Consider the following 113,312-nt stretch of genomic DNA (forward strand, 5'->3'; position numbering starts at 1 on the left):
GTCAGGCCGCGTATCTGCAAACTGCCGCGGGCGGTGACTTCCATGATGCCGTTGCCGTGCCGCATGGCGGATTCAGCCAGCCCGATCAACGACTTCGGCGATAGTCCTCCAGCGACAGGGTTAAGCCGCACCAGCAGGCCGTCGCCGGTCTGCATGGGGGCTGCCAAAGCGGGGCAGGCGCCACGGCGCGAAAAAGCGTTCATGCCGCCACTCCAAGCGCCTCGGCCTCGGCAATCAGCGCGGCCAGATCGTCGTCGATGGAATTGCGCAAGGGATGCCAGAGGCCACGCCGGCGCGCCGACAGGAAGCGCTCGGCAATGACTTTCGCGGCGGCAGGGTTCTCGCGCAGGATGAAGGCGCGGACCTCGGGATCGCCGACATAGGCATCATGAACGGCCTCGATCAGCGTGCCCGGAATGGCGTGGGTGGTTTCGGCGAAACCGATCAGACGGTCGACCGTTTCGGCGAATTCGGAAGCGCCGCGTGTGCCGTGGCGCATCTGGCCTGATATGAAGCGCGGATTGACGGCGCGGGCACGCACGACGCGGGCCACCGCCTCGCCAACAGAGCGCGGCTTCGGCTTCTGCGGATCCGTGGTGTCGAGCACGATGACGTCGGCATTCCTACCAAGCGCTGCAAGCGCTGCCGAAAAGCCGCCGATAAAGGCGACGTCGGCGGAGCCTTCGAGAATGTCACGGCCGGGGTCGTCGCCGGTGTGGACAAGAAGATCGGCCTCGGCGATGCGGGTTTCGAAGGCGCCGGGCGCCAACATGCCTTCGCCGCCTTCGCCGCCATAGGCATGCGAGGTGGCGTCGAGATAGGCGCGGCCGATCTCCTCGCGCGCCGCCCAGTCGCCGCTCGACAGCAGATCCTCGACGCCGGCGCCGTAGGTGCCGGGCGAGGTGCCGAAGATGCGGGGACTGACCTTGCCGTCCGCGCGGGTTCTCGCCGCCAGCGGGTTTTCCGAATCTTCCTCGTCGCGGGCGGCAACGGCGTTGGCGGCGGCATCGATCAGCGCGATCTGGGTCGGGAACATGTCGCGGAACAGACCTGAGATACGCCAGGTGACATCGACGCGCGGGCGGCCAAGCGTGGCCGGCGGCAACACCTCGATGCCGGTGATGCGGCCGGTCGCGGCGTCCCATTGCGGCCGACAGCCCATCAGCGCCAACCCTTGAGCGATCTCCTCGCCGCCGGTGCGCAGCGAGGCCGAACCCCAGAGATCGATAACCAGGGAACGTGGCCAGTCGCCATGCGATTGCATGTAGCCGCGCACCACTTCCTCCGCCGCCGCTCTGCCCAGATCATAGGCGGTCGGTGTCGGCATGGTGCGGGGGTCCGAGGTGAACAGGTTGCGGCCGGTGGGCAGAACATCGGAGCGGCCGCGTGCGGGTGCGCCGGCCGGACCGGCCTTGACGTGGCGGCCGTCGAGTGCGGCGAGCAATGCCGTCTTTTCGGCGGCCGCACTTTGGCGGCGCATGGCGTCGGGTTCGTCCTCGGGCGAGCGGCCATAGATATGCAGCCCGTCCTTGATGGCGAAATCCTTGAGGTCGCAGAGCCAGGCGTCGATGCGGCGCAAGGCTTCGTCCGGCGCGTCGGTCCTGGCGACCCCGGCTTCGGAGGCGAGGCCGGTCTTTTGCGCGGTTTCGACGATCAGCTTGGCCAGACGATCGCGCCGGCGGCGGTCGAGCCCGTCGGCCTGTGCGTATTCGTCTACCAGCCGCTCAAGTCTGTGCTGGTTTTCGTCCAGTCCGGCGCCCGCCAGAGGCGGCGGCAGATGGCCAAGAGTAACGGCGGCGATGCGCCGCTTGGCCTGCGCCGCCTCGCCAGGGTTGGAAACGATGAAGGGATAGATGACGGGCAGCGGACCGGTAACGATCTCGGGAAAGCAGTTCTGCGAGAGGGCAACCGTCTTGCCCGGCAGCCATTCCAGCGTGCCATGGGCACCGACATGGACAAGCGCATGGACACCGAGCGATTTGCGCAGCCACAGGCCGAAGGCGATCAGCGCATGGCGAGGCGGCAGCGTCGGGTCGTGGTAGTCGGCGCGGCGGTCGGCGGAACGGCCGCGATCGGGGGCAAGCGCGACGGTGATGTTGCCGAAGGTCACGGCGCGGAAGGGGAAGCCATTTTCGCCAGTTCGCGTTTCCGGCTTTCCCCAAGCCGCCTCTACCGCATCGACTGCCGGCCTCGGCAATTCGGTAGAGAAAGAGAGATAGTCGTCAAGCTCCAGCCCATGGCTGGACGTTTCCAACATCTGCAGAAGCTCACGCGGCGTTTGCGGAATCCCCTCTACAGCGTAGCCCTGTTCGCTCAGATCGTGCAGCATCGCCAGCACGCTGGACGGCACGTCGAGGCCGACGGCATAGCCGGTGCGGCCGGGGGCGCTCGGATAGTCCGGGATGAGAATGGCGAGCTTGCGCTCGGCGCGGGATGTCTCTTGTAGGCGAATGAAGGCCGCGACGCGGTTCGCAACTTGCTCGACGCGATCCGCTTCCGGCCGGTTGGCGAAGGCCCGGTGGCCAAGCGCCGGATCAGCCTCGCTTTCACCCTTGAAGGAAATCGCGCCGGCAAGGATGCGGCCGTCCAATTCGGGCAGAACGACATGCATGGCGAGGTCGGCGGGCGCCAGTCCACGCTGGTTGTTCTCCCAGATGTCGCGGCGGGTGGTGGCGACGATGACCTGGAAGACCGGCACGCCGGCGCGGTCGAACAGGGTTTCCACTCCGGGTTCGGCGCCGGAGGCGAAAGCGGTCGCGGTGATGATGGCGCCGGGTTTCAGCGCGGCGAGCGCGGTCTCGACGAACGCCAGCGATGCCGGGTCTTTCAGGCTGGCGACGAAGATGGGTGCCGGGCGCATGCCGCGCTGCCGCAGCGCTTCAAAAAGGGCATCGATGGGGGCGATATCGGCGGCGAGCAGCATCGAGCGATAGAACAGGATGGGGATGATGTTTCCCTCCCCCTCGAAGGGAAGGGGAAGATAGTGTTCCATGACGCCATGTCCCGGCGCGTAAAATCCAGCCTTCGGAACCGCAACCGGTTCGGCGACAACCGCATCCGATCCCGCCAACCGTGCAAGCCGGTGCACCAGCGCGCTCATATTCGCCGGGCCGCCCTCGCGAAAATAGTCGAGCAGGCCGTCCAATTCCTCGCGCGGCAGCGTCGAGGCCTCGATCAGGCGCAGATCCTCGTCGCGGCACTCGCCGGGCAGCAGCGCCAGCTTTATTCCGTGCGCGCGGGCGACCGAGGCGAGCTGGTCGCAACCATAGCGCCACCAATCGTAGCCGCCGAGGATGCGAACGAGGATGATTTTGGCGTGGCGGGCGACGCTGTCGACCCAGAGGTCGACGGACATCGGATGGCGCAGGTCACGAAGTGCGGCCAGCCGCATCGAGGGCAGGCGGGCGGCATCCGCCTTCCACGCCGCCGCCAGCCCGGCGAGATCGCTGTCGGTGAAGGACAGCGCCACGACATCCGCCGGCGTCTGCCGCAGATCGACCGGCTCGGCGAGGTCGTCGAGAGAGGCGGAGGTCGTGGTGAGGATGTGCATGGCGTTAAAATCAGCCGGCGAGGATACGCTCGATCGCCGGGCGGTTCAGCCCCTTCAGGCCGATGACGACGAGGCGAGAGCGGCGGTCGTCCGCTGCGGTCCAGGCGCGGTCATAGTAATGATTGACGCGCGGCCCGACGGCCTGCAGCAAAAGCCGCATCGGCTTGCCGCCGACCTCGACGAAGCCTTTTACACGCAACACGTTTTCTTCCTCGGCTGCGGTGGCGACCCGTTTTGCCAGCTCTTCCGGGTTGGCGATCGAGGAAATATCGATGACGAAGCTGTCGAAGTCGTCATGCTCGTGGTCGAGCTCGTCGTCGTGGTGGGTCTTGCGGTTTTCGATGTCGTCCTCGACGGCGAGGCCGAGGCCGAGCAGCACCGAGGGATCGACCTTGCCCTGCGAGGTCGGCACGATCTTCACGGCGCGGGCGATGTGCTCATTGATGATGGCGTTGGCGCGGGCGGAGCCGGCGGCGTCCATCAGATCGCTTTTCGACAGGATGATGAGGTCAGCGCAGGCGATCTGGTCCTCGAACACCTCCTCGACCGGGTCGTCGTGATCGAGCGTCCCATCCTGAGCGCGCTGCGCCTGAAGTGCGTCCATGTCGTTGGCGACGCGGCCTTCGGCCAGCGCCGGGCCGTCGACCACCGCGATGACGCCATCGACCGTCACCCGGCTCTTCACCGTCGGCCACTGAAAGGCCTGGACCAGCGGCTTGGGCAAAGCCAAGCCGGAGGTCTCGATCAGGATATGGTCGACCTTCGGCGTCAGCGACAGGATCTGGTCGAGCGCCGGCACGAAATCATCGGCGACAGTGCAGCAGATGCAGCCATTGGCCAGCTCAACGATGTTTTCCTCGGGGCAGGTGTCGATGCCGCAACCCTTCAGGATTTCGCCGTCGATGCCGATGTCGCCGAACTCGTTGACGATGATGGCGATGCGCTTGCCGCCAGCGTTTTCCAGGAGATGGCGGATCAGCGTCGTCTTGCCGGCGCCGAGGAAGCCGGTGACGACAGTGCAGGGAACACGGGAGACGGAGGCTGTCATATCTGGTCCTTCAGCATGTCGAGGGGAGGAATGCGGGCCACGAGGCCGCGCTTGAGGGAATCAGGACGGCCCCGCCATGGGATGAGGCCATCCGTCGAGGTGGCGAAGAGCTTTGCGCCGGTGACGAGATCGGCGCCGCTGGTCGCGCTCAGGTCGCCGAAGACGTAGCTCCAGCAGCCGTCGCGCAGGATCGCGGCACTCAGCCGGCGCTTGCAATTGCCGAGGCATTCAACGCTGCGGATGCGGATATTGTCGCCCGAGGCGGCGTGGCGTGTGTCGTCCGCAAGCAATTCGCCGGCACGGGGGTGGGCGTCGGAACCGGTTTCGTCGCGACAGGAGGCGCAGACGATCACGGTAACGCCGGTCCAGGCGTCATCGGACAATACGTCCGCTGTCTCAGCCGAAAAACTGCTGTCGCGTTCCAAATCAGGGCTCCTTGCCCGGAAAACCCGCCAGGCGATCGGATTCTTTATCTCTCAGACGGCAGGTCTCCTGGCTCGCGGGTCATCGCCTCGGGTGCCGCCTTCCCGGGAACATCCCAGTGGTTTTCGGCCCAGGCTCGTCGCTTACAGTTGCGGGGACAGCCGCGGATTTGAAATCTTGCGATCCCGCACCGCATTCCCTCTTGGCTCCTCCCTTTGCCGAGAGGAGACCGTCTGGACCGGATTTAGGCTTGTAGGGACAGCCGTGTCAACGCACGTCTACGACGCGGCAATGTCGGCAAGTGGCTGTCCGAGGTCGCCCGCAGGCGTCACTTCAATGCGTTCGAGGCCTAGCCAGCCCTGCATCTGCTTCAATTCCTCGAACAGCTGGGAGGCGGTTTCGGCGAGTGCACCTGGCTCCGCATAGGCCGCATGGACACGCAGGACACTGGCCGGACGATCGGCCTTGAGGTCGACGCGGGCCACGATCCTGTCGCCGAGCAGGAACGGCAGGACGTAGTAGCCGTACTGCCGCTTTTCCGCCGGCGTGTAGATCTCGATGCGATAGTGGAAATCGAACAACCGCTCCGAGCGCGAGCGTTCGAAAACGACCGGATCGAACGGAGCCAGCAAGGCGCGCGCCTCGATTTTTCGCGGCACGCGGGCATCCCTATGAAGGTAAGCCGGCTTGTCCCAGCCTTCGACGCGCACCGGCAACAGCTCGCCGAGTTCGACCAGTTCCTCCAGCCGGCCTTTCATGTCGGCGGGCGACAGGCGGAAATAGTCGCGCAGGTCGCCGGCCGTCGCCACGCCGTGGGCACGAGCGGAAATGCGCAGCAGCTCGCGGTGCGCGTCCTCGGCGGCTGGCACCGGCAGATCGAGGATCGCCTGCGGCAGCACGCGCTCGGGCAGATCATAGAAGCGCTCGAATCCGCGACGGTGCGCCGTGGTGATGCGGCCGGCCCAGAACAGCCATTCGAAGGCGTGCTTGGCATGGCTCCAGCCCCACCAGCCGCCCGAGCCTTTCTGGCCTTCCAGTGCCGAGGCGGCGATCGGGCCGCGCTCGACGACCGCGCGGTAGATCTCTTCGACATAGGCGGCGTGCTCGCGGCCCCATTTGGCCAGACCCGAATACATTTCATCGCCGCGCTCGGCCCGCTGCATGCGCCAGCGCATCAGCGGGTATGTCTCGACCGGCAGGAAGGAGGCCTCATGCGCCCAGTATTCGAACACGGTGCGTTTGCGCGTCACCGCGGCGTTGTCGAGCAAGGCGAGCGGGTAGGGGCCAAGTCGCGAATAAAGCGGCATGTAATGCGCGCGCACCACGGCGCTCACGGAATCGATCTGCAGCAGGCCGGTGCGGGCAAGCACGCGGGCCAGATGCCGTCGATCGGGCGTGGCGGCCGGCCTGGCGTCGGCAAACCCCTGGGCGGCGAGTGCTATGCGCCGGGCCGTGGGAAGCGCGATTTTTTCCTTCATGCTGATGCGACTCTAACCGGGTTCGAGCTGGCAGGGATCGTGATTCCGCGGCGATGCTAGCAGGGTTTTGGCGGCATATATGTCAGGAGAGAAAAGTGGAGTAAAAATTGAAGGAAATCAAACAGGAGCGGATCGGACCAGTTTCCCCGTATATGCCGTCCAGGTCAGCGTTTTGAACAAGGTTTGACTTGCTTCGCCGGAAGTGCTGCGCTAACCCTCGCCGCGTTGCAGCATAGGCCCTTAAAACGGTTCAGCGGTTAAACTGTCACGCTTCCGCATTAGGGTCCGGTGCTGTAATCAAAATGGATTGGCGCCAACGGAAAGCCGAGCATGAACGCACTTCTAAGTTCGTACCTGCCCATCGTCCTGTTCATCGGCGTGGCGCTGGTTGTCGGCCTGGCGCTGCTGGCCGCACCGTTTCTGGTGGCCTACCGCAATCCCGATCCTGAAAAGCTTTCCGCCTACGAGTGCGGCTTCAACTCGTTCGATGACGCCCGCATGAAATTCGACATCCGTTTCTACCTGGTGTCGATCCTGTTCATCATCTTCGATCTGGAAGTGGCCTTCCTGTTTCCTTGGGCAGTGTCGTTCTCGAAGATCGGCATGCTCGGTTTCTGGTCGATGATGGTCTTTTTGGCGGTGCTGACCATCGGCTTTGCCTATGAATGGAAAAAAGGAGCGCTGGAATGGGATTGAGCGACAGTTCCGGCACGCTCATCGCGCCGAAGCCCAAGGGCTTGATCGATCCCAACACCGGCAGGCCGGTGGGGGAGGACGATCCCTTTTTCCTCGAGATCAACAATGAGTTGGCCGACAAGGGCTTCCTCGTCACCTCCACCGAGGCGCTGATCACCTGGGCGCGCAGCGGTTCGCTGATGTTCATGACCTTCGGCCTTGCCTGCTGCGCGGTCGAGATGATCCACACCTCGATGCCGCGCTACGACTCGGAGCGGTTCGGCGTCGCTCCGCGCGCGTCTCCGCGCCAGTCCGACATCATGATCGTCGCCGGCACGCTGACCAACAAGATGGCGCCGGCGCTGCGCAAGGTCTACGACCAGATGCCGGAGCCGCGCTACGTCATCTCGATGGGCTCGTGCGCCAATGGCGGCGGCTACTATCACTATTCCTATTCGGTGGTGCGCGGCTGCGACCGCATCGTGCCGGTCGACATCTATGTGCCCGGCTGCCCGCCGAGCGCCGAAGCGCTGCTCTACGGCATTCTTCTGCTGCAGAAGAAGATCCGCCGCACCGGCACGATCGAACGGTAAATCCATGACCGCATCCCTGAGCGAACTGTCGACCTATCTCGGCGAGAAGCTGATCGGCCGCGTGAATGACGCTGATATCGCCTATGGCGAACTCACCGTCCATGTCGAGCCGCGCGATCTGGTCGAGGTGATGACCTTCCTGCGCGACGATGCGCGCTGCCAGTTCATCTCGATCATCGACGTCTGCGGCGCCGACTATCCGTCGCGGGCCAAGCGCTTCGACGTCGTCTATCACCTGTTGTCGCCGAAGCAGAACGTCCGCATCCGCGTCAAGGTGCAGGCCGACGAGGAGACGATGGTGCCGTCGATCACCGACGTCTATCCCGGCGCCGACTGGTTCGAGCGCGAGACCTACGATCTCTATGGCGTGCTGTTCTCGGGCCATCCAGACCTGCGCCGCCTGTTGACCGACTACGGTTTCGAAGGCCATCCGCTGCGCAAGGATTTCCCGCTGACCGGTTTCGTCGAAGTGCGCTACGACGACGAGGCCAAGCGCGTCATCTACGAGCCGGTCGAGCTCAAGCAGGAATTCCGCAATTTCGATTTTCTCTCGCCTTGGGAAGGGACGGATTATGTCCTGCCGGGCGATGAAAAAGCCAAGACGAATTGAGGCGCCAGAATGGCTGAAACCTCCGTCCGCAATTTCAACATCAATTTCGGCCCGCAACATCCGGCGGCGCACGGCGTTTTGCGTCTCGTGCTGGAGCTCGACGGCGAAGTCGTCGATCGCGTCGATCCGCATATCGGGCTGCTGCACCGCGGCACGGAAAAGCTGATCGAGGCCAAGACCTATCTGCAGGCGGTGCCCTATCTCGACCGGCTCGATTATTGCGCGCCGATGAACCAGGAGCATGCCTTCGCACTCGCCGCCGAGCGCCTGCTCGGCATCGACGTGCCGAAGCGCGGCCAGCTGATCCGCGTGCTCTACTGCGAAATCGGCCGCATCATGTCGCACATCCTCAATGTGACGACGCAGGCGATGGATGTCGGCGCGCTGACGCCGCCGCTGTGGGGCTTCGTCGAGCGCGAAAAGCTGATGGTGTTCTATGAGCGCGCCTCCGGCTCGCGCATGCATGCCGCCTATTTCCGTCCCGGCGGCGTCCACCAGGACCTGCCGCAGAAGCTGGTCGAGGACATCGGCAAGTGGATCGACCCGTTCCTGAAGTCGATCGACGACCTCGACGCGCTTTTGACCGGCAACCGCATCTTCAAGCAGCGCAATGTCGACATCGGCATCGTATCGCTGGCCGATGCCTGGGCCTGGGGCTTTTCCGGCGTCATGGTTCGCGGTTCGGGAGCGCCCTGGGACCTGCGCAAGTCGCAGCCCTATGAATGCTACTCGGAAATGGACTTCGACGTTCCGATCGGCAAGAACGGCGACTGCTACGACCGTTATCTCGTGCGCATGGAAGAAATGCGCCAGTCGGCGAAAATCATGCGCCAGTGCGTCGATCTTCTGCTCGGCAAGGAAAGCACCGGCCCGGTGTCCAACCTCGACGGCAAAGTCGTGCCGCCCAAGCGCCAGGCGATGAAGCGCTCGATGGAAGCGCTGATCCATCACTTCAAGCTCTACACCGAGGGCTACCGCGTCCCGGCCGGCGAGGTCTATGCCGCCGTCGAGGCGCCAAAGGGCGAGTTCGGCGTCTATCTGGTCTCCGATGGCTCCAACAAGCCCTATCGCTGCAAGCTGCGCGCTCCCGGCTTCGCGCATCTGCAGGCCATGGATTTCCTCTGCCGCGGCCACATGCTGGCAGACGTCACCGCCGTTCTCGGCTCCCTCGACATCGTGTTTGGTGAGGTCGATCGCTAAATGTCAGTCCGCCGTCTCGCAGAAGCCAGCGTCCAGCCAGCATCCTTCGCCTTCAACCGGGCGAACGCGGCAGCGGCGAAGCAATGGATCAAGAAGTACCCGAAGGGCCGCGAACAGTCGGCGATCATCCCGCTTTTGATGCTGGCGCAGGAGCAGGAAGGCTGGGTCACGAAGGCGGCGATCGAGACGATTTCGGACATGCTCGGCATGCCTCGGATCCGTGGCCTCGAAGTCGCGACCTTCTACACACAGTACCAGTTGAACCCGGTGGGCACGCGCGCGCACATCCAGGTCTGCGGCACCACGCCCTGCATGCTGCGCGGCTCGGAAGCGCTGATGGATGTGTGCCGCTCCAAGATCCATCACGACCAGTTCCACACCAACGACAAGGGCACCTTGTCGTGGGAAGAGGTCGAATGCCTCGGCGCCTGCGTCAACGCGCCGATGGTGATGATCTTCAAGGATACGTTCGAGGATCTGACGCCGGAACGGCTTGCCGAGATCATCGATCTCTACGAGTCCGGCAAGGGTGCCTCGGTGGCCCCGGGACCGCAGAACGGCCGCACCGGCTCGGAGCCGGCCTCTGGCCTGACGACGCTTAAGAGCGAAAAGGCGATCCTCAAGTCGACCCGGGACAAGGAAGCCAAGGCAGCCACCAAGGCCGCCAAGGACGCGGCACCAGCGGCGGCCACCGCTCCGGCCGCAACCGCACCGGCGGCGCCTTCGAATGCCGGCAAGCCAAGGACCGATGCCCCGGAAACCAGCCCGGCCTTGAAGACGCCGTCAAAGACCAAGGTCGCGCCAGCGGCTGAAAAGGCGGCGAGTGTGGCCGCACCGCTGCATTCGGCCGCCAATGCCAACACGGCCGCTCCGGAGGTCGAGCAGGTCTCCAAGCAGCGCAATGGTCCCAAGACCAAGGCCGAGCCTGCCGCTGCCTACAAGGCACCGGAAACCAAGGCGCCGGCCGCGAAGGCTGCCGCCAAGCCGTCGCTGGAAGACAAGAACCGCCCGGCCGGCATCGCCAAGCCGGCGCTGGTCGACGATCTCAAGCTGATTTCCGGCGTAGGCCCGAAGATCGAGGGCGTCCTGCATACGCTGGGCATCTTCACCTTCGCGCAGGTCGCGTCGTGGAAGAAGGCCGAGCGCGAGTGGGTGGACGGCTACCTCTCCTTCCAAGGCCGTATCGAGCGCGACGACTGGGTCAAGCAGGCCAAGGCGCTCGCCAAGGGCGGTGTCGCCGAATACATCCGCGTCTTCGGCAAGAAGCCGGTCTGAGGGACGAAAAATGCTCCAGGACAAAGACCGTATCTTCACCAACATCTACGGCCTCTTCGACAAGTCGCTGGCCGGCGCGATGGCGCGCGGTGCCTGGGACAACACGCCCGGCATCGTTGCCAAGGGGCGCGACTGGATCGTCAACGAGATGAAGGCGTCAGGCCTGCGCGGACGCGGCGGCGCCGGCTTCCCGACCGGCCTGAAATGGTCGTTCATGCCCAAGCAGAGCGACGGCCGGCCGAGCTACCTCGTCATCAATGCCGACGAATCCGAGCCTGGCACCTGTAAGGACCGCGACATCCTGCGCAATGATCCGCACACGCTGGTCGAGGGTGCGCTGCTCGCCGGTTTCGCCATGGGCGCGATTGCCGCCTACATCTACGTGCGCGGCGAGTTCATCCGCGAGCGCGAGGCACTGCAGCGGGCCATCGACGAGGCTTACGAAGCCAAGCTGATCGGCAAGAACAACACGTCCGGCTACGATTTCGACATCTACATGCATCACGGCGCCGGCGCCTATATCTGCGGCGAGGAGACGGCGCTGCTCGAAAGCCTGGAAGGCAAGAAGGGCCAGCCCCGGCTGAAGCCGCCATTCCCGGCCAATGTCGGCCTCTATGGCTGCCCGACTACCGTCAACAATGTCGAATCGATCGCGGTGGCGCCGACCATCCTGCGTCGCGGTGCTGCCTGGTTCTCGTCTTTCGGCCGGCCGAACAATGTCGGCACCAAGCTGTTCTGCGTCTCCGGTCATGTCAACAACCCGTGCACGGTCGAAGAGGCGATGTCGATCCCGTTCCGCGAGCTGATCGAGACGCATTGCGGCGGAATTCGCGGCGGCTGGGACAATCTGCTCGCGGTCATTCCGGGTGGTGCCTCGGTGCCGCTGGTGCCGGCCGAGCAGATCATCGACACGCCGATGGATTTCGACGCGCTGCGCGACCTCAAGTCCGGCCTCGGCACGGCGGCTGTCATCGTCATGGACAAGTCGACCGATGTCGTGAAGGCGATCGCGCGGCTTTCCTACTTCTACAAGCATGAGAGCTGCGGCCAATGCACGCCGTGCCGCGAAGGCACTGGCTGGATGTGGCGGGTGATGGAACGGCTGGTGCGCGGTGAGGCGCAGAAGCGTGAGATCGACATGCTGCTCGATGTCACCAAGCAGGTTGAAGGCCACACGATCTGCGCGCTGGGCGACGCGGCGGCATGGCCGATCCAGGGCCTGATGCGGCATTTCCGCGGCGAGGTGGAGCGGCGCATCGACGAGTTTTCGCGCAACGCGCATCGGGCCGAGCCGGTGATGGTGGCGGCGGAATAGAAGAATTTGTGAATGCGGGCGAAAGCCCGAAGCGAGAAAGCCAGGGCGGGCGAACGAACAAACGACCAGGAGATATCTATGGCGCCGTATTCGACACCCCACCCTTTGATGCCCAATTTGGACCAGCTCGAGAAGATGAACCAGGATCTGACTAGGATGATGCCGAAGGAGATGGCGAGCGCCGTCAACCTTCTCGCGCACCCTGTCGCTGGTGTAGCGGCCATGTCGGCGCTCGGCATTGGGCTCGCCAACCACGCTTTCGGTGTCTGGATGGGCGCGCTTTCGGGCGCGGCCGAAGCCTCGCAGCGGCTGCTGCAGCCGATCGTCGACGACTTCGAGGCGCGCACCGAGCGCTTGTCGGAGATGGAAAGAAGCGCCTCCAAGGCGCGCGCGGCGACCAAGACCTTGATCGCCGAAGCCCAGTCCTTCGCGCAGGATGTGACCGACATGGTTGCCAGGGAGGCAGCCGACACAGTGCCAGCCGTCGATGCCGGCCCGACAGCGGGCGCGGTTCCGGCCAGCTTGATGCCGGAGGATTTCAGGCAGCCCAAGGCCATGGACAAGCCGGCGAAACCGTCGGACCTCAAGGCGATATCGGGCATCGGCCCGAAGCTGGAGACGGTGCTGAACGGTCTCGGCATCTGGACGTATGCCCAGATCGCGGCATGGACGCAGGAAGAGGTTGCCTGGGTCGAGGACTATCTGTCGCTCTCAGGCCGCATCGGCCGCGACGATTGGACTGCCCAAGCGGCGGCGCTCGCCGTCAAGAAGTGAATGAAATGCGGGACGCGGTTTCGATCGCGCCCGGAAAAAGAGATTGCGGGAAATCCGCAGGGGTTTGAGGCGAATGGCAAAGCTCAAGGTCGACGGGAAAGAGATCACTGTACCCGACCACTATACGCTGCTGCAGGCGGCCGAGGACGCAGGCGCGGAAGTGCCGCGCTTCTGCTTCCATGAGCGGCTGTCGATCGCCGGCAACTGCCGCATGTGCCTGATCGAGGTGAAGGGCGGGCCGCCCAAGCCGCAGGCATCCTGCGCCATGGGCGTGCGCGACCTGCGTCCCGGCCCGAACGGCGAGCCGCCGGAAATCTTCACCAACACGCCGATGGTCAAGAAGGCCCGCGAAGGCGTGATGGAATTCCTGCTCATCAACCATCCGCTGGATTGCCCGATCTGCGACCAGGGCGGCGAGTGCGACCTGCAGGACCAGGCGATGGCCTTCGGCGTCGATTCCTCGCGCTATCACGAGAACAAGCGCGCGGTCGAAGACAAGTATATCGGCCCGCTGGTCAAGACGGTGATGAACCGCTGCATCCATTGCACGCGCTGCGTCCGCTTCACCACCGAGGTCGCCGGCATCTCCGAGCTCGGCCTGATCGGCCGTGGCGAGGATGCCGAGATCACAACCTATCTCGAACAGGCGATGACCTCGGAGCTGCAGGGCAACGTCATCGACCTTTGCCCCGTCGGCGCGCTGACCTCGAAGCCCTTCGCTTTCCAGGCGCGGCCGTGGGAGCTGACCAAGACCGAATCCATCGACGTGATGGACGCCGTCGGTTCGGCGATCCGCGTCGACAGCAGAGGCCGCGAAGTGATGCGCATCCTGCCGCGCGTCAACGAGCAGGTGAACGAGGAGTGGATCTCCGACAAGACCCGCTTCATCTGGGACGGACTGCGCACGCAGCGCCTCGACCGCCCCTATGTGCGCAAGGATGGCAAGCTGGTTCCCGCGAGCTGGGCCGAGGCTTTTGCCGCGATAAAGGACGCGGTGTCGAAGGCGGCACCCGACAAGATCGGCGCCATTTCAGGCGATCTCGCCGCGGTCGAGGAAATCTATGCGCTGAAGCTGCTGATGGCTTCGCTTGGTTCGAAGAACACCGACTGTCGCCAGGATGGCGCGGCGCTCGATCCGTCGCTCGGCCGGGCCAGCTACATCTTCAACCCGACCATCGAAGGCATCGAGCAGGCCGACGCAGTGCTGATCATCGGCGCCAATCCGCGTTATGAAGCCTCCGTGCTCAATGCCCGCATCCGCAAGCGCTGGCGGGTCGGCAACCTGCCGGTTGGCGTCATCGGCGATATCGGCGACACGCGCTACGAGTATGAACAGCTGGGTGCCGGGCCGGATTCGCTCAAGGATCTGGCCGACGGCAATGGCAAGTTCTTCCAGACGTTGAAGAAGGCGACGCATCCGCTGATCATCGTCGGCCAGGGCGCGTTGGCGCGCGCCGATGGCGCCGCCGTGCTCGGCCAGGCGGCGAGACTCGCCGGCGCCGTCAACGCCGCACGGGCGGACTGGAACGGCTTCGCCGTGCTGCACAACGCGGCTGGACGCGTCGGCGGTCTTGATCTCGGCTTCGTGCCGGGCGAGGGCGGCAAGAGCGTTGCCGGCATGCTGGGCGAGATGGACGTGCTGTTCCTGCTCGGCGCCGACGAGATCGACATGGGCAAGACCGGCGGCGCCTTCGTCGTCTATATCGGCACCCATGGCGACGCCGGCGCGCATCGCGCCAATGTTATCCTGCCGGGCGCTGCCTACACCGAAAAGTCGGGCACCTATGTCAACACGGAAGGGCGCGTGCAACAGACCAATCGCGCCGGCTTCGCACCCGGCGATGCTCGCGAGGACTGGGCGATCCTCAGGGCGCTGTCGGATGTTCTGGGCAAGAAATTGCCGTTCGATTCGCTGCCGCAGCTGCGCGCCAAGCTCTACGGCGAGTATCCGCATCTGGCCCGCATCGATCAGGTCGCGGCCGGTAACGCCGAGGACATCGCCAGGGTGGCGAAGCTCGGCGGGCGGCTGAACAAGGGCACGTTCACCTCGCCGGTGAAGGATTTCTACCTGACCAACCCGATCGCGCGGGCATCGGCCGTGATGGCGGAATGCTCGGCGCTGGCCAAGAGCGGCTTCAAGCAGGCGGCGGAATAAGCATGGATACTTTCTTCTCCTTTTACGTGCTGCCGGCGCTCCTGATCCTTCTCAAGTCGGTCGTGCTGATCGTCGTGCTGCTGGTCTTCGTCGCCTACATCCTCTACGCCGACCGCAAGATATGGGCGGCGGTGCAACTGCGCCGCGGTCCCAACGTCGTCGGTCCCTGGGGCACGCTGCAAGCTTTCGCCGACCTGCTGAAGTTCGTCTTCAAGGAACCGATCATCCCGTCCGGCGCCAACAAGGGCGTCTTCCTGCTGGCACCGCTGGTGTCCGCGGTGCTGGCGATCTCGGCCTGGGCGGTCATTCCGGTCAGTCAGGGCTGGGCGATCGCCAACATCAATGTCGGCATCCTCTATGTCTTCGCCATCTCCTCGCTCGAGGTCTATGGCGTGATCATGGGCGGCTGGGCGTCCAATTCAAAATATCCATTCCTCGGCGCGCTGCGTTCCGCGGCGCAGATGGTGTCCTACGAAGTCTCGATCGGCTTCGTCATCGTCACGGTTCTGCTCACCGCCGGCTCGCTCAACCTGTCCGACATCGTGCTGTCGCAGCATGACGGGCTTGGCACGCGACTTGGCCTGCCCAACACCTTCCTCGACTGGAACTGGCTGTCGCTGTTCCCGATGTTCATCATCTTCTTCATCTCGGCGCTGGCCGAGACGAACCGGCCGCCTTTCGACCTGGTCGAAGCCGAATCGGAACTGGTCGCCGGCCACATGGTCGAATATTCATCGACGCCGTTCCTGCTGTTCTTCCTCGGCGAATATGTCGCCATCGTGCTGATGTGCGCGCTGGCCACCATCCTGTTCCTCGGCGGCTGGCTGCCGCCCTTCGACTTCGCGCCGTTCACCTGGGTGCCCGGCGTCATCTGGTTCGTGCTGAAGGTATGCTTCGTGTTCTTCGGCATTTCCATGGTGAAGGCGTTCGTGCCGCGCTATCGCTACGACCAGCTGATGCGGCTCGGCTGGAAAGTGTTCCTGCCGATCTCGCTGTTCATGGTGGTCGCCACCGCAGCCTTCCTCAAGATCACGGGGTTTGCGTGATGTCCGCTCTGTCCCAAGCCGCAAAATCGCTGCTGCTGCAGGATTTCGTCAGCGCCTTCTTCCTGTCGATGCGCCAGTTCTTCGCGCCGAAGGAGACGATCAACTATCCGCACGAGAAGGGTCCGACCAGCCCGCGCTTCCGTGGCGAGCACGCGCTGCGCCGCTATCCCAATGGCGAAGAGCGCTGCATTGCCTGCAAATTGTGCGAGGCGATCTGCCCCGCACAGGCGATCACCATCGAGGCCGGTCCGCGCCGCAATGACGGCACCCGCCGCACGGTGCGCTACGACATCGACATGGTGAAGTGCATCTATTGCGGCTTCTGCCAGGAAGCCTGCCCGGTCGACGCCATCGTCGAAGGGCCGAATTTCGAATTCGCGACGGAGACGCGCGAGGAACTCTACTACGACAAGGACAAGCTGTTGGCGAATGGCGACCGGTGGGAGCGCGAACTGGCGCGCAACATCTCGCTGGACTCGCCGTATCGCTGATATTTGACGCATGGACGGGGCGAGGGGCCTCGTCTAAGGACAACGCGGCTTGGAACCCCGAGGCGGGACCAGGCCAAAGAAGCGGACAGGGTGAGAGCCCGTCCGGACAGGAACCCGGGGGAACCCCATGTTGAGTGGACTAGAGGCGGCCTTTTTCTACCTCTTCGCCTTTATCGCGGTGGCGTCGGCGTTCATGGTCATTTCGTCGCGCAACCCCGTGCATTCGGTGCTGTTCCTGATCCTGACCTTCTTCAACGCCGCCGGCCTGTTCATGCTGACGGGCGCCGAGTTCCTGGCGATGATCCTGCTCGTCGTCTATGTCGGCGCGGTGATGGTGCTGTTCCTGTTCGTCGTCATGATGCTCGACGTCGATTTCGCTGAACTGAAGAGCGGTGCCCTGCAATACGCGCCGATCGGCGCGCTGGTCGGGCTTATCCTGGCGGCGGAGCTGATTGTCGTGCTCGGCGGCTATACATTCGCGCCGCAGCTCGCCTCGACGGTCTCGAAACCCATCCCGGATCTCGCAACGCGTTCGAACACGGCCGCACTCGGCGATATCCTCTATACGGACTACCTCTACTACTTCCAGATTTCGGGCCTCATCCTGCTGGTCGCCATGATCGGCGCCATTGTGCTGACGCTGCGCCACAAGGAAGGGGTCAAGCGGCAGTCGATCGCAGCCCAGGTCGGCCGTACGCCGGCGACCGGCATGGAAATCCGCAAGGTCAAGACGGGCGAGGGACTCTGAGATGGTTGTCGGCATCGCGCATTATCTGACCGTATCGGCGATCCTGTTCACGCTCGGCGTGTTCGGTATCTTCCTCAACCGCAAGAACGTCATCGTCATCCTGATGTCGATCGAGCTGATCCTGCTTGCGGTCAACATCAACTTCGTCGCCTTCTCGGCCTCGCTCGGCGATCTGGTCGGCCAGGTGTTCGCGCTGTTCGTGCTGACGGTCGCGGCGGCCGAGGCTGCCATCGGACTTGCCATTCTCGTCGTCTTCTTCCGCAACCGCGGCTCGATCGCGGTCGAAGACGTGAACATGATGAAGGGTTGACGGAACCACCATGTATCAGGCCATCGTCTTCCTTCCACTGCTTGGCTTCCTGATCGTCGGCCTGTTCGGCACGTCGCTCGGCGCCAAGGCGTCCGAATACATTACCTCCGGTTTCCTGGTGATCGGGGCGGTGCTGTCGTGGATCGCTTTCTTCAGCGTCGGCTTCGGCCATGGCGAGGTGTTCACCGTGCCGGTGATGCGCTGGATCCAGTCCGGCGGGCTCGAAGCATCTTGGGCGCTCAGGATCGACACGCTGACGGTGGTGATGCTGGTGGTGGTCAACACCGTGTCGGCGCTGGTTCACATCTATTCGATCGGCTACATGCACCACGATCCGAACCGGCCGCGCTTCTTCGCCTATCTGTCGCTGTTCACCTTCGCCATGCTGATGCTGGTGACGGCTGACAATCTGGTGCAGATGTTCTTCGGCTGGGAAGGGGTGGGCCTCGCCTCCTACCTGCTGATCGGTTTCTGGTATAAGAAGCCGTCGGCCAATGCCGCCGCCATCAAGGCCTTCGTCGTCAACCGCGTCGGCGATTTCGGCTTCGCGCTTGGCATCTTCGGCCTCTTCGTGCTGTTCGGCTCGGTCAACCTCGGAACCATCTTCGCCAATGCGGCGACGTTCATCCCCGCCGAAGGCGCCCCGCAGGGCGCTGCCGTGCTGACCTTCCTCGGCCATGCGCTGGACAAGCAGGCGGCAATGACCGTTGTCTGCCTGCTGCTGTTCATGGGCGCGATGGGCAAGTCGGCGCAGGTGCCGCTGCACACCTGGCTGCCGGACGCCATGGAGGGCCCGACGCCGGTGTCCGCGCTGATCCATGCCGCCACCATGGTGACGGCCGGCGTGTTCATGCTGGCGCGCCTGTCACCGCTGTTCGAGCTGTCGCATTCGGCGCTGACGGTCGTGACCTTCATCGGCGCCTTCACCGCCTTCTTCGCCGCGACCGTCGGTCTCGTCCAGAACGACATCAAGCGCGTCATCGCCTATTCGACCTGCTCGCAGCTCGGCTACATGTTCGTGGCGCTCGGGGTCGGCGCCTATGGCGCCGCGATCTTCCACCTGTTCACGCATGCCTTCTTCAAGGCGCTGCTGTTCCTCGGCTCGGGCTCGGTGATCCATGCCGTCTCCGACGAGCAGGACATGCGCAAGATGGGCGGCCTGCGGAAGCTGATCCCGACCACCTACTGGATGATGGTGATCGGCACGCTGGCGCTGACTGGCGTCGGCATTCCGGTGACGGTCATCGGCACCGCCGGCTTCTTCTCCAAGGATGCCATCATCGAGAGCGCCTTTGCCGGCCACAATTCGGTTGCCGGCCTCGCCTTCGTGGCCCTGGTCATCGCCGCCTGCTTCACCTCCTTCTATTCCTGGCGGCTGATCTTCATGACCTTCCACGGCGAGCCGCGGGCGAGCCACGAGGTGATGCACCACGTTCATGAATCGCCGCCGGTGATGCTGGTGCCGCTGTTTATCCTGGCCGCCGGCGCGCTGTTTGCTGGCATCATTTTCCACGGCGCCTTCATCGGCGAGGGCTATGCGGAGTTCTGGAAGGCGTCGCTGTTCACTCTGCCGGACAACCACATCCTGCACGAGATCGAAGAACTGCCGCTGTGGGTCGAGCTGTCGCCCTTCATCGCCATGCTGATCGGCTTCGCGCTGGCCTGGAAGTTCTACATCCGCTCGCCGGAAATGCCGGTGAACCTCGCGGCGCAGCATCGCGGGCTCTACGCTTTCCTGCTCAACAAATGGTATTTCGACGAGCTCTACGACTTCCTGTTCGTGCGGCCCGCCAAGCGCCTCGGCCATTTCCTGTGGAAGACCGGCGATGGCACTGTCATTGACGGTCTTGGTCCGGATGGCATTTCGGCACGTGTCGTCGATGTCACCAACCGCGTCGTCAAGCTGCAGACCGGCTACCTTTATCACTATGCCTTCGCCATGCTGATCGGCGTTGCCGCACTCGTCACCTGGATGATGCTCTGATGACCGCCTGGCCAATCCTCTCGCTGGTCACCTTCCTGCCGCTGGTTGGTGTGCTGCTCATCCTGTTCATCAATGATGACAGCGAAAACGCGCGCCGCAACATCCGCGCCATCGCACTGTTGACGACGACGTTCACGTTCATCATCTCGCTGTTCATCTGGACCGGCTTCGACAATTCGCAGTCCGGCTTCCAGTTCGTCGAGAAGGTCGCCTGGCTCGATTCCGGCATCTCCTATCACATGGGCGTCGACGGCATTTCCATGCTGTTCGTCATCCTGACGACGTTCCTGATGCCGCTCTGCATCCTGGCGTCGTGGGAATCGATCGAGAAGCGCGTCAAGGCCTACATGATCGCGTTCCTGCTGCTCGAGACGCTGATGATCGGCGTGTTCTGCGCGCTGGATATCGTGCTGTTCTACGTCTTCTTCGAAGCCGGCCTGATCCCGATGTTCATCATCATCGGCGTCTGGGGTGGCAAGCGGCGCGTCTACGCCTCGTTCAAGTTCTTCCTCTATACGCTGGCCGGCTCGGTGCTGATGCTGCTCGCCATCATGGCGATGTTCTATCAGTCCGGGACGACGGACATTCCGACGCTGTTGACGCACAACTTCCCGGCCAACATGCAGACCTGGCTGTGGCTCGCCTTCTTCGCCTCCTTCGCGGTGAAGATGCCGATGTGGCCGGTGCACACCTGGCTGCCCGACGCGCACGTCGAGGCGCCGACCGCCGGTTCGGTCATCCTGGCCGCCATCCTCTTGAAGATGGGCGGGTATGGCTTCCTGCGCTTCTCGCTGCCGATGTTTCCGCTGGCTTCCGAAATGTTCGCGCCGCTGGTCTTCGCGCTGTCGATCGTCGCCATCATCTACACCTCGCTGGTGGCGCTGATGCAGGAGGACATGAAGAAGCTGATCGCCTATTCGTCGGTGGCCCATATGGGCTTCGTCACGATGGGCATCTTCGCGATGAACCAGGAAGGCGTGCAGGGCGCGATCTTCCAGATGCTCAGCCACGGCCTCGTCTCCGGGGCGCTGTTCCTATGCGTCGGGGTCATCTATGACCGCATGCATACGCGTGAGATCGCCGCCTATGGTGGCTTGGTCAACAACATGCCGAAATACGCCACCGTGTTCCTGATCTTCACCATGGCCAATGTCGGTCTGCCCGGCACCAGCGGCTTCATCGGCGAGTTCCTGACCATGCTCGGCGTGTTCCGGGTCAACACCTGGGTGGCGTTCTTCGCCGCCACCGGCGTCATCCTGTCGGCCGCCTACGCGTTGTGGCTCTATCGCCGGGTGATCTTCGGCGCCTTGACCAAGGACAGCCTGAAGGGCCTGCTTGACCTGTCGACGCGCGAGAAGGTCATCATCTATCCGCTGGTCGTGCTGGTCATCTTCTTCGGCGTCTATCCCGCACCGGTCTTCGACGCGACGGCCGAATCGGTCAAGTCGCTCGTCACCAATGTCACTGCATCCATCGGCGCCGCGCAGACCGCGGCGGCGAACTGACCAGGGGTTTTGCGAACCATGACGCCGGACCTTCTCTCCAGCCTGTCGCTTTCGACGCCAGAGCTGATCCTTGCCATCGGCGCGCTGGCGCTGCTGATGGTCGGTGCCTATTCGCGCGCCAACACCGCCAACACCGTGACCGGCCTTGCCGTCGCCGTGCTGGTGATCGCTGGCGCCTGGCTGATCTTTTCCACGGGGCAGGGCAGTGCCTATGGCAACGCCTTCATCCAGGATTCCTTCGCCCGTTTCATGAAGGTGCTGGCGCTGATCGGCTCGGCTGTGACGCTGGTCATGTCGATGCGCTTTGCCAAGTCGGAGCATTTCGACAAGTTCGAATATCCGGTGCTGATCCTGCTCTGCACGCTCGGCATGATGCTGATGATCTCGGCCAACGGCATGATCGGGCTCTATCTCGGCCTCGAACTGCAGTCGCTGGCGATCTATGTGCTGGCGGCGATCAATCGCGACAATCTGCGTTCGACCGAGGCCGGCCTGAAGTATTTCGTTCTCGGCGCGCTGTCGTCGGGCATGCTGCTCTATGGCATCAGCCTGATCTATGGTTACACCGGCAACACCGGTTTCCAGGAGATCGCCACGGCGCTGGGCAGCGGCGAGCGCCAGCTTGGTCTCGTCTTCGGCCTCGTCTTCGTGCTGGCCGGCCTTGCCTTCAAGATCTCGGCGGTGCCGTTCCATATGTGGACGCCCGACGTCTATGAGGGCGCGCCGACGCCGGTGACGGCCTTCCTGGCGGCGGCACCCAAGATGGCGGCGATGGCACTGATGGTGCGCGTCACCATGGGTGCGTTCAAGCCGATCGCCGCCGACTGGCAGCAGATCATCGTCTTCATTTCGATCGCCTCGATGGCGCTCGGCGCATTCGCCGCCATCGGCCAGACCAACATCAAGCGGCTGATGGCCTATTCCTCCATCGGCCACATGGGCTACGCGCTGGTCGGTCTTGCCGCCAACAGTCAGGCCGGCGTGCGTGGCGTTGCCATCTACATGCTGATCTACCTGGTGATGACGCTCGGCACCTTCGCCTTCATCCTGGCCATGCGGCGCAAGGAAGGCAATGTCGAGCAGATCAGCGATCTGGCCGGCCTGTCGTCGACCAATCCGATCATGGCGACGATCCTCACCGTCCTGATGTTCTCGCTGGCCGGCATTCCGCCGCTCGCCGGCTTCTGGGGGAAATGGTACGTGTTCCTCGCCGCCATCAACGCTCATCTCTACGCGCTTGCGATCATTGGCGTGCTGGCCTCCGTGGTGGGCGCCTACTACTATCTGCGCATCATCAAGATCATGTGGTTTGACGAACCGGTCGGCGGCTTCGTGCCGATGGCCAGTGAACTGCGCCTCGTGCTCGGCGTCTCCGGCGCCTTCGTGCTGTTCTATGTGCTGATCGGCGGTCCGATCGGCACCTATGCCGAAGCCGCCGCCAAGACCTTTTTCTAGCCGGCATGGGATTTCGGCTGGCTCCTACCTCGGCGTCGGAAGGGTTCCGGCTCGAGGCGCATGACAGCGTCGGCTCCACCAATGCGCTGGCGCTGGACCACGCAAGGGCGGGCGACTCGGGCAAATTGTGGGTCGTTTCCAAGAGGCAGGAAAGCGGGCGCGGCCGCCGCGGCCGCGTGTGGGCGACGCCCGAAGGCAATCTGGCGGCGACGCTGCTTGTCATCACCAGTGCCGAGCTTCGCCTTGCCGCGACGCTCGGCTTTGTCGCCGGCCTGGCGCTTGCCGATGCGCTCGACGCCGTCGTCCCGAAGGGCCGGATCGCCATCGGCCTCGATGGTGCAAGCGCGGGCAAAAACCGGTTCGAGCTGAAATGGCCGAATGACGTGCTTGCCTCGGGCGCCAAGCTGGCCGGCATCCTGCTGGAATCGGCGATACTGGAAGGCGGCCGCTTCGCGGTGGCGGTCGGCATCGGCGTCAATGTGGTGGCTTATCCCGAGGATTTGCCTTATCCCGCGACTTCGCTCAATGCATTGGGCGCGACATGCGATGCCGAAACGCTGTTCCTGGCGCTATCGGATGCCTGGAGCGAGAATGCCAGGCTGTGGGATGAGGGGCGCGGACTTGCCGCTGTCAGGCGACGCTGGCTGGCTCGCGCAGCGGGGCTCGGCGGCGAGGTTGCTGTCAGAATTGACGGTAATGTGGTGCGTGGGGTGTTTGAAACCATTGACGAGGACTGCCGTTTCGTGATCCGCGACGATGAAGGTTCGGTTCTGACGATCGCCGCCGGCGACGTGCATTTCGGCGCGGTCGCGTCTGCCCGGATCTAACGGGCTTGGCCTGAGGGCCAGGAAGGAAAAAATCATGGCGAAAGCGGAAAACGCCGAACTCGTCTTCGTGCCGCTCGGCGGCGTCGGCGAGATCGGTATGAACTTCGCTCTCTACGGCTACGGTCCGCCGAGCGCGCGCGAGTGGATCGTCATCGATGTCGGCGTGACCTTTCCCGATGCCAGCCTGCCTGGCGTCGACCTGGTGCTGCCCGACACGCGTTTCATCGAAGAGAATCTCGCCAATCTGCGCGGCATCATCATCACCCATGCGCACGAAGACCACTATGGCGCGTTGCTCGACACCTGGCCGAAGCTGAAGGCGCCGGTGTGGATGACGCCGTTCAGCGCCGGCTTGCTGGAAGCCAAGCGGCAAGGCGAGCATGGCGCGCCGAAAATCCCGCTGACGATCTATCGGGCAGGGGAGAAATTCACCGTCGGCCCCTTCGAGATCGAAGCCATTCCGGTCGCGCACTCGATCCCCGAGCCGATGTCGCTGGCGATCACCACGCCTGCCGGCACCGTCATCCATACCGGCGACTGGAAGATCGATCCCGAACCGACGATCGGTCCGAAGACCGACGAGGCGCGCTTCCGCGCCTATGGCGACAAGGGCGTCCTGGCGCTGATCTGCGATTCGACCAATGCGATGAGGGAAGGCGAGTCGCCTTCGGAAGTGGCCGTCGGCGAAGGCCTCAAGGGCGTCATTCAGGCCGCCAAGGGCCGTGTCGCCGTCACCACATTCTCCTCCAATGTCGGGCGCATTGTCTCCATTGCCAAGGCGGCGCGCGATGCTGGCCGCCAGTGCCTGGTGCTTGGCCGCTCGCTGAAGCGGGTCATCGATGTGGCCGACGAGCTCGGCTACATGGACGGGCTGCCGGAGTTCATCGCCGAAGAGGATTTCGGCTTCGTCCCGCGCGAAAACCTCGTCATCATCTGCACCGGCAGCCAGGGCGAGCCGCTGGCGGCCCTTGCCAAGCTGTCACGCGACGAGATGAAATCGGTGTCGCTGACGGCTGGCGACACGGTGGTGTTTTCCTCGCGCACCATTCCCGGCAACGAGAAAGCGATCCTCGAGATCAAGAACCGCCTGATCGATCTCGGCATCAAGATCATCGAGGATGGCGACGCATTGGTGCATGTCTCCGGCCATCCGCGCCGCAGCGAATTGCGCAAGATGTATGAGTGGGTGCGGCCGCAGATCGGCGTGCCGGTGCATGGCGAAGCGGCGCATCTGGTGGCGCAGGGGTCGCTGATGTCGACCTCAGGCATAGGCCAGGTGGCGCAAGTGCGCGACGGCGACATGCTGAGGCTTGCCCCTGGCCCTGCCACCATCATCGACCAGGTGCCGTTCGGCCGCATCTACAAGGACGGCAGGCTGATCGGCACCGACCAGGCGATGGGCATTCGCGACCGGCGCAAGCTCTCCTTCGCCGGCCATGTCGCGGTCAATGTCGTGCTCGACGAGAAGTACGAGCTCGCCGGCGATCCCGATCTGGTGGCCATTGGCGTTGCCGAGGCCGACGCCGGCGGCGAGACGCTCGAGGACCTGATGATCGATGCGGCAATCGGCGCGGTGGACTCTATCCCCCGTCAGCGCCGAAAAGACCTCGACCTCGTGCAGGAAGCCGTACGGCGCGCGGTGCGCGGTGCGGCCAACGAAGCCTGGGGCAAGAAACCACTGGTGACGGTGTTCGTCACGAGGTGAGGAAGAGGGAGTAGGCCCTGCTCCTCCCCTGACTTTCCACGGAGCACCCTATGCTCGGACGCCTGAATCATGTCGCGCTTGCCGTGCCGGACCTGGCCGCGGCGGTTGCCGCCTATCGCAATACGCTCGGTGCCGAAGTCACCGAGCCGCAGGCGCTGCCGGAGCACGGCGTCACCGTGGTTTTCGTCAATGTCGGCAACACCAAGATCGAACTTCTCGAGCCGTTGGGCGAGGGCTCGCCGATCGCCGCCTTCCTCGACAAGAACCCTTCCGGCGGCATGCATCATCTTTGCTATGAGGTCGCCGATATCCTGGCCGCGCGCGACCAGCTCAAGGCTTCCGGCGCCCGCGTGCTGGGCGACGGCAACCCGAAGACCGGCGCCCATGGCAAGCCGGTGTTGTTCCTGCACCCGAAGGATTTCTTCGGCACGCTGATCGAACTGGAGCAATCATGAGCTGGGTTTCGTTCACCGCGCTGTTCTTCGCGACCTGGTGGGTGGTGCTGTTTGCCGTGCTGCCGTTCAGCATCAGGACGCAGGATGAGGATCATGACGTGACGCTGGGCACGGTTCCAAGCGCGCCGCGCGGCCCCCATATGCTGCGCGCCGTGGTGCGCACCACCATCGCCACGGCGGTTCTGATGGGCATTTTCTACGGCCTGACTCATGGGCTGGGATACAGCCTCAACGACATCCCGCACATCGTGCCGGACTTCGGCCAGACTCCAGCAAAATAGGCCGTCTGACGACGGCATTTCTGGTATGGTGGAACCGAGGGCGTCGCTCCGGGACGCTGTACCGTTCTTCCGGTTCGACGGGTGCTGACGCAGGGTAAAGTGGTTTGGCAACTCGTTGCGCTAAGCAGGTGATTGCACAAAAAAAATGCAAGGCACAAGGCCTTGCAATTTAAACGCGTCCGATCTGTTTCCGGTTTCCGGCGGCAGCGAGTAACCGCGCCTAGATCGCATCCTCCCAAGACTTTGACCGCGTAGGAGAGCAGATTTTTTTCTACCCTCTCGGTTATCAGGGCACATTAGCCTAACGCGAATGAAAATGTCACGAAGAATTTTGCCTTGAAACGGGCATTCTCGTGCTGCACTGCACAATAGTGCGGCAGGCGTTGCTTGGGAAACGACCAATAGGGTCGGCGAGCTTTTACCACCCTTCCTGAATTGGCGCGCGTAAAGAATTGGAGCGCCCAGCCCGAAGAGGCTGGGCTCTCTCGCACGGTCGGCTGGAACCTACTTTGCGAAGCCGGCCTCAGCCATCGCTTTCTCGACCATGCCGATCCAGCCTTCGTTGGCACCCGGGAGGCGTCCCTCCGATTTCAGGCCGGTTAGCATGGCCAGCGCGGCCTTGAGATTTGTCGACGGGTCAACGCCAGCTACAGCCAGCTTATAGCGGCTGTAGGCGGCATCGACCGTGCGCTGGGCATTGCCCGGATCGGCTTGCGACTGCGTATTGGCGATCACGAAACCGGCCTGGTACTCGGCTGCCGCGCCGATTTTGTCCCCCTTGCTCATCAGCACGTCGCCGATCCGGTTGTGGCCAACCGCGAGATCGCGCTGCCATTCGGCATTGTCGGGATCGAGTTCGGCCAGATATTCCGCGATGGCCTGTCCGGAACGGCGGTTGGAGAGCGCTCCATCGAGGTCGCCAGCCTCGGCGTGAGCGTCGGCCACCTTGCCCAGCGCAAGCTCGAGGTCACGCCGCCACAGTGTGTTGCCGGGATCCCGCGCCACCAGCTTCCGCGCGATATCGACGCTGCGCTGGTAGGGCTCGAAAGCTTTTTCGTTGTGCCCGGTCAGCCGCTGCAGGTCGCCGATAGCGGTGAGGCTGACGGTGATGTCTCGCTGCAGTTCGGCGTCGTCCGGCATCTTCTTCGCCAGCGCCTCGGTGATCTGCAAGGACACCTCATATTCGGCGATCGAGCCTTCCAGGTCGTTGGTCAGCCTGAGCGCCAGCCCGACCTTGGAATGGCTGACGGAAAGGTCGCGCCGAAAGCCATCATCGTCTGGCGCTTTCTCGACCAGGAATTCGGCAACCTTGAGCGCTGAACGATAATTCGCCAGCGCGCCGGGTCCGTCGCCCGAACCCCGCATGGCATCGCCGATGCGGTTGAAGCAGACGGCGTAGTCGCGCAGATAGCCAAGCGTAGGCTCCTTTTCGAGGATCGCCTTCATCGTGGCGAGCGCCTGCGCGTAAAGCGCGATCGCGCCGGCGGTATCGCCCATCGCCTTCTTGACGTCGGCCACCTTGTTCTGGGCCACGGCAAGGTCGCGCTGGTGGTCGATCTTGTCGGGCTCGGCAGCCGCGCGTTTCTCGGCGGACTGGACCATGGAATCAAAGGCTTTGCCGGCTTCCTGCAAATGGCCGACGGTCGTTTCCAGCGTGCCGATCAGTTCCCAGGACAGTGTCTGCTGGTAGCGCGCGTCGTCCGGTATGTGGAAACCCTCGACATCAGCGTAGAGCGCCACGGCCTTGCGGTAGTCCTCAATGGCGAGGTCGTAACGCAGTTGCGCCCGCGAAGCGCCGCCGGCGAGATAATGCGTCGTTGCCTCTGATAGCGTACGTTCGATGAATCGGGTTTTCAGATCGTCGCGCGACTTGCCGTCGATATCCGCCGCCTTGCCAAGCAGCGCGCGTGCCTCGTCGAATGAGCCAAGTGCCAATTGCGCTTCGGCCTGTTGGCGCAGCGCCGTCACCTGCGGATCGGAGGAGGCGAAGTTGCGCAGATCGGCCCGGACCTTTGTGAAAGCATCGGCCGCTTCCTGGAGTTTCTGCTGGCGCTGCCTTGGCTCCATCGCCTTGCCGTCGGAGGTGATAAGCGCGGCGTATAGCGGCGCTAGCGGCATGTCGGCGTTGGCCGCCACCGCCTCGACCTCCACGCGCAAGTCCGGCGTGACGTCGGCCATGGCGAGCAGCAGCCGATCGCGCTCGGGCAGGGCGTCCTTGCTGGCCTGTGCGGCGAAGAAAAGCTGCGGCAAGCCGCTCTCGACATAGGGAAGCTGTTTGCCGCGCGACAGGTCGTAGACCTGTTGCTGCACCAGCGTCAGCACGGAGCGTATTTCCAGCCCGTCCGTGGGCAGGAACTTGGCCAATGCGGCGGAAAATTCGGAGTTGCCGGATGCGCCGTCAGACGCCGTCTGTCCGGGCGCCGCGGAGAAGGCGAACAGCACGTTTTCCGCCCGGCCCATGCGTCCCAACCCCGGCTTGGCCTCGGATTTTACCTCTGGCGCGATGGACAGCACGCCGCGCCCTTCGCCAGATTTGCTGTCTCCGGATTCGCTGCCCCCGGATTGGCCAAAAGGATCGTTGCGGCACGCATCGAGCACCACGAGGCCGATCTTGCCGACCGCGGTCACTGTCTCACGCACCTCTTCTAGCGGAAGGGTTGTGGCCTTCAATCGATCCAGCGAAGACGGATCGGCATCGACCGGCAGAAGCCGGTTGTCGCCCGCGATCTCGACGCCATGACCGGAGAAATAGATCAGCGCGACATCCGCGCCGGCCGCATCGTCGCGAAAGTCCTCCAGCGCCCGGCGCATACGCTTCAAGTCACGGTTCGCTTCGGTGGTGACGTCGAAGCCGAGCTTTTTCAGCGCGGATTCGATCGTGCGGCTGTCGTTTACCGCGTTTTTCAGCGGACGGACATTCCGGTAGTCGTCGGCCGCCAGAATGAGCGCGACCCGCCGCTCGGCATGGGCCGCCGAGACGAAAAAGATCGCCAGGATGACTGCCAGGTAAAAACGCAATGATCCAATCCACCCGCAACTGACAGACTCCCACGGCTTGTCAGCGCAAGCAAGCCGGGCGCGACAAGATCCAGGAACTGAACGATTGCGGGCGCGAAGGCGTCGATGTGCCGCCTTCGCCGGGTTTCCATTCCGCCATGAAATGGCTATGAAGCCGGGGCAAGCAGCCTGCGTCGCGCCGATTCCGGCGGGGCCATCCTCTCTCACGGAACAGTCCATGCGTTTGTCGCGCTATTTCCTGCCTATACTCAAAGAAAATCCGCGAGAGGCCGAAATTGTCTCGCACCGGTTGATGCTTCGCGCCGGCATGATCCGCCAGCAGGGGCAAGGCAGTTTTTCGTGGTTGCCACTCGGCAAGCGGGTGCTGGACAAGGTCTGCCGCATCATCCGCGAGGAGCAAAACCGCGCCGGTGCGCTGGAAATCCTGATGCCGACCATTCAATCGGCCGATCTGTGGCGCGAAAGCGGTCGCTATGACGACTATGGCAAGGAGATGCTGCGCATCAAGGATCGCCAGGACCGCGACATGCTTTACGGTCCGACCAATGAGGAAGTGGTCACCGAGATCGTGCGCGCCTACGTGAAATCCTACAAGGACCTGCCGCTCAATCTCTACCACATCCAGTGGAAGTTCCGTGACGAAGTGCGGCCGCGCTTCGGCGTCATGCGCAGCAGAGAATTCCTGATGAAGGACGCCTATTCCTTCGATCTCGACTTCGAGGGCGCAAAGGCGGCCTATAACCGCATGTTCGTGTCCTATCTCAGGACTTTCACGCGCATGGGGCTGCAGGCGATTCCGATGCGGGCCGACACGGGGCCGATCGGCGGCGATCTCAGCCACGAATTCATCATCCTCGCCGACACCGGCGAGAGCCAGGTCTTCTGCCATCGCGACTATCTTTCGCTCGGTGTGCCCGGCGAGACTACAGACTTCGCCGACGACGCCGAGATCGGCGACATCGTCAAGACGTGGACGACGCCCTACGCCGCCACCGACGAGATGCATGACGAGGCGGCCTGGGAAAAGATCGGCGAAAACGACAAGGTTTCGGCACGCGGCATCGAGGTCGGCCATATCTTCCATTTCGGCGACAAATACTCCAAGCCGATGGGAGCCAAGGTGACCGGGCCCGACGGCAAGGATCACTTCGTTTCCGGAGGCTCCTACGGCATCGGGCCGTCACGGCTGGTGGCTGCGATCATCGAAGCCAGCCATGACGACAACGGCATCATCTGGCCGGAAGCGGTGGCGCCGTTCGACATCGGGCTGATCAACATGAAGGCGGGCGACGCCGAGTGCGACCGGGTCTGCGACGAACTGCATGCCGCTTTCGTTGCCGCCGGCAAGGACGTGCTCTACGACGACACCGACCAGCGGCCCGGCGGAAAGTTCGCCACCGCCGATCTGATCGGCCTGCCGTGGCAAGTGATCGTCGGGCCCCGCGGCGTGGCCGCCGGCGAGATCGAGATCAAGAATCGCAAGACTGGCGAGCGTGAGACGCTGCCGGTCGCCGCCGTGAAACAGCGCTTCGGTGTCGCCGCATGAGCGAGGCGGTGGCGGCAAGACCGGTGGGCGCCGGACCCTTTTCCATCTTCGAGCGCATGGTCGCATGGCGCTATCTGCGCTCGCGGCGCAAGGAGACGGTGATTTCGGTGATCGCCTCGATCTCCTTCCTCGGCATCATGCTGGGGGTCGCCACGCTGATCGTGGTCATGGCGGTGATGAACGGCTTCAGGGCGGAGCTGTTGACGCGCATCCTCGGCGTCAACGGCCATCTGATCGTGCAGCCGCTCGATCTCGCCGCTTGAGGACTATGCGCAGGTCGCCGGCCGCATCAATGGCGTGCCCGGCGTCAAATACGCCATCCCGCTGATCGACGGCCAGGTGCTGGCGCAAGGCAATGTCGGTGGCGGCACCGGCGCGCTGGTGCGCGGCATACGCGGCGAGGACCTGGGCAAGATCGCCATCGTCGCCGGCAACATCAAGCAGGGTTCGATCGCCGGTTTCGACACGGGCGAGGGCGTCGCCATCGGCAAGCGCATGGCCGAGAATCTCGGCCTGGCGCTTGGCGACACCATCACCTTGATCTCGCCGGACGGTGACGTGACGCCGCTGGGCACGACGCCGCGCATGAAGGGCTATCCGATCACCGCGATCTTCGAAGTCGGCATGTCGGAGTATGACAGCTCGATCGTCTACATGCCGTTTTCGGAAGCGCAGCTCTATTTCAACATGGACGGCCGGGCGCAGACGATCGAGATCTATGTCGACAATCCCGACGATGTCGACGCGCTGAAGCCGAAGGTGGAGGAGGCGGCGCAGCGGCCGATCGACCTCGTCGACTGGCGCCAGCGCAACGAGACCTTCTTTTCCGCCCTGCAGGTCGAGCGCAACGTCATGTTCATGATCCTGACGCTGATCGTGCTGGTGGCGGCGCTCAACATCATCTCCGGCCTGATCATGCTGGTGAAGGACAAGGGGCACGACATCGCCATCCTGCGCACCATGGGCGCTACCCGAGGGGCCATCCTGCGCATCTTCCTGATGACGGGGGCTGCGATCGGCGTGACAGGCACGCTCGCCGGCGTCCTGCTCGGCATCGTCATCTGCACCAACATCGAATCGATCCGCCAGTTCTTCTCCTGGATGACCGGCAAGGTGCTGTTCAACCCCGAGCTTTACTTCCTCAGCCAGCTGCCGGCGAAGATGGATCCGCGCGAGACCACCTACGTCGTCATCATGGCGCTCGGGTTGTCCTTCCTGGCAACGGTGTTTCCGGCGTGGCGGGCCGCCCGGCTCGATCCCGTCGAAGCCTTGAGGTATGAATGATGGCCGAGGCCATTATCGAGCTGAAGAGCGTTGAGCGGCACTACGTCCAGGGTCCGCGCAAGCTCACCATTCTCAACGGCGCCGATTTCTCGCTGAAGCGCGGCGAGATGGTGGCGCTGGTGGCGCCGTCCGGTAGCGGCAAGTCGACGCTGCTGCATACCGCGGGCCTGCTGGAGCGCCCCGACGCAGGCGACGTGATTCTGGCCGGTCGTGCCTGCGGACGGCTCTCCGACGACGAACGCACGTCGATCCGCCGCAACGATGTCGGCTTCGTCTACCAGTTCCATCACCTGCTGCCGGAGTTCACGGCGCTGGAAAACATCATGATGCCGCAGCTCATCAAGGGGCTGCCGCGCAAGGAGGCGGCCGAGCGCGCGGCGCAGCTGCTCGACTACATGCAGATCGGCAAGCGCGCGTCGCACCGGCCATCCGAACTCTCCGGCGGTGAGCAGCAACGCGTTGCCATCGCGCGTGCGGTTGCCAATGCACCGCTGGTGCTGCTGGCGGACGAGCCGACAGGCAATCTCGACCCGGTCACCGCCTCCTATGTGTTCGACGCACTGGGCGCACTGGTCAAGCAATCCGGCCTCGCGGCGCTGATCGCGACCCATAATCACGAACTGGCATCGCGCATGGACCGGCGCGTCACCCTGGCCGACGGCAAGGTCGTGCCCCTCGGCTCGGGCTGATCTTCAGTCTCGCCATATCCTGGCGGGCTCACCGATAGTCCGCCACCAGAGCGTGTTTGCGCTCCATCGGGTGCTCGCCGCACGCCCGTCAACCTTTCCTTAACCCTGCCGATCTGATCGCCTGGAAATTCCGGATGCGGCCGGATTCTGGTCGTTGACAATAGCACAAAATTAGAACAAATTGAGAACATATCAACAACAGGAGAGAGTTATGACCGATCTGGTTCAGGATGTCGTCTCACTGGTCTGCATGAGCACCTTTCTCATTTCCATGGCGATCTGGATCGGAGCCATGTGAGCTGACGGCATAAGCCGTCGCTGTTGCCGCGCAATTCCAGGAAATGTGTGAAACGGTTTTCCCGGGAAAAGCGCATGGCGCTTTCCCTTGGGAATTGCGCCAGAACAAAAGGGACCGGGCAGTTCTGCGTTTCCATGAAACGATGAATTGCTGCGGGCGGGCAAAGACCGCTCCGCCGTTAAGCTTTTCTTGCCCGTCGTGACGTTAGGATATCCCTGCTGAGGCAAGGAGCAATGTCACGTGCCGCCCATCGTCACGGCCATCCTCGTGGCCAGCAATCTCGGGCTGATCTTTCTTTTGATGACCGTGCCGCTTGGTTTGCGCACGGTCAGGCTGAGCCGCCTGGTGGCGATGGACCGCCACCGCCTCTGGCAGGCGCTGTGGCCGCTGGGCAGCGATGCCGGCTGGTCCGGCGAGATCCTTTCCGCCGAGGCACTGGACGGGAAGGGCCTGGCCCGGATCGTGCTGTCTTGGGAAGGCCGCGACGGCAAGCCGATCGAGCGCAAGTCGCAGTTCGAGGAGGTTGTCGAGGGTAGCCGTTTCTCGATGCGCGTCATCGAGGACACCGCGCTCGACGCCTCGTTCTGGGCGAACTACCGCGAAAGCGTCGAACTCGTTTCCGAGGGCGGCAGCACACGGGTGACGTTCAGCCAGACCGATCGCTATCGCGGCGTTGCCTTCCTGGTGTTTCGCTATTTCGCCATGCGCCGCGAACTCGGCAAGCTGCAGCGCTGGGCCAGGACCGGACAGTATCGCAAGGGCGGCTGGTTCGAGCATCCGCTGAGCCAGGTCGGCTTCGCGGGTCTTTCGGCGCTGATTCTGTGGCCGTTCTTCGGCCTTCACTTAGGCGGGCTGGCGCTGGCCGCGATCCTGACGTCGGTGGTGGCCTTGCACGAGCTCGGCCACATGGCGGCGTTTCGCCTGATGGGGCACAGCAAGGCGCGGATGATCTTCATCCCTCTGCTCGGAGGCATCGCCATTGGCGGCCGGCCCTATGACAGCCGCTTCGAGGTGGCCTTCGTGGCGTTGATGGGCGCCGGTTTCTCCGCCTTCCTGGTGCCGGTCGTCATCGCCGCCAGTACCTTTGCCGGCGCGGAAGGACATCGATTGGCGGCGATGCTGCTGGCAACGCTGGCTGGCTGCGTCGCCTTGTTCAACATCGCCAATCTGGTGCCGGTCTGGAAGTTCGACGGCGGCCAGGTGCTGCGCCAGATCTGCCCGGGGCCGATCGTGCTAGCGTTGGCTTCGTTCTTCCTGCTTTCTGCCTTCCTGGCGCTTGGCCGGCAGGCCGGCTTCTCCTCCGGCTTTCTGCTCGCGGCCGGAGCAATCTTTTCAATCCTCAGTCTTTTGACCGTGGGCAGCGGGGTAAAGCCGCGCCACGAGCTGAAGCCGATCCGCACTATCGATCGCCTCGCCATGGCGGCAGCGCTGCTGGCAGTGTTCGCCATCCACGGCTATGGCGTCTTGTGGGCGTCGGCGCAGCTGACCTGAACAGGCCCAGATAGGAAGCATCAACCGGTCTTGCGGGCCACTTCCAAATGCGAAGCCGTGGCGGGACCGAAGACGTCCTCGAAGGCGGATTTCAGCGCCAGGTCGAGATCGGCCATTGTCAGGGGAAGGCCGAGGTCGACGAGGCTGGTGACGCCGTGATCCTGCACGCCACACGGCACGATGCCGCCGAAATGGTCGAGATCGGGTTCGACATTGATAGCGATGCCATGAAAGCTCACCCAGCGCCGCAGCCTGATGCCGATAGCGGCGATTTTGTCCTCGGCCGGCGAGCCGTCCGGCAGGGCAGGGCGATCCGGCCGCACCACCCAGACGCCGACGCGGTCCTCGCGGCGCTCGCCATGCACGTTGAAGGCGGCGAGCGTGCCAATGATCCACTGTTCGAGCGCGGCGACAAAGGCGCGGACATCCTCGCGCCGGCGTTTCAGGTCGAGCATGACATAGGCGACCCGCTGGCCCGGCCCATGGTAGGTGTATTCGCCGCCGCGCCCCGCCGCGAACACCGGGAAGCGGTTGGCGTCGATCAGGTCCTCGATGCGGGCGCTGGTGCCGGCGGTGTAGAGCGGCGGGTGCTCGACCAGCCAGACCATTTCGCCGGCGGTGCCGCTTCGGATCGCCTCTGCGCGAGCCTCCATGAAGGCAAGTGCATCGGGATAGGCGGTGAGGCCCGGCTCGATCCGCCATTCGACCGGCGCCGAACCGGGCAACGGCAGGAACGACGTGGCGATCTGGCTGCGTTCTGGCATGGCGTGTCGCTTTTTGCTTATGCCTATCGTACCCCAAAACCGCCTTGCACTTTTGGGCGATATGCATTTGCCCTCCATATGGCGACATCAGGCGGAAACGTCCAGTTCCGGCCATGCTTTCCGATCCTGTGGAGTGTTATGCCAATCGATGGAGATTATTGCTTGCCGCGCACTTGTTTCGCCGGAAACGATTTGCTACACGCCGCGAGCCGGTCGGTTCCGGCTCCTACCACGTGCGGTCGTGGCGGAATTGGTAGACGCGCAGCGTTGAGGTCGCTGTGGGGCAACCCGTGGAAGTTCGAGTCTTCTCGACCGCACCATTCTCTCTTCCCAGAATCTGATCTGTGCCAGCCTCCGGCCCGTGCGGGCAGGGCTCACCTCGTTTGATATTCCCGCGCGCTACGCATCTTTCTTTTTGAGCATCGGATTTTCCCCAAACCGGTTTCCACTTTTGAGTCCGATGCTTTAGACCTGACAGGCACCTTTTCCGGGATCGCGATGGCGGGAGGCGCTGGTGGAAGGCCAGGACGAAAGGACGACCGGCGCCAGGGCAGCCGACGAGCACCACGCCGACATCTATGGCGAGGACGGCGTTGTCCTTTCGTCCTTCCTGGCCCAGATCGGCGCGGCGATCGCCGATCGCGACACGCTCACGCTCAAGCATGAAGTCGACGATCTTCACCAGTCGGAGCTTGGCGACCTGCTCGAGGCGCTGCATCCCGAACAGCGCCGCCTGCTGGTCGAGTTGTTGGGCGCCGACTTCGATTTCTCCTCGCTGACCGAGGTCGACGAGGCGATCCGCATGGAGATCGTCGACAACCTGCCCAACGCGCAGATCGCGCAGGCGGTGCAGGAGCTCGATTCCGACGACGCGGTCTACATTCTCGAAGACCTCGAAAAGGAAGACCAGGACGAGATCCTGTCGCAACTGCCGTTCACCGAGCGGATCAGGCTGCGCCGCTCGCTCGACTATCCGGAGGAGACGGCCGGCCGGCGCATGCAGACGGAGTTCGTCGCGGTGCCGCCGTTCTGGACGATCGGCCAGACCATCGACTACATGCGCGAGGACAGGAACTTGCCTGAGCGCTTCAGCCAGATCTTCGTCATCGATCCGACCTTCAAGCTGCTCGGCGCCATCGACCTCGACCAGATCCTGCGCACCAAGCGCGCGGTCAAGGTCGAGGAGGTCATGCATGAGACGCGGCACGCCATTCCGGCCACCATGGACCAGGAAGAGGCGGCGCGGGAATTCGAGCAATATGACCTGTTGTCGGCCGCCGTCGTCGACGAGAACGAGCGGCTGGTTGGCGTGCTGACCATCGACGACGTCGTCGACGTCATCCAGCAGGAAGCGGAAGAAGACCTCTTGCGCATGGGCGGTGTCGGCGACGAAGAGCTTTCCGACAGTATTTTTCGACCTCGCGGTCGCGCGTTCCCTGGCTGCTGGTCAATCTTCTGACCGCCTTCCTTGCGGCTTCGGTGATCGGCCTGTTCGACCGCACGATCGAGCATATCGTGGCGCTGGCGGTGCTGATGCCGATCGTGGCCGGCATGGGCGGCAATGCCGGCTCGCAGACGATGACGGTGACGGTGCGCGCGCTGGCGACGAAGGATCTCGATATCTACAATGCCGGCCGCATCATCCGCCGCGAGATGGGCGTCGGCTTCATCAACGGTATCGTGTTCGCCATCCTGATCGGCATCGTCGCCGCGACCTGGTTCCACGACAACAATCTGGGCGGCATCATTGCCGCGGCGATGATCATCAACATGTTCGCGGCCGCCTTGGCTGGCATTCTGATCCCGCTGCTGCTCGACCGCTTCAAGGTCGACCCGGCGGTCGCCTCGGCGGTCTTCGTCACCACGGTCACCGATGTCGTCGGCTTCTTCGCCTTCCTTGGCATTGCCACGTGGTGGTTCGGGGTGCACTGAAGCGCGTGTCGCGCCGTCAATTGACTTTTACGTAAATGCCGTGCGAGGCTTGTTCGGGGTGCCATGTCGATTCCGGCATGGCATGGGTTTGGTTCGGGACAGAAGGGAACGCCGCATTGCGATCGCCCGGGATTCCGGCATTTGGAGTGACAATGCGGGAATACTATACGATCACCGAGCTGACCCGCGAATTCGACGTGTCGACGCGGACGCTGCGTTTCTATGAGGACGAGGGGCTGGTGCAGCCGGTGCGGCGTGGCCGCACGCGGCTGTTTCGCCCATCCGATCGCCACCTCATCCGCCAGATCATGCGCGGCAAGAGGCTCGGCTTCTCGATCAACGAGATCCGCGAAATCATCCAGATGTACAAGGAGCCTCCGGGCGAGGTCGGTCAACTCAAGCTGATGATCAAGCGGATCGAGGAAAAGCGCGAGGATCTGCGGCAGAAGCGCCGCGACCTCGAGGAGACGCTGGCCGAACTCGACCAGGCCGAAGAGTCGTGCGTCGAGCGGCTGGTGGAGCTCGGCGTCAACACCTGACCGGTGCGGTTGCTCCGATGTCTCGCCGCCAGGAACCGTGAAAGCTTGAACCGGCGATCGATCACGTCATGTTCATCACTCTCGCCTGGCTGTTTGTCGCCGCCGTCACCGTCCACAATCTGGAGGAGGCGGTTTTCCTGCCCGCCTGGTCCGAGCGGGCGGGGCGCTGGCATCGTCCCGTCGGGGCCAACGAATTCCGCTTCGCGGTGTTCGTGCTGGTTGTTCTTGCTGGCGTTGCGGCTTTGCTCGCCACCGTGCAGGGACGGGAGAGTTTCGGCGCCTACGTCCTGTCGGGCTATGCGCTTGCGATGCTGCTCAACGTGGCTTTTCCACATCTGCTCGTCACAATGGTCACGCGCCGCTATATGCCGGGGACCGCGACCGCTCTCGCACTGAACCTGCCGGTCACCGCGGCTCTGCTGCATCAGGCATTTCGCGAGGGATATATTTCGGCGACCGGCTTCGCCTTGTCAGCGCCCGCCGTCGTCCTGGCCATCGTGCTGCTGATCCCGGTGCTGTTTTATGTCGGCCGGAAACTGCTTCCGGACACGGCAGGCGCGCCACACAAGGCTTCGGACTGATCCGCCGCGCCTCAGATCCAGCGCCGCACGCGTTTGGCGTAGTCGCGGTATTTCTTGCCGAACTTCGCCGCCAGGATCTTTTCCTCTCCCTCGATCGCGACCTTCTGCGTGGCGAAGGCGGCGATGAAGGCAAACAGCAGGAACCATGCGATCCCCGAAACAAAGCCGACGCCGATCAACAGCAGCGTGTTGGCCAGATACATCGGATTGCGGGTGATGCCGAAGGGACCTGTGGTGACAAGGTGATCGGGCACCGCATTGGGGTTGAGCGTTGTCTTGGCTCGGGTCATCGTGCGGATCGCGGTGAACCAGAGTGCCGCGACGCCGAACAGCGCCACCCAGCCGGCGGCGAACAGGATGTCGCCGAGCAGGTCGCCGATCCAGGGCAGGGGATAGAAAAGACCGAGGGCGACGCTGATAGCGATGGCGGCGATGTAGATCAGCGGCGGCCACGGTATGAGGCCCGGCTTCGGCTGGTTCTCGGTCATTGTGCCCCTCCCTCAGTCATCTTGTCTTCGGTCTTGGCGGTGCACATGCCGGCGAGATCGGACAGATGCGCCTTCCAGTCCGCAGTCTGGTCGTTGTTGTAGAGGCGATCAAGAGAGGCCTCGCCCTCGAGCGTGTCGAGCATGCACACACAATAGCTCGCACAGAATTCGGTGTCGCGCGACTGCTCGCACGACAGTTGGCAGGTCTTCAGGAAATTCACCTGCGGGGTTTCGACCTTGGCCGGCATCACTTGCGAAAACAGCCAGACACAGCCGATCAGCAGCGGCTGGTGGATCAAATAGAAAGCCAGGCTGTGCCGGCCGATGAAGACCAGCGGATTGGCCCAACGACCCGGCGTGAGGCTCGCCAGGCGCGCCCGTAGGCCGGAGGCGGAGGCGAGTTTCGCCGCGGCGATGCCGAGGAGCACCGCGCCGAACCAGGGGAACAGCGGAACGTAGTCATTGGAGCGCGGGCTGGTTGCCGAGAGGCCGACCCACAACAGCCACGGATGGTCGAAAGCCTCGAGGCGCAGATAGACGGGCGCCGCGATGACGAGCGCGGCAACAACAAGCGTCAGCAGCGCCGGCAGCCGAAGGAACAGCAGGCCAAGCAGGCTGGCGAGTGCAATTTCGTGCAGGATGCCGAAGAAGATGAAGCCGTCCGGCGTGGCGATGCGGGTGACGACCGAAATGGCGATCGCCGCTCCGGCGACCATGGCGAAACGCTTCCAGAAGCCGTTCCAGCGGATCCGCCGGCCATGGGCGAGGTACAGGCTGACACCGACCAGGAACAGGAAGGTCGAGGCGATGCAGCGCGCGTAGATCTTCCACAAGCCGAAGGCGGTCAGGCCAGGATCGGTGTAGCCGAAGAATTCCAGATCCCAGGTGAAATGGTAGCTCGCCATGGCGATGAGCGCGATGCCGCGCACGATGTCGATGGCGATGATGCGCTTCGGTTGATCCTGAACGGGTGCGGTCGGCGTATGGATGCTCATGGTCTCGCGATCTGAATCAGCCCCGCATGACGACTATCACGGTTGCACCGGACAAAAGAAGCTGACCATGCGTGCTTCGATGCCGATTGCCCGTGGACAGCAGCGTCGGGATTCCCTGAGGTGCAAAGATCCAACTGCGCCGCGTCAGGCTCGCTTTGGGCCAGCGCTGGAAAGCCTTTGACCGATTTCGCATTTTACCGGGAAGGCGTCGGTTTCCTGTTACCGGGGGGATGGATCGCGGCGGCAGATTTGATGCCGCGATTCTGCTTTGGGGAAGCAATGTCCACCCATGTGCGCCATCCGATCTGGCTTCCGGCCCTCAAGGCCGCGGATGCGCGTACATTCGCCTCGCTCTATGCGGTCGAATCCTTCGCACGCGCCACGGTCTCGAGCGTCATCCCGATCCAGGCCTACGAGATCCTCCACAACGAGCAGATCGTCTCGATCCTCTACACCATCGTGGCGTTGCTCGGCCTGTCGGTGACGCTGTTCATGCCGATGCTGATCCGCCGTTTTGCCCGGCGCTGGGTCTACACCGCCGGTGCGTGCCTGCTGGCCATCGGCTCGCTGTTCTTCGTCACGCACACGCTTGCCGGGCAACTGGCCGGTATGCTGTGCCGCGTGATGGGCGCCAGCGCGCTGTCGATCACGCTCAACCTCTACATCATGGACCACATCCGCAAGACCGACTTCATGCAGGCCGAATCGCTGCGCATGGCGTGGTCGATGTTCGCCTGGACGGGCGGGCCGACGCTCGGCATCTTCCTCTACACGCGCTTCGGCATCTATGCCGCGCATGGTGCCGTGGCCGTGTTCGCTCTTGCCCTGCTGGCGCTGTTCTGGACCTACCGGCTTGGCGACAACCCCTCGATCCGCCCGGGCAAGACCCGGCCCGCCAACCCACTCGCCAATATCGGCCGCTTCGTCGCGCAACCAAGGTTGAGGCTGGCATGGCTGATCGCCTTCGGCCGTTCCTGTTTCTGGACGACGTTCTTCGTTTATGGGCCGCTGTTCATGGTGATCACCGACGAGGGCAAGCTGGCCGGAGGCCTCCTGGTTTCGGCAGGCAATGCGCTGCTGTTCATGGCCATCTTCTGGGGCAAGGCGGGAAAACGCTTCGGTGGCCGCAGGACCATGACATTCGCCTATTTCGCCATGTCGGCGATGCTTATGGCGGCGGGCGCGGTGGGCGTAACCGAACCGTTGCTCACCGGTGCCTTCCTGCTGTGCGGCGCGTTCTTCACCATTGCGCTCGACGCGCTGGGCTCGACAGCCTTCATGCGCTCGGTGCGCTCCTATGAGCGGGCGCAGATGGCGGCGGTCTACCGCACCTATCTCGACTTTTCCGAACTGACGCCGCCACTGGTCTATTCCGTGGTGCTGGCCTTCTTCGGGCTCGGCTCGGTGTTCGTCACGCTCAGTCTGCTGGCGGCGGTTTGCGGCTTTGTGACCTGGCGGTATCTGCCGAAGTCGCTGTGAGGATCAGGGCGCCGGCGAAAGCGCCGCGTGCCGCTCGCGCACCCAGTTGTGGAAGCGATGCAGATCATACTCCTCGGGCATCAGCACGCCGGCCTTGTGGCGCATCGAGCGCAGGCCCTTCTGGTTGACCTCGCAGATTGCCGCATCCTCCTCCAGCACCTGGGTGCCGAAGGCGATGATGTTGTCGATGTCGGTCGCAGGGAGCGCCTCGGGCGCGAACAGCCATTCGGCGACAAGCTCGGTCTGCTCGGGGCCAAGCGGCACCAGCCGCACCGTGCGAACATAGTCGACATGGCCGACAATGAACATCGACGGCAGGTTGGTGGCATAGGTCTGGCCGGCGGCGCGTTCGGCTGGTGTGAGGCCGGTGAAGACCGGCCCGTGCGCCTGGCCGTCACGCGACCATGTCTGCGCGCCCTCGCGCAAACCGCCGGAAAATTCCGGCGCGTCATTGTCGGCGTGACGGGCCCAGTTGGGGTCGTCGTGCCGGCTCATCAGGCCGCGGCCATAGATCGGTACCAGCCGCGACAAGTCCTTGTGGACGCCCGGGCAGTGCAGGCATTCGTTGAAGTTTTCCCAAAAGATCTTCCAGTTGCAGTTCATCACCTTGCGCAGCACATGGCCGCTCACCAGCGTCTCCAGCGGCCAGTTGCCGAGATCGCCGGAGGCGGGATCGAAGCATGACTGGGCCGAGGTGGTGGCATCCTCCTGCAAATTGACGAAGACGAAGCCGCGCCACACCGACAGCGCGACGCGATAGAGCGGATGGTTGGCCTTGTCGAAGCCATCCGGCAGCGATTTCGACGGCACGCGCACGAGATCGCCGCGCAGCGAGTAGGACCAGGCATGATAGGGGCAGGTGATCAGCCGCGCCTTCAGCCGCCCCTCGCTTTCCTGGCAAAGCTGCGAGCCGCGATGCCGGCAGGTGTTGTGGAAGGCGCGCAGTTCGCCGGTCTCGTCGCGCAACAGGACGATTTCCTGCGTGCCGACGCGGAAGGTGCGGAAGCAAAGCGGTTGGGCAAGGTCGGTTTCGCGGCAGACGAGCAGCCAGCTTCTGTACCAGATCGCATCGAGGTCGCGCTGATAGCTGTCCGCGTCCCAATAGGCTGACGATGGCAGCGTCGGCTCGGCCCGGGTGAGGCCGTTATAGGGATCGTGCTGGCTCGGGCTGGGCTGCATGGCTGGCGTCCTGTGACGCGTCAGCCGACACCCGGCCAGGAAAATTGTCAATTGCCGCACCGGTGGACCGCCTGGTGGCACGACGCATTCACGATGGTTGGCGGTGGAATTTGGTTTGCCGGAGGCGACGATTCTGCCTATAGTCGCTGATGTCGTCGGTTCCATTTTGGAGCCAAGAGGGAATGCGGTGCGGGCGAGTTTTCGCCCAATGCCGTGGCTGCCCCCGCAACTGTGTGCGGTAGTCCTCTCCATATGCCACTGAAGATTTCTCTTCGGGAAGGTGGGGAAGGGCGCTGAACCGCGAGCCAGGAGACCTGCCGGCGACAGGAAACTGACTTCGATGCCCTCGGGTGGAGGGCGAAAGGACAAGACATGAATACCGCTTCCGTCTCGCTCGGCGCTTCCGTCTCCTCGCAGTCGCGCTTCATGCAGCTAGCTCTTGCTGCGTTTCTCGGCATTTTCGTGATGGGCTTTGTCGGCTTCTCGCATATCGATGCGGTCCACAATGCCGCCCACGACTATCGCCATTCGATGGCGTTTCCCTGCCACTGACAAGGGTCTGACATCATGAACCTGTTTCGCAACGTCGTGTTCATCGCGGCGATCGCAGGGCTCGTGGCCGGCGTCGTTCTCGCCAGCATGCAGGCCTACGCCACCGTGCCTCTGATCCTGAAGGCGGAAGTCTACGAACAGGCCGGCGGCGGCCATCACCATGACCACGCCGCACCGGCCGCAACAGATACCAATGCCATGAGCACGGCCGCCCCGGCGGCGAATGCCATGAGTTCTGCCGCGCCGGCGCAAGCAGCCGCTCCGGCGGCGGAAGACGAAGGCTGGGCGCCGGCCGACGGTTTCGAGCGTTTCGCCTTCAGCGTGCTTGCCAATATCGTCACCGGAATCGGCTTCGCCCTGATCCTGGTCGCGGTCTCCGAATTCGCCGGGGGCATCGGCAATTGGCGTCAGGGCGTGTTCTGGGGACTGGCCGGCTTTGCCGTGTTCACGCTGGCGCCGGGCCTCGGCCTGCCGCCGGAACTGCCGGCCATGCCGGCGGCCGATCTCACCCAGCGCCAGATCTGGTGGTGGGCAACGGTTGCGGTGACCGCGGCCGGTCTTGGCCTAATCGCCTTCCGCAAATCGCTGCCGCTGGCGATCCTGGGTGTGGCCTTGATCGTGGCACCGCATGTCGTTGGCGCGCCACAGCCCGACAGCTTCGAGACAGCGATCCCGGAGGGCCTCCACCACCAGTTCGTGGTGGCGGTGACGCTGACCAATCTGGTGTTCTGGCTGGTGCTTGGCGTGGTTGTTGGGGTGGTGCGCGGCCGCTTCACCGGCACCGCGACCAGCCTGCGCGACAGCTTTGCCTGATCGCAGCAAGCTGACTTTCATCATCGGTGGCGCGCGCTCCGGCAAGAGCGCGCACGCCGAAACGCTGGCGACGGCCTTGCGCTCGCCATGGGCCTATATCGCCACGGCTCAAGCCTATGATGACGAGATGCGTGAACGCATCGCGCTGCACCGGTCGCGACGCGGCGAAGGCTGGACGACCCTCGACGCGCCGCTCGATCTGACCGGCGCGCTGGGGACCTTGCCGGACAATCAGCCGGTGCTTGTCGACTGCCTGACGCTGTGGTTGACCAATCACATGCTGGCCGAACATGATCTCGACCTGGAATGCCGGCGGCTGGCGGCTGTGCTGTCGCGGCCACGCGGGCCGTGGTTCGTGGTTTCCAATGAAGTCGGGCAAGGTATCGTGCCGGACAATGCACTGGCTCGCCGTTTCCGCGATGCCGCCGGCCGGCTCAACCAGCAGGTCGCCGCGGTCGCCGATACGGTGCTGCTGATGGTGGCGGGGCTGCCGCTCAAGGTGAAATGACATGACCGAGATCGACCAAAAGGAAGAAGAACGCCATCGCGCCAAGATGGCCAAGCGCAAGGCGGTGCAGGATGCCGAGGTCGCGGCCAAGACGATCGAGAAGGGCCTGCTCATCGTCAACACGGGCCCAGGCAAGGGCAAGACGACAGCCGCCTTTGGTCTTGCGCTGCGGATGCTCGGCTATGGCAAGCGCGTCGGCGTCGTCCAGTTCATCAAGGGCAAATGGCATACCGGCGAGAAGGACGCCTTTGCCGCCTTCGGCGACCGCGTCGTCTGGCATGCGATGGGCGAGGGGTTTACCTGGGAGACACAGGATCTGAAGCGCGACATTGCCGCCGCCGAAGCTGCATGGGCCAAGGTGCTGGAGCTGATGACCGATCCGTCGATCAGCCTGCTCGTACTCGACGAATTGAATATCGCGCTGCGCTACGACTACCTCGATCTCGACAAGGTGGTTGCGGCGCTGAAGGGCCGGCGCGAGGGCCTGCATATTGTCGTCACCGGCCGCAACGCCAAGCCGGCGCTGGTCGAGGCAGCCGACCTCGTCACCGAAATGGGCGTGACCAAGCATCATTTTTCGGCGGGCGTGAAGGCGCAGCAGGGGATTGAGTTCTAGCGCCCTTACCTCCCCTTGTGGGGAGGGGTCTTCGGCGGTGAGATCACACCACAATGAAAACAGCCGAGACCAAACCGAACAGCGTGATCAGCAGATAGTCGGCCACGCGATAGACTTTCAGCGCTCGCCTTATGTCGATGCTGTCGGCGTCGCGCCGCCCGCCTTCGCCCATGAAGACGTCATCCACCAGCACGCCGCCATAGCTGCGCGGTCCGGCGAGCGCCAGACCGAGCGCACCGGCCATCGCCGCCTCCGGCCAGCCGGCATTGGGTGAGCGGTGTTTTTTCGCGTCGCGCCACACCGCATGCCAGGCGCCGCGGGGATCGGCACCCCTGACCAGGAAAGCCGCCAGCACGATCAGCAGCGCGCTCAGCCGCGATGCCGGCAGGTTGATCCAATCGTCGAAGCGCGCCGCCGCCCAGCCGAAAGCCTCGTGGCGCGGGGTGCGGTGGCCGATCATCGAATCGGCGGTGTTGGCTGCTTTGTAGGCGGCGCCGCCGGCGAGGCCGCCGACGCCGGTCCAGAAGGCGGGGGCGACGATGCCGTCGGAAAAATTCTCGGCCAGGCTCTCGACCGCCGCGCGGCAGACGCCCGCCCGGTCAAGCGCTTCTGGATCGCGGCCGACGATTCGCGAGACGGCAACGCGACCCAAAGCGAGGCCACCGGTGTCGAGCGCGTCGGCCACGGCCTCGACATGTTCGTAGAGGCTCTTCTGCGACAAAAGCGACGTCGCCAGAATGGCGGCAATGATCAGTCCCATGGGGATGAACCAGAGCAGGATCTGCACGCCGAGGCCGATCACCGCCGGTACCAGGACGATGACCAGCAGCGCCTGGGTACCACGCCGGCGACGCAGCGCGTCGGGATCAGTCGCGTGGTTGAGCCTGCGGTCGAGAAAGGATATCAGCCTGCCAAACCACGTCACCGGATGGCCGATGGCGCGAAACAGCCAGTCCGGGTAGCCCAGGACGAATTCGACGGCCAATGACAGGAAAGCGATCAGGACTGACATGAAGCTTCTTGATGGAGCGGTGGCGGCGGTGGATCATGGTGGAAGTCTTGGCCGGGCGAGGGCGCTGTTCCCCAACGCCGTGCTGCCTTTCGTCGACCTCTCGACCGGTATCAATCCGCACTCCTATCCGCTTTTCGGCCTGCCCGCCACCACCCTGTCGCGGTTGCCGGAAGCGGCGCGCGCCCACGATCTGGTTGAGGTCGCGGCCAGCGCCTATGGCGCGCCTTCGCCGATCAACGTCGTGGCAGCCCCCGGCACGCAGATCCTGTTGCCGCGCGTCGCATCGCTGATCGCGCCCGGCAAGGCGCTGGTGCTGGGCCCAACCTATGCCGAACATGCGCGGGCAGCGGCGATCGCCGGGCACGCGGTGACGGAAGTCGACGATTTCGCGGCTTTGGCGGGAGCCGACCTTGCCATCGTCGTCAATCCCAACAATCCGGATGGACGGGTCATCGAGCGCGACAGGCTGCTGGCGCTTGCCGCCGGAATGCGCGCCAAGGTCGGGCTGCTCGTCGTCGATGAGGCGTTCATGGATGTCGGCCCGCGTCAGCACAGCCTCGCCGGTGATGTCGAACAGGGCGGCATCGTCGTGCTGCGCTCGTTCGGCAAGTTCTTTGGCCTGGCCGGACTGCGGCTCGGTTTTGCGCTTTCCGACGCGGCGACGATCAAACGGCTGGACATGCAATTCGGACCATGGGCCGTCGCCGGCCCGGCGCTGGAATACGGCATCCGCGCGCTTGCCGACACAGGCTGGCAGGACGCGATGCGGGCATTCCTGACGGATGCATCGACGCGACTCGATGCGCTGTTCGGCCGCTTCGGCGTTCCTGTCGAGGGCGGCACCACGCTGTTCCGCTATGTCAGTCTGCCGGATGCCGCCGATCTGTTTTCCGCGCTTGGCGAGTGCGGCATCCTGCTTCGCCATTTCCCGGGCCGACCAAACGTGCTGCGCGCCGGCCTGCCGGGCAGTCAGGAGGAATGGCAGCGGCTCGAATCCGCTCTTGCCGGCTGGGCGTCGCGGCGCGACGATGGCGCCAAGGAGATCGCGCGATGATGATCCATGTCTGTTCGCTGGCAAAGGTCGAGGAAACAGTTGCGAGGACCGGCGCTGAGCGGCTGTTGTCCCTGCTGGCAGCGGGAACCGAAGTGGTGCGCCCAGCTTCGATCGCCAGGGAAAACCATCTGCATCTGGTCATGCATGACATCGCGGTGGCGCAGGACGGCATGACCATGCCGGGCGAGGAGCATGTCCGCAACCTGCTCGATTTCGGGCGCCGCTGGGACCGGGCAAGGCCGATGGTCGTCCATTGCTATGCCGGCATCAGCCGCTCGACCGCTTCGGCCTATATCATCGCGGCCGCGCTGGCGCCGAAACGCGACGAGGCCGAACTGGCAAGGACATTGCGAGCGCTATCGCCATCGGCGACACCCAATCCGCGTCTGATCGCGGTCGCCGACACGTTGCTCGGTCGCGAGGGCCGCATGATCGAGGCGATCCAGGCGATAGGGCGCGGCGCCGATGCCTTTGAAGGCACGCCGTTTGCCCTCACGATCGACAGCTGAAAGCTGCTACTTCAGCCACTCGGCAAGCTTCGCCTTGCGCACATCCCTGAGCAGGCTGATGAACCCGTCGGCTTGGTATTCTGATGTCAGCCGGCCTTTCTCGGCGGTCGCGATGCTGGCGTCGCCGACCACGCCGTTGGGGTTGAGATCGCTGGCGATCCAGGCAAAGGCATGGGTGCCGGTGTGGCGCAGCAGCGCGAATTCCTTTTCGGCCCGCGCGACGTTGGAAACGAAGTTATCGGCCTTGCCCATGTCGACGAGGTCCGGCCGGAAATGCAGCATCAGCGAGGTCTCGACATCGCCGCCATGGATGCCGTGACGGTCCTCGAGCTCGGTGTACATGCCGGCCGGCCGGCCAAAACGTTGCCAGCTGGTCTTCACCGCCAGCATTTTTTCGCGCACGCGCAATTCGCGCGTGACGATGCCCATGATCTCCTCGTTGCCGCCGTGCGAGTTGACGACGATCAGCTTGCGCACGCCGGCTCGTGCGATCGACTGGCCCAGTTCGGTCCAGGCCTCGATCAATGTCGGTGCCGGCAGAGTGAGGGTGCCCGGTGCGTGGAGATGCTCGTTCGACTTGCCAACCGCCTGGACCGGCAGGATGCGGATATCGAGATCGTCGGGCAGGCGGGCGATCACCGTGTCGAGCATGCCGTTCATGATCGAGGTGTCGGTCGAAACCGGCAAATGCGGACCATGCTGTTCGATCGCCGCCAGCGGCAGCACGGCGATCGTCGCCTCCGGATCGATCGAGGCGTATTCAGTAGTCCGGTAGTCGCCCCACCAGGCGCGTCTTTTTGCAGCGGTCATGTCATGCCTCTTCGATGAACGGCCAGACCTAGCGCGGGACGGGCGGCCTGTCGATCACCCAGCTGCGATGGCCTCGACCTCGACCTTGAATTCGGGCCGGGCGAAGCCGGAGACGATCATCAGCGTCGACGCCGGTGCCGGGCTGGAAAACAACCGGTCGCGGATGTCCATATAGGGCCGCAGATGCGCGCGGTCGGTGACATAGGCGTTGATGCGCACGATATCCCCGAGCCCCAGCTCGGCTTCGGCGAGGATCGCGGCGATGTTCTTGAAGCAGAGTTCGGCCTGCGCGCCGGCGTCCTCGGGAATCTGGTCGTCCAACGTGATGGCGACCTGGCCCGAGCACAGCACCAGCCGCTTTCCAGCGGGCACCTCGACGCCGTGGCTGTAGCGGGCAAAGGGTGGCTTGATCGACTTCGGGGTGAGGAACTTGAACATGGCAATCTCCGGTTTCCCGGTAGCCTAGGACCGGATGCGTTACACCTTCAAGATGGCGGTGCATGTCGCTGGGGCGATTGTGGACAGGCGTTCAAAAAATAGGCACGATGCCTCCCGTACAGCATGACCCGTCCGCCTCCGGCATGGCAATGTCGTTCACGCGGGCGGTCCCGGTACGAGGCGCCGGTGGCATGTGTCTTGCTTCTTGAATCTTTGGTGTCGAGCCTGGCGCGTGGCGCGCCGGAGCAAACAAAGGGTGGTGTCGATGTACGGAAAACAGAAGATCTCGGTGGCGGTGGTGGCCCTGCTGGCGGCCAGCACGTTCGGCGCGGCGGCGAATGAAAAAGTCACCTTCGGCACCAACTGGTTGGCCGAGCCGGAGCATGGCGGATATTATCAGGCCGTGGCGGACGGCACCTACGCCGCCTGCGGCCTCGACGTCACCATCATGCAAGGCGGCCCGCAGGTCAGCGGCCGGCCGATGCTGCTGGCCGGCAAGATCGATTTCTACATGGGCGGCAATCTGCTGTCGGCCTTCGATGCTGTCCAGCAAGGCATTCCGATGCGGGTGGTGGCGGCCGACTTCCAGAAGGATCCGCAGGTCATCATGTCCCACCCCGGCGAGGGGCTGGACAAATGGGAAGACCTGAAGAATGCGGAGCAATATATTCTGGGCGACGAAGGCGTGCAGACCTTCTTCCAATGGATGGTCACTGCGCTCGGCTTCGACGCCGCCAAGCGCGCGCCCTACACCTACAACACCGCGCCTTTCCTCGCCAACAAGAAGTCGATCCAGCAGGGCTACGTCACCTCCGAGCCATTCGCGGTCAAGAAGGAAGGCGGCTTCGTGCCGAACCAGTTCCTGCTTGCCGACTATGGCTGGGACACCTACTCGACGACGATCGAAGTAATGCAGGACACGATCGACAAGAAGCCGGAGGTGGTCCAGTGCTTCGTCGATGGCTCGGCCAAGGGCTGGTACAAATATCTGTACGGCGACAACAAGGCCGCCAACGACATGATCAAGAAAGACAATCCTGACATGACGGACGACCAGATCGCCTTCTCGATCGAGCAGATGAAGAAGTTCGGCCTTGCGGATTCCGGTGACACCGACAAGCTCGGTATCGGCGCCATGACCGACGAACGGATCAAGAGCTTTTACGACAAGATGGTCAAGGCCAAGGTCACGCCCGAAGGCATCGACATCAAGAAGGCCTACACACTGACCTTCGTCAACAAGGGTGTGGGGCTCGAGCTGAAGAAATAGGCCGGTCCCGGCATGATGCAGGAAAAGGTGGCGCAGACGACGGCGAGCGCGTCCGGCGTGGTTCCGACGTTGCTGGCGCTGCGTGGCGTCGGCAAGGTCTTTTCCAATGGCGTGACGGCGCTCAGCGACGTCAACCTGACGATCCGCGAAGGCGATTTCCTCAGCCTGCTCGGACCGTCTGGTTGCGGCAAGTCGACGGCGTTGCGGCTGATTGCCGGCCTGTCGACGCCGACCTCCGGAGTGCTCGACTGGCGTGCCGATGGCTCGCTCGATCGTTCGAACATCGGCTTCGTCTTCCAGGAGCCGACGCTGCTGCCCTGGGCCAGCGTCTTCGACAATGTCTGGCTGCCGCTCCGGCTGAAGGGCGTCAGCCGCGCCAAGGCGGCCCCGGCGGTGATGGAGATGCTGGCGCGGGTGCACCTGACCGGCGTCGAGGACGCGGTGCCGCGCGAGCTCTCCGGCGGCATGAAGATGCGCGTCTCGATCGCGCGCGCCATGGTGACGAAACCGCGGGTGCTGTTGATGGACGAGCCGTTCGCGGCACTCGATGAGATCACGCGCTTCAAGCTGAACAACGATCTGCTCGAACTGTGGCAGGACGAACGCTTCACCGTCGTCTTCGTCACACACAGCGTCTTTGAAAGTGTCTTTCTCTCCAACCGCGTCGTCGTCATGGCGGCGCGGCCGGGCCGGGTGTTCGACGAACTCGCGATCGAGGCGTCCTATCCACGTGACGAGGCGTTTCGCACCTCGCCCGACTATGCCGCGCTCTGCCGGCAGACCTCCGATGTGCTGGTCAACGCCATCAATTCAACAGCAGGCGCCCATCATGACGGCTATTGACGAGAGGGTCCTCAAGCTCGATCCCGAGGAAGCGCGTCGGGTACGCCAAGAGCGGCTCGAGCGGATCGGCCGGTGGATTCTGCCGCTGGCGATCATGATCCTGGCGATCTGGCTGTGGGATCGCATCTGCGTGTGGAACGCGATCCCGCAATACATCCTGCCGCGCCCGGGCGTCGTGTTGTCGACGCTCTACAGCGATGCCGGCCTGCTGTTCTCCTCGCTGCTGGTCACCTTGCGCATCACCTTCCTCAGTCTGCTTCTGGCTGTGGTTGGTGGAGTCGGGCTGGCGGTGCTGTTCGCGCAATCGAAATGGGTCGAGATGTCGTTCTTCCCGTTCGCCATCGTGCTGCAGGTGACGCCGATCGTGGCGATCTTTCCGCTGATCAACATCTATGTCGACAACCAGACGACCAAGCTTCTGCTGTGCGCCTGGATCGTCGCCTTCTTTCCGATCCTCTCCAACACAACGCTCGGTCTCAACTCCGTCGACCGCAATCTGCGCGACATGTTCAAGCTCAATGGCGCGACGCGCTGGCAGCAGTTGCGGTATCTGCGGCTGCCGGCGGCGATGCCGTATTTCCTGGGCGGGTTGAAGATCGCCGGCGGCCTGTCGCTGATCGGCGCCGTGGTGGCCGAGTTCGTCGCCGGCGCCACCGGCCAGTCGTCGGGGCTCGCCTCGCGTATCATCGAGGCCGGCTACCGGCTCAACGCACCACGGCTGTTCGCGGCGCTGTTCCTGATCTCGCTCACCGGCATCCTGATTTTCCTGGTGCTGTCGCTGATTTCGCATCTCATTCTGCGGCGCTGGCACGAAAGCGCGCTGAAGCAGGAGCGCTAGTGCCTTGATCCCGAACACTGGTTCATACCGGCTCACCAACGCCCGGCTTCACGCGTCCCTGACACCGGGATTTGGCGCCGCTTTCGACCGTGATGGTTTCGCGCTTGCCGACATCGCTGTCGCTGACGGCAAGATTTCCAGCATCACCGCGCATGGTCGATCGAAAGCGCCTGCCGATGCGATCGACCTCGCTGGCCGCATCGTTCTGCCGTGCTTCATCGACTGCCACACGCATATCGACAAGGGCCATATCTGGCCGCGAAAACCCAATCCCGACGGCACGTTCATGGGAGCGCTGAACGCCGCCGGCGCCGATCGCGCCGCCCGCTGGAGCGCCGAGGACGTGGCGCGGCGCATGGATTTTTCTCTGCGCTCAGCCTACGCGCACGGCACCAGGGCGCTGCGCACCCATCTCGACAGCGTCGCGCCGCAGGAGGAGATCTCCTGGCCGGTGTTCGAGACGATGCGCGAGAGATGGCGCGGCCGCATCGAAATGCAGGGCGCGTGCCTGATCGGCATCGAGGGCGTGCGCGACAGGAAGTGGTTCGACAGGTTGGCGAAAAGAGTTGCCGCCGCCAAGGGTGTTCTCGGTGTCGTCACCTATATGGTGCCGGACCTGGAGGAACTGCTCGACCACGTCTTCGCGCAAGCCATCCAGCATGGCCTCGATCTCGATTTCCATGCCGACGAGACCGACGACGTTGCCGCGATCTCGCTCAAGAAGATCGCCGAGGCCGCTCTGTGGAACGGCTTCGAGGGCAACATCCTCGTCGGCCATTGCTGCTCGCTGGCGCGCCAGCCGGATCTCGATGTGCTCGATACGCTCGACAAGGTGGCGAAAGCGGGGTTGGCAGTCGTCTCTCTGCCGATGTGCAATCTCTATCTGCAGGACCGGCGCGGCGATCATACCACGCCGCGCTGGCGTGGCGTGACGCTGCTGCACGAGATGAAGGCGAGGGGCATTCCGGTCGCCGTCGCCTCGGACAACACGCGCGATCCCTTCTATGCCTATGGCGACCTCGACATGCTCGAGGTCTACCGCATGGCGACGCGCATCCTGCATTTCGATCATCCTGTCGCCGACTGGCCGCAAGCGGTCGCCGCGACGCCGGCCAGGGTGATGCGGCTCGATGGTCTCGGCACGCTTGCGGCTGGCGGCGATGCCGACTTCATCGTGTTCAAAGGTCGAAGCTGGACTGAATTGCTGTCGCGCCCCGAATCGGATCGCATCGTCGTGCGCGGCGGTCGTGCTATCGATCGGCAATTGCCCGACTATGCCGAACTCGACGAACTGATGGTGGAATGATGGATGTTTCGGCGCTCAAACGTGATCTCGAAGGCCTGAAGCTCGACGACAATCCAGCCATCGTCCAGCAGAAAAGCCGCGACTTCTACTGGTACAGCCCGGTGCTGAAGCAGCAGCTCGACCATGTTACCGGCGACCTGATCGTGACGCCGAAGAGCGAGGCCGAGGTGATCCGCGTGCTTGCCGCCTGTCATCGCCATGGCGTGCCGGTGACGCCGCGTGGCAGCGGCACCGGCAATTACGGCCAGGCGATGCCGCTTTCGGGCGGCGTGGTGCTCAATCTCGCCGAGATGAACGAGATCAAGTCGATCGCGCCAGGGCGCGTGGTGACCGGACCGGGTGCGATCCTGGCCGATATCGACAGGGCGACGCGGGCGCATTCCGGCCAGGAGCTGCGCATGTCGCCATCGACCTACAACACGGCCTCGATCGGCGGCTTTGTCGCCGGCGGTTCTGGCGGTGTCGGCTCGATCCGCTGGGGTGGCTTGCGTGATCTCGGCAATGTCATCCGGCTGAGGACGGTGACGATGGAGGCCGAGCCGCGCGTCATGGATCTCACTGGCGAGGACGTGCTGAAGGTCATGCACGCCTACGGCACCAACGGCATCATCACCGAGGTCGAGATGCCGCTGACCGCCAGCTACGACTGGATCGACGTCATCGTCGGCTTTGACGATTTCATGGACGCGGCAGGCTTCGGCAACGACCTCGCCGTCCAGGACGGCATATTGGCGAAGCTGATAACACCGATTGCCGCGCCTATCCCTTACGATTATTTCAAGCGGCACCAGCGGTTCTTCCGGCGCGAACAGAGCATCGTCGTGTGCATGATCGCGCCACACGCGATGGATGCCTTTGTCGCCTTCACGGCGCGCAGCAAGGGCGAGATCGTCTTCCGCGCTGACCATGAGGCCGATCTCAAGGGGTTGCCGCCGGCCTATGAGCTGACGTGGAACCACACGACTTTGCGCGCCATCAGGGTGGACCCTGCTATCACCTATCTGCAGGCGCGCTATCCGTCGCCGGATCATCTCGCCCATGTCAAGGCGATGGTCGATCGCTTTGGCGACGAGGTACCGGCGCATCTCGAATTCATCCGCTTTGATGGCGCGATCGGTGTCGCGGGGTTGCCACTGGTGCGCTTCACCACGGCGGAACGGCTGGACGAGATCATCCGCATCCATGAGGACAATGGCTGCTGGATCTTCAACCCGCACCGCTACACGCTGGAGGAGGGCGGCATGAAGCAGACGGACGAGGTGCAACTCGCCTTCAAGCGCGAGACCGATCCGCAGGGGTTGCTCAATCCGGGCAAGATGATCGCCTGGGAAAACCCGGACTACGACTATCGCTCGGGCCGGACATTCCTGTTCAAGGGGCTGCAAAAGGCAGGCTGATGAACATCCTTGTCCTCTACGCCCATCCGGTCGAGACCAGCTTCAATGCCGGCCTGCATCGGATGATCGTCGAGCGACTGACGGCAGCGGGCCATACGGTCGACGACTGCGATCTCTACACCGAGGATTTCGACCCACGGCTGACGCGCAAGGAGAGGCTGGACTACCACAATCAGCGCGGCGTCACCGACGCCGTGGCGCCTTATGTCGAGCGCCTGCTGCGGGCCGATGCACTGGTGCTTTCCTATCCTGTCTGGAATTATGGCTTTCCGGCGATCCTGAAGGGCTTTTTCGACCGCGTCTTCCTGCCCGGCGTGTCCTTCAAGCTGGTCAACGGCAAGGTGCAGCCATCACTGCACAACATTCGCAAGGTCGCCGCGGTCACCACCTATGGCGGCAGCCGGTTCCGCGCTGTGCTGATGGGCGATCCGCCGCGCAGGCTGATCAAGCGAATGCTGCGTGCCACGGTAAAACCGGGCGCGCCGGTGAGCTATCTCGCGCATTACGCGATGAACCTGTCGACCGATCAAACGCGCGATGCCTTCACGGCCAAGGTCGCGGCCAGCATGGACGGCTTCTGATGCGCGCGCTGGTGGTTTACTGCCATCCGGTGCCGGAGAGTTTCTGTGCGTCCATTCGCGACAGCGCCGTCGAGGTGTTGACGCGAAGAGGCTGGGAGGTGCGGCTGCTCGACCTCTATGCCGAGAACTTCAATCCGGTGATGGGCTGCGACGAGCGGCGTTCCTACAATGACCGGGCACCGCAGGACCCGGCGCTGAAGCCGCATTTCGAGCTGCTCAACTGGGCCGAAGCGATCCTATTTGTCTATCCGACCTGGTGGTACGGGCTGCCGGCGATGCTGAAGGGCTGGCTCGACCGTGTGTGGGCGACCGACGTCGCCTTCAAGCTGCCGGCCGGCAAGGGACGGATCAAGTCAATGATGACGCATGTGACCAAGGTCGGTGTCATCACCACCTGCGGCGCGCCGACCTGGTGGAGCGTCGTCGTCGGCCAGCCCGGCCGCAAGACCCTGCTGCGCGGCATGCGGGCGCTGTGCGCGACTCGTTGCCGGACCTTCTTCCTGGCGCACTATCTGATGGATTCCTCGACTCCACGGAGCCGGGCGGCGTTTCTGGCGAAGGTGAGGGCGAAGCTGGAGCGGTTTTGAGCCGGCGGAATTAGCGTCCTTCTCCCCGTCGAACGGGGAGAAGATGCCGGCAGGCAGATGAGGGGCAGCACGAACTCGCGAACGCCGGCGCCGCCCCTCATCCGGCCCTTCGGGCCACCTTCTCCCCGTGAAACGGGGAGAAGGGAAGACTGCGCTACATCCTGGTCCGCTCCGCCTTCGGATCATACATTGGCTTCAGCGATGCCTCCGCCGCAAACCGCTCACCGGCGATTTCGATCTCGTAGGATGAGGCCAGTACATCCGCCTCGCTCTCGCCCTGGCACGGCACATAGCCCAGCCCGATGGCGCCGCCGAGGTGATGGCCGTAATTGCCCGAGGTGATCGGGCCGACGATCTTGCCGTCGCGCAGGATCGCCTCGTTGTGGAAGAGCAGCGGTTGCGGGTCCTTCAGGCGGAACTGGACCAGCCTGCGGTTCAATCCGGCTTCCTTCTTGCGCAGCACGGCATCGCGGCCGATGAAGTCGCCCTTCGCCGTCTTGACCGCGAAACCGAGGCCCGCTTCCAGCACATTGTCCTCATCGGTGATGTCGTGGCCGAAGTGGCGAAAAGCCTTTTCGATGCGGCAGGAATCCAGTGTGTGCAGGCCGCAGAGCTTCAGGCCAACATCCGCGCCCGCCTCGTCGATCGCCTCGAAGACATGGGCGGCCTGGTCGGTCGAGACATAGAGCTCCCAGCCGAGTTCGCCGACATAGGTGACACGGTGGGCGCGGGCCAGCCCCATGCCGATCTCGATCTCCTGAAACGTCCCGAACGGGTTGGCCCCGTTGGAGAAATCGTTCGGGCTGACCTTCTGGATCAGCTTCCGCGCATCCGGACCCATCAGGCAGAGCACGCTTTCGGCCGCTGTCACATCGGTGATGACGACGAATTCGTCGGCCAGGTGCTTGCGCAGCCAGGCCAGATCGCGCTGCAGCGTGGCACCGGGAACGACGAGGAAGTAGGCGGTTTCCGACAGCCGCGAGACGGTCAGGTCGCTCTCGATACCGCCGCGCCGGTTGAGCATCTGGGTGTAGACGATCTTGCCCGGCGCCACGTCCATGTCATTGGCGCAAAGCTTTTGCAGGAAGGTACAGGCGTCGCGGCCCTCGACACGAATCTTGCCGAACGAGGTCATGTCGAACAGGCCGACCTTGTTGCGGACCGCCAGATGCTCCTCGCGCTGGTTGTCGAACCAGTTCTGCCGTTTCCAGGAGTAGCGGTATTCATGCTCCTGCCCCTCGCGAGCGAACCAGTTGGCGCGCTCCCAGCCGGCGACCTCGCCGAACACGGCGCCACGCGCCTTCAGATGCTCATGCAAGGGCGAACGCCTGACATTCCTCGACGTCGCCATCTGGCGATAGGGGAAATGGTCGGCATAGAGCAGTCCGAGCGTCTCGGAGACGCGCTCCTTGAGATAGCGGCGGTTTTTCTGGAACGGCTGGGCGCGGCGGATGTCGACTTCCCACAGGTCGAAGGGCGCTTCGCCGTCGTTGATCCACTGCGCCAGCGCCATGCCGGCGCCGCCGGAGGAGACGATGCCGATCGAATTGTAGCCGGTTGCCATCCAGTAGCCGGACAGTTCGGGCGCTTCGCCGAGATAATAGCGGTCGTCCGGCGTGAAGCTTTCGGGACCATTGAAGAAGGTATGGATGCCGGCCGTGGCCAGCATCGGCATGCGGTTGACGCCCATTTCGAGGATCGGTTCGAAGTGGTCCATGTCCTCGGGCAACTGGTCGAAGCAGAAATCCTCGCGGATGCCGTCCATGCCCCAGGGCTTGGCCACCGGCTCGAAGGCGCCGAGCATCATCTTGCCGGCATCTTCCTTGTAGTAGGCACACTCGTCGGGCACGCGCAGGACGGGCAAGCGAGTGAGGCCAGGGATCGGCTCGGTGACGAGATAGAAATGCTCGCAGGCATGCAGCGGGATGGTGACGCCATTTTGCGCGCCAAGTTCGCGCGCCCACATGCCGGCGCAGTTGACGATGATGTCGGCTTCGATGGTGCCTTGTTCTTCGCCCTGTACCCAGGATACGCCGGTGACGCGGCCGGCCTTGGTGTGGACCTTGGTGACCTTCACATTCTCGACGATGGTGGCGCCGCGCTGGCGCGCCCCCTTGGCCAGCGCCATGGCGATGTTGGCGGGGTCGCATTGGCCGTCGAGCGGCAGATGCACGGCGCCGACCACGTCGGACACATTGAGATGCGGGTACATCTGCTTGACTTCATTGGGCGAAATCTCGCGGACATCGACATCGAAGGCGCGGGCGAGCGACGCCTGCCTATAGATCTCGTGCTTGCGCTCCTCGGTCAGCGCCACGGTGATCGAGCCGACCTGCCGCATGCCGGTGCCGACATCGGTCTCCGCTTCCAGCTTGACGTAGAGGTCGGCCGAATATTTCGCCAACCGCGTCATGTTCTGCGAGCCGCGCAACTGGCCGATCAGGCCGGCAGCATGCCAGGTCGTGCCCGACGTCAGCTGCTTGCGTTCCAGGAGCACGATGTCGGTCCAGCCGAGCTTGGCCAGGTGATAGGCGACCGAACAGCCGGAGACGCCGCCGCCGATGATGACGGCGCGGGCTTTGGTAGGGATGGCTTTGGGGGCAGGGGTGTTCATGCGGCCTCGCGGCGATAGCTGGAAACAAAGCGTCGCAGCCGCAGCGCTGCTTCCTGCAGCACGGGCTCTGGCTGGCAGAGGCTGATGCGGATGTGGCCCGCGGCCGCCTCGCCGAAGCTGGAGCCAGGCATCACGCCGACCTTTTCCTTGTCGAGCAGGGCCCAGGCGAATTTCTCGTCGTCGGATTCGACGGCTGATATGTCGAGCATGACATACATGCCGCCTTCGGAACCGCGAACGCTGACATTGTTCATGCCGCGCACGGCGTCGAGCAAGACAGTGCGGCGCGCCGCATAGCGTTCCGCGATCTCCTTGACGCCGTAACCGTTCTCGAGCGCCTCGGCGCAGGCGATCGAGATGAAGGCCGGCAAGCCGTAAGTGGTCACCAGATTGAGATTGACCAGCAGCGTGATCATCGCTTCAGGACCGGTCAGCCAGCCCATGCGCCAGCCGGTCATGCCGTGGCTCTTGGACATCGAATTGATGACCAGCGTGCGCTCGGCCATGCCGGGCAGCGCGCGCGGCGAGACATGCTCGCCGCCGCCCAGCGTCCAGTAGACCTCGTCAGAAAGCAGCCAGAGATCGTGCTCCCTGCAGATTTGCGCCAGCTCTTCCAGCCGCTGGCGCGAATAGACCGCGCCCGTCGGGTTGTTCGGTGTGTTGATGAGGATGGCGCGGGTGTTCGGTCGAATTGCCGCGCGGATCATGTCGGCGCGCGGCTGGAAGCCGTCCTCGGCGGGCGTTTCGACCACGGTGAAATCGGCGCCGGCCGCACTGAAGGTGTTGGGATAGGTAGCGTAGTACGGCGCCACCACGATGGCGTGGTCGCCCTGGTCGAGAACAGCCTGTACGGCGGCATAGAGCGCGGCCTGCCCACCTGGCGTGGCGATCACCTGGTTGGGGTTGGTCGCGACGCCGGTGCAGGCGGTCGAGGCTGCCGCCATCGCCTTGCGCAGGCGCGGCAGGCCGGGAAGCGGGGTGTAGTGGTGATTGCTGCCGCGAACCGCGGTCACGCAAGCTTCGATCGTTTCCGAAGGCGTGTCGAAGTCGTGGTCGCCGACCGAGAGCATGATGATGTCCTCGCCGGCCTCCTTGCGCGTCCAGGCCTCGAAATGGACTTCCCAGCCATCCTTGCCCGAGGGCACGATGCCGGAAATGCGCGATGATGGTCTAGGCATGTATATCTCCCGAAATTTCATAGCCGGCCTGTTCGAGCCGGTCGCGCAGGGCGGCGATATGCGGCGGCCCGACTTCGCAGCAGCCCCCGACGATGTCGGCGCCGGCCTCTATCCAGCCAATCGCCTGCGCGGCATAGGCGTCCGGACCGAGGTCGTGGCGGGCGTGCAGTACATCGACGGTGCCGCCGTGCTTAAGCGCCTCTGTCGAGGTGAAGCCGTTGGCGTAGGCGCCGACCGGGCCGCCGAGGTCGATCAGTTCAGGCAAGGCCGCGGCGATCGCTTCCGGACGGCAGCAGTTCAATAGCCGCGCCGCTACGGGCAAGCCGTCGAGCGCGCTTGCCGCGGTGGCTATCGTCTCGCCGCTGCGCAGCCGCGGCTTGCCGTGATCGGCCAGTGTCCACGACACCCATACCGGCTTGCCGCTTTCCGATGCGGCGGTGACCGCCGCACGCGCCTCATCGGCCGACGCCATGGTCTCGCACAGGAACAGATCGACCCCGTCGGCCTGCTCGGCGACGATGCGGCGGTAGATGTCGAGCGTGTCCTGGTATGAAATGGTCAGTGCCGGCGCGTAGCTGCCGAAAAGCGGTGACAGGCAGCCGGCGATCGCTGTGTCGCCGGCCTCGTCACGGGCCTGCCTGGCCAATTCGATGCCGCGCTTCTGCAACGGCTTGAACAGGTCCTCGGCACCCTCGCGCGCCAGGCGTTCGGGCGTCGCCGAATAGGTGTTGATGGTGATGATTCGGGCGCCGGCGCGGATGAATTCGGCGTGCAGGTCGCGCACCAGATCGGGTTCGTCGATCAGCACCCTGGCCGACCACAGCGGCGTCGGCTCGGACTTGCTGCGGCGAACCAGTTCCTGGCCCATGCCGCCATCGGTGAGGACGACTTTCTTCATGCGCGCAGCCTCTCGTTCTTCGGATCCCATAGCGGCTCGTCTTTCTGGACGACCGCCTTGAAACGCTCGCCAAAGATTTCGACCTCGACGCTCGTTCCCGGTTCCGCCAGATCGGCGCGCAGCATGCCGAGCGCGATCGACTTGTCGACGCGATGCCCCCAGCCTCCGGATGTCGTCTCGCCGACGATCTGGCCGTCATGCCACAGCGTCGACATGTAGGGCGCGTCGCAATCGCCGGGATTTTCGACGACCAGCGTGACGAAACGCTTCGTCACGCCTTGCTGTTTCTCATTCTGAAGTGCCGCCTTGCCTCGGAAGTCGGGCTTGTCCCATTTGACGAAGCGCTCCAGCCCGCCCTGCAGGATCGAATAGTCGGTAGAGAGGTCGCCCTTCCAGGTGCGGTAGCCTTTTTCGAGCCTGAGTGAGTCCAGCGCGTACATGCCGAACGGTTTCAGCCCGTGCTTCTGGCCAGCGGCGCAGACGGCGTCGAAGATGGCGGCGGTGTCGTCGACCCTGGTGTGGATCTCCCAGCCGAGTTCGCCGGCGAAGGACACGCGCACAAGCTTCGCCCAACGGCCGGCGATCTTTGTTTCCTGATGCGTCAGCCATGGCAAAGCGAGGTCGGCTTCGCAGACATCGGCGAGGATTTTTCGCGAGTTTGGACCGGCCAGGATCTGGGTGGAGAATTCCTCGGTCCGGTCGATCAGCTTGAAGGCCGCATCCCTGGGCATGCGCGATTTCAGCCATTCGAAATCGTGCCATTGCGCAACCGCCGCGGTGATCAGCGTCATCACATTCTCGTCGTGACGCACGACGGACATTTCGGTGACGATGCGGCCCTTGTCGTCTGCGAAATAGACGAGGCCGATGCGGCCGGGCTTGGGCACCAGGCCGGTGACCTGAAGGCTCAGCCACTCGGCGGCCCCCGGGCCCTCGAGGTTGAAGCGCGAGAAGCCCGGCAGGTCCAAAATGCCGGCCGCGTCACGCACGGCGAGGCACTCTTCGCGCACGCGATGCTGCCACGGCCCATCGCGGCGGAAGGTCAGCGTGGCTTCCTCGGAGATGTCGTCGCCGTCCTGCGCGTACCACGTGGCGCGCTCCCAGCCATTATAGGCGTCGAAGCGGGCACCGAACGCCTTGATGCGGTCGTGGATCGGCGACAGCTTGCGGTCGCGCCCCTCCGGCCATGCATGGCGCGGAAACTGGATGGCGTATTCGTTGCCGTAGATCTCCATGCCCTTGGCGACGCAGTAGTCAGGCTCGGACGCAAAGGAGGTGAAGCGGCGCGGATCGCACGACCACATGTCCCATTCGGTCTGGCCCTGCGTCACCCATTCGGCCAGCACCTTGCCGGCGCCGCCGCCCTGGGCGATGCCGAAGGTGAAGACGCAGGCTTCGAAGGCATTGGGGACGCCGGGCATCGGGCCGATCAGCGGATTGCCATCCGGCGTGTAGGGGATCGGGCCGTTGATGACCTTGGACAGGCCTGCCGTGCCCAGGATCGGCACGCGGGCGACAGCGTCGGCCAGATAATGTTCCAGCCGGTCGAGGTCGTCGGGGAACAGCTGGAAGGAAAAGTCTTCCGGCATCGGATCGTTGTGGGTCGCCCAATGCGCGCGGCAATTGCGCTCATAGGGGCCGAGATTCATGCCGTTCTTTTCCTGGCGCAGGTAGTAGGAGGTGTCGACATCGCGCAGCAGCGGCAGTTTCTTGCCCTGTTCCCTGGACCATGCCGCCAGCTCGGGAATCTCCTCGAACAAGATGTACTGATGGCTCATCACCATCATCGGCACGTCGCGGCCGAACATTCGGCCAACTTCGGCGGCGCGATAGCCGGCGGCATTGACGACGATCTCGCAGCGGATCTCGCCTTGCGCGGTTTCGACCACCCATTCACCGTTCTCGCGGCGCACGCCAGTGACCGGGCAGAAGCGGATGATCCTGGCGCCCAAGTCGCGCGCGCCCTTGGCCAATGCCTGGGTGAGCTGCGCCGGATCGATGTCGCCGTCGCTTGGGTCGTAGAGCGCGCCTTGCAGGTCGTGCGTCTCGATGAAGGGATAGCGGTGCTTGATCTCGTCGACGCCGACGACGTCGATGTCCATGCCCTGATAGCGGCCCATGCCCTTGGCGCGCTGGAATTCCTGCATGCGTTCGACCGAGTGGGCGAGCCGCAGCGAGCCGGTGACGTGATAGTTCATGGGATAGTCGACCGCTTCGGCCAGGCCGCGATAAAGCTCGGTCGAATAGCGCTGCATGTTCATCAGCGACCAGGACGAGGAGAAGGTCGGCACATTGCCGGCGGCATGCCAGGTCGAGCCGGAGGTCAGCTCGTTCTTTTCGAGCAGCACGCAGTCGGTCCAGCCCGCCTTGGCGAGGTGATAGAGCGAGGACGCGCCGACGGCACCGCCTCCGATGATCACCACGCGCGCCGTGCTCGGCAAACCGGCCATATTCTTCTCCCATATCTTCAGCGCGCTGCGCTTCTATTTTAGTTTTGATGCATGTCGTCGTCCCAAAACCGCCGCGCGCCTTGGGCGACATGCACTCAATAAACCGGCGGCGAAACCACCCAGATGACAACCGCCGGCTCGGCACCCGGATTGCGCCAGCGGAAAGGCTTGCCCTCGAAGCGAAAGGAGTCGCCTTCGCCGAGCCGATGCCAGATGCCGGCAATTTCGATGTCGAACGTTCCGGACGCGACGTATCCGGCCTCCTCGGTAGGCCGACGCGCCTCGATCTTCAGCTCCGCGCCCGGTGCGAAGACCGAACGCAGCATCTCGAAGCTACCGCCGAGATCGGGTGACAGAAGCTCCTCCATCAGTCCGGATTCGCTTGTGCCAAGCGTGCGCCGGCTGCCGGCGCGCACGACCACGCCGCGCTCGCTTTCGACCGGCACGTCATGGGTGAAGAACAGGCTGACCGGCACGCCGAACAGTTCGGCGAAGGCTCTGAGATCGCTGAGCGATGGCGCCGAGAGGCCGCGCTCGACCTGGCTGACCCAACCGACCGAGCGGCCGAGCTTCAGGCCGATCTCCGCAAGTGTCAGCCCGCGCGCCTTGCGCAGCGCCCTGATATCGCCGGCCAGCACGCGTTCGTCAGGCCCCTGCAATGTTCGTGCGGTAGGTGAAGGCAAAACGCTCACTTCATGAAAAAGAACGGTCAAATTTCATGAGAAATCAAGCTCGTGAAAAAATCAAGTAGATTTTCACAGATGCTCAAGATTTGCTTGCACGATTTTGATGGTTCATGCAAAGGCTCGGCCGCGAGCGGCGAGTGGGGACGTCCGAGCGAGACAAAGGGTAAGGGACGGCCCATGCTGGAGAATAACCCAGGAATCGCGCGTGATGCCGAGATCGTCGACGAGGCGATCCTGTCGCGCCGCTCGGTGCGGGCATTCCTGCCCGACATGGTCGATGACGACACCATCCGAGAGATTCTGTCGGTTGCGGCCCGGGCTCCATCGGGCACCAACATGCAGCCATGGCGGGTCTACGTCACCAAGGGCGAGACCAAGCAGCGGATCACCGACGCCATTCTCAATTCCGGCATTCGCGCCGAAAAGGCCGACTGGGATGAGTACCGCTACTACCCCACTCAGTTCTTCGAGCCCTATCTGACGCGACGGCGCGCCAACGGCTTCGGCCTCTATGGCGCGCTCGGCATCGGCCGCAGGGAGGTCGACAAGATGCGTGCCCAGCACGACCGCAACTTCGTCTTCTTCGACGCGCCGGTCGGCATGATCTTCACCATCGACCGCCGGCTCAACCAGGGCTCGTGGATCGACTACGGCATGTTCCTGCAGAACATCATGGTCGCGGCGCGAGGCAGGGGCCTGCATACGTGTCCGCAGGCCGCGTTCGCGCCCTATCACCGGCAGATCAGGCCGGTGCTCAACATTCCCGACGAGGAGATTGTCGTCTGCGGCATGGCGCTTGGCCATGAGGACATTTCCAAGCCCGAAAACGCCTTCCGCACCGACCGCGTGCCGTTGGAAGAGTGGGTGTCGTTCAGCGAGTAGACCGGCCACGCAGGGAACCGGCGACGTCAACTATTCCGTATTCATCTGCACGCCGTGCCCGCTGACATGGGCGCCATCGCGTGGCGTCAGCTTGAGATAGGCCAGCAGCGCGCAGAGCGTGATGGCGCCTTCGATCACAAACAGAATCCGGAAATCCCTGGCCACGGCCGGACCGCCTCCGGCCAGGAACGACAGCGTCGCGGCCGCCAGGCCGACGCTGATCGCGACGGCGAGTTGCCACAGTATGTAGTAGAGCGCGCTGAAGCGGGCGAGCTGTTCGGGCGCGATGTCGGAATAGGCGAGGTTGCCGGTCGAGGCCCACTGCATCGAGCGGAAGACGCCGAAGACGAAGATATAGATGAGCGTGATCCAGACCGGCGTCGTCGCCTGCATCAGGGCAAAACCAGCCACCAGGCAGGCAACGATGGGCGTGTTGAAGACCAGCACGCGGCGAAAGCCGAAGCGGTTGAGAATGCGCGGCATGAAGAGACGCATCACTAGCGATCCGATGGCCGCCACGAAGGTGAGCGATCCCGCCTGCACCGCGCTCATGCCGAAGCCGAGCTGGAACATCAGCGGCAGCAGGAGGACGACGGAGCTGAGGCCGATCGTGTCCAGCCCGCCGCCGGTGAGGAAGGAGATGCGGAAGGTGCGGATGCGCAGCAGCTTGAGGTCAAGCAGCGGATTGCGGGCGCGCAAGCAGTAGAACGAGGCGGCCGTCAGGATGAGGATCGCAAGCGCAAGTTCAGCCGCGATCATGCCGCCAGCCGCGTCCTTAGCGGCGAGTGAGTCCATGCCGAAGACCAGCAGCACCATGCCGCTGCCGACCAGCAGGAAGCCCGGAAAATCGAATGGCGTGCGTACGGGCTTGGTCATCGTCGGAAACAGCGAGGCGGCAAGCACGGCCGCTGTCAGCGCGAAGGGCACGTTGATGAAGAAGATCCAGCGCCAGGAGATGTACGTGGTCAGCGCGCCGCCGACGAGCGGGCCGACCAATGGCCCGGACTGGCCGGCCAGCGAGATGTACATGTTGATCTTGAGCGTGCGGCTGCGCGGAAAGGTTGACAGAATGACGACCTGGCCGAGCGTGCCCATCAGCGCGCCGCCGAAACCTTGCAGCGCCCGCGCCCCGACCAGCATCCAGATATTGTCGGACAGCCCGCTCAGCGCCGACGAGGTGGCGAACACCAGCAAGGCGAAGCAGTAGACGTTGCGCAGGCCAAAGCGGTCGGCGGCCCAGCCGCCAAGCGGCATCGAGATGATCAGGCTGGCTACATAGACGGTGATCAAGAGGCCGAGCTGGCTGGGCGGGCGGCCGAGACTTTCGCTGATACCCGGCAGCGCCGTCACCACGACATTCTGGTCGAGGCTGGTCATGAAGACGCCGCATGCAACCGTCAGCGGCAGCAGGAGCATGGTTCTGGCCGACACATCGGCGCGATCCGTGGCGCCGGCGGATATTTCTGTGGTCATGGAGATGTTCGAACCAAACGATGTGCCGACGCTGAGACGGGATTTATCCCTTGGGCCGGCTAGGCGGCCACGCTTTGCCACCATGGTCGTCCGCGGCGGAATTCTCTAGCGGCAGAACCGGTTGGCCTTGATGCCAGAAGCAGAGGCGAAGCGACCATCCGGCCGCGCCAGTCAGAGCAATTCAGGGAAACGGTGAACTGTTCTAACCCCTTGTCTTGACGCAACTCCGAAGGGAAAGCGGCGTGCGCTTTTCCCCGGACAACCGTTTCACACCTTTCCTGGAATTGCTCTATTGCACCTCGTAGCCGACTTCCTCGCTGGCGTGGCAGAGCGCCTTCCAGAACGAGCGGGCGAAGGAGCGAAAGACATAGATGTCGAACTGGTCGGTGCCGGTGCGCTGGATCTGGGCGAAGACGTCGTGATGGATGGTCGAGCGGCCGGCGCCAATCGGAAAGGCCGGCAGCGCGAAGTCGATGGCGAAGAACTTCGCCAACACCCATTCGGCCTTCGGCCCGGCGATGCGGATGGCGGTGCGGCCGTGCGACAGGTCCGTCACCGTTCCGATGGCCGGGGTTACCACCTTGGCGAATGCCGCGGCCAGTCCTTCGGCTTCGTCGGCGACGGTGAATTTTCCCGGTGCGAAGCCGAACACCGACTTCACGCCGTCGCTCAAGCCACCGCCGGCACCATCGGGCAGCGCAAGCCCGGTGACGGTGCGGATGGCTGATATCAGCGCCTTTTCCTCACCGGGCCAGGCCGCCAGCTGCACGATCGAACCCGGCCGTGTCTCGGTCAGGATGATCTCGACGCCATGCTCGAAATTGCCGTGCGAGCCGACGTGAAACTCCGGCTCAAGGGGCGATTGACGCTCAACCATGCATGCGGGTCCCTTCCGGATCGAAGAAGTGGTTGGAGACGATCTCGACCGGTCCGAAGCGGTTGCGCAGGGGATCGGAGACATGGGCGCGCGTGCCGCGCCGCGCCTTGCCGCCTTTGACCAGTGCGAGCGCGATATGCTTGCCCAGCGCCGGCGAATAGCAGCAAGCGGTGATGTGGCCGATCGAGCCGTGCGGATTGGCCTCGTCAATCTCCTCGACGATGTGCGCGCCGCCATTCAGTGGCCGGTTGTCGAGTGCGATCACGCCGACCAGTTCCAGACGGTCAGACGCAATCAGGCCCTCGCGGTCCATCATCGCCGAACCGATGAACGGCTTTTTCTTCGACAGCATCCAGTCGAGATGCAGGTCGCGCGCCGTAGTGCGGCCGTCGATTTCAGCGCCGGTGACATGGCCCTTCTCGATGCGCATCGTGCCCAGCGCCTCGAGCCCGTAGGTGACCAGCCCGAACGGCTTGCCGGCCTCGATCAGCGCTTCCCAGACATGAGTGCCATGGCCGGCACCGGAATAAACCTCGAACGCCATTTCGCCGGAGAAGGATAGCCGGCAGATCATCACCGGCACATCAGCTATCTCGCCGCGCACGATGCCCATGAAGGGCAAGGTGGCGTTGTCGACTGCCGTGCCGGTGACACAAGCGGCAAGGATCTGCCTGGCCTTCGGCCCGCCAATCGCGGCGCCCGCCCATTCGTCGGTCACCGAGGTGACGTGGACTTTCAGCTCCGGCCAGATGACGTCGAGGAAATATTCCAGATGCTGCATCACCTTGCCGGCGTTCGCAGTGGTGGTGGTCATCAGGAAATCCTGCTCGCCAAGCCGCCAGGTGGTGCCGTCGTCAAAGGCGAGGCCGTCCTCGCGCAGCATCAGCCCGTAGCGCGCCTTGCCGACCGCCAGCGTCGAAAACATGTTGGTGTAGACGCGGTCGAGGAATGCGGCGGCATCAGGACCTTGCACGGCAATCTTGCCAAGTGTCGAGACATCGACAATGCCGGCGCTTTCGCGCGTCGCCTTGGCCTCGCGCACATAGGCCTGCTCGACCGTTTCGCCTGAAAGCCCGTAGATCATCGGCCGGTACCAGAGGCCGGCCGAATACATGGTCGCGCCATTGGCGACATGCCAGTCATGCATCGGCGTCAGCCGCTCGGGCTTCAGGTCGCCGAAGCGCTCCGCCGCCAGCGAGCCGATCGACACCGGTGCAAAAGGCGGCCGGAAGCGCGTCGTGCCGACCTCAGGGATCGGCTTGCCCAGCGCTTCGGCCATGATGGCAAGGCCGGGAACGTTGGAGCTCTTGCCCTGGTCGGTCGCCATGCCAAGCGTGGTGTAGCGCTTCAGATGCTCAACCGAGACGAAGCCTTCGCGGTGTGCCAGCCGCACATCTTCCGCCGTCACGTCGTGCTGGAAATCGACAAAGCTCTTGCCCTTGGCCCGGATTTCAAAAACCGGCGCCGGGTCTGGATATCCTGGGACGGCTTCGACGGTGGGCAATGCAATCGGCGTGCCTGTTCCGCCGGCCGCGGCAAGGCCGGCGGCGCGGCCTTCGGCGATCGCCTCGGCAGTCGAAAAGCTGCCGGTGAAGGCGCCAGCACCGATCCACTTTTGTGTCGGCTTCGGTGGCAGGAAGGCCTGACGCGCGGCATTCCATTCCGCCCTGGCGCCGGCCTGGCTGGCCAGATGGATGGTCGGCGACCAACCACCCGACATCAGCAGGCAATCGGCGTGGATGCTGCGTGCATCGCCGGTGAGTGTGCCATTGGCCATGTCGAAGCGCTGCAGCTTGAGGCCGGACAGCGCCCTGCCGCTCTCGGTGGCGACGACGGCATGGCCGGGAAAGATCTCGGCCTCGACTTCCTCGGCCAGCTTGCGCATCTCGGCTGAAAGCTCCGGCCGGACATCGGCGATGGCGACGATCTGAGCGCCGGCCTTCTTCAGGGCAAGGGCGGCGCGATAGGCGCTGTCGTTGTTGGTGAACAGCGCGATCCGCTCGCCCGGCAGCACGCCGAACTCGTTGGCATAGCGCTCGGCGGCATGCGCCAGCATCACCCCCGGCCTGTCATTGCCCGGGAAGACCAGCGGCCGCTCAAAAGCACCCGTGGCCAAAACAACAGCCTTGGCGCGGATCGCCCAGTAGCGATGGCGCGGCTCGCCCTTGCTGGGTTGCTCCTTGTGGTCGCTGACCCGTTCGAGCGCGGCAAGCGTGTTGTTGTCGTAATAGCCCCAGACCGTGGTGCGCGGCAAAAGCCGGACATTGTCGCGTCCTTCGAGCTGGGCGACGGTGCGCCGCGCCCAATCGGAGGCCGGCGCGCCATCAATCATCTCGCCCGACCAGTTGGCCGAGCCGCCGAAACGCGGCTCGAGATCGGCCAGCATGACGCGGGCGCCCTGGTCGGCGGCGGCCTTGGCGGCCATCAGACCGGCGGGGCCGGAACCGACCACCAGCACATCGCAAAAAGCATTCATGCGTTCGTAGCGCGTCGGGTCCTTTGCCGATCCGGCGCGGCCGAGGCCGGCGGCGCGTCGGATGAAATGTTCGCAGACCATCCAGAAGCGCGTGCCCTTCAGCGGACCGACCACCGGCCCCATGAAGGTCTTGTAGTAGAAGCCGGCCGACAGGAGCTTGCCGCCGAGCTGGTTGACGGCATTGATGTCCCAGGCAAGCGATGGAAAACGGTTCTGGCTGATCGCCACCAGCCCGTCATGGATCTCGACCATGGTCGCCGGGATGTTGGGCTCGCGGACCTCGCCCCTCAGCACCGTCACCAGCGCGTTGGGCTCCTCGACGCCAGCGGTGAGCAGGCCGCGCGGACGGTGGTATTTGAACGAACGCCCGAAAAGGCTGATGCCCTTGGCCAGCAGGGCCGATGCCAGCGTGTCGCCGGCATGGCCGGTATAGGCCACACCGTCAAAGGTGAAGCGGATGGTTTTCAGCCTGTCGATGCGGCCGCCGGTGTCGGTGCGGCGCGGGCTCATGACTTGCCCTCGGCCTTGCGACGCGCGCTCGAGGTGTGATCGCCGCGCGCGAAGGCGACACTGGAAATCTCGTGCGTGAGCGTGTTGCGCACGACCCGCAGATGCGCGCGGCAACCGCCGGAATGCTGCCAGATTTCGTTGTGGTCGCCGGCCGGGTTCAGGCGGTCGTAGACATAGGCGTTCCACGCTTCGAAATTCTGCGATGCGGGGTCGGGGCGCTCGCGGTTGCCGTCACCCTGATAGGTGAACTCGATGACATCGCGAGGGCCGCAATACGGGCAGGTGATCAACATTGAATTCTATCTTCTTGTTTGACCGTGATCCGGTCGGAAAGCCGGGTTTCCACTTTCGCTAGCGCGGTCCTTCGGTTCCGGATCATGGTCTAATGCAGCCGCGGGTTTGCGCCCTGGCCCTTGTCGTCGATCACCAGACCGCGGTGGAAGCGGTCGAGCGTGAAGGGGGCGTTGAAGTCGTGTGGTTGATCCTTGGCGATGGTCCAGGCAAAGCACCAGCCGGAAGCCGGCGTCGCCTTGAAGCCGCCATAGCACCAGCCGCAGTTGAGATACATGCCGGGCAGAGGACCGGTGGTTATGATCGGCGAGCCGTCCATCGACATGTCGCAGACGCCGCCCCAGGAGCGCAGCATGCGCACGCGGGCAAGGCCCGGGAACAGCGCCAGCATCTCGCTCATCACTTCGTCGACGATGGGCAGATTGCCGCGCTGGGCGTAGCTGTTGTAGCCGTCGAGGTCGCCGCCATAGACAAGGCCGCCCTTGTCCGACTGCGACATGTAGAAATGGCCCATGCCGAACGTGACGACGGTGTCGATGAAGGGCTTCAGCGATTCCGTGACGAAGGCCTGCAGCACATGGCTCTCGATCGGCATCGTCTCGATGCCGGCCAGCTGCATGACGCGTCCGGTGCTGCCGGCCACGGCAACCGCGACCTTCTTGGCGCGGATGTCGCCACGCGAGGTTGACACGCCGGTGACCCGGTCGCCATCGCGCAGGAAGCCGGTGACCTCGCAATTCTCGATGATGTCGACGCCGCGTCGGTCGGCGCCGCGCGCATAGCCCCAGGCCACCGCATCGTGGCGGGCGGTGCCGGCGCGCCGTTGCATCAGGCCGCCGACCACCGGGAAGCGTGCGCTGTCGGAGATGTCGAGCGCCGGGATCAGACGCTTGATCTGCGCTGGCGTCATCAATTCGGCGTCGACACCGAGATGGCGCATGGCATTGCCGCGCCTTGCATAGTCGTCGAACTGGGCCGGCGTGTGCGCCAGGTTCAGGCAGCCGCGCTGCGAGAACATGACGTTGTAGTTGAGCTCGTGCGACAGGTTCTCCCACAGCTTCATCGAGTGTTCGTAGAAGCGGGTGTTCGCGGGCAGCAGATAGTTCGAGCGCACAGCCGTCGTGTTGCGGCCGACATTGCCGGAGCCGAGCCAGCCTTTTTCCAGCACGGCGACATTGGTGATGCCGTGCTCCTTGGCGAGATAATAAGCGGTCGCCAGCCCATGGCCGCCACCGCCGATGATGATGACATCATAGGACGCCTTCGGATCCGGCTTGCGCCAGGCCGGCTTCCAGTCCTTGTTTCCCTTGAGCGCGTTCGCGAGCAGCGAAAAAGCCGAGTACTCTGCCATCATTGTCATCCGGTTCGGGCGATGCGGCAGACTATAGGGCAGGCCGCATCCGCAAAGCCAGTATTGCGCCATCGCCTTTCGACTGGCCGACGCCTTTGGCAACGACCCAATGCGACGGCTTGCCCCATGATATGGCCGTCTTTATCAAGGACAGGCTTTCAAACTGCTTTTTGCGCCCGTGAGTCGCCGACAAATCATGCTTTTGAGATTGCTTCGCCTCGTTTTGGTTTTCGCGCTCGTCGTTTCGGCGTCGCCTTCGTTTGACGCGATGGCGCAAGCGCTCGGCCAGGGCGCGGCCGGATTGATCACCGATCAGCAGAAAGTCATCCAGGGCCTGACGGCCAAGACTGACGATCTCGAGAAGAAGATACAGCAGGACGGTGACGACGATGCCTCACTGGTGGATATCCGTCTGCAACTGGAGGATCTGTCGCGGGCGGCACTGACCAGTGCGCTGGCGTTCCGCTCGCGCCTCACCGACATCAACAATCGCATCGAGGTGCTGGGCCCGCCGCCAGCGGCGGGCCAGCCGCAGGAGCCCGACATAGTGACGGGCGAACGCCAGGCGCTGGCGTCGGAAAAGGCCGAGATCAACGCGGTCGTCGCCGCCGCGCAGAACCTGTCGATCCGTATCAGCGGACTGATCGACAAGATCGGCAACATGCGCAGCGCGCTCTTCCGCAATCTGCTCACCAAGCGCTATGTGCTGTCCGATGCGCTAAGCCCGCAGGTCTTTTCGGATGCCAGTGACGAGTTCGGCAATTTCTACAAGGCGGTTTCGTCCTGGCTTAGCTTCGCCTTCAAGTTCAAGTTCCAGGCCATCCTCGCGGCTACTTTCGTGGCGCTCGGGCTGGCGCTGGTGCTGCTAGTCGGCGGCCGGCGCCTGTTCGGGCGGGTATTCGAGGCCGACCCCGCCAACGAGGACCCGTCCTACCTCAGCCGCCTGTCGGTGGCCTTCTGGTCGACATTGCTGCCGACCCTGGCAGTCGGCGCCTTTCTCGGCTCGACCATCTTCTTTTTCAATTATTACAATGTGTTGCGCGGCGACATAGGCCTCTTTCTCAATGCGCTGGCGACGGTCATCGGGGTGGTGTTCTGCGTCAACCGACTGACCAATGCGGCGCTATCGCCGCGGCTGCCGAACTGGCGTCTTATCCCGGTCGAAACGGGGCCGGCGCGCTGGCTGGTTCGCCTGGCTACCGCCATGGCCGTGGTCATCAGCGTCAACACTTTCCTGTCGGTCATCAACGACAAGATGGGCTCGCCGCTGTCGCTGACCATCGCCCGCAGTTTCGTTGCCACAATCATCGTCGGCATCATCCTGATCCTGATGGCGATGCTGCGACCGTTCAAGGCGCGCGATGGAAGCTGGCGGCCATGGCCGGCATGGCTGCGTTACCTGTCGCTGGCGCTTGGTCTGTTCACCATCATAACGGCCTTGCTTGGCTATATCGGCCTTGCCCTGTTCGTGTCGCTGCAGGTCGTGGTCACCGGCACCGCCTTGATCACTGCCTATATCGGCTTCCTGTCGGCGCGGGCGATCGGCGAGGAGGGGGCTTTCGCCAACACCTCGGTAGGGCGCTGGCTATCGGCCAATTCCAGCTATGAGGATACGGCGCTCGACCAGCTCGGCCTTGTCGTCAGCGTCGCCATCAACCTGATGATCGTGCTGGTGTTCCTGCCGCTGATCTTGCTGATGTGGGGGTTCCAGCCGGGCGACATCCAGGCGTGGGCCTACAAGCTGGCAACCGGGATCAATATCGGGTCGGTGACGATTTCGGTCACCGGCATCCTCTCCGGCATCGTCGTCTTCATCATCGGCTATTTCCTGACGCGCTGGTTCCAGGGCTGGCTCGATGGGTCGGTGATGGCGCGCGGCAAGGTCGATACCGGGGTGCGCAACTCGATCCGGCTGGCGGTCGGCTATGCCGGCGTTGCCCTTGCGGCGCTCGTCGGCATCTCGGCGGCGGGCATCGACCTGTCCAGTCTTGCGCTGGTCGCCGGTGCTCTTTCCCTCGGTATCGGCTTTGGCCTGCAGAATGTCGTGTCCAATTTCGTCTCAGGCCTGATCCTGCTGGCCGAGCGGCCATTCAAGGTCGGTGACTGGATCGTGGCCGGGGATGTCAGCGGCACGGTCAAGAAGATCAGCGTGCGCGCGACCGAGATCGAGACCTTCCAGCGTCAGTCGGTGATCTTGCCCAATTCGAACCTGATCAACAATTCTGTCGGCAACTGGACGCATCGCAACAAGCTCGGCCGCATCGACATCAAGGTCGGCGTCGCCTATGGCAGCGACGTCAAGCAGGTCCATGCCATCCTGCTGGAGATCGCGCGCAACCATCCGATGGTGCTGAAGAATCCCGAACCCTTCGTGCTGTTTTCCAATTTTGGCGCGGCCGCGCTCGAATTCGAGATCAGGGTTTTCCTGGCCGATGTGATGAATGGCAACATCGTGCAGAACGACGTCCGCTTCGCCGTGCTCGAAAAATTCAACGACGAGCACATCGAAATTCCCTCGACGCCACGGGCCGTGGTCGAGACCAAGAAGCCCAAGGCCTGGCCGATCGACGATGACAAGATCGAGGCCGACTTCGCCGAACAGGAGCAGGTGAAGGCCGAGGCCGAGGCCGAGAAGAAGCGACTGGCCAAGACCGGGCGCAAGGTGCGCAAGCCCGATCCCGACTAGGCTTCTTGTTGCCTGTCAGCCATTCACGATCAGCGCGGGCAGCGCGGCGCGAAGGTCGGTCTCGCCGTGTCTGTAACCGGTGTCGGAGAAGCCAAAGCCGATTGCGGCATGAATGCGGCATTCAGTTGCGGTTCAGCTTCCATCTCCTATAAGCTCCCATGCAAAGGCGAAAATGCCTTGCGAAATGCAACAGAGGCGGTGGGAACACCGATATTGCAACATGTGGAAGTCTCTCGTCGCTGCCGTCGCCCTGGTCGCTGCCATCGGCTCGGCCAATGCCGCGAGCGCGGTCAACAAGGACGCCGAGACCCGAACGCTGGTCGTGACGGAGGGCGGCAGCAAGACCGACCTCGCGCTGGCAGCTGGTGAAACCGTCGAATTCTGCCCCAATGGCTGCTTCGTCACCTTACCCAACGGCGACCTCGAAGCCTTGACCGGATCTGAAACCGTCGAGATCTCGGGCGGCGTCGCCCGCATCAAGTAAGTCTCGACGATATGACAGGAAAGGCCGGGCATTCGCTCGGCCTTTTATCGTTTCCGGTAGCAGTTGTTTAACAATGACGCCGGAAATACAGCCGCGGCAGCCGCCTGCAACCGGACGTTTTAACGTTCGCTACGCCATCCCTCGCTATACCAGCTTTCAAGACGCCGAAACGCGGCGCGCAACAAGATTCCGGTTTCCCGGATCATACGCTGGCAGGGCAGGACGGACATGGATGCGCGCTCGGACAGGAACGCAATACCGCTTGCGGTCGATCTCGACGGCACGCTGATCGCGACCGACCTGTTGTGGGAAGGACTGTTCATCCTTCTCAAGAAGAACCCGCTCTATATTTTCCTCGTGCCTTTCTGGGCCGCCAGCGGACCGGCGCGGCTGAAGCAGGCGATCGCCCAACGCGTCGACATCGACCCGGCGTCGCTGCCCTATCGCGAGCCGCTACTCGACCGTATTCGCACCGAGCACGCCGAAGGCCGCAGGATCGTGCTGGCGACCGGCACGCCACGCAAGTTCGCCGACGCCATCGCGAACCATCTCGGCATTTTCGACCGGGTGCTGGCAACCGACGGTCTCGACAATCTCACTTCGGGCAAGAAGCGCGCCTCGCTGATCGCGGCCTATGGTGACGGCGGTTTCGATTATGCCGGCAACAGCCGTCACGATCTCCAGGTCTTCGATGCCGCGCGCGCCGCGATCGTCGTGGCGCCCGACCGTCACGCCGCTCGCTGGCAAGCGGCACACGGCGCCGAGACCATGCCGGTACCGAAGCCGACATTGCGGACCATCATCAAGATGCTGCGTGTCCATCAGTGGCTGAAGAACTCGCTGATCGCGGTGCCGATGGTTCTCTCGCACGAATATTTCAACTCCGACATGATCTGGGAATGCCTGCTGGCGTTCATCTCGTTCAGCGCGGTGGCGTCGGCCATCTATATCCTCAACGATTTCTTCGACCTCGCGCTCGACCGCAAGCACGTCACCAAGCGCAACAGGCCGTTTGCGAGCGGCGCCCTGTCGATCCCGTTCGGCCTTGGCTCGATCGTTGTGCTTCTGGCGATCGGCATCGGCACCGCGCTGCTTTTGCCGGTGGAATTCCTGGCCGTGCTCGGCGGCTACATGGTCGTCACGACAGCCTACTCGCTGTCGTTCAAGCGCATGCTGCTGGTCGACGTGCTGACGCTCGCCGGCCTCTACACGATCCGCGTCCTAGCGGGTGCGGCCGCGACCGGCGTCGACGTCTCGTTCTGGCTGCTTGCCTTCTCAATCTTCTTCTTCCTGTCGCTGGCGCTGGTGAAGCGCTTTGTCGAATTGCGCACCACCGCCATTCCGCCTGGCGAGCGCATTGCCGGCCGCGGCTATCGCACCGAGGACCAGGAGATTGTCGCCCAGGCCGGCATGGCCTCGGCCTTCTCCTCGGCGCTGGTTCTGGCGCTCTACATGGACAGTGTTTCGGTGCGCGAGCTTTATCCGCATCCGTGGCTGATCTGGCCGCTGGCGCCGATCGTGCTCTATATCACCATGCGCGTCTGGATCCTCGCCCGCCGCGACGAGATGCATGACGACCCGGTCGTCTTCATCATACGTGACTGGCGCAGCCAGATCGTCGTACTGATCGGCGCTGTGCTGCTGGTCATCGGGGGCTGGTAGGCATGGCTGCCGAACCGCTCCAGAGTTTTGGCCTCGCCACGCCGCCAGCGCCACGAGCGATCTGCGCAGAGGATGGCATTGCGCTGCTGAAGGCAGGCCAGGCCAGGCCGGCATCGCTGCTGGCCTACGGCAATGGGCGCTCCTACGGCGATTCCTGCCAGAACGAGGCCGGCACGGTCGTCGACATGCGGCCGTTGAACCGTATCCGAGCCTTCAACGCCGAGACGGGTCTTCTTGAGGCGGACTCCGGCGTGCTCCTCTCCGACATCATCGCCTACGCCGCGCCATACGGCTTCTTCCCGGCGGTTGTTCCGGGCACGCAATTCGTCACGCTCGGCGGCGCCATCGCCAATGACGTCCATGGCAAGAACCATCATCGGCGCGGCACCTTCGGCTGCCATGTCGAGACCTTCACGCTGCTACGGTCCGATGGAAAGACCTATCGCTGTTCGGCGACAGACAATCCGCGGCTGTTTCGGGCGACGATCGGCGGCATGGGACTGACCGGCCTCATCCTGGAGGCCTCGATCCGGTTGATGCGGGTTCCTTCACTCGACATCGTCGAGAAGGCGACGCCGTTTCGCGACCTTGGCGAGTTCTTCGGCCTGGCCGAGGCCGCTGATCAGGCCAATGAATATGCGGTCGCCTGGATCGACCAGCTTGCCGGCGGTCGTAACAGCGGCCGTGGGTTGCTGTTCACCGGTAATCATGCCGAGCACGGTTCGCATGCCGCCTCGCGTGCCGGCGGCAATCTCTCGATACCGGTCCAGCCGCCGTTCAATGTGCTCAATCGCCCCTTCCTGACCGCATTCAACGCCGCCTATCGTTGGAAGAAGGGGCGGTCGACGGCGCCGCGCCAGGTCGGCTACCACAGTTTCTTCTTTCCGCTTGACGGCGTGCGCGACTGGAACCGGCTTTACGGGCCGAAAGGGCTTTTCCAGCACCAGAGCGTGATACCGGAAGCGGCCGCGCGCGCCGTGGTGCCGGAGCTACTCGCCGCCGCCAGGCAAGCCGGGCAGGGGTCGTTCCTCACCGTGCTGAAACGCTTCGGCAGCGTCCGCTCGCCGGCGCTGCTTTCATTCCCGCGTCCCGGCTACACACTGACGCTTGATTTCCCCAACAGGGGAGCGGCGACGCTGGCCTTGCTGCGGGAACTCGACCGCATCACGGTCGGGGCCGGCGGTGCGGTAAATCCCTACAAGGACGCCCGCATGGGCGCCGATATCTTCGCTTCGTCCTTTCCCGAATGGCCCCGGCTGGAGGCGCTTCGCGATCCAGCCTTCATGTCAAGCTTCTGGGCGCGGACCGCAAAGAGGCTCGACTCCCGGCGCGGTGCTGTCGAAGCCGCGGAATAGATAGAATTTGAAATAATCTTGGTTAGCGTATCGATAATACTGCGGTTCACTCAAAACATTCTTTTGACTTCACGAAATATTCGCGGGTTTGTAATAGGAGACGTGAAGGGGTGGCTTCGAAAACATGAAATACATCGTCTTCATTCTCTTTACGGTCATGACCAATGCCGCGGCGCAGCTGATGCTGAAGCAAGGCATGATGTCGCTCGGGCCAATCTCGTTCGAGGGCGTCAACCCGCTCATCAAGCTGTTGCAGATCGTGTTCAGCCCCTGGGTGTTCCTTGGCCTGTGCACCTTCGTCATCTCGATGGCCTCGCACCTTTATGTACTGTCCAAGGTCGAGCTTTCCTTCGCCTATCCGTTCCTCAGCCTCGCCTATGTCGCCGTCGCCATCTTCGCCTATTTTGTCTTCCGTGAAGATCTCAATGGCTGGCGCATCGCCGGCATCGCCTGCATCTGCGTCGGCACGGTGCTGATCGCGCAAAGTGGGCGCGGGCATGACGAGGAAACGGCCTCCCTTTCGTCCGACAAGATTCACAGCGAGACCGTTCGATGAGACATGTGATTTTCGGCGGCGACGGTTTCGTCGGCCGCCACCTTGCCCCGAAGCTTGTGGCCGATGGTGAGGAGGTTGTCGTCGCCGACATCGTCAAGAGCGACCTGCCGCACTACCGCACCGTCCGTTTCGTCCAGTGCGACGTGACCGAGGCTGCCTCGGTGGCCTGTGTCGGCATCAAGCCCGACGACATGGTCTACAATTTGTCGGCCAAGATGCTGTCGCCGATCCAGGTGCGCGCCAAGCGGCACGATTTCTTCTTTCCGGTCAATTTCCATGGCACCGAGCACATCATGCAGGCCATGGACAGAGCCGGCGCACCCAGGCTCGTCCACTATACGACCGACATGATCTACGGCCACACGGTCACGCAGCCGATGACCGAAGAGCACCCGGTCGCGCCGCTTGGCGAATATGGCTGGTCGAAGCAGAAGACCGAGGAACTGGCCGCCGAATGGCGCAAGCGCGGCATGTCGATCTCGCTGTTTCGCCCGCGCCTCATTATCGGCCCCGGCCGGCTCGGCATTCTCGAAAAACTGTTCAAGCTGATCGACTGGAATCTGCCGGTTCCGATGATCGGTGCGGGCCGCAACCCTTATCAGTTCATTTCTGTTTTCGATTGTGCGGAAGCTGCCCGCGCGGCCTGGAAGGCTGGCGTGCCCAACGAAGCCTATAATCTCGGCTCGCTCAACCCGCCGCCGGTGAAGAAATTGCTCGGCGACCTGATCCGGCATGCCGGCTCTAAGTCGATCCTGCTGCCTACGCCAGGCTGGGCGGTCAAGCGCACGCTCGACCTGCTAGATCTCATGAACATGCCGATCATGGACCCGGAGCAATATCTGATCGCCGACGAGGAGTGCGTGCTCGACGTCTCCAAGGCCGGACGCCAGCTCGGCTGGGTGCCGCAGTATCGCGACGAGGACATGCTGATCGCGGCCTACAGCGAGTACCGCGCCAAGAAGGCCGGTCACGCCGTCGCCGCCAAACACGTGCCCGCCGAATAGCGGGCTCGCAAAACAGTTTTCGTTGCGCACGATCCTGCTCGTGCGCGCAGACAGGAGATTGAAATGACCGTCATGGCCAAGCCCGAACAGACGAATACGCGCACCATGGTCAGCGCGCCGGCGCTGTCGCCCGCCACCATCGCCAAGCCCGACCTGATCAGCGTCGAGCAGGCCAAGTCGATGGATGTCGCGCGTATGACCGACCTGTTCAAGGCGCATCTCAATCCTGGCCAGCTGCATTTCATGAAGCTGCTCGGCTTCCACAAGATCAAGATCGAGCGCGCCGAAGGCATGTTCTACATCGACCAGAATGGCCGCAAGATCCTCGACTTCTTCGGCGGTTTCGGTTCCCTGGCCTTCGGCCATAACCATCCGCGTATCCTGGAGGCGCGGAAAAGATTCCAGGAGGAGAAGCGGCAGGAAATCGCCATCGCCTTCATGTCGCAATACGCGGCCGCACTTGCGCACAACATTGCCAAATGCTCGCCGGGCGATCTCGACATGGTGTTCCTCGGTTCGTCCGGCTCCGAAGCCATGGAAGCCGCGGTGAAGCTTGCCGAGCGCGCCGCCGGCCCGAAGCGGCCGAAAATCGTCTATGCCGAGAATTCCTTCCACGGCAAGACCAAGGGCGTGCTGGGCATTACCGACGGCCAGCTCTATCGCGCCGACTTCAAGATGGCGGACAACACGGTCCGTATTCCCTTTGCCGACATCGAAGCGGTCGAGCGCCTTTTCCGCTCCGACCCGGAGGTCGGCGTCATCGTGCTCGAAACCATCCAGGGCGGTGGTGGCATCATCCAGGCGCCCGCCGAATACTGGCAGAAGCTGCGCGCCCTGTGCGACCAGTATGGCGTGCTGTGGGTCGCCGACGAAGTGCAGTGCGGCTATGGCCGCTCGGGCCGCTTCTATGCCTTCGAGCATTACGGCGTGGTTCCCGATGTGACGGCGCTGGCCAAGTCGCTCGGCGGCGGCAAGGCGGCGGTCGGCGCGATGATCGCCCGGCGCGAGGTCTACATGAAGGCCTATGGCACGCCGAAGACGGCGATGATCCATGCCATGGCGACTTTCGGTGGCATGGGCGAGGCCTGTGTCACCTCGATCGAGGCGCTCAACGTGCTCTATGACGAGGGGTTGATCGACAACGCCGCCGTCACCGGCGACTATCTGCTGCAGCGGCTGCAAGCACTGAAGGAGAAGTACCCGAAGATCATCAAGGACGTGCGCGGCAAGGGCCTCATGGTCGGCCTGGAGTTCCACGACTTCTCGCAGACCTTGCCGATGGTGCTGCGCCCGATCGTCAGCGTGCTCGACGACAAGCTGAAGGGCTCTCTGTCCGGCTTCGTCGGCGCGCTGCTCTTGCGCGACTATGACGTGCTCGTTGCCTTCACCGAATACAACCGCAACGTCATCCGGCTAGAGCCGCCGCTGATCTGCCAGCGCGAGCATGTCGCCCGCTTCGTCGATGCCTTCGACAGCCTGCTGTCGCGTGGCATCGTGTCGATCGTGAAGGATTTCGTCAAAAGCCAAGTCCGTTAAAGCGAAGTTCGCTGAGCAAAGCCATGCTGACCAAGTCTCCCACCGCGAAAAACCCGCTCGACCGGCTCACCGAGGCCGGCCTGGCGTGGGGCGAGGGGACTTATGCGCGGCTGGCCGCGCCGATCGGCGCGGCGGCCTTCGCGCTCTATATTCTTTTGACGGCGTTTACGGCATGGGCGATGCCGGACGCCAACTGGGACATGCTGCCCTATCTCGCTGTCGCCGAGGAAAGCACCTATCCCGATGCGCAGGCGCTGCACGACTACGCCTACGACACCGTCAAATCAGGTGTTTCGGCCGCCGATTACAAGACGTTGACCGACGATGGTGGCGGTTTCCGCAGCCACATGACGGAGAATGCCGCCGACTTCCACTCGCTGCTTGGCATGTACCGGATCAAGTTCCTCTACGCCGAAATCCTGTCGACGATGGGCTCTGTGATGTCGCCGGTCGAGGCGATGCGGCTCGTCTCGGTGTTCTCCGTCCTGCTGTTCGGCGCGATCGCCTTGCTCTGGCTGCGCTCGCAGAAGGCATTGGCGTTGGCGCCTGTGGTCGGCGCTGTGCTGATCATGGCCGATTTCGGCGATGCGGCGCGTGCCTCGACGCCCGATCTGTTGTGTTCGGCGCTGTTTCTCGGCGGGCTCTACGCCTATGTCCGGGGCCACGAGGTGGCAACCGCGGTCCTGCTCTTCCTCGCCTTCATGGCGCGGCCGGACACTATAGTTTTCCTGGCTATTTTCGCGGTGCTGTTGGTCGCGTTCCGGCAGAAGGCATGGGGCGCGCTGGCCGGCTTTGCGGCTTCCTTCGTCGCCTATTTCGCCATCTCGCACTGGGCCCATCATCCCGGCTGGTGGCCGCATCTGTGGTTCTCCAGCATCGAGCAGCATTACAACATGGACGGGTTCGAGCCGCCATTTTCGGTCACAGCCTATCTCCGGGCGTTTGCCACGTCGCTGCTGCGCGCGGTCAGCCTGAACAGCTGGGTCGGCGTGTCGGTGCTGGCACTGGCCGGCTGGTATGCGGCCGGCCGCGCCGGCTTCCGCCTCGACCGTCGTGCCAGCATCCTGTTTGCGGCGCTGGTGCTCGGCGCGCTGGCGAAGTTCGCCGTCTTCCCGATCCACGACACGCGCATCTATTTCCCGCATCTGGTCCCGCCATTCCTGCTGCTGGCGACGCCGCTGATGGCACTGTGGGCGACAGTAGCCCGCGGCCAGCAGCGCGCCGCCTTGCACGTCATTCCTGGAGACAAGTCATGAGTTCCGTATCCAGCCTGGCGCGCATTGCCCTGTCGCTTGGTCTTCCCGAGGGCGTACTCGATCGGGGGCCGTCGCTGCGCGGGACAAAGTTCCTGGCCAAGGCGGCGCTGAAAGCGCGCCTCAATGGGGGGGGACGGCCGTTCCAGATGGTCAATGTCGGGGCCTGCGACGGTGCGCTGTTCGACGACGTCACGCCATGGCTGCACCGGATTGCTGGCGCTCGCGCCGTGCTGGTCGAGCCGATCCCCTACAATCAGAAACGGCTGCGCGCCAACTACCCCGACACGAGCCGGTTTATCATCGAGCCGGTGGCTGTCACCAAGACGAAGGGGACGATCACCGTCCACACCTTCGATGCCGCCGCGCTCGAGGCGGGTACGCTGCCCATCGAGTTCATAGGCTGCTCGTCGGTCACCGACACCAATCTGATGTCGGGCAAGAATGCCTGGGGCGAGGCCGACGCCAACTTCAACAAGTTCGCACCGCATCTCAGGGATATCGAGGTGCCATCCGAGACCTTGCAGACGCTTCTCGACCGCAACGGCATCACCCACATCGACGCCTTCCTCGTCGATTGCGAGGGCGCCGACTGGATCGTCTTCGAACAGCTCGACCTCAAGCGCTACCGTCCAGGCATGATCAAGGTCGAGGTCGGCGCGCTGCCGGCAGCGGAGATCGGCCAGGTTGTGGTCAAGATGAAGACCGCGGGCTACCAGGTCGGCTTCCAGGCCGAGGACATCTGGGCCTTCGCCTGAAGGGTAGCCATTCCTGATTCATATCGGGTCGCGCCGCATCTGTGGCGTGTCGCAAACAGGCGGTAGCCTGGTGGCCGTCGCCTGCATATTGTGCGCCGATCAAACGGGCGCCGACGCTGCCCGCAATAGCACTTTGGAGTCGCGGGCAATGGCAGAGTTTCCGAAAAAGGCGAAGGTCGTCATCGTCGGCCTGGGCGGTATTGTCGGCGCGTCGATCGCCCACCACCTGATCGAGCGCGGCTGGGACGACATTGTCGGCATCGACAAGTCCGGCATCCCGACCGACATCGGCTCGACGGCGCACGCCTCCGACTTCTGCTACACGACGAGCCACGATTTCCTGTCCTGCTGGACGACGCTCTATTCCATCGATTTCTACGAGAAGATGGGCCACTACGCGCGTATCGGCGGCCTTGAGGTCGCGCGCGTCGGCGACGACAGCCGCATGGAAGAAATCAAGCGCAAGATCGCCTCGGCGAAGGCCTTCGGCACCCGCGCGCGCCTGATCGAACCCGCCGAGATCAAGGAAAAATTTCCGCTGATCGAGCAGGACATGGTGCAGGGCGGCCTGTGGGACCCGGACGCCGGCCTCGTCATACCGCGCTCGCAGACCGTTGCCGGCAAGCTGGTCGACCAGGCCGAAGCCTCCGGCAAGCTCAAGTCCTTCGCCAACACGCCGGCGAGGTCACTCGTCGTCAAGGACGGCCGCATCAGCGCCGTGGTCACCGATCGGGGCACCATCGAGGCCGACTATGTCATCGTCTGCGCCGGTATCTGGGGCCGGCTGATCGCGGAGATGGTCGGCGAGGACCTGCCGGTCATGCCGATCGACCATCCGCTGACTTTCTTCGGGCCCTATAATGAGTTCGCCGGCACCGGCAAGGAGATCGGCTGGCCGCTGCTGCGCGACCAGGGCAACTCGGCCTATATGCGCGACACCGGCGACCCCAAGACCGCCGAGGGCGGCCAGATCGAATGGGGCTATTACGAGGAAACCAATCCGCGTCTCTGCCATCCACGCGACCTGCTGGAGAAGGATCAGGCGCGGCTTTCGCCATCGCAGCGCGATCTCGACATGGAGCAGATCCTGGCGCCGCTCGAGCGCGCCATGGAGCTGACGCCGATCCTAGGCGAACTCGGCTACAATGAAAGCCATTCCTTCAACGGCCTGCTGCAGGTGACGGCGGATGGCGGCCCGTCGATGGGTGAAAGCCAGAAGGTGAGGGGCCTGTGGTATGCCGTCGCCATCTGGGTCAAGGACGGCCCCGGCATGGGCAAGCTGATCGCCGACTGGATGACCGACGGCCGCACCTCGATCGACCACCACGCTATCGACTATGCGCGCTTCTATCCGCACCAGATGAAGGAGCAGTTCATCTGGGATCGCTGCACCGAGACGGCGATGAAGGTCTACAATCCGGCGGTGCATCCGCGCGAGCCCTTCTCCAAGGGCCGCAACATCAGGCGCTCGCCGTTCTGGGAGCGCGAGAAGGAACTCGGCGGCTATTTCATGGAACTCGGCGGCTGGGAGCGGGCACACGGCTATGCCGCCAATGAGCACCTGCTGGAGAAATACGGCAACCGGGTGCCAGTGCGCGAGAACGAGTGGGACAATCGCCATTTCTGGCGCGTCTCCAATGCCGAGCATCTGGCGATGAGCGAGGATTGCGGCATCGTCAACCTGTCGCACTTCGCCATGTATGATATCGAAGGCCCTGACCATGTCGCGCTGCTGGAATGGCTGTGCGCGGCCAAGATCGGTGGCGACAACAACGTAGGCAAGGGCATCTACACCCACTTCCTCGACGAGGAAGGCATGGTGCGCGCCGACTTTACCGTGATCCGCATGGCCGACCGCTGCCGTTTGATCGACGGCGCCGACGCCGGCCCGCGCGACTTCCAGTACATGCGCCGCACCGCGCAGGACAAAGGCTTTGATGTCACCATCACCGACGTGACGGAAAAATTCGTCACCATCGGCATCTGGGGTCCGAATGCCCGCGCTACACTGCAGAAGGTTGTCGAAAATCCTGACGGGTTGTCACCGGAGAACTTCCCCTTCGCGGCGATCAAGCCGGTCCGGATCGGCGGCAAGGATGTCACCGCTTTCCGCATTTCCTATGTTGGCGAGCAGGGCTGGGAATTGCATATGCGCTACGAGGACGGCCTCGCCGTCTGGGACGCGCTACGCTCGACCGGGGTGATGCCGTTCGGCGTCGAGACCTATGCCAACACCCGCCGCATGGAAAAGAGCCTGCGCCTGCAGAACGCCGATCTTCTGACCGAGTACAATCTGCTCGAAGCCGATCTCGCGCGTCCGAAGGTCAAGGAGAACGATTTCTGCGGCAAGGCCAAGCATGTGGAGTATCGCGCCCGTGAGCACCAGCCCGCCATGCTGTGCACGCTTGTCATGACCGACAATGTCGATGCGAAAGGCGTTGCCCGCTATCCGGTCGGCACGATGCCGGTGATGGACCCGAAGACGGGCGAGACGCTGGTCGACGAACTCGGCCGCCGATCGTTCACCACCTCGATGGCCTATGGCCCGACCATCGGCAGGAACATCGGTCTCGCCTATCTGCCGTGGGCCTATGCCCAGGAAGGCCGCAAGCTTGCCATCGAATATTTCGGCGAGACCTATCCGGTGGAAGTGGCCGCCGTCGGCTACAAGCCACTCTACGACCCGGAGAACCTCAAGCCGCGCAGCTGATTGACGGATGGAGCAACGGACTGATCGCAAAAGCCTAGCCTTCGGCCGGGCTTTTGTCTTTTTAACGGGGCTGTTTTCGCTTACCCTTGGGGGATGTCTGCTTTCCGGTGTGCAAGACATCTCCTTTACGGCTGTGCCGCACTGGCGCTGATGCTCTGGCTGGCGCCGGGATCCCGCGCCGACGAGCCGGTCGATGTCGAGCTGGTGCTGGCGGTCGATGTTTCGCTGTCGATGTCGGCGGACGAGCTCGAGATCCAGCGTCACGGCTACGCGGCGGCGCTGACACATGACAACGTGCTACAGGCCATTGCCGACGGTGCCTATGGCAAGATCGCCGTCACCTATGTCGAATGGGCCGGCACCACCTGGCAGCGCGTCATCGTGCCGTGGACGGTGATCGCCAACCGTGCCGACGCCGAGCGGGTGGTTGCGCAATTGTCCGCCCAGCCGCCCAACAGCGCTCGGCGCACCTCTATTTCCGGCGCGCTGGAGTTCGGCAGCGACCTCTTCGCCGAAAGCGGCTACCGGGGGACGAAGCGGGTGATCGACATTTCAGGTGACGGTCCCAACAACCAGGGCGCGCCGGTCAATCTGATCCGCGATGGCGTGGTCAAGCAAGGTATCGTCATCAACGGCCTGCCGCTGATGACCCGGGGCGGCTTTACCGGTGCCTACGATGTCAACAATCTCGATCGCTACTACAGCGATTGCGTCATCGGCGGTCCCGGAGCCTTCATGATCCCGGTCAACGACTGGACGCAATTTCCCGAAGCCATCCGCCGCAAGCTGGTTCTGGAGCTTGCCGGTCCGGCCTCGCCGCAATGGGCGGCCGAGGAGGCAGATCATCCGCCGGTGGTGCTGGCTCAGGACAGGTCCGCCACCGACTGCCTGGTCGGCGAGAAAATGTGGCGTAACCGCAGCTGGATGTTCGACAGCCGCTAGGCCGGATCTCGTGTTGCCACAGGCTTGCCTCGTCGCCCGAAGCAGTGGCAAATTGGGACCATCCGCGCGAAGGGTAGGGGCCGCGGTCAAAACCGAGGAAACATCAGAATGAAACGTCTTGTAGTCCTGACTGCGGTCGCATCCGTGTTCTATGCCGACGGCGCCAGCGCCCAATACAACGATCAGCCCGCCTGCGTCATGTTCGAGCATGTGAATTTTCGCGGACGGTCGATCGAGATGGAGGCCGACGATGCCGTCAGTTTTCGCGGCGGCCAGTTCTGGAACGACCGCGTGTCCTCGGTGTTCGTGCGCCGTGGCTGCACGCTCGTCGCCTATGAGCACACTGGCATGAGGGGGGAATCGATCGAGATCAGGCGCAGGGCCCGCGAGCTCGGAGGCGACTGGAACGACCGCATCTCGTCGGCGGAATGCTATTGCGACGGCTACTGATACTGGATTGCAGGCGGTCGGGTGCCGTGTCGGCAGCCGGACGCCAACCGGGTGCGAGTCGCCGCCCGGTCCACCCGTGTGCCTCACCAAGCTGTTGATTGACAAGCCGATTGGCGTCTGTGAACAATTCCCCATCCAGGAAAACAAAAGGGGAACCGAGATGATCAGGATCGCCGTTTTTGCCGCAACATTGACGCTTGCCGCCGATCTGTCAGTACCGGTGATGGCCGCAACATCGCTCACCATCGGTATCAGCGGATGGACCGGATTCGCGCCACTGACGCTTGCCAAGCAGGCAGGTATCTTCGAGAAACACGGTCTCGACGTGACCTTGAAGAAGGTGCCGCAAGCGAGCCGGCCGCTTGCCATCGCCAGCGGCGACCTGCAATGCGCCGCCACCACGGTCGAGACCTGGCTGGTGTGGAACGCCAGCGGGGTGACCACCAAGCAGATATTCCAGCTCGACAAATCCTACGGCGCCGACGGCATCGTCGCCCGCAACGACATCAAGACCGTCGCCGATCTCAAGGGCAAGAATGTCGCGTCCTCGGCACCGGGAACGTCGCCCTATTTCATGCTGGCCTGGGTGCTGAACAAGAACGGCATGTCGACCAAGGACGTGACCGTCGTCAACCTGGAGCCGGACGCCGCGGCGCAGGCCTTCCTTGCCGGCCAGAACGACGCCGCTGTCACCTATGAGCCGTTCATCTCGGCCGTGCGCGACAAGTCCGATCAGGGCCACATCCTGGCGACCACGCTCGACTATCCGATGGTGCTCGACACGGTCGGCTGCACGCCCGAATTCCTCAAGGCCAATCCCGACGCGGCAAAGGCGCTCGCCGACAGCTATTTCGACGCGCTCGACCTGATCAAGAAGGACCCGCAGAAATCCTACGAGATCATGGGCGCCGACGTGAAGCAGTCGGCCAAGGAGTTCGAGGATTCGGCGAAGTATCTGAAATGGGCCGACCGGGCGGAGAACAAGCAGTTCTTCACCAAGGAATTCCAGGACTTTTCCAAGACCGCCGGCGAACTGCTGCTGCAGATGGGGCTGATCAAGGAAGCGCCCGACGTTTCCACGCTGGCCGACACCAGCGCCGTGTCGAACTGACGGTCCGGCTTCTGACCATAATGCGGCGGCGCCCGGCGCCGCCGTTTTCTCCTGGACAAAGCACGATTTGAGCATGGGGACGATTTGAAGATGGGGTCGATTTGACGATGCGCCCCTTGCATCCAGTCCCGCCGGGCATCCGGACCGTGCTCGGTATTTCCTTTTTCGTGCTGTTCGTTGCGTTCTGGGCGTGGATCACGCTTGGCGGTCACGTCAACCGCATCTTCCTCGCCGATCCGCTGTCGATGCTCCGTGACGGTTGGCGGCTGCTAGTCGAGGATCGTTTCTGGCTCGACATACTGATCACCATCTGGCGGGTCTTCGGCGGCTTCCTGCTGGCGTCCGTTGTCGCGGTGCCGCTCGGCATCGCGATGGGGGCCTGGAAGCCGGTGGAAGCGTTTCTGGAGCCATTCGTCTCCTTCGCCCGCTACCTGCCGGCCTCCGCCTTCATTCCGCTGCTGATCCTGTGGGCCGGCATCGGCGAACTGGAAAAGCTGCTCGTCATCTTCGTTGGCTCGGTGTTCCAGATCATCCTGATCATCGCGGTCAAGGTCGGCTCCACGCGGCGCGACTTGGTCGAGGCCGCCTATACGCTGGGTTCCACGAACAATGGCATCGTCAGCCGGGTGATCATGCCGGCCAACGCGCCGGAGATCGCCGAGACGCTGCGGCTGGTGCTCGGCTGGGCCTGGACCTATGTCATCGTCGCCGAACTGATCGGCTCGTCTTCCGGCATCGGTTACATGATCATCAACAGCCAGTCGCGGCTGGCGACGGGACAGATCATCTTCGGCATCATCATCATCGGGCTGATCGGGCTGTTGTCCGATTTCGCCTTCAAGGCGTTCAACCGCTGGCTCTTTCCATGGAGCCTGGCGTGAGCAAGCTATTGATCGAAAATGTCAGCCGCACCTTTGCCGGCGTGCGAGGTGGTCAACCGGTCAAGGCGTTGATGCCGATCGACCTGGCGGTCGCCGCCAACGACTTCATCACCATCCTTGGGCCGTCCGGCTGCGGAAAGTCGACATTGTTGAGAATCGTCGCCGGCCTGGAAGCGCCGAGCGAAGGCCGTGTGCTGCTCGACGGCAAGGCGGTCAACCGGCCAGGCCCCGACCGCGGCATGGTCTTCCAGTCCTACACGCTGTTCCCCTGGCTGACGGTCGCCGAGAACATCGCCTTCGGCCTGCGCGAACGTGGCATGGCCGAAAAGGAGCGGGACGGGATCGTTGCTTCCTATGTCGACCTCGTCGGACTGAAGGGGTTCGAGAACCATTGGCCGAAGCAGCTTTCCGGCGGCATGCAACAGCGCACGGCGATCGCCAGGGCGCTTGCCAACGATCCCGAGATCCTGTTGCTGGACGAGCCGTTCGGCGCGCTCGACAACCAGACGCGCGGGCTGATGCAGGAACTGCTGCTCGGCATCTGGGAACGGCGCAAGAAGACGGTGCTGTTCGTCACCCACGACATCGAGGAGGCCATCTTCATGGCCTCGCGCGTGATCGTGATGACGGCGCGGCCTGGCCGCATCAAGTCGGATGTCGCCGTCGACCTGCCGCATCCGCGCCATTACACGCTGAAGACCAGCCCGGAATTCTCGGCGCTGAAGGCAAGGCTGACCGAGGACATCCGCGTCGAGGCGATGCGCACGGCGCAGGCGCAGCCGGCCTAGGTTCGTGGATTGCCGGATCAGGCCGCCAACAACTGCTTGCGGTCGACGCGCTCCTGCTGCGGCGAGCGGGCGTAGAGCTCGCGGTAGCATTTCGAGAAATGCGAGGCCGAGACGAAGCCACAGGCGACCGCCACCTCGACCACCGGCATCGACGACTGGATCAGCAGATGCCTGGCGCGGTCGAGCCGGATTTCCAGATAGTAGCGGGCGGGGGAGCGTCCCATCTCGGTGCGGAACAGCCGCTCGATTTGGCGGCGCGACAGGTCGACATGGTCGGCGATCTCGATCAGCGACAGCGGCTCGGACAAATTGCCCTCCATCAACTCGATGATGGTCAGCACTTTCGAGTTCTGCACGCCGAGGCGCGCGCGCAGCGGCAGGCGCTGGCGGTCTGTCGGGCTGCGCACGCGGTCGGTCAGCACCTGCTCGCACACGCGGTTGACGAGGTTCTCGTCGAAATCGTCGCCGATCAGCTTCAGCATCATGTCGAGTGCGGCCGTGCCGCCGGCGCAGGTGTAGACGTTCTGGTCGATCTCGAAGAGATCGGCAAAGACGTTGGCCTTCGGGAACGCCTCGGAAAAGCCCGGCAGGTTCTCCCAATGGATGGCACAGCGCTTGTTGGACAGAAGTCCGGCGGCCGCCAATATGTGCGCGCCGGTGCACAGGCCACCGACGGCGACGCCGCGATTGTATTCCTCGCGCAACCAGGCGAAGGCCGACTTGTTCTGGTAGCGCTCGACATTGATGCCGCTGCAGACGATGGCGATATTAGGTCGCTCGGGGCCGGCCATCTTCTTGCGTTCTTCTTCCAGCGAGGTGTTGACCGCGCATTCGACACCGTTCGAGGCGCGCACCGGCTTGCCGTCGATGCTGGCGAGGCGCCAGCGATAGGCCTCGTAGCCGAGCATGCGGTTGGCCGAGCGCAGCGGGTCGAGCGCGGTCGCAAAGGCGATCATGGTGAAATCGGGGACAAGGAAGAATACAAACGATCGCTTGATCGGATGCTTTACGGCGTTCAAGGGAACCTCACGCTGCGATGGCGCGAACAGGATGTCGCGAATAGCATAGCGACATCAGCAAAAACCATTCCTGTCAATCGGCTACGCCGTCCGAACGAAATTAAATTTGCGACATGGGTCGCAAATGGGCAATTGGCGCGCAGCGCGCCCTGGAAGCGGGCCACGACTGTTCAAAGGATGATCAGAGTGCGCGGCGCAAGACAAAAACGCCGCCTCGGCCAGGGCCGGGCGGCGTTGCAGTCAAAAAGCAGCGGCAGGGAAGCGCTGCCTGGAAAAATGTTCAGGCGACGAAGCCGAGGCGGGCCGCAGCCATAGCGCCGGTCTGGCCGGGCATGGTGTTGGCAAGACGCTGACGCTCAAGAGCGGTGGTCAGGTTCATTTCGCGGCGGGCAAAGAGGCGGGCAAAAAGCTTCATGATCATCTCCATTTGTTGCTCAGACGGGTCGCCTTCGCTTGATGGAGTGGGGCAGCTCGTTTGCTGGCGCTGATATAGGCTTGCGCTGCGTAAAACTAAATCGCAAAAGCGAAGCGCTTCACATGAAAAGCGACACAAAATGCGACAAGTTTGGGCAGGGTGCCTGAAATTTGGGGCCGGGTGGCTGAAATTTGCGATTACTTACAAGGCATTAAATGAAAATATGAGCCGCTATGCGGCTTGCTCATATGCGCCATGCAGCCGTCGCATGGCTTCAAAATTCATTTGAATACAAATTAAATAGAGAAGGCCTGCCGGGCTGTTTCGCGCGGCAGGCCTTCAGCACTTGATACACACGATCTACTTTGCTCCAGCCCAGGATCCGATGCCGTTGCGGATGCCGGTCCTGCTGTCGGAAGCTTCAGGCCAACCGATGTCCTTCTGCAGTTCGATCGGCAGGGAGCGGATGGCGCGTTCGGTCTGGTAGCGGGCACGGGCCGCGCTGAATTCGGTCGCGATACGACCGATGGATGACAGGATAGACATTTCATTCTCCTTGCTTGCCGGGCTGGAAGGGTTCCCAGCGCTGGATGAGTGAGGTGTTACGCGTGGTGTGTTTCAGCTTCATTTCATGTCGATTGCAGGTTTGTGTCGTGGTCGTTTCGTGGCTGCTTGTGGCAGCAACCTGCTTCGATGGAGTTGACTATCCTCCCAATCTGATGTTCAATCAAACGAAATGGAATGATACTTTGTATCAGAAAAATTGAAGGTCGCTTCCCATGAACGCCCCACTCAATCATCCGCTGCCATTGCTCGACCTCGACGTTTTGCGCACTTTCGTGGCCATCGCCGAGACCGGCAGCTTCACCACAGCCGCCAACGCCGTCTTCCGCACGCCGTCGGCTGTCTCCATGCAGATCAAGAAGCTGGAGGACATTCTTGGCCGCTCGGTGTTCGCGCGCGACGCGCGCTCGGTGACGCTGACCACGGACGGCGAAATGCTGCTCGGCTATGCCCGCCGGCTGCTGTCGATCAACCGCGAGGTGGTGTCGAAGTTCATCATTCCCGACATCGTAGGCGTTGTCCGGCTCGGCTCCCCGGATGATTATGGGGAGCGCGTGCTGCCGCATGTGCTGAAGCGTTTCGCGCAGTCGCATCCGTCGATCGCCGTCGACGTCACCATCGACCAGAGCATCAATCTGCGCCGGCGCATGGATGACCGGGCGCTCGATATCACGCTCCTGACCAATTCCTACAAGACCAGCGCGCTCGGCGCCGAGGTGCTGTTGACCGAGCCGATCGTGTGGGCAGGCGCCAAGGGCGGCTGCGCGCATCTGCGCGAACCCTTGCCGGTGTCGCTGTGGGAAGAGGGCTGCGCCTGGCGGGCCGGGGCGCTCGACGCGCTCGGTCGCGAGGGCCGCAACTACCGCATCGCCTATATGAGCGCCCACACAGCCGGCCAACGTGCCGCGATCATGTCCGACCTTGCGGTGGCGCCGCTGCCGAAGTCGTTCCTCGGCAACGACATGGTCGAACTCAGCCCGAAGGACGGCATGCCCGACATCGGCACCTATAATCTGGCCATGGTGGTGGCGCCGGACGCCAGCGCGCCGGTCAAGGCCGTTGCCGACCATATCCGGGCGACCTTCGAAGTGTTCCGGGAAACCGGAAAATTCTGATCCGCCAATAGTGCCGGATCCAAAGTAGAGGCGCTACTCCGCCGCCTCGGCGGAGGGCGCTTCAAATCTTGTTCTCGTGTCCTGCCTGATCGGCGAGCGGCTCTCGTTGAGGAACGCGACGATGTGTTGGCGGGCGCGACGTGATTCCGGCATGTCGATCAACGGCCAGACGTGGAACATGCCTTCCTCGTGAACGACATCGACCTCGACACCGGCCGCACGTGCCTTTTCGGCGAAGATCAGATTGTCGGGGGTCAACAGATCGCGCGAGCCAGTCAGAAGCAGCGTTTTCGGCAGCACCGACAGATCGCCATAGACCGGGCTGATGTGCCAGTCGCTGCTGTCGATGCCAGCACTGTAGAGCCTGATCGCTTCCAACCCGCCGGGGATGCCGAGCCAGGGATCGTTACGCTCCGCCTCGAACACCGCCGGGTTGGCGAGCGACATGTCGAGCCCGGGCGAGATCAGCACATGGCGCGACGGCAGGGGCAGGGCCTCTTCCGCGGCCATCATGGTCAGGACCACGGCCATGTTGCCGCCGGCGGAATCACCCATGAAGATGATGTCCTCCGCCTCGGTCTCGTCGAGCATTTGCCGGTAGACATCGCCGACCATGCCGAACATGGCATGGAAGTCATGTTCGGGGGCAATGGGATAGATCGGCACCGTGATGCCATAGCCGAGCCGGTCGGCCATCTCGGCAATCAGGTGCCAATGATAGGGTGTGATTTCAAAGACATAGGCGCCGCCATGCAGGTAGAGAATCCGCTTTTGTTCACCGGCTCTGGGTGCGATTTCGTAGACCGGGAAGCCGTCGATGGTTCGTGTTTCGATGGCGAGGCGCTGGTGCAGCGAGGCCGGCGGATGGTGGTCCTCCGTCTTGCGCGCGGCAGCGATCCAGCGCTGCAGGTTTTCCGGGCTGGAAAACGCCTTCTTGCGGCTGTGCCTGAGCACGAAAGACACGACGTGGCTTTTGAAACTTGGCATGCGAATACACGAACTTCGGCAAGAGCCGACTAAGAGAAACCTCCACTGTCTGCGAAGATCGTACCTTGGCCCGAAATGTCAAGTTTTACGCTCTGTCCACACGCGGGTGTGATCCGAGCCGCAGGGTCAACGGCGCGGCAGGAGTGCCGCGCGCAGCCTATTGCTGGTGGCCGCCGGGGGTGTGCGAGATCCCCGGCGGGCGCCGAGCAGTTTGCATTTGTCGGCGAATGTCATCAGCGCGGCGTACCCAGAAGCAGCGCGGTGAGCGCGGCCTGCGGGTCGCTGGGCGGCGATGCCGGCCAGCCGATGTCCTTCTGGACATGCGCCGGCAGGTTGTTCATGGCCCGGATCGACTTCTTCCTGTCATGGGCAATCTTGATGGCCACACCATAGCGGCCGAGGCTTTCGAACATCGACATTTTGGTTTCCTCCGGAAGGTCACTACAGCGGGAAGACATTTCCGGCCGGCCCTTCGATGGCGGCTTAAATGCACCGCGCATGTATCGGATGGATTTCGCGAAAACAGCGTTTCGGTTTCCGGATCCGTGCGATCCGGAAACATTTGCATACAAATGAAATGAGGGCGCGGCTTGCCCGCGAACGTCAGGTTACTCCCGGCCGCGCCGGGCCGCGTGGCCTTCGCGCGAACGCCGGCGCGGGGCGGCGTCGCCCGCAATGCCATCCTCGCTGACTGTCTTGCGTGGCGGCAGTTTCACCGCCGCCGACAGTTTCGGGAACGGATCGACCTTGTTCGGCAGCGCCATGGCGTAGACGAAATGCTCCTGGAATTTCGGTTCCAGCGCCGTCTCGATCTTTTCGATCTTGCTGACCGTGTCCTCGATCTCGCGGCGATAGCCGCGATTGAGCAGCGCCATGCGCGCACCTGCGCCGGCGGCGTTGCCGACAGCCGACACCTTGTCGAGGTCGCAATCGGGGATCAGGCCCAGCACCATGGCGTATTTCGGATCGATGAAGGAGCCAAAGGCGCCGGCGAAATGGATGCGGTCGACATGGTCCGTATGCTGCTTCTCCATCAACAGCTTGGTGCCGGCATAAAGCGCTGCCTTGGCAAGCTGGATGGCGCGCACGTCGGTCTGGGTGATGGTGATCTTCGGCTCGCCTTCCTTCAGCACATAGGAGAAGGTGCGGCCGTTGGCGGTGACGCGCGGCGAGCGGGCGGATAGCCCGCCGTCGATGACGCCGTCCTCCGAGATGATGCCGGCGAGATACATCTCCGCCACCACCTCGATGATGCCGGAGCCGCAGATGCCGGTGACACCGGTCGCCTGCACGCTATCGAGGAAGCCCGGCTCGTCGGACCACAGTTCGGAGCCGATGACGCGGTATTTCGGCTCCAGCGTGTCTGGATCGATGCGCACCCGCTCGATGGCGCCGGGCGCCGCGCGCTGACCGCCGGAGATTTCCGCGCCCTCGAAGGCCGGGCCGGTGGGAGACGAAGCAGCCACGACCCGCGCACGATTGCCAAGCACGATCTCGGCATTGGTGCCGACATCGACGATCAGCATCATCTCGTCCTGGCGATGCGGGCCTTCCGACAGCGTCACCGCCGCCGCATCGGCGCCGACATGGCCGGCGATGCAAGGCAGCATGTAGAGCCTGGCGCCCTGGTTGAGCTTGAGGCCGATGTCGGATGCCTTGATGTGCACCGCGCTGGAGACGGCCAATGCGAAGGGCGCGCCGCCGAGCTCGGTCGGGTCGATGCCGAGGAACAGATGGTGCATGATCGGATTGCCGACGAAGACGGAATCCAGGATGTCGTTGCGCTGGACATTGCCCTCGGCGCAAACCTTGTCGACCAGGCCCGAAATCGCCTCGCGCACGGCGACCGTCATGCCTTCGCGGCCATCCGGGTTCATCATCACATAGGAAACGCGGCTCATCAGATCCTCGCCGAAGCGGATCTGCGGGTTCGACGTACCGGACGAGGCGGCGACGCGACCCGACAGCAGCGACACCAGATGCATGGCGATGGTGGTCGAGCCGATGTCGCAGGCCAGGCCATAGGCCTCGTTCTTGAGCCCAGGCCACAGCGCAACGACGCGCGCGGTCTCGGTGTCGGCATCCTTGTAGATGGCGGCGGTCGCGGTCCAGTTGCCCTTGCGCAAGATGCCTTGCACCTGCGACAGCAGATGAAAATCGAAATCGAGGCTTTTCAGACCCCAGTCGTGCATCAGCGCGATCTTCAGCCGGTCGAGATCGCCGAGCGGCTTGTGCATGTCGGGTTCTTCGATTTCGACATAGCACATGCGGATCGCCGCATCGCGGGCGATGACCCTGGTGTCGGCATCCTTGCGGATGGTCTGCGCATTGATGACCGTATCCTGCGGCACATCGATGACGAGATCGCCGAGGATCTGTGCCGAGCAGGAAAGGCGGCGCCGTTCAGGCAGGCCGCGGACGCGCTCATAGCGCTCTTCCTTGGGGCCCTTGGGCGTGATGTGGTCGTTGGAGGAGACGATCTTGTGCTTGGCGAAATTGCCTTCCTGCACCTCGATCTGGCAGCGCCCGCAAGTGGCGCGTCCACCGCAGACGCTTTCGACATAGACGCCGAGTTGGCGAGCGGCATCGAGCACCGGCGTGCCGACCGGAAACCGCCCGCGCTTGCCGGACGGCATGAACAGCACGAGCGGATCGGTGATGTTGGCGGGTGAATTCACGATTGCGCGCTTATCCCCGACCCATACGGGCTTCACGGCCACCGCGGCGACGACCGCCGTTGCTGGCGCCATCGCCCGGCGCATTGACTTGCGTCGGTGCGGCAACCGCCTGGCCGCCTTCGGCCGGCTTGTAGTCCTTGTAGGTTCTGATCCAGTTGGTGCAGTTCTCGTCGGTGCCGTTGAGCACGTTGGCGCCGCGCACGGCTTCCATTTCCTGCGGGCGCACCGGGTTCATGATGGCCGATGTCATGCCAGCGCCGATCACCATCGGGATGAAGGCGGCGTTGATGCCATGGCGGTGCGGCAGGCCGAAGGAGATGTTGGACAGGCCGCAAGTCGTGTTGACCTTGAGCTCCTCACGCAGACGGCGCAGCAGCGCGAACACCTGGCGGCCGGCATCGCCCAGCGCGCCGATCGGCATGACCAGCGGGTCAACGACGACATCATGCGCGGGAATGCCGAAATCGGCGCAACGCTGCACGATCTTCTTGGCGACGGCAAAGCGGACGTCCGGATCCATGGAAATGCCAGTCTCGTCGTTGGAAATGGCGACGACCGGCACGTTGTATTTCTTGACCAGCGGCAGGATGGCTTCGAGCTTTTCTTCCTCGCCGGTGACGGAGTTGACCAGCGGGCGGCCCTTGGCCACCTTCAGCGCCGCCTCAATCGCGGCGGTCACGGAACTGTCGATCGACAGCGGCAGGTCGACCAGCCCCTGCACGATCTCCAGCGTCTGCACCAAAAGGCCAGGCTCGGTTTCATTCGGGTTGACCGAGGTGACGCCGGCGTTGACGTCGAGCATGGTGGCGCCACAGGCTGCCTGCTCAAGCGCGTCCCGGATCACAGTCTCGAAATTCCCCGCGATCATCTCCGCGGCCAGTTTCTTGCGGCCGGTCGGGTTGATGCGCTCGCCGATCACGCAGAAGGGCTGGTCGAAGCCGATGATGATTTCTCGTGTCGCCGAGGCGACGATGGTACGGGTCATGAATTTTCTCCGCCGTGATATAAAGAGTTCTTTATATCGTTATCTGATTTCGATCAAGCGAATGGTGACCGTTTGCGCCATCAATGCGCGGTCTTCACCATGTCCACCTGGGTTTCGGTAATCTCATCGTGCAGTATGTGGTCGAGCCGGTCGGCGACGAGCTGATCGTCGCGACGGATTTCGCGTTTCCAGGGCTGGCGGCCCTTGAGCACGCCCGATTCATCGACGATCTCGGCGACATATTCCTCCTGGCGGTAGGCCATCACATGGACGCCGGAAACGCCGGGGATTTCCTTGACCTCGTTGATGATGTCGATGCAGAGCTGCTTGCCTTCCTTCTTCTGGTCCTGGGCGCCTTCCAAGCGCTTGATGACCGAATCGGGGATGTGGATGCCCGGTACGTTCGAGCGGATCCATTTGGCCGTCTTGGCCGAGGCCAGCGGGCCGACGCCGCACAGGATGAAGCATTGTTCGGTGTAGCCGAGGTCGCGGACCTTCTGCATGTAGGCGCGGAACATCGGCACGTCGAAACAGTACTGGCTCTGCACGAATTGCGCGCCGGAGGCGATCTTCTTGCCCAGGCGATGCGGGCGGAAGTCGATGGGCGGCGCGAACGGGTTGATCGCCGCGCCGAGGAAAAGCTGTGGCGGCGTCGTCAGCTTGCGGCCGGACAGGAACTTGCCGTTGTCGCGCATGATGCGGCAGGTCTCGAGCAGCGACATGCAGTCGAGGTCGAAAACCGGCTTGGCGCCGGGCTGGTCGCCGGCCTGCACGCCGTCGCCGGTAAGGCACAGCATGTTGGCGACGCCCATCGCCGCGCCACCCAGCACGTCGCCCTGGATGGCGATGCGGTTCTTGTCGCGGCAGGCGATCTGCATGATCGGCGCGTAGCCCATGCGGGTCAGCAGCGCGCAGATGCCGACCGACGACATGTGGCAGTTGGCGCCTGAAGCATCGACGGCGTTGATGGCGTCGACCCAGCCGTCGAAGATCCTGGCACGGTTGTAGACGTCTTCCGGGTCGGCACTGTCGGGTGGGTTGAGCTCCGTCGTCACCGCGAACTCGCCACGCCGAAGCACGCGCTCCAGCCGGCCGCGCGAGGTGTGGCCGGGCAAGGGATCGAGCGGCAGATGGATGCCGGCCGGGTTCTCGTCGCGCTGGCCTCCGATCATGCCGATGCCCCGGTCTTGGTGGCGGCTTCGCGCGCGGCGGCCGCCTGCGCGGTCACCCGCAGCCAGGCCGAGGTTTCACGCAACGACTGGTCGACAGGCTTCTGCACGGTCAGGATCCTGTCGCCATGCACCATGTTCTGCGAGCCTTCCCAGGCCTTGACCCAGACGCATGGCATGTCGGGCTCGACCTCGCAATTGCCGTTGGCGCGTACGCCGCCGCAAGGGCCGTTGCGCAATTGCTTGGGGCAGTTCATCGGGCACGACATGCCAGTCGAGGACAGAATGCACTGGCCGCACATGCGGCAGTCGAACATGAAACCCTTGACGCGCTTTTCGACGAATTTGATCGGCCCCTCGACCCTGCTATAGCCGATGCCTTTCCACAAGGGATGCAACAGCAGGAACGTGTCGGCGAATTTGGCATAGAACCACTCGAGCAGCTTCGAGTGCCGCACCGACCAGAGCCGCACCGCGAAGGAACGCTGAACGCGCCGCTGCGGCGACACATCGGCCGGCTTGTAGTCGGATTTCGGGGCTGCCTTCTTGTTCAGAGTGGCCTGCGTAACTGTCGGGCCATCCTTGGCAGGGGTGGTTTCAGACATTTTCTTTCCCGCCGGCTTTGACGAGAGCGACCAGCCGGTCGCGGTCGTATTTCGTGTCGAGGTCCTGAAAGGCCTTTTCGACCTCGGCTTCGAGGTCGTCACCGACAGGAACAGGATCGGCCTTGCGCCACTCGGCCAGATAGTCGTCGGTGCCGCCGGCGCCGGTGCGCATGGCGCACATGTCGATCGCCTCGGTGAAGCGCAGCGGCAGTTCGCGCTTGGCGTTCTGCCGGCCCTTCTTGACGATGACCTGGGCGGGGATGTCGCGCCAGTAGACGACGATCAGATCGGCCATGAATTCTCACTCCTAGAAGGATCGAGCATTGCCGCATGCGCTGTCAGGCTGCTTGTTATGGGACGACGCGCGCGCATTCAAAAGCGACGCATTTGGATGTCGTAAAATGAAAGGCGCGTTTATTCGTTTGCGGCTTGTGCCGGCGGCTGATTCGACGCGCCAAGAAAACCGGCGCCCGGCCTCGGGTTTCGGGCGCAAAACGCGTCACCAGATGCCGGTTCTCAAGCCTGTCCAGAGATAGAACCAGATCGTCGGATGATACCATTGTCGAGACGGCAGACCCGGGTCGATGGTGGCGAGTTTTCCAGCCAGTACGTCGCTGATCGCTTCGACGCAGATCCCGCGCGAGAACGCGGCCTGCCGCAGCGCGTAGCTCGAAATACTGTCGCCGCGTTCAGGCTTGCCGCGCGCCTGCCGCAGCACGCCGCCGGTGTCGACGCCCGCATCGACCAGCAGCACGGTGGTGCCAAAATTCTCCGCGTCATCGCTTGCCAGCGCCCAGTAGCCGCCGTTCATGCCGCGATATTTGGGGGTGATTCCGGCATGGTAATTGATGACGGGGCAAGGGATTTTCGACAGCGTTTCCCGCGTCAGCATGCGGCAACCGGCGAGAAACACGACGCCCGGCTGGAACCTTGCGATCGCCTCCAGGCATTCCGGCGAATTCGCCGAGGCAACAGGGATGATCGACTGGCCCGGCCTCGGTTCGGTCTGCAGCTTCTGTTCAGCGATCATCCGCGCGGCATGGCCGGCGAAGAAGCGCTTTCCCAGACGCGTCAGCACCATCGTGCCCAATTGGCCAACGGCGGAAATCCAGCCCTGGCGGCGGGTGCGCCTGAGCAGCAATTGTTTTTTTGATTCAGGGGTTTCGAGGATGACGCTGACAGGCCCCAACCGATCGGCGATGGCGTTGATGATCGCCCAGATGTGCGGCCCGCCCTCGGTGACGACGACAATATTGGATTTCGGGGGTTCCATGGTTCGCGACGCACCGCTGGACAAGATGCGGCCTGTACCGGCCTTGGCTGGCGGGATGCTAGGGCGTCCGGGTTAATCCTTGATGATCGGGCTTTCGATGGCCGGGTCAGCGCTTGAATTCGATGATATCGAGCTTGGATTCGTAGTAGGGCGCGGGAAATTCAATACGCCATTCCTTGGCGCTGTTGCGGAAGGCGTAGCCGACCTGGTCGGTTTGCGGGCCACTGCCATAGGGCTTTGCCGGATCATTGTTGACGTAGGCTGAGCCGAGATAGATCGCGCGTTTCTCGCCGTCGTCGAAGAAGCGGCCCTTGGTGCGCTGCGAGCCGCTGATCTTTTCCAGCCGCCAGCCGGAACCGTCATCTGTCACCTTGCATTTGAACCACCCGTAGATGACGAGCGGGGGAAGTCCGCCGGCCTTGATGGTGCGGCATTGCCAGTTGCCGGTCAGATCCTTGTCGGAGAAAGACACCAGCGGCTTCGCCAGCAAGGCATCGAGCTGCTTGACCTCGGCGGGGTTGCCCGCTCTGGCCTCGGCAAGAGCCGCCTTGCGCGTCTCTCCATATTTGTCGAGCCGTGCCTTGTCGGCGGCGGTGATGAGTTTCTGCACCTCACCGTCGGCGAGCGCGGGCAGGGTGCAGCAGAGCACGCCGACAAGGGCGAAAAGCGGGCGAAGGGTCATGGCAGGCCTCCCTGTTGATGTCCGGAGCAGCGCCGCCGCTCATCTGGCGCACAACTTACCGGGTCGCTGGCGCCTGTCATCCGTGCTTAACAGCGTCACGGTCAAAAATCATGGTGTGCCGAATGCGAATCTTGCTCACGGGGTCGTCGGGTTGGCTGGGCAGCGCGCTGGCGCCGCGCCTGCGCGAGCTTGGTCACGATGTCACCGGCCTCGATCCCGTGCCATCAGGGGAGACCCACATTGTTGGTTCGGTCGCGGACCGCGACCTTGTCATGCGCACGGTCCGCGACAACCGGATCGACGCGATCATCCACAGTGGCGCGCTACACAAGCCGAATATCGAGAACCGCGCCTTCAGCGATTTCGTCGCGACCAATGTGCAAGGCACGCTCAATCTTCTCGATGCGGCGGTGGCGGCCGGCGTGCAGCGCTTCGTCCTCACCTCGACGACCTCGCTGATGATTTCGCAAGCGATACGCGACGGATTGACAGGCGGTGCGCGCAAGGCGGCCTGGCTGACGGAGGAGATGACGCCCGAGCCGCGCAACATCTACGGCGTCACCAAGCTCTCGGCCGAGCATCTCTGCCGCCTCTATCACATCCAGCACGGGCTGCCGGTGGTGGTGTTGCGCACGGCCCGCTTCTTTCCCGAAGCCGATGACATGGCGCATGCGATCGAGCAGTCGGACGCCAACACCAAGGCCAATGAATTGCTGTTCCGCCGGTTGACGGTGGAGGACGCGGCCGATGCCCACATCCTTGCTCTCGAAGAAGCGCCGCGGCTCGGTTTCGATACTTTCATCGTCTGCGCGCCAACGCCATTCCGGCCCGATGACTGCGCGGCACTGATCGCCGACGCGCCATCGGTTGTCGCACGCTATTTTCCCGAATTTCCGGCGCTCTACGCGCGAAAAGGTTGGACGATGTTTTCCTCCATCGACCGCGTCTACGACGCGTCGCGGGCGAGGGACCGGCTGGGTTTCGTCTGCAAGACGAGCTTTGCCGATGTGCTTGCCGGACTTGCGAGCGAGGAGAGCGGGGCCTAGGCGGCTCGCATTCAGGAATGCGCCGCGGCCTGCGCCATTCCGGCCGTCAGGTCGCCATAGCCGGTCGCGCGGCGTTCATAGACGAGGCCGAGCATTTTCGCGGCCTTTTCGGCAACCTTGTCGAGCTCCGGATCGTCGGTCTGGGCCAGATAGATCAGCTTCTCATAATTGCCGAAATAGTCCTTGATCAGCTCCGGGTGCTTGTCGAGCCCGAGCGGCTTCATGAAGAAGGCGTCGAACTGGCGGCACAGGAAGTCGGTCATATAGAAGGACATCATGTCGCCATCGGCGACCTTCGCATAGGCTTCCATGCCCTGATAGAAGGCGAAGCAATGCGGGCCGGCCATGCGCTCGACGCCATGCTTCTCGCAGATGCGGTCGAGCAGGCCGCCGGTTCCGCAATCGGCATAGCCGACGAAGATGTGTTCGTAGCCCTCGACCTTGGCCTTTTCGATGGCCTTGTCCATAGCCGGCGCGATGCGGTCCGGATAGAAATGGAATTCCGCCGGCAGGCAGGTCAATTCGAGATGATCCAGCCCGAGCTGTTCCTTGACGGCCAAAACCTCGCGCGCAATCATCCCGCAGGCGATGACAAGCAGCCTGTCCGCTTCGGTCGGTTTCCTATTTTGTGTCTTGGCCATGGAACCCAGCTAAGCCGGTTTTCGTTGCTGTGGGGCGAATCTACCGAGAGAGGGATAAACCGTCCATGAAAACACAGACATATGCAGTCATGGCGTTGCTTGCCAGCGTGCTGCTGGTTTCGGCATGCGCGAACACCATCCGTGGCGTCGGCAAGGATGCTGCCAATACGGTCAATGCTACACAGAATGCCGGCAAGAGAGTTGCCAACGCCGCTCAGTGAGCCGAATTTCCCTTGGCGAGGCATACATTGCCTCGCCTCAAGTGAGGCGGCCACCATGATTGGCGGCCTTTTATTCTCAGGCCGAAGCGCGCACGTTGTGCTTGCGCTTCATGTAGTCCTTGGCGGTCTCGACCGCCACCGCAGCGTCGCGGCAATAGGCGTCGGCGCCGACGGCCTTGCCGAATTCCTCGTTCAGCGGCGCGCCGCCGACCAGCACGACATAGTCGTCGCGGATGCCCTTTTCCTTCATCGTGTCGATAACGACCTTCATGTAGGGCATGGTCGTGGTCAGCAGGGCCGACATGCCGATGATGTCGGGCTGATGCTGCTCGATCGCATCGAGATATTTCTCGACCGCATTGTTGATGCCGAGGTCGATGACGTCGAAGCCGGCGCCTTCCATCATCATGCCGACGAGGTTCTTGCCGATGTCGTGGATGTCGCCCTTGACGGTGCCGATCACCATCTTGCCCTGCTTGGGCGCGCCGGTGGCGGCCAGCAGCGGGCGCAGGATGAACATGCCGGCCTTCATCGCATTGGCCGAAAGCAGCACTTCCGGCACGAACAGGATGCCGTCGCGAAAATCCTCGCCGACGATGCGCATGCCTTCGACCAGCGCCTCGGTCAGCACCTTGTAGGGCACCCAGCCGCGCTCGAGCAGGATCTGCGTGCCTTCCTCGATCTCTTCCTTCAGCCCGTCATAAAGATCGTCGTGCATCTGCTGCACCAACTCGTCGTCGGAAAGTTCGGAAAGGATGATCTCGTCGTCGGACATATGTATCGAGCTCCTGCCGGCATCGCGACCGTGTCGCAAAGCACAAAATATTCGCGTTCATACCTAACCCGCTAGGGGCATGCATCCATAGCTGATTTGCGACTTCCCGCAAAAGGAAAGCGACCGCAAATCTATTGGATTTCTTGTCGATTTTGCGACAGGCGTTGGCGCTGACGGGCCGTTTCGAATAGGGTGCATGGCTACGATCCGGCAAGCAGCGGCGATATGCGGCCGCAACGGTTCCGGACCTGTCCATATTCGGGCCAGGCGATATTCAGGGAAGAGCGATCATGAGCGAGCACGCGGCAGTCGACCAAGAGGCGTCAAACGCGCGGCGCGGGCGCGGTGCGAGCGGTGGGGCTGCCGCACGGCGTGCGGCGCGTTCGGGCGGCGGTCCCGGAACCCAGCTCACCTACATCAAGCGCAAGATCAACGTCTACGAGGTGCTCGACGAGGAAGGCCTGGCGCTGATCGAGAAGAACACCGACACGGTGCTGGAAGAGATCGGCATCATCTTCCGCGACGATGCGGAAGCGCTGCAGCTGTGGAAAGAAGCCGGCGCCGACGTCAAGGGCGAGCGCGTGCATTTCCCCAAAGGCCTCTGCCGCTCGCTGCTCAAGACCGCGCCGTCCGTTTACACCCAGCATGCCCGCAATTCCGAGCGCTCGGTGCAGATCGGCGGCAACGCCACCGTCTTCGCACCGGTCTACGGCCCGCCCTTCGTGCGCGACCTCGATGGCGTCAGGCGCTACGCGACGATCGAGGATTTCCAGAATTTCGTGAAGCTCGCCTACATGGCGCCATCGATCCACCATTCCGGTGGCACGGTTTGCGAGCCGGTCGACGTGCCGGTCAACAAGCGCCATCTCGACATGATCTATTCGCACATAAAGTATTCGGACAAGCCGTTCATGGGGTCGGTGACGGCACCGGAGCGCGCCGAGGATACGGTGGCGATGGCCAAGATCGTGTTCGGCGACGATTTCGTCGAAAACAACACCGTGCTGACCAGCCTGATCAACGCCAACTCGCCGATGGTGTTCGACGAGACCATGCTTGGCGCGCTGAAGGTCTATGCGCGCCACAACCAGGCCTGCATCGTCACGCCGTTCATCCTCGCCGGCGCGATGAGCCCGGTGACGGTTGCCGGCACGCTGACGCAGGTGCTGGCCGAGGTGCTGGCCGGCGCGTCGTTCACGCAGCTGATCCGCCCCGGTGCACCGGTGCTGTTCGGCACCTTTGCTTCCTCCATCTCGATGCAGTCAGGAGCGCCGACCTTCGGCACGCCGGAGCCGTCGCTGGTGTCCTACGGCGCGGCACAGCTTGCGCGCCGCCTCGGCCTGCCGTTCCGCACCGGCGGTTCGCTGTGCGCCTCGAAGATCCCGGATGCGCAGGCGGCTTACGAGAGCGCCAACACGCTGAACTCGACCATTCTGGCCGGCACCAATTTCGTCCTCCACTCGGCCGGCTGGCTCGAGGGTGGTCTGGCGTCCTGCTACGAAAAGTTCATGATGGACATCGACCAGCTCGGCATGACGCAGAAGTTCTCCGAAGGCATCGACCTGTCGGAAAACGGCCAGGCGATGGACGCCATCCGCCAGGTCGGCCCGGGCAGCCACTATCTCGGCTGCGACCACACCCAGGCGAATTTCCAGACCGCCTTCTACCGTTCCAACATCGCCGACAACAATTCCTACGAGCAGTGGCTGGCCGAAGGTGAGAAGACCGCGCCGCAGCGCGCCAACGAGCTCGCACGCCGCTGGCTGGAAAGCTACGAGGCGCCGCATCTCGATCCGGCCATCGACGAAGCGTTGAAGGACTTCATCGCCAAGAAGAAGGGGTCGATGCCCGACGCCTTCACTTGAAAGGAGCCCGAGTCAGGCGGGGCTAAAGTCGCCAACATTATCCACAAGGAAGTCTGGCGGAGCGCTTTCTCCGATCCGGTCAAGAAGGAATGATTGCTGTGCGCGGCCGGGTGGAAGATCTGGCGGCTGCGCTTTCCGCCAACGGCCTCATCCTGCGCGGCGGCTTTGCTTTCGCGAATAGCGAGGAGGCACCACATGGTCCCTCCGGCGCGCCAGCCAGGTCCGTCCTGCTGGTGGGGCAGGCGGGCGCGGCTCCCTGGCCGCATTTCCAGCGCTGGCGGGAGCAGCAGCCACAGACAATCGCCAACCCGCTGGACAACTGGTCGCGGCAGGTCATTGGCGCCGTCGCGGAGACATTTGGGGCGCGGGCCGTCTCGCCCTCCGACAAGCCTTATCTGCCGTTCCAGCAATGGGCGATGCGGGCGGAGGGGCTGAAGCCGTCGCCACTCGGTATCCTCATGCATCCGCAATATGGCCTCTGGCACGCGTATCGCGGTGCGCTGCTGTTCGAGGAAGCGATCGCGCTTCAAGAAGCTCGCGAAGCGCTTCACCTTTGCGACGCCTGTACCGACAAGCCTTGCCTGAAATCCTGTCCGGTCGATGCCTATTCGGCCAACGGCTTCGCGCATCAGGCCTGTCTGGCACATGTGCGTGGCGCGGACGGGGCGCCTTGCCGAGCCGGCGGCTGTCTCGACCGCAATGCCTGCCCTTACGGCGCGGACTATCGCTATCCCCCCGAGGTCCAGGCCTTCCACATGGCGGCATTCGCCGGTCTGTAACTCGTCACGCGACCTTGACGAAATGTTGACTGCCAGGTTCAGGGAATGCCTTGCCCCGGCGGCTCGCGCGGATATGTATCGCCCAACCGGTGAATGGAGCGGGCGATGACGAAACAGGACCTTCAGATCAAGACCTATGACGGTACGGCAAAGGCCGGGCTGTTCCGCCCGTCCGTCGCGTCCCCGGCCAAGGCTGGCGTCATCCTCTACATGGACGCCTTCGGTCCGCGGCCGGCGCTCCATGGCATGGCCGAGCGGCTGGCGAACGAGGGCTATGCCGTGCTGGTGCCGGACCTGTTCTATCGCAATGCGCCCTACGGGCCGTTTGACGCCAAGACTGCCTTCGCCGAGGAGAAGACGAAGGCAGCACTGATGGCACTGGTCAGCGGCACCACGCAGGACATGACCATCCGCGACAGCGCCGCGTTCCTCGATGCGCTCGCCGGCGAAGGTGCCACCGGGCCGATCGGTACCGTCGGCTATTGCATGGGCGGCGCTCGGTCACTGAACGCCGCCGCCAGCTATCCCGAGAGGATAAGGGCGGCCGCGAGCTTCCATGGTGGCAATCTGGCCAGCGACGCCGCCGACAGCCCGCATCGCAAGGCAGCGTCGATCAAGGCGCGTCTCTATGTCGGCACGGCGGGTGTCGACAGGAGTTTCCCGCCGGAACAGTCGGCGCGACTGGCCGAGGCGCTGCGGGTTGCGGAAGTCGACCACACAATCGAGAACTATGTCGGCATGGCGCATGGCTGGTGCGTGCCGGACCACAGCGTCTTCGATGCGACCGGCGCCGAGCGCCACTGGAAGCGGTTGACGACGCTCTTCGCCGAGACACTGAGCTAGAGCCCTTCGTTCGCCTGTTCTTGTCTGTTGGCTGTCCGGCCTGTTCGCGGTATCAGGCAGCACAAGTGGCGCGCCCCAAAATGAGTGGGTCGAGCGGGAACGAATAGCTGATGCAATCCTATGATGTCGTGATCATCGGCGCCGGTGCCGCCGGAATGATGTGCGCCACGGAGGCGGCCAAGCGCGGCCGTTCGGTGCTGATCATCGATCACGCCGCGATGCCTGGCGAAAAGATCAGGATCTCCGGCGGTGGCCGGTGCAACTTCACCAACATCCACGCCAGCCCCAAGAATTTTCTGTCGGCGAATCCGCATTTCTGCATTTCGGCGCTCAGCCGCTATACGCAGCGCGACTTCATCGCGCTCGTCGAACGCCACCGCATCGCCTATCACGAGAAGACGCTGGGGCAACTGTTCTGCGACGGCTCCGCGCGCCAGATCATCGACATGCTGGTCTCGGAAATGCAGGGCAGGGGCGCGGAGCTGGCACTGTCGACCGAGGTGAAGGATGTCCGCAAAACCCCTGAAGGGTTCGTGCTCACGCTCTCCACCGGCACGGTCGCTTGTCAGTCCCTGGTCGTGGCTTGCGGCGGCAAGTCGATCCCCAAGATGGGAGCGACGGGCTTTGGCTATGAGCTCGCCGAACGGTTTGGCCTTGCCACTGTCGAAACGCGGCCGGCGCTGGTGCCGCTGACCTTCGACGCAAAAACGCTCGAACGGCTGGCGCCGTTGGCCGGCAATGCCGTCGACGCGGAAGTCGCTTGCGGCAAGGCGCGGTTTTCAGAAGCGATGCTGTTCACGCATCGCGGCGTCAGCGGACCATCCATCCTGCAAATCTCGTCCTATTGGCGCGAGGGCGACGAAATCCGTATCGCCATGCTGCCGGGGGTGGATGTGGCTGACCTCATTCGCGCCGTTAAGCGCGGCAATGGGCGTCAGGCGGTGCAGACGGTGCTGGCAAATCACCTGCCGAAACGGCTTGCACAATCGATCGCCGAGCGCACCGGGATCGACGGCAATCTCGCCGATCTTTCGGACGCCCAGATCAGAACCGTCGCAGCAGCAGTCAATGACTGGCGCATCAAGCCGGCCGGTTCGGAGGGCTACCGCACCGCCGAAGTGACGCTTGGCGGGGTGGACACCAACGGGCTTGACCAGAAGACAATGCAAGCGAAATCCGTGCCGGGCCTGTTCTTCATCGGCGAAGCCGTCGATGTCACGGGTTGGCTGGGTGGCTATAATTTCCAGTGGGCGTGGTCGTCGGGCTGGGTGGCGGGGCAGGCGGCGTAAGGTCAAAAGCGTCTACCTTGGCCGGCTTGTCTTTCGCCTTATCGCGCGCCTGATATCTCGTTACTCCTGAGCCTTCGCTCGAGTAGAGGCGGGCGCTTTCTTCTTCGTTTTGGCCTTGTTGTAATCGATGGCGGCACGGACGAGCTCTCTCAGAGCGCCTTCATCGATCTTGTCACCCTCGAAGAGATCGATCGCTCGCCACACCTTGCCGCCAAAGCCGTTGTTGAACAGCTTGTCGGGATCGGGCAGGCTGGCGCCGTGGGAAAAGGTGAGCTTCACCTTGTCCTTGTGGGCGTTGCCGATCGCGACGATCCCGTCGCGGGCCCATACCGGGCTGCCCATCCACTTCCACTCCTCGATCATCTCCGGGTCGGCTTCAAGGAAGGTCTTGCGGACGCTGGCGAGCGTCTTGCCGCGCCAGTCCGTCAGTCCTGCAATCAATTGGTCGATCTGTTCCGATGGAGTCATTGGGCACCTCGAATTCCTATGTCTCGCCGCGTTTCAATTGCCGCCCGTCACCAGCGCGCCAGCTGGGTGATTTGAACGAGGTTGCCGCAGGTGTCGTTCAACTGGGCGATGGTTGAGCCGGTCACCTCGGTCGGCGGCTTGGTGAAGGTGGCACCGTTCGCCTTGATGCGCTCGTAGTCGCCCTTGATGTCGTCGGTGAAGAACATGACCGCCGGCTGGCCCTGCTGGAAGATGGCTTCCTGATAGGCTTTGGCGGCCGGGTTGTCATTGAGTGCGAGCTGCAGCTCTGTTCCATCGGGATCATCGGGGGAGGTCACGGTCAGCCAGCGATAGGGCCCGTTGCTGAAATCGGCCTTCTTAGTGAAGCCCAGCACGTCGGTGTAGAAGCGCAGTGCGTTTTCCTGGTTGTCCACATGGATGGTTGTCAGCTTGATCTTCATCGATATTCCTCCTTTGTCGCGTTCGGTGCCGCCCTGTGTGGGGTCGGGCTTTGAACCGTGTCGTCAGGCTTTCAACCGGTCCGCGCCAGCATCCGCATCAGACCGCGATGCGCTTGGCGTCCGATAGGGCTGTTCCTGCAGTCGCTACGGAATCCAGCCGGGCAGGGCGGCCGCCTGCTTTACCCAAGCCGCCATTTGCGCCTCGTCGAACTCGTCGCCTTCGCGGATGTCGATCCAGCGCGCGTCCTTGCTCTTTACCGTGCCGCCGGGCGGAACCGGCCGCAGCGACATGCCACTGAAGAAGGTCACCTTCACGTAGTGGGCAAAGACATGGAACGTCGTGAACCAGCCCTGGCCTTCGATGCCGTAGAACGGTGAGTTCCATCTTACCGCCTTGCGCAGGTCAGGCACGTTCCGCTCGATGAGCGCGTCGAGGCACTCGCCCAGGCCGAATTTCCAGCCCGGCATTGCGGCGATATACGCCTGCACCGGAGCGTTGCCGTCGCCCTTGGCGATTTGCGGGTTGCCGCCCGAGAGCAGGACCGGTGCGGCCTTGGCCGCGACCTTGGTCGATTGCCCTTGCGTCCTGGCCACTCCGCCCATTCTTATCCGCTTGCTCGCTGCGCGCCGCGTCCCTTGGCGACATACGGCAGCACGAACATGTACAAGCCGCTGAACAGCAGCAAGAAGAGCGGTAAGAGCGGCGAGTAGACCACCCAGGCGGGAGGCTGCCCCAATGCCATGGCGACGAAGTTGGCGATGACGGTCAGCGTAAAGATGATCGACAGCCAGCGATGAATTTGCCGAACCCAATAGTTCCAGTCCAATGAGACCTCCCGTCAAAACGAGCCGAAGCGGACCAGCGATCCGCCTGCCGGCGAGTTTCAATCTATCCGCGCCAGGACCTCTTCCAGGGCTGCGAGGAACTTCGGCCATCCGACCGTGGCGCCACGGTAGTAGGGCTGCTGATCCGACCGGAAGCCGGTTTGCTCCATGCGCAGGTGGGTTCCCGTGCTCGTAGCCGTGAGCGTCCAGGTGACCACGCTCTCGAGATCCTTGGTGTCCCAGGTGTAGGACAGCGTCTTGTTGGGCTCGACCGTCTGGACCTGACAGTCGACGCCGCCCCAGTCCGCGCTAAGATTGAAACGGTGGTCCACGACTGGCTTGAAGTTGTTCTTCATGAGCCACTCCTCGATCAGGTGCGGTTGGGTGAGCGCGCGCCAGATCTTTTCCGGCGGATACGGTATCTCACGTTCGACAATGACGGAGCGCGTTTCGGTCGCAGTGTTGGTCATTGGTCCATTCTTTTGAGCAGATTTTCGAGGTCGTCGAACCGGCTCTGCCAGAACGCGTTCATCTGGTTCGTCCAGTCGGTCAGCGGCGCCAGCGCGGCGAGCTGGGCGCTGTAGTGGGTCTGTCGTCCCTCATGGCGGTCGCGCACGAGGCCGGCTTGCCTGAGAAGGCCGAGATGCTTTGACACCGCCGGCTGCGAGACCCCGGACTGCGCTGTCAGGGCTCCGACTGTCTGCTCGCCCTCCCGGCACAGGCGCTCGAAGATCGCCCGACGCGTGGGATCGGCGAGCGTTCTGAAGAGCATATCGTGCGCGTTCGTCATTTGGGATCGATAACTCTCTGGCTATTGATAGACGTATAACCATCGAGATATGTATAAGTCAAGCAGGGACGTCGCTAGGCGTCGATGGACAGGATCCCGGCTGTTTCCAAAAAAATCTTTCCATCGCCCCAAGGAATCACCATTAGCCTTCGTCCAACAGGCAAATGATGGCGATGATGCTGGATGAGAGCGAAGCCTCCGACGCCGAACTGATCGGGCGGGCGAAGGGCGGAGACAGGGGGGCCTTCGGCAAATTGCTGGAGCGTCACTACGACTTCGTCTATCGCGCCGCCTATCGTTGGTGCGGCAAGAAGGCGGATGCCGAGGACATCGCCCAGGAAGTCTGCGTCCGGCTTGGCCGGGCGATTCGTGACTATCGTGGCGGCGGCGCTTTCACGACATGGCTTTACTCCGTGACCTTGAACGCCGCGCGCGACATGATGCGCAAGTCCGCCCGCGACATGGCCAAAACCGAGGCCTACGGCGTTCATGCGCTGATTTCTGGCGAGGCTTCGGCCGAACCGGAGGACCCGGCCGAGGCGCTGTGGGCGGCGGTGCGGCAATTGCCGGACAAGCAGCGCGACGCCGTGCTGCTTGTCTATGGCGAGGGCCTGAGCCACGCAGCCGCCGCCGAGGCGATGGCGATCTCGGAGACGACGGTTTCCTGGCACATCCATGAAGCGAAGAAACGGCTGAAGACGCTGATGCGCTCGGCCGGGGAAGTGTGACCATGGTCGACGACAACGAACTCAGCAGACTGCGCGACATCGCGGCGCCGGCACCTGCCCAGGATGCCAAGGCGCGCGCTTTCGACGCCGCGCTGCGCGCCTTCGATCAGGAAAATATTTCGACAGTTACCCAAGGATCGGTTGGCGGTCTTCGTCTCACAGAGCGAGCACAAAAGCTCTGGAGCGAGATCATGCAAAAGAAACTTTTCGCCACGCCGGCCATTGCCGGGCTCGTCGCCCTGCCGATCGCCGGATACGCCACCTTGCATCTGCTGAGGGAACAGCCGCCCAAATTCGACGGCGACGAGAAGATCACCGAGACGCTGGCCGACAAGCCCGCGACCATCAAGCCGACAACCGCCGAACCGAAGTCGGCTCCCACCGAACTGGCGAAGGACAAGAAGGCCGAAACGGACGCGGAAAGCCGCGACGCTGCTGACGCGCTGCTCGCGCCAGCTTCGCCGCCGAAAGCCGATGCTCCGGCGAAAATCAATGAAACAGAATACGGCACTTTGCAGACCAATAAGCAGGCGCCCACGCCTGCCCCGACTGGTGGGTTTGCGCTCGATGGCACGACAAGTGCGCCCAGCACGTCGCGGGTCGCCCGCATGCCGGCTGCCGAGTCCAAGCTGATGGCGCCGCAGCAGCCGGCCATGGCGCCGGCCGATCAGGTTGTCCGCCAAGAGGAAAACCGCGACCGCGTCCAGGATTTCAAGACCAATCCGGTGCATGCCGCGCTCGAGGATCCGGTCTCGACCTTCTCGATCGATGTCGACACTGCTTCCTATTCCTTCGTGCGCCGTTCGCTGAAGGAGGGGTTCGTGCCGCAGGCCGACACCGTCCGCGTCGAGGAGATGATCAACTACTTCCCCTATGACTGGAAGGGGCCGGATTCCGCTTCGACGCCGTTCAACTCGACGGTCAGTGTCATGCCGACGCCGTGGAACACGCACACCAGGCTGATGCACGTCGCCATCAAGGGGTTCGATATCAAGCCGACCGAGCAGCCCAAGGCCAATCTGGTCTTCCTGATCGACGTCTCGGGCTCCATGGATGAACCCGACAAGCTGCCGCTGCTCAAATCGGCATTCCGGCTGCTGGTGAGCAAGCTGAAGGCCGACGACACGATCTCGATTGTCACCTATGCCGGTGACGCCGGCACCGTGCTGATGCCGACCAAGGTTGCCGAGAAGGACAAGATCCTCAACGCCATCGACAATTTGCAGCCTGGTGGCTCGACCGCCGGCGAGGCCGGCATCAAGGAGGCCTACAGGCTTGCCCAGCAGTCCTTCGTCAAGGACGGCGTCAACCGGGTGATGCTCGCAACCGACGGCGATTTCAATGTCGGACAGACCGATGATGACGACCTGAAGCGGCTGATCGAGAGCGAGCGCAAGACCGGCGTCTTCCTGTCGGTGTTCGGCTTCGGCCGCGGCAATCTGAACGACCAGATGATGCAAACCATCGCCCAGAACGGCAATGGCACCGCGGCCTATATCGACACGCTGGCCGAGGCGGAAAAGGTGCTGGTCGAGGATGCCTCCTCGACACTGTTCACCATCGCCAAGGACGTGAAGATCCAGGTCGAGTTCAATCCGAACAAGGTCTCGGAATATCGCCTGATCGGCTACGAGACGCGGGCGTTGAACCGCGAGGATTTCAACAATGACCGCGTGGATGCCGGCGAGATCGGTTCCGGCCACTCGGTCACCGCGATCTACGAAATCACGCCCAAGGGCAGTGGCGGCGAGCAGATCGATCCGCTGCGCTATGGCCAGGCGGCGGTGAACAATGGCGGCGTCGCCAATGCGGACGAATATGCCTTCGTCAAGATCCGCTACAAGCTGCCGAACGAGGACGTCTCGAAGCTGATCACCACGCCGGTGACGTCGGCCAACGAGGTGGCGTCCTTCGATCAAGCCAGCACC

At 63.4% G+C, this 113,312-nt stretch carries 106 protein-coding genes, 1 tRNA gene, 2 pseudogenes and 2 riboswitches (2 of these 111 running past the window's edge); of the genes and pseudogenes, 66 read left to right on the top strand and 43 right to left on the bottom strand.

From position 1 onward, the window contains the following. The 5 genes from cobG to AC56QP_RS31320 form a co-directional block, all read right to left on the bottom strand. Positions 1-203, bottom strand: partial view of a precorrin-3B synthase gene (gene cobG, locus AC56QP_RS31300; RefSeq protein ID WP_489861990.1) — the beginning only. It extends 1,135 nt beyond the left edge of the window; only the first 203 of its 1,338 coding nucleotides appear in the window; the start codon lies at positions 201-203; its stop codon lies beyond the left edge, outside the window. Continuing rightward, positions 200-3,550, bottom strand: a complete 3,351-nt coding sequence (gene cobN, locus AC56QP_RS31305) for a cobaltochelatase subunit CobN (RefSeq protein WP_497100931.1) — start codon at positions 3,548-3,550, stop codon at positions 200-202. Before cobN ends, cobG begins: the two co-directional genes overlap by 4 nt. Before the next feature lie 10 nt (positions 3,551-3,560). Further along, complete coding sequence (gene cobW, locus AC56QP_RS31310; protein ID WP_489861989.1) at positions 3,561-4,598, bottom strand: cobalamin biosynthesis protein CobW; 1,038 nt, start codon at positions 4,596-4,598, stop codon at positions 3,561-3,563. Further along, positions 4,595-5,023, bottom strand: a complete 429-nt coding sequence (locus tag AC56QP_RS31315) for a DUF1636 family protein (RefSeq protein ID WP_489861988.1) — start codon at positions 5,021-5,023, stop codon at positions 4,595-4,597. The genes cobW and AC56QP_RS31315 overlap by 4 nt, the downstream gene beginning before the upstream one ends. 40 nt (positions 5,024-5,063) lie before the next feature. Further along, a riboswitch (cobalamin riboswitch) is annotated at positions 5,064-5,270 on the bottom strand. A gap of 29 nt (positions 5,271-5,299) precedes the next feature. Next, positions 5,300-6,499, bottom strand: a complete 1,200-nt coding sequence (locus AC56QP_RS31320; protein WP_489861987.1) for a winged helix-turn-helix domain-containing protein — start codon at positions 6,497-6,499, stop codon at positions 5,300-5,302. A 330-nt stretch (positions 6,500-6,829) separates the two neighbouring features. On the opposite strand from AC56QP_RS31320, the gene AC56QP_RS31325 reads away from it, so the two are divergent. The 19 genes from AC56QP_RS31325 (at position 6,830) to AC56QP_RS31415 (ending at position 25,903) form a co-directional block, all read left to right on the top strand. Further along, positions 6,830-7,195: an NADH-quinone oxidoreductase subunit A gene (locus AC56QP_RS31325; protein WP_010910112.1), complete on the top strand. Its 366-nt coding sequence runs from the start codon at positions 6,830-6,832 to the stop codon at positions 7,193-7,195. Beyond that, entirely contained in the window at positions 7,186-7,767 is a 582-nt protein-coding gene (locus AC56QP_RS31330; protein WP_227346756.1) for a NuoB/complex I 20 kDa subunit family protein, read from the top strand. Before AC56QP_RS31325 ends, AC56QP_RS31330 begins: the two co-directional genes overlap by 10 nt. A 4-nt stretch (positions 7,768-7,771) precedes the next feature. Further along, a complete protein-coding gene (locus AC56QP_RS31335; protein ID WP_091575556.1) occupies positions 7,772-8,377 on the top strand; it encodes an NADH-quinone oxidoreductase subunit C in 606 nt (201 codons plus the stop codon). 9 nt (positions 8,378-8,386) lie between these two features. Further along, positions 8,387-9,577, top strand: coding sequence for an NADH-quinone oxidoreductase subunit D (locus AC56QP_RS31340; protein ID WP_489861986.1), 1,191 nt, complete (start codon positions 8,387-8,389; stop codon positions 9,575-9,577). Continuing rightward, positions 9,578-10,852 (top strand): NADH-quinone oxidoreductase subunit E, encoded by a 1,275-nt coding sequence (locus AC56QP_RS31345; RefSeq protein WP_497100930.1) that lies wholly within the window; start codon positions 9,578-9,580, stop codon positions 10,850-10,852. A gap of 10 nt (positions 10,853-10,862) precedes the next feature. Further along, entirely contained in the window at positions 10,863-12,167 is a 1,305-nt protein-coding gene (nuoF, locus tag AC56QP_RS31350; RefSeq protein ID WP_091575553.1) for an NADH-quinone oxidoreductase subunit NuoF, read from the top strand. A 78-nt stretch (positions 12,168-12,245) separates the two neighbouring features. After that, the gene (locus AC56QP_RS31355) at positions 12,246-12,941 is read left to right on the top strand and encodes a helix-hairpin-helix domain-containing protein (RefSeq protein WP_489861984.1); all 696 of its coding nucleotides are present in this window, start codon (positions 12,246-12,248) and stop codon (positions 12,939-12,941) included. A gap of 73 nt (positions 12,942-13,014) precedes the next feature. Continuing rightward, positions 13,015-15,096, top strand: coding sequence for an NADH-quinone oxidoreductase subunit NuoG (nuoG, locus tag AC56QP_RS31360; RefSeq protein ID WP_489861983.1), 2,082 nt, complete (start codon positions 13,015-13,017; stop codon positions 15,094-15,096). Positions 15,097-15,098: 2 nt separating this feature from the next. Then, on the top strand, positions 15,099-16,142 hold the full coding sequence (gene nuoH, locus AC56QP_RS31365; protein WP_256751247.1) for an NADH-quinone oxidoreductase subunit NuoH: 1,044 nt from the start codon (positions 15,099-15,101) through the stop codon (positions 16,140-16,142). Continuing rightward, on the top strand, positions 16,142-16,633 hold the full coding sequence (nuoI, locus tag AC56QP_RS31370) for an NADH-quinone oxidoreductase subunit NuoI (RefSeq protein WP_023812382.1): 492 nt from the start codon (positions 16,142-16,144) through the stop codon (positions 16,631-16,633). The genes nuoH and nuoI overlap by 1 nt, the downstream gene beginning before the upstream one ends. A 127-nt stretch (positions 16,634-16,760) precedes the next feature. After that, complete coding sequence (locus AC56QP_RS31375; protein ID WP_091575550.1) at positions 16,761-17,381, top strand: NADH-quinone oxidoreductase subunit J; 621 nt, start codon at positions 16,761-16,763, stop codon at positions 17,379-17,381. Between the two features lies 1 nt (position 17,382). Continuing rightward, a complete protein-coding gene (gene nuoK / locus AC56QP_RS31380; protein WP_091575549.1) occupies positions 17,383-17,691 on the top strand; it encodes an NADH-quinone oxidoreductase subunit NuoK in 309 nt (102 codons plus the stop codon). Between the two features lie 10 nt (positions 17,692-17,701). After that, on the top strand, positions 17,702-19,675 hold the full coding sequence (gene nuoL, locus AC56QP_RS31385; RefSeq protein WP_489861982.1) for an NADH-quinone oxidoreductase subunit L: 1,974 nt from the start codon (positions 17,702-17,704) through the stop codon (positions 19,673-19,675). Continuing rightward, complete coding sequence (locus tag AC56QP_RS31390; RefSeq protein WP_489861981.1) at positions 19,675-21,180, top strand: NADH-quinone oxidoreductase subunit M; 1,506 nt, start codon at positions 19,675-19,677, stop codon at positions 21,178-21,180. The genes nuoL and AC56QP_RS31390 overlap by 1 nt, the downstream gene beginning before the upstream one ends. An 18-nt stretch (positions 21,181-21,198) precedes the next feature. After that, a complete protein-coding gene (gene nuoN, locus AC56QP_RS31395) occupies positions 21,199-22,635 on the top strand; it encodes an NADH-quinone oxidoreductase subunit NuoN (protein ID WP_489861980.1) in 1,437 nt (478 codons plus the stop codon). 5 nt (positions 22,636-22,640) lie between these two features. Further along, a complete protein-coding gene (locus AC56QP_RS31400) occupies positions 22,641-23,462 on the top strand; it encodes a biotin--[acetyl-CoA-carboxylase] ligase (protein ID WP_489861979.1) in 822 nt (273 codons plus the stop codon). 34 nt (positions 23,463-23,496) lie between these two features. Beyond that, positions 23,497-25,167 (top strand): ribonuclease J, encoded by a 1,671-nt coding sequence (locus AC56QP_RS31405; RefSeq protein WP_489861978.1) that lies wholly within the window; start codon positions 23,497-23,499, stop codon positions 25,165-25,167. 50 nt (positions 25,168-25,217) lie between these two features. Beyond that, positions 25,218-25,622 carry a methylmalonyl-CoA epimerase gene (gene mce / locus AC56QP_RS31410; RefSeq protein WP_489861977.1) on the top strand — a complete coding sequence of 135 codons (405 nt, stop codon included), beginning with the start codon at positions 25,218-25,220 and terminating at the stop codon, positions 25,620-25,622. Continuing rightward, positions 25,619-25,903: a DUF1467 family protein gene (locus AC56QP_RS31415; RefSeq protein ID WP_489861976.1), complete on the top strand. Its 285-nt coding sequence runs from the start codon at positions 25,619-25,621 to the stop codon at positions 25,901-25,903. Before mce ends, AC56QP_RS31415 begins: the two co-directional genes overlap by 4 nt. Before the next feature lie 504 nt (positions 25,904-26,407). Here the strand turns inward: AC56QP_RS31415 and AC56QP_RS31420 are convergent. Continuing rightward, the gene (locus tag AC56QP_RS31420) at positions 26,408-28,921 is read right to left on the bottom strand and encodes a caspase family protein (protein ID WP_489861975.1); all 2,514 of its coding nucleotides are present in this window, start codon (positions 28,919-28,921) and stop codon (positions 26,408-26,410) included. A gap of 217 nt (positions 28,922-29,138) precedes the next feature. On the opposite strand from AC56QP_RS31420, the gene proS reads away from it, so the two are divergent. The 4 genes and pseudogenes from proS to AC56QP_RS31440 all read left to right on the top strand — a co-directional run bounded on the left by proS (position 29,139) and on the right by AC56QP_RS31440 (position 34,229). Then, on the top strand, positions 29,139-30,467 hold the full coding sequence (gene proS / locus AC56QP_RS31425) for a proline--tRNA ligase (RefSeq protein WP_489861974.1): 1,329 nt from the start codon (positions 29,139-29,141) through the stop codon (positions 30,465-30,467). Next, positions 30,464-31,751, top strand: a pseudogene (locus tag AC56QP_RS31430) (lipoprotein-releasing ABC transporter permease subunit). The gene proS and the pseudogene AC56QP_RS31430 overlap by 4 nt, the downstream one beginning before the upstream one ends. Further along, positions 31,748-32,440: an ABC transporter ATP-binding protein gene (locus AC56QP_RS31435; RefSeq protein WP_256751256.1), complete on the top strand. Its 693-nt coding sequence runs from the start codon at positions 31,748-31,750 to the stop codon at positions 32,438-32,440. Before AC56QP_RS31430 ends, AC56QP_RS31435 begins: the two are co-directional and overlap by 4 nt. Positions 32,441-32,978: 538 nt before the next feature. Continuing rightward, positions 32,979-34,229, top strand: coding sequence for a site-2 protease family protein (locus AC56QP_RS31440; protein ID WP_489861973.1), 1,251 nt, complete (start codon positions 32,979-32,981; stop codon positions 34,227-34,229). Positions 34,230-34,249: 20 nt separating this feature from the next. On the opposite strand, the gene lipB is transcribed toward AC56QP_RS31440, so the two are convergent. Further along, the gene (lipB, locus tag AC56QP_RS31445; protein WP_489861972.1) at positions 34,250-34,993 is read right to left on the bottom strand and encodes a lipoyl(octanoyl) transferase LipB; all 744 of its coding nucleotides are present in this window, start codon (positions 34,991-34,993) and stop codon (positions 34,250-34,252) included. A gap of 235 nt (positions 34,994-35,228) precedes the next feature. Between lipB and AC56QP_RS31450 the strand changes: the two genes are divergently transcribed. The 4 genes and pseudogenes from AC56QP_RS31450 (at position 35,229) to AC56QP_RS31465 (ending at position 38,045) form a co-directional block, all read left to right on the top strand. Continuing rightward, positions 35,229-35,313, top strand: a tRNA-Leu gene (locus AC56QP_RS31450). A gap of 194 nt (positions 35,314-35,507) precedes the next feature. After that, positions 35,508-36,925, top strand: a pseudogene (gene mgtE / locus AC56QP_RS31455) (magnesium transporter). A gap of 152 nt (positions 36,926-37,077) precedes the next feature. Next, positions 37,078-37,464 carry a MerR family transcriptional regulator gene (locus AC56QP_RS31460; protein ID WP_112618641.1) on the top strand — a complete coding sequence of 129 codons (387 nt, stop codon included), beginning with the start codon at positions 37,078-37,080 and terminating at the stop codon, positions 37,462-37,464. 68 nt (positions 37,465-37,532) lie between these two features. After that, positions 37,533-38,045: an HXXEE domain-containing protein gene (locus tag AC56QP_RS31465; protein WP_489861971.1), complete on the top strand. Its 513-nt coding sequence runs from the start codon at positions 37,533-37,535 to the stop codon at positions 38,043-38,045. 11 nt (positions 38,046-38,056) lie between these two features. Here the strand turns inward: AC56QP_RS31465 and AC56QP_RS31470 are convergent, their stop codons facing one another. Both AC56QP_RS31470 and AC56QP_RS31475 read right to left on the bottom strand, forming a co-directional pair. Further along, positions 38,057-38,533 (bottom strand): methyltransferase family protein, encoded by a 477-nt coding sequence (locus AC56QP_RS31470; RefSeq protein WP_489861970.1) that lies wholly within the window; start codon positions 38,531-38,533, stop codon positions 38,057-38,059. Continuing rightward, complete coding sequence (locus AC56QP_RS31475) at positions 38,530-39,528, bottom strand: heparan-alpha-glucosaminide N-acetyltransferase (RefSeq protein WP_489861969.1); 999 nt, start codon at positions 39,526-39,528, stop codon at positions 38,530-38,532. Before AC56QP_RS31475 ends, AC56QP_RS31470 begins: the two co-directional genes overlap by 4 nt. Before the next feature lie 279 nt (positions 39,529-39,807). On the opposite strand from AC56QP_RS31475, the gene AC56QP_RS31480 reads away from it, so the two are divergent. Then, positions 39,808-41,007: an MFS transporter gene (locus tag AC56QP_RS31480; RefSeq protein ID WP_489861968.1), complete on the top strand. Its 1,200-nt coding sequence runs from the start codon at positions 39,808-39,810 to the stop codon at positions 41,005-41,007. 3 nt (positions 41,008-41,010) lie between these two features. Here the strand turns inward: AC56QP_RS31480 and AC56QP_RS31485 are convergent, their stop codons facing one another. Next, positions 41,011-42,186 carry an aromatic ring-hydroxylating oxygenase subunit alpha gene (locus AC56QP_RS31485; RefSeq protein WP_489861967.1) on the bottom strand — a complete coding sequence of 392 codons (1,176 nt, stop codon included), beginning with the start codon at positions 42,184-42,186 and terminating at the stop codon, positions 41,011-41,013. A gap of 139 nt (positions 42,187-42,325) precedes the next feature. Continuing rightward, positions 42,326-42,522, top strand: a riboswitch (cobalamin riboswitch). Positions 42,523-42,558: 36 nt separating this feature from the next. Between AC56QP_RS31485 and AC56QP_RS31490 the strand changes: the two genes are divergently transcribed. From AC56QP_RS31490 to cobO, 4 genes are read left to right on the top strand one after another with little or no spacing between them, the layout of a single operon-like run. Beyond that, positions 42,559-42,738 carry a CbtB domain-containing protein gene (locus tag AC56QP_RS31490; RefSeq protein WP_091575531.1) on the top strand — a complete coding sequence of 60 codons (180 nt, stop codon included), beginning with the start codon at positions 42,559-42,561 and terminating at the stop codon, positions 42,736-42,738. A gap of 15 nt (positions 42,739-42,753) precedes the next feature. Beyond that, a complete protein-coding gene (locus AC56QP_RS31495; RefSeq protein WP_489861966.1) occupies positions 42,754-43,551 on the top strand; it encodes a CbtA family protein in 798 nt (265 codons plus the stop codon). Beyond that, entirely contained in the window at positions 43,544-44,059 is a 516-nt protein-coding gene (gene cobU / locus AC56QP_RS31500; protein WP_489861965.1) for a bifunctional adenosylcobinamide kinase/adenosylcobinamide-phosphate guanylyltransferase, read from the top strand. Before AC56QP_RS31495 ends, cobU begins: the two co-directional genes overlap by 8 nt. 1 nt (position 44,060) lies before the next feature. Continuing rightward, positions 44,061-44,675 (top strand): cob(I)yrinic acid a,c-diamide adenosyltransferase, encoded by a 615-nt coding sequence (cobO, locus tag AC56QP_RS31505; RefSeq protein WP_489861964.1) that lies wholly within the window; start codon positions 44,061-44,063, stop codon positions 44,673-44,675. A gap of 43 nt (positions 44,676-44,718) precedes the next feature. Here the strand turns inward: cobO and cbiB are convergent, their stop codons facing one another. Beyond that, entirely contained in the window at positions 44,719-45,687 is a 969-nt protein-coding gene (gene cbiB / locus AC56QP_RS31510) for an adenosylcobinamide-phosphate synthase CbiB (RefSeq protein ID WP_489861963.1), read from the bottom strand. Between cbiB and cobD the strand changes: the two genes are divergently transcribed. Together cobD and AC56QP_RS31520 are read left to right on the top strand one after the other, a co-directional pair. Beyond that, complete coding sequence (gene cobD / locus AC56QP_RS31515) at positions 45,686-46,741, top strand: threonine-phosphate decarboxylase CobD (protein WP_489861962.1); 1,056 nt, start codon at positions 45,686-45,688, stop codon at positions 46,739-46,741. The two genes, cbiB and cobD, sit on opposite strands and share 2 nt — an antisense overlap. Further along, positions 46,741-47,250: a tyrosine phosphatase family protein gene (locus AC56QP_RS31520; RefSeq protein ID WP_489863472.1), complete on the top strand. Its 510-nt coding sequence runs from the start codon at positions 46,741-46,743 to the stop codon at positions 47,248-47,250. The genes cobD and AC56QP_RS31520 overlap by 1 nt, the downstream gene beginning before the upstream one ends. Positions 47,251-47,256: 6 nt before the next feature. Here AC56QP_RS31520 and AC56QP_RS31525 read toward each other — a convergent pair whose 3' ends face one another. Further along, positions 47,257-48,060: a creatininase family protein gene (locus AC56QP_RS31525; protein WP_489861961.1), complete on the bottom strand. Its 804-nt coding sequence runs from the start codon at positions 48,058-48,060 to the stop codon at positions 47,257-47,259. A 54-nt stretch (positions 48,061-48,114) separates the two neighbouring features. Continuing rightward, positions 48,115-48,498, bottom strand: coding sequence for a RidA family protein (locus AC56QP_RS31530; protein WP_489861960.1), 384 nt, complete (start codon positions 48,496-48,498; stop codon positions 48,115-48,117). A 265-nt stretch (positions 48,499-48,763) separates the two neighbouring features. On the opposite strand from AC56QP_RS31530, the gene AC56QP_RS31535 reads away from it, so the two are divergent. The 7 genes from AC56QP_RS31535 to AC56QP_RS31565 are packed head-to-tail and all read left to right on the top strand — an operon-like array spanning position 48,764 to position 55,320. Continuing rightward, positions 48,764-49,768, top strand: coding sequence for an ABC transporter substrate-binding protein (locus tag AC56QP_RS31535; protein WP_489861959.1), 1,005 nt, complete (start codon positions 48,764-48,766; stop codon positions 49,766-49,768). A gap of 12 nt (positions 49,769-49,780) precedes the next feature. Further along, entirely contained in the window at positions 49,781-50,611 is an 831-nt protein-coding gene (locus tag AC56QP_RS31540) for an ABC transporter ATP-binding protein (RefSeq protein ID WP_489861958.1), read from the top strand. Beyond that, complete coding sequence (locus AC56QP_RS31545) at positions 50,598-51,449, top strand: ABC transporter permease (protein ID WP_489861957.1); 852 nt, start codon at positions 50,598-50,600, stop codon at positions 51,447-51,449. The genes AC56QP_RS31540 and AC56QP_RS31545 overlap by 14 nt, the downstream gene beginning before the upstream one ends. 4 nt (positions 51,450-51,453) lie before the next feature. After that, a complete protein-coding gene (locus AC56QP_RS31550) occupies positions 51,454-52,755 on the top strand; it encodes a cytosine deaminase (RefSeq protein ID WP_489861956.1) in 1,302 nt (433 codons plus the stop codon). Further along, positions 52,755-54,152, top strand: coding sequence for an FAD-binding oxidoreductase (locus AC56QP_RS31555; protein ID WP_489863471.1), 1,398 nt, complete (start codon positions 52,755-52,757; stop codon positions 54,150-54,152). Before AC56QP_RS31550 ends, AC56QP_RS31555 begins: the two co-directional genes overlap by 1 nt. Continuing rightward, positions 54,152-54,733: an NAD(P)H-dependent oxidoreductase gene (locus tag AC56QP_RS31560; protein ID WP_489861955.1), complete on the top strand. Its 582-nt coding sequence runs from the start codon at positions 54,152-54,154 to the stop codon at positions 54,731-54,733. Before AC56QP_RS31555 ends, AC56QP_RS31560 begins: the two co-directional genes overlap by 1 nt. Next, positions 54,733-55,320 (top strand): NAD(P)H-dependent oxidoreductase, encoded by a 588-nt coding sequence (locus AC56QP_RS31565; RefSeq protein ID WP_489861954.1) that lies wholly within the window; start codon positions 54,733-54,735, stop codon positions 55,318-55,320. Before AC56QP_RS31560 ends, AC56QP_RS31565 begins: the two co-directional genes overlap by 1 nt. Before the next feature lie 154 nt (positions 55,321-55,474). On the opposite strand, the gene AC56QP_RS31570 is transcribed toward AC56QP_RS31565, so the two are convergent. From AC56QP_RS31570 to AC56QP_RS31590, 5 genes are all read right to left on the bottom strand, one after another. Then, on the bottom strand, positions 55,475-57,934 hold the full coding sequence (locus AC56QP_RS31570) for a GcvT family protein (RefSeq protein WP_497103821.1): 2,460 nt from the start codon (positions 57,932-57,934) through the stop codon (positions 55,475-55,477). Next, positions 57,931-59,112: a pyridoxal phosphate-dependent aminotransferase gene (locus AC56QP_RS31575; RefSeq protein ID WP_489861953.1), complete on the bottom strand. Its 1,182-nt coding sequence runs from the start codon at positions 59,110-59,112 to the stop codon at positions 57,931-57,933. Before AC56QP_RS31575 ends, AC56QP_RS31570 begins: the two co-directional genes overlap by 4 nt. Next, a complete protein-coding gene (locus AC56QP_RS31580; protein ID WP_489861952.1) occupies positions 59,105-60,010 on the bottom strand; it encodes a homocysteine S-methyltransferase family protein in 906 nt (301 codons plus the stop codon). The genes AC56QP_RS31575 and AC56QP_RS31580 overlap by 8 nt, the downstream gene beginning before the upstream one ends. Continuing rightward, complete coding sequence (locus tag AC56QP_RS31585) at positions 60,007-62,460, bottom strand: GcvT family protein (protein WP_489861951.1); 2,454 nt, start codon at positions 62,458-62,460, stop codon at positions 60,007-60,009. The genes AC56QP_RS31580 and AC56QP_RS31585 overlap by 4 nt, the downstream gene beginning before the upstream one ends. A gap of 95 nt (positions 62,461-62,555) precedes the next feature. Then, on the bottom strand, positions 62,556-63,152 hold the full coding sequence (locus tag AC56QP_RS31590; protein ID WP_489863470.1) for a helix-turn-helix domain-containing protein: 597 nt from the start codon (positions 63,150-63,152) through the stop codon (positions 62,556-62,558). Between the two features lie 171 nt (positions 63,153-63,323). Between AC56QP_RS31590 and AC56QP_RS31595 the strand changes: the two genes are divergently transcribed. Then, positions 63,324-64,028: a nitroreductase gene (locus AC56QP_RS31595; RefSeq protein WP_489861950.1), complete on the top strand. Its 705-nt coding sequence runs from the start codon at positions 63,324-63,326 to the stop codon at positions 64,026-64,028. A gap of 30 nt (positions 64,029-64,058) precedes the next feature. On the opposite strand, the gene AC56QP_RS31600 is transcribed toward AC56QP_RS31595, so the two are convergent. The 5 genes from AC56QP_RS31600 to AC56QP_RS31620 form a co-directional block, all read right to left on the bottom strand. Continuing rightward, positions 64,059-65,501, bottom strand: a complete 1,443-nt coding sequence (locus tag AC56QP_RS31600; protein WP_489861949.1) for an MFS transporter — start codon at positions 65,499-65,501, stop codon at positions 64,059-64,061. Between the two features lie 289 nt (positions 65,502-65,790). After that, on the bottom strand, positions 65,791-66,378 hold the full coding sequence (locus tag AC56QP_RS31605; protein ID WP_489861948.1) for a sarcosine oxidase subunit gamma: 588 nt from the start codon (positions 66,376-66,378) through the stop codon (positions 65,791-65,793). Further along, a complete protein-coding gene (locus AC56QP_RS31610) occupies positions 66,371-69,364 on the bottom strand; it encodes a sarcosine oxidase subunit alpha (RefSeq protein ID WP_489861947.1) in 2,994 nt (997 codons plus the stop codon). Before AC56QP_RS31610 ends, AC56QP_RS31605 begins: the two co-directional genes overlap by 8 nt. Next, complete coding sequence (locus AC56QP_RS31615; RefSeq protein ID WP_489861946.1) at positions 69,361-69,657, bottom strand: sarcosine oxidase subunit delta; 297 nt, start codon at positions 69,655-69,657, stop codon at positions 69,361-69,363. Before AC56QP_RS31615 ends, AC56QP_RS31610 begins: the two co-directional genes overlap by 4 nt. Positions 69,658-69,746: 89 nt before the next feature. Continuing rightward, on the bottom strand, positions 69,747-71,006 hold the full coding sequence (locus AC56QP_RS31620) for a sarcosine oxidase subunit beta (protein ID WP_269906303.1): 1,260 nt from the start codon (positions 71,004-71,006) through the stop codon (positions 69,747-69,749). A 196-nt stretch (positions 71,007-71,202) separates the two neighbouring features. On the opposite strand from AC56QP_RS31620, the gene AC56QP_RS31625 reads away from it, so the two are divergent. The 15 genes from AC56QP_RS31625 (at position 71,203) to AC56QP_RS31695 (ending at position 89,182) form a co-directional block, all read left to right on the top strand. Next, positions 71,203-73,692, top strand: coding sequence for a mechanosensitive ion channel family protein (locus tag AC56QP_RS31625; RefSeq protein ID WP_489861945.1), 2,490 nt, complete (start codon positions 71,203-71,205; stop codon positions 73,690-73,692). 220 nt (positions 73,693-73,912) lie between these two features. Then, positions 73,913-74,176 (top strand): hypothetical protein, encoded by a 264-nt coding sequence (locus tag AC56QP_RS31630; protein ID WP_269906300.1) that lies wholly within the window; start codon positions 73,913-73,915, stop codon positions 74,174-74,176. 228 nt (positions 74,177-74,404) lie between these two features. Then, positions 74,405-75,838 (top strand): UbiA family prenyltransferase, encoded by a 1,434-nt coding sequence (locus AC56QP_RS31635; protein WP_489861944.1) that lies wholly within the window; start codon positions 74,405-74,407, stop codon positions 75,836-75,838. Positions 75,839-75,840: 2 nt separating this feature from the next. After that, positions 75,841-77,193, top strand: a complete 1,353-nt coding sequence (locus AC56QP_RS31640) for an FAD-binding oxidoreductase (RefSeq protein WP_489861943.1) — start codon at positions 75,841-75,843, stop codon at positions 77,191-77,193. Between the two features lie 124 nt (positions 77,194-77,317). After that, a complete protein-coding gene (locus AC56QP_RS31645) occupies positions 77,318-77,749 on the top strand; it encodes an EamA family transporter (RefSeq protein WP_091575504.1) in 432 nt (143 codons plus the stop codon). Then, the gene (locus AC56QP_RS31650) at positions 77,746-78,753 is read left to right on the top strand and encodes an NAD-dependent epimerase/dehydratase family protein (protein WP_489861942.1); all 1,008 of its coding nucleotides are present in this window, start codon (positions 77,746-77,748) and stop codon (positions 78,751-78,753) included. Before AC56QP_RS31645 ends, AC56QP_RS31650 begins: the two co-directional genes overlap by 4 nt. A 105-nt stretch (positions 78,754-78,858) precedes the next feature. Further along, positions 78,859-80,289, top strand: coding sequence for an aspartate aminotransferase family protein (locus AC56QP_RS31655; RefSeq protein WP_489863469.1), 1,431 nt, complete (start codon positions 78,859-78,861; stop codon positions 80,287-80,289). 23 nt (positions 80,290-80,312) lie between these two features. Continuing rightward, the gene (locus AC56QP_RS31660; protein ID WP_489861941.1) at positions 80,313-81,545 is read left to right on the top strand and encodes a hypothetical protein; all 1,233 of its coding nucleotides are present in this window, start codon (positions 80,313-80,315) and stop codon (positions 81,543-81,545) included. Then, a complete protein-coding gene (locus AC56QP_RS31665) occupies positions 81,542-82,300 on the top strand; it encodes an FkbM family methyltransferase (RefSeq protein ID WP_497100927.1) in 759 nt (252 codons plus the stop codon). Before AC56QP_RS31660 ends, AC56QP_RS31665 begins: the two co-directional genes overlap by 4 nt. A gap of 148 nt (positions 82,301-82,448) precedes the next feature. Beyond that, entirely contained in the window at positions 82,449-85,010 is a 2,562-nt protein-coding gene (locus AC56QP_RS31670) for a GcvT family protein (RefSeq protein ID WP_489861940.1), read from the top strand. 93 nt (positions 85,011-85,103) lie between these two features. Further along, positions 85,104-85,952, top strand: coding sequence for a DUF1194 domain-containing protein (locus tag AC56QP_RS31675; protein WP_489861939.1), 849 nt, complete (start codon positions 85,104-85,106; stop codon positions 85,950-85,952). 108 nt (positions 85,953-86,060) lie between these two features. After that, positions 86,061-86,402, top strand: a complete 342-nt coding sequence (locus AC56QP_RS31680; protein ID WP_497103824.1) for a peptidase inhibitor family I36 protein — start codon at positions 86,061-86,063, stop codon at positions 86,400-86,402. A gap of 160 nt (positions 86,403-86,562) precedes the next feature. Then, a complete protein-coding gene (locus AC56QP_RS31685; RefSeq protein ID WP_489861937.1) occupies positions 86,563-87,513 on the top strand; it encodes an ABC transporter substrate-binding protein in 951 nt (316 codons plus the stop codon). Positions 87,514-87,620: 107 nt separating this feature from the next. Then, positions 87,621-88,394 carry an ABC transporter permease gene (locus AC56QP_RS31690; protein ID WP_091575491.1) on the top strand — a complete coding sequence of 258 codons (774 nt, stop codon included), beginning with the start codon at positions 87,621-87,623 and terminating at the stop codon, positions 88,392-88,394. Continuing rightward, a complete protein-coding gene (locus tag AC56QP_RS31695) occupies positions 88,391-89,182 on the top strand; it encodes an ABC transporter ATP-binding protein (protein ID WP_489861936.1) in 792 nt (263 codons plus the stop codon). The genes AC56QP_RS31690 and AC56QP_RS31695 overlap by 4 nt, the downstream gene beginning before the upstream one ends. Before the next feature lie 17 nt (positions 89,183-89,199). Here the strand turns inward: AC56QP_RS31695 and AC56QP_RS31700 are convergent, their stop codons facing one another. From AC56QP_RS31700 to AC56QP_RS31710, 3 genes are all read right to left on the bottom strand, one after another. Next, a complete protein-coding gene (locus AC56QP_RS31700) occupies positions 89,200-90,138 on the bottom strand; it encodes a GlxA family transcriptional regulator (RefSeq protein WP_375162704.1) in 939 nt (312 codons plus the stop codon). Between the two features lie 343 nt (positions 90,139-90,481). Then, positions 90,482-90,628, bottom strand: a complete 147-nt coding sequence (locus AC56QP_RS31705) for a hypothetical protein (RefSeq protein ID WP_198030510.1) — start codon at positions 90,626-90,628, stop codon at positions 90,482-90,484. A gap of 348 nt (positions 90,629-90,976) precedes the next feature. Further along, complete coding sequence (locus AC56QP_RS31710; RefSeq protein ID WP_489861935.1) at positions 90,977-91,162, bottom strand: hypothetical protein; 186 nt, start codon at positions 91,160-91,162, stop codon at positions 90,977-90,979. A gap of 233 nt (positions 91,163-91,395) precedes the next feature. On the opposite strand from AC56QP_RS31710, the gene AC56QP_RS31715 reads away from it, so the two are divergent. Then, the gene (locus AC56QP_RS31715; RefSeq protein ID WP_091575488.1) at positions 91,396-92,295 is read left to right on the top strand and encodes a LysR substrate-binding domain-containing protein; all 900 of its coding nucleotides are present in this window, start codon (positions 91,396-91,398) and stop codon (positions 92,293-92,295) included. Positions 92,296-92,328: 33 nt separating this feature from the next. On the opposite strand, the gene AC56QP_RS31720 is transcribed toward AC56QP_RS31715, so the two are convergent. From AC56QP_RS31720 to AC56QP_RS31760, 9 genes are all read right to left on the bottom strand, one after another. Beyond that, positions 92,329-93,282, bottom strand: a complete 954-nt coding sequence (locus tag AC56QP_RS31720; protein WP_489861934.1) for an alpha/beta hydrolase — start codon at positions 93,280-93,282, stop codon at positions 92,329-92,331. A 233-nt stretch (positions 93,283-93,515) separates the two neighbouring features. Beyond that, complete coding sequence (locus tag AC56QP_RS31725; protein ID WP_091575661.1) at positions 93,516-93,701, bottom strand: hypothetical protein; 186 nt, start codon at positions 93,699-93,701, stop codon at positions 93,516-93,518. 189 nt (positions 93,702-93,890) lie between these two features. After that, positions 93,891-95,960 carry an ASKHA domain-containing protein gene (locus AC56QP_RS31730; RefSeq protein ID WP_489861933.1) on the bottom strand — a complete coding sequence of 690 codons (2,070 nt, stop codon included), beginning with the start codon at positions 95,958-95,960 and terminating at the stop codon, positions 93,891-93,893. A gap of 10 nt (positions 95,961-95,970) precedes the next feature. After that, positions 95,971-96,945, bottom strand: a complete 975-nt coding sequence (locus tag AC56QP_RS31735) for a methyltetrahydrofolate cobalamin methyltransferase (RefSeq protein WP_057142966.1) — start codon at positions 96,943-96,945, stop codon at positions 95,971-95,973. 80 nt (positions 96,946-97,025) lie between these two features. Beyond that, positions 97,026-98,117 carry a methylenetetrahydrofolate reductase gene (locus AC56QP_RS31740; RefSeq protein ID WP_489861932.1) on the bottom strand — a complete coding sequence of 364 codons (1,092 nt, stop codon included), beginning with the start codon at positions 98,115-98,117 and terminating at the stop codon, positions 97,026-97,028. Further along, complete coding sequence (locus AC56QP_RS31745) at positions 98,114-98,719, bottom strand: methylenetetrahydrofolate reductase C-terminal domain-containing protein (RefSeq protein ID WP_489861931.1); 606 nt, start codon at positions 98,717-98,719, stop codon at positions 98,114-98,116. Before AC56QP_RS31745 ends, AC56QP_RS31740 begins: the two co-directional genes overlap by 4 nt. Then, positions 98,712-99,014, bottom strand: coding sequence for a virulence factor (locus tag AC56QP_RS31750; RefSeq protein ID WP_489861930.1), 303 nt, complete (start codon positions 99,012-99,014; stop codon positions 98,712-98,714). The genes AC56QP_RS31745 and AC56QP_RS31750 overlap by 8 nt, the downstream gene beginning before the upstream one ends. Before the next feature lie 204 nt (positions 99,015-99,218). Beyond that, on the bottom strand, positions 99,219-99,992 hold the full coding sequence (locus AC56QP_RS31755; protein WP_489861929.1) for a formyl transferase: 774 nt from the start codon (positions 99,990-99,992) through the stop codon (positions 99,219-99,221). A 106-nt stretch (positions 99,993-100,098) separates the two neighbouring features. Then, positions 100,099-100,674, bottom strand: a complete 576-nt coding sequence (locus AC56QP_RS31760; protein WP_489861928.1) for a DUF4893 domain-containing protein — start codon at positions 100,672-100,674, stop codon at positions 100,099-100,101. A gap of 122 nt (positions 100,675-100,796) precedes the next feature. On the opposite strand from AC56QP_RS31760, the gene AC56QP_RS31765 reads away from it, so the two are divergent. Then, positions 100,797-101,720 (top strand): NAD-dependent epimerase/dehydratase family protein, encoded by a 924-nt coding sequence (locus AC56QP_RS31765; RefSeq protein WP_489861927.1) that lies wholly within the window; start codon positions 100,797-100,799, stop codon positions 101,718-101,720. Between the two features lie 11 nt (positions 101,721-101,731). Here the strand turns inward: AC56QP_RS31765 and AC56QP_RS31770 are convergent, their stop codons facing one another. After that, positions 101,732-102,361 (bottom strand): DUF1638 domain-containing protein, encoded by a 630-nt coding sequence (locus AC56QP_RS31770; RefSeq protein WP_489861926.1) that lies wholly within the window; start codon positions 102,359-102,361, stop codon positions 101,732-101,734. An 89-nt stretch (positions 102,362-102,450) separates the two neighbouring features. Between AC56QP_RS31770 and AC56QP_RS31775 the strand changes: the two genes are divergently transcribed. Continuing rightward, positions 102,451-102,582, top strand: coding sequence for an entericidin domain-containing protein (locus tag AC56QP_RS31775; protein WP_489863468.1), 132 nt, complete (start codon positions 102,451-102,453; stop codon positions 102,580-102,582). Between the two features lie 76 nt (positions 102,583-102,658). Here the strand turns inward: AC56QP_RS31775 and AC56QP_RS31780 are convergent, their stop codons facing one another. Then, positions 102,659-103,357: a corrinoid protein gene (locus tag AC56QP_RS31780; protein ID WP_091575474.1), complete on the bottom strand. Its 699-nt coding sequence runs from the start codon at positions 103,355-103,357 to the stop codon at positions 102,659-102,661. 290 nt (positions 103,358-103,647) lie between these two features. Between AC56QP_RS31780 and AC56QP_RS31785 the strand changes: the two genes are divergently transcribed. The 4 genes from AC56QP_RS31785 to AC56QP_RS31800 all read left to right on the top strand — a co-directional run bounded on the left by AC56QP_RS31785 (position 103,648) and on the right by AC56QP_RS31800 (position 108,133). Beyond that, the gene (locus tag AC56QP_RS31785) at positions 103,648-105,222 is read left to right on the top strand and encodes a trimethylamine methyltransferase family protein (protein WP_489861925.1); all 1,575 of its coding nucleotides are present in this window, start codon (positions 103,648-103,650) and stop codon (positions 105,220-105,222) included. Positions 105,223-105,311: 89 nt separating this feature from the next. Next, positions 105,312-106,001, top strand: coding sequence for a hypothetical protein (locus tag AC56QP_RS31790; protein WP_489861924.1), 690 nt, complete (start codon positions 105,312-105,314; stop codon positions 105,999-106,001). A 105-nt stretch (positions 106,002-106,106) separates the two neighbouring features. Then, positions 106,107-106,844 carry a dienelactone hydrolase family protein gene (locus AC56QP_RS31795; RefSeq protein WP_489861923.1) on the top strand — a complete coding sequence of 246 codons (738 nt, stop codon included), beginning with the start codon at positions 106,107-106,109 and terminating at the stop codon, positions 106,842-106,844. A gap of 110 nt (positions 106,845-106,954) precedes the next feature. Beyond that, positions 106,955-108,133 carry a BaiN/RdsA family NAD(P)/FAD-dependent oxidoreductase gene (locus tag AC56QP_RS31800; protein WP_489861922.1) on the top strand — a complete coding sequence of 393 codons (1,179 nt, stop codon included), beginning with the start codon at positions 106,955-106,957 and terminating at the stop codon, positions 108,131-108,133. Between the two features lie 60 nt (positions 108,134-108,193). Here AC56QP_RS31800 and AC56QP_RS31805 read toward each other — a convergent pair whose 3' ends face one another. The 6 genes from AC56QP_RS31805 to AC56QP_RS31830 form a co-directional block, all read right to left on the bottom strand. Further along, entirely contained in the window at positions 108,194-108,601 is a 408-nt protein-coding gene (locus AC56QP_RS31805) for a DUF1801 domain-containing protein (RefSeq protein ID WP_489861921.1), read from the bottom strand. A gap of 47 nt (positions 108,602-108,648) precedes the next feature. Next, positions 108,649-109,041, bottom strand: a complete 393-nt coding sequence (locus AC56QP_RS31810; RefSeq protein WP_489861920.1) for a VOC family protein — start codon at positions 109,039-109,041, stop codon at positions 108,649-108,651. Positions 109,042-109,185: 144 nt separating this feature from the next. Then, entirely contained in the window at positions 109,186-109,644 is a 459-nt protein-coding gene (locus AC56QP_RS31815) for a DUF1801 domain-containing protein (protein ID WP_489861919.1), read from the bottom strand. A gap of 2 nt (positions 109,645-109,646) precedes the next feature. Further along, positions 109,647-109,868 carry a hypothetical protein gene (locus tag AC56QP_RS31820; RefSeq protein WP_269907863.1) on the bottom strand — a complete coding sequence of 74 codons (222 nt, stop codon included), beginning with the start codon at positions 109,866-109,868 and terminating at the stop codon, positions 109,647-109,649. A 57-nt stretch (positions 109,869-109,925) separates the two neighbouring features. Beyond that, positions 109,926-110,336, bottom strand: a complete 411-nt coding sequence (locus AC56QP_RS31825; protein WP_489861918.1) for an SRPBCC family protein — start codon at positions 110,334-110,336, stop codon at positions 109,926-109,928. Beyond that, complete coding sequence (locus AC56QP_RS31830; RefSeq protein ID WP_091575456.1) at positions 110,333-110,656, bottom strand: ArsR/SmtB family transcription factor; 324 nt, start codon at positions 110,654-110,656, stop codon at positions 110,333-110,335. Before AC56QP_RS31830 ends, AC56QP_RS31825 begins: the two co-directional genes overlap by 4 nt. Before the next feature lie 167 nt (positions 110,657-110,823). Here AC56QP_RS31830 and AC56QP_RS31835 point away from each other — a divergent pair, with 167 nt between their 5' ends. Both AC56QP_RS31835 and AC56QP_RS31840 read left to right on the top strand, forming a co-directional pair. Further along, the gene (locus AC56QP_RS31835) at positions 110,824-111,384 is read left to right on the top strand and encodes an RNA polymerase sigma factor (protein WP_256750674.1); all 561 of its coding nucleotides are present in this window, start codon (positions 110,824-110,826) and stop codon (positions 111,382-111,384) included. 2 nt (positions 111,385-111,386) lie between these two features. Beyond that, positions 111,387-113,312 carry the 5' portion of a vWA domain-containing protein gene (locus AC56QP_RS31840; RefSeq protein ID WP_489861917.1) on the top strand. The gene runs 189 nt beyond the window's last position, so 1,926 of the gene's 2,115 nt are visible here — the first part of the coding sequence; it begins with the start codon at positions 111,387-111,389; the stop codon falls past the right edge of the window.

This window comes from Mesorhizobium sp. RCAM 05104, from assembly GCF_059683645.1.

Coding starts and splice junctions, on each gene's coding strand:
- cobN (WP_497100931.1), bottom strand. CDS start 3,550: ATGCACATCCTCACCACGACCTCCGCCTCTCTCGACGACCTCGCCGAG.
- cobW (WP_489861989.1), bottom strand. CDS start 4,598: ATGACAGCCTCCGTCTCCCGTGTTCCCTGCACTGTCGTCACCGGCTTC.
- AC56QP_RS31320 (WP_489861987.1), bottom strand. CDS start 6,499: ATGAAGGAAAAAATCGCGCTTCCCACGGCCCGGCGCATAGCACTCGCC.
- AC56QP_RS31325 (WP_010910112.1), top strand. CDS start 6,830: ATGAACGCACTTCTAAGTTCGTACCTGCCCATCGTCCTGTTCATCGGC.
- AC56QP_RS31330 (WP_227346756.1), top strand. CDS start 7,186: ATGGGATTGAGCGACAGTTCCGGCACGCTCATCGCGCCGAAGCCCAAG.
- AC56QP_RS31335 (WP_091575556.1), top strand. CDS start 7,772: ATGACCGCATCCCTGAGCGAACTGTCGACCTATCTCGGCGAGAAGCTG.
- AC56QP_RS31340 (WP_489861986.1), top strand. CDS start 8,387: ATGGCTGAAACCTCCGTCCGCAATTTCAACATCAATTTCGGCCCGCAA.
- AC56QP_RS31345 (WP_497100930.1), top strand. CDS start 9,578: ATGTCAGTCCGCCGTCTCGCAGAAGCCAGCGTCCAGCCAGCATCCTTC.
- nuoF (WP_091575553.1), top strand. CDS start 10,863: ATGCTCCAGGACAAAGACCGTATCTTCACCAACATCTACGGCCTCTTC.
- AC56QP_RS31355 (WP_489861984.1), top strand. CDS start 12,246: ATGGCGCCGTATTCGACACCCCACCCTTTGATGCCCAATTTGGACCAG.
- nuoG (WP_489861983.1), top strand. CDS start 13,015: ATGGCAAAGCTCAAGGTCGACGGGAAAGAGATCACTGTACCCGACCAC.
- nuoH (WP_256751247.1), top strand. CDS start 15,099: ATGGATACTTTCTTCTCCTTTTACGTGCTGCCGGCGCTCCTGATCCTT.
- nuoI (WP_023812382.1), top strand. CDS start 16,142: ATGTCCGCTCTGTCCCAAGCCGCAAAATCGCTGCTGCTGCAGGATTTC.
- AC56QP_RS31375 (WP_091575550.1), top strand. CDS start 16,761: ATGTTGAGTGGACTAGAGGCGGCCTTTTTCTACCTCTTCGCCTTTATC.
- nuoK (WP_091575549.1), top strand. CDS start 17,383: ATGGTTGTCGGCATCGCGCATTATCTGACCGTATCGGCGATCCTGTTC.
- nuoL (WP_489861982.1), top strand. CDS start 17,702: ATGTATCAGGCCATCGTCTTCCTTCCACTGCTTGGCTTCCTGATCGTC.
- AC56QP_RS31390 (WP_489861981.1), top strand. CDS start 19,675: ATGACCGCCTGGCCAATCCTCTCGCTGGTCACCTTCCTGCCGCTGGTT.
- nuoN (WP_489861980.1), top strand. CDS start 21,199: ATGACGCCGGACCTTCTCTCCAGCCTGTCGCTTTCGACGCCAGAGCTG.
- AC56QP_RS31400 (WP_489861979.1), top strand. CDS start 22,641: ATGGGATTTCGGCTGGCTCCTACCTCGGCGTCGGAAGGGTTCCGGCTC.
- AC56QP_RS31405 (WP_489861978.1), top strand. CDS start 23,497: ATGGCGAAAGCGGAAAACGCCGAACTCGTCTTCGTGCCGCTCGGCGGC.
- mce (WP_489861977.1), top strand. CDS start 25,218: ATGCTCGGACGCCTGAATCATGTCGCGCTTGCCGTGCCGGACCTGGCC.
- AC56QP_RS31415 (WP_489861976.1), top strand. CDS start 25,619: ATGAGCTGGGTTTCGTTCACCGCGCTGTTCTTCGCGACCTGGTGGGTG.
- proS (WP_489861974.1), top strand. CDS start 29,139: ATGCGTTTGTCGCGCTATTTCCTGCCTATACTCAAAGAAAATCCGCGA.
- AC56QP_RS31435 (WP_256751256.1), top strand. CDS start 31,748: ATGATGGCCGAGGCCATTATCGAGCTGAAGAGCGTTGAGCGGCACTAC.
- lipB (WP_489861972.1), bottom strand. CDS start 34,993: ATGCCAGAACGCAGCCAGATCGCCACGTCGTTCCTGCCGTTGCCCGGT.
- AC56QP_RS31460 (WP_112618641.1), top strand. CDS start 37,078: ATGCGGGAATACTATACGATCACCGAGCTGACCCGCGAATTCGACGTG.
- AC56QP_RS31465 (WP_489861971.1), top strand. CDS start 37,533: ATGTTCATCACTCTCGCCTGGCTGTTTGTCGCCGCCGTCACCGTCCAC.
- AC56QP_RS31470 (WP_489861970.1), bottom strand. CDS start 38,533: ATGACCGAGAACCAGCCGAAGCCGGGCCTCATACCGTGGCCGCCGCTG.
- AC56QP_RS31475 (WP_489861969.1), bottom strand. CDS start 39,528: ATGAGCATCCATACGCCGACCGCACCCGTTCAGGATCAACCGAAGCGC.
- AC56QP_RS31480 (WP_489861968.1), top strand. CDS start 39,808: ATGTCCACCCATGTGCGCCATCCGATCTGGCTTCCGGCCCTCAAGGCC.
- AC56QP_RS31485 (WP_489861967.1), bottom strand. CDS start 42,186: ATGCAGCCCAGCCCGAGCCAGCACGATCCCTATAACGGCCTCACCCGG.
- AC56QP_RS31490 (WP_091575531.1), top strand. CDS start 42,559: ATGAATACCGCTTCCGTCTCGCTCGGCGCTTCCGTCTCCTCGCAGTCG.
- AC56QP_RS31495 (WP_489861966.1), top strand. CDS start 42,754: ATGAACCTGTTTCGCAACGTCGTGTTCATCGCGGCGATCGCAGGGCTC.
- cobO (WP_489861964.1), top strand. CDS start 44,061: ATGACCGAGATCGACCAAAAGGAAGAAGAACGCCATCGCGCCAAGATG.
- cobD (WP_489861962.1), top strand. CDS start 45,686: ATGAAGCTTCTTGATGGAGCGGTGGCGGCGGTGGATCATGGTGGAAGT.
- cbiB (WP_489861963.1), bottom strand. CDS start 45,687: ATGTCAGTCCTGATCGCTTTCCTGTCATTGGCCGTCGAATTCGTCCTG.
- AC56QP_RS31520 (WP_489863472.1), top strand. CDS start 46,741: ATGATCCATGTCTGTTCGCTGGCAAAGGTCGAGGAAACAGTTGCGAGG.
- AC56QP_RS31525 (WP_489861961.1), bottom strand. CDS start 48,060: ATGACCGCTGCAAAAAGACGCGCCTGGTGGGGCGACTACCGGACTACT.
- AC56QP_RS31530 (WP_489861960.1), bottom strand. CDS start 48,498: ATGTTCAAGTTCCTCACCCCGAAGTCGATCAAGCCACCCTTTGCCCGC.
- AC56QP_RS31535 (WP_489861959.1), top strand. CDS start 48,764: ATGTACGGAAAACAGAAGATCTCGGTGGCGGTGGTGGCCCTGCTGGCG.
- AC56QP_RS31540 (WP_489861958.1), top strand. CDS start 49,781: ATGATGCAGGAAAAGGTGGCGCAGACGACGGCGAGCGCGTCCGGCGTG.
- AC56QP_RS31545 (WP_489861957.1), top strand. CDS start 50,598: ATGACGGCTATTGACGAGAGGGTCCTCAAGCTCGATCCCGAGGAAGCG.
- AC56QP_RS31555 (WP_489863471.1), top strand. CDS start 52,755: ATGGATGTTTCGGCGCTCAAACGTGATCTCGAAGGCCTGAAGCTCGAC.
- AC56QP_RS31560 (WP_489861955.1), top strand. CDS start 54,152: ATGAACATCCTTGTCCTCTACGCCCATCCGGTCGAGACCAGCTTCAAT.
- AC56QP_RS31565 (WP_489861954.1), top strand. CDS start 54,733: ATGCGCGCGCTGGTGGTTTACTGCCATCCGGTGCCGGAGAGTTTCTGT.
- AC56QP_RS31570 (WP_497103821.1), bottom strand. CDS start 57,934: ATGAACACCCCTGCCCCCAAAGCCATCCCTACCAAAGCCCGCGCCGTC.
- AC56QP_RS31575 (WP_489861953.1), bottom strand. CDS start 59,112: ATGCCTAGACCATCATCGCGCATTTCCGGCATCGTGCCCTCGGGCAAG.
- AC56QP_RS31580 (WP_489861952.1), bottom strand. CDS start 60,010: ATGAAGAAAGTCGTCCTCACCGATGGCGGCATGGGCCAGGAACTGGTT.
- AC56QP_RS31585 (WP_489861951.1), bottom strand. CDS start 62,460: ATGGCCGGTTTGCCGAGCACGGCGCGCGTGGTGATCATCGGAGGCGGT.
- AC56QP_RS31595 (WP_489861950.1), top strand. CDS start 63,324: ATGCTGGAGAATAACCCAGGAATCGCGCGTGATGCCGAGATCGTCGAC.
- AC56QP_RS31600 (WP_489861949.1), bottom strand. CDS start 65,501: ATGACCACAGAAATATCCGCCGGCGCCACGGATCGCGCCGATGTGTCG.
- AC56QP_RS31605 (WP_489861948.1), bottom strand. CDS start 66,378: ATGGTTGAGCGTCAATCGCCCCTTGAGCCGGAGTTTCACGTCGGCTCG.
- AC56QP_RS31610 (WP_489861947.1), bottom strand. CDS start 69,364: ATGAGCCCGCGCCGCACCGACACCGGCGGCCGCATCGACAGGCTGAAA.
- AC56QP_RS31615 (WP_489861946.1), bottom strand. CDS start 69,657: ATGTTGATCACCTGCCCGTATTGCGGCCCTCGCGATGTCATCGAGTTC.
- AC56QP_RS31620 (WP_269906303.1), bottom strand. CDS start 71,006: ATGGCAGAGTACTCGGCTTTTTCGCTGCTCGCGAACGCGCTCAAGGGA.
- AC56QP_RS31625 (WP_489861945.1), top strand. CDS start 71,203: ATGCTTTTGAGATTGCTTCGCCTCGTTTTGGTTTTCGCGCTCGTCGTT.
- AC56QP_RS31630 (WP_269906300.1), top strand. CDS start 73,913: ATGTGGAAGTCTCTCGTCGCTGCCGTCGCCCTGGTCGCTGCCATCGGC.
- AC56QP_RS31635 (WP_489861944.1), top strand. CDS start 74,405: ATGGATGCGCGCTCGGACAGGAACGCAATACCGCTTGCGGTCGATCTC.
- AC56QP_RS31640 (WP_489861943.1), top strand. CDS start 75,841: ATGGCTGCCGAACCGCTCCAGAGTTTTGGCCTCGCCACGCCGCCAGCG.
- AC56QP_RS31645 (WP_091575504.1), top strand. CDS start 77,318: ATGAAATACATCGTCTTCATTCTCTTTACGGTCATGACCAATGCCGCG.
- AC56QP_RS31650 (WP_489861942.1), top strand. CDS start 77,746: ATGAGACATGTGATTTTCGGCGGCGACGGTTTCGTCGGCCGCCACCTT.
- AC56QP_RS31655 (WP_489863469.1), top strand. CDS start 78,859: ATGGTCAGCGCGCCGGCGCTGTCGCCCGCCACCATCGCCAAGCCCGAC.
- AC56QP_RS31660 (WP_489861941.1), top strand. CDS start 80,313: ATGCTGACCAAGTCTCCCACCGCGAAAAACCCGCTCGACCGGCTCACC.
- AC56QP_RS31665 (WP_497100927.1), top strand. CDS start 81,542: ATGAGTTCCGTATCCAGCCTGGCGCGCATTGCCCTGTCGCTTGGTCTT.
- AC56QP_RS31670 (WP_489861940.1), top strand. CDS start 82,449: ATGGCAGAGTTTCCGAAAAAGGCGAAGGTCGTCATCGTCGGCCTGGGC.
- AC56QP_RS31675 (WP_489861939.1), top strand. CDS start 85,104: ATGTCTGCTTTCCGGTGTGCAAGACATCTCCTTTACGGCTGTGCCGCA.
- AC56QP_RS31680 (WP_497103824.1), top strand. CDS start 86,061: ATGAAACGTCTTGTAGTCCTGACTGCGGTCGCATCCGTGTTCTATGCC.
- AC56QP_RS31685 (WP_489861937.1), top strand. CDS start 86,563: ATGATCAGGATCGCCGTTTTTGCCGCAACATTGACGCTTGCCGCCGAT.
- AC56QP_RS31690 (WP_091575491.1), top strand. CDS start 87,621: ATGCGCCCCTTGCATCCAGTCCCGCCGGGCATCCGGACCGTGCTCGGT.
- AC56QP_RS31700 (WP_375162704.1), bottom strand. CDS start 90,138: ATGATCGCCTTTGCGACCGCGCTCGACCCGCTGCGCTCGGCCAACCGC.
- AC56QP_RS31705 (WP_198030510.1), bottom strand. CDS start 90,628: ATGGAGATGATCATGAAGCTTTTTGCCCGCCTCTTTGCCCGCCGCGAA.
- AC56QP_RS31710 (WP_489861935.1), bottom strand. CDS start 91,162: ATGTCTATCCTGTCATCCATCGGTCGTATCGCGACCGAATTCAGCGCG.
- AC56QP_RS31715 (WP_091575488.1), top strand. CDS start 91,396: ATGAACGCCCCACTCAATCATCCGCTGCCATTGCTCGACCTCGACGTT.
- AC56QP_RS31720 (WP_489861934.1), bottom strand. CDS start 93,282: ATGCCAAGTTTCAAAAGCCACGTCGTGTCTTTCGTGCTCAGGCACAGC.
- AC56QP_RS31725 (WP_091575661.1), bottom strand. CDS start 93,701: ATGTCGATGTTCGAAAGCCTCGGCCGCTATGGTGTGGCCATCAAGATT.
- AC56QP_RS31735 (WP_057142966.1), bottom strand. CDS start 96,945: ATGACCCGTACCATCGTCGCCTCGGCGACACGAGAAATCATCATCGGC.
- AC56QP_RS31740 (WP_489861932.1), bottom strand. CDS start 98,117: ATGATCGGAGGCCAGCGCGACGAGAACCCGGCCGGCATCCATCTGCCG.
- AC56QP_RS31745 (WP_489861931.1), bottom strand. CDS start 98,719: ATGTCTGAAACCACCCCTGCCAAGGATGGCCCGACAGTTACGCAGGCC.
- AC56QP_RS31750 (WP_489861930.1), bottom strand. CDS start 99,014: ATGGCCGATCTGATCGTCGTCTACTGGCGCGACATCCCCGCCCAGGTC.
- AC56QP_RS31755 (WP_489861929.1), bottom strand. CDS start 99,992: ATGGAACCCCCGAAATCCAATATTGTCGTCGTCACCGAGGGCGGGCCG.
- AC56QP_RS31760 (WP_489861928.1), bottom strand. CDS start 100,674: ATGACCCTTCGCCCGCTTTTCGCCCTTGTCGGCGTGCTCTGCTGCACC.
- AC56QP_RS31765 (WP_489861927.1), top strand. CDS start 100,797: ATGCGAATCTTGCTCACGGGGTCGTCGGGTTGGCTGGGCAGCGCGCTG.
- AC56QP_RS31770 (WP_489861926.1), bottom strand. CDS start 102,361: ATGGCCAAGACACAAAATAGGAAACCGACCGAAGCGGACAGGCTGCTT.
- AC56QP_RS31775 (WP_489863468.1), top strand. CDS start 102,451: ATGGCGTTGCTTGCCAGCGTGCTGCTGGTTTCGGCATGCGCGAACACC.
- AC56QP_RS31780 (WP_091575474.1), bottom strand. CDS start 103,357: ATGTCCGACGACGAGATCATCCTTTCCGAACTTTCCGACGACGAGTTG.
- AC56QP_RS31785 (WP_489861925.1), top strand. CDS start 103,648: ATGAGCGAGCACGCGGCAGTCGACCAAGAGGCGTCAAACGCGCGGCGC.
- AC56QP_RS31790 (WP_489861924.1), top strand. CDS start 105,312: ATGATTGCTGTGCGCGGCCGGGTGGAAGATCTGGCGGCTGCGCTTTCC.
- AC56QP_RS31795 (WP_489861923.1), top strand. CDS start 106,107: ATGACGAAACAGGACCTTCAGATCAAGACCTATGACGGTACGGCAAAG.
- AC56QP_RS31800 (WP_489861922.1), top strand. CDS start 106,955: ATGCAATCCTATGATGTCGTGATCATCGGCGCCGGTGCCGCCGGAATG.
- AC56QP_RS31805 (WP_489861921.1), bottom strand. CDS start 108,601: ATGACTCCATCGGAACAGATCGACCAATTGATTGCAGGACTGACGGAC.
- AC56QP_RS31810 (WP_489861920.1), bottom strand. CDS start 109,041: ATGAAGATCAAGCTGACAACCATCCATGTGGACAACCAGGAAAACGCA.
- AC56QP_RS31815 (WP_489861919.1), bottom strand. CDS start 109,644: ATGGGCGGAGTGGCCAGGACGCAAGGGCAATCGACCAAGGTCGCGGCC.
- AC56QP_RS31825 (WP_489861918.1), bottom strand. CDS start 110,336: ATGACCAACACTGCGACCGAAACGCGCTCCGTCATTGTCGAACGTGAG.
- AC56QP_RS31830 (WP_091575456.1), bottom strand. CDS start 110,656: ATGACGAACGCGCACGATATGCTCTTCAGAACGCTCGCCGATCCCACG.
- AC56QP_RS31835 (WP_256750674.1), top strand. CDS start 110,824: ATGGCGATGATGCTGGATGAGAGCGAAGCCTCCGACGCCGAACTGATC.